We start from the raw sequence: 115,343 nt of genomic DNA on the forward strand, positions 1-115,343 counted from the left end.
CCAGAGAGACGGCCAAGGGAGGAGACGCGTTCCATTTAAGGAGACGCGTGTACCTCCTTGCGGCCATGCAAGGAGTTTTTTTGTAAGCATGGCCGGGACACGCACATTCAAGGAGGAAAACATCATGAAACAAGTACTAGGTATTCGAGACGTTCCAAAACCATCAAGTTGGCTCACATTAAGCTTACAGCATTTATTCGCCATGTTTGGCGCAACGATATTAGTTCCATTCCTCGTCGGACTTGATCCGGCCGTCGCTCTTGTTTCAAGTGGACTTGGTACACTTGCGTATCTTTTCATTACGAAAGGTCGGATTCCTGCTTATCTCGGCTCATCATTCGCCTTCATCGCGCCAATCATATCAGCAGTATCCTTACACGGCCCTGAAGGAGCGATGATCGGAAGTTTCTTTGCAGGAATTGTTTATGGATTAGTTGCAATCGGCATTCGAACACTTGGCTTAAACTGGCTCTTAAAGCTGCTGCCGCCGATCGTTGTAGGACCGGTCATTATGGTGATTGGGCTTGGACTTGCGGGAACGGCGATTGACATGGCCATGAACAACCCGGCAACGGAAGCTTATAGCGGCACACACTTTACTGTCGCGCTTGTTACGCTTGGGATCACCATTCTTGCTTCAATGTTTTTAAGAGGATTTTTCAGCCTGATCCCGATCTTAATCGGCATCGTATCAGGATATACATTTGCTTACTTTATGGGCATTGTGGACTTAACACCGATTAAAGAAGCTTCATTCTTTCAAATGCCCGACTTTATCATCCCGTTTGCAGATTACAACCCAGTAGACGTCTTCTCTTGGGAAATTCTGTTCATCATGGTTCCCATTGCGGTTGTCACAATCGCTGAACACATTGGCGATCAGATGGTCTTAAGTAAAGTAGCCGGAAAAAATTTCTTAAAAACACCAGGTCTTCATCGTTCTATTCTTGGTGATGGCGTAGCGACAATGATTGCCTCTTGCCTTGGTGGACCGCCAAACACAACTTACGGCGAAAACATCGGCGTGCTTGCGATTACACGAGTATTCAGCGTGTTTGTTATCGGAGGAGCTGCTGTGCTCGCACTCATGTTCGGCTTTGTAGGAAAAATAACAGCGCTTATTTCAACAATTCCAACGGCCGTCATGGGCGGAGTATCAATCCTTCTTTTCGGAATTATTGCTTCATCTGGATTACGCATGCTGATTGATAACAAAATTGATCTCGGTGAAAAGCGCAACTTGATTATCTCTTCCGTAATCCTAGTCATTGGTGTAGGCGGCGCCTTCATCCAGGTTAGTGATAACTTGCAAATTGCAGGAATGGCTCTTGCAACAATCATCGGTATTACGCTCAACCTGATCTTGCCTGGTGGAAGCTCACAGCAAGCAGTCGAAAAAATGTTTGAAGAAGATCTTGAAAATAACGAACCAGCTGCATAGCATCATCCTTTAAAAAGGTACAGAGAGACCTAAAAGGGTGGGAAAGAGATGCGTTTCCTTAAACGCGTCTATCCTTCTGCACCCTGACAACGCTCAGGGTGCTTTTTTTTGAGAAAAAATATGAACGAAACGGAGTGAGTGATGTGAAGCATTTACTTGATATGACCTCTCTTACATTAGATGAAATTCATGAAATTTTACTACAGGCTGAGCGTTTCAAGAATGGAAAAAGTATTCAAAGACAGGAGCCAGTGTTTATCGCGAATCTTTTCTTTGAGCCCTCAACCAGAACACGGTTTAGCTTTGAGGTAGCTGAGAAGAAACTGGGCTATGAGGTACTAAATTTTGAAACATCATCATCAAGTGTTCAAAAAGGGGAGACGCTCTACGACACTATTAAAACCCTTGAATCTATAGGGGCGGGTGCTGTTGTCGTCAGGCACAAAGATGAGAAGTATTTCGAACCGCTACTTGAGAAAACGTCCATGTCCATCATTAATGCAGGCGACGGATGCGGGCATCACCCAACCCAATCGCTTCTAGATCTCCTAACGATTCGTCAAGAGTTCAAGCGATTTGAAGGTCTAAATGTTGTGATCGCTGGTGATATAAAGCACAGCCGGGTAGCAAGGTCTAATGCTAACGTGTTACGTAGGCTAGGCGCAAAAGTGAGTTTTTCAGGACCGCCTGAATGGCAAGATGACACATTGAATGAAATCCCATACCTCACAATGGATGAAGCGGTTGAACAGGCGGATGTGCTCATGCTACTGCGCATTCAAAATGAGCGTCATGACAGGAGAAGCGAGACAAATTCTTATCTTCAAACATATGGGCTTACAGTAGAACGAGAAAAACGCATGAAAAAACATAGCATTATCATGCATCCTGCGCCAGTCAATCGAGGCGTTGAAATTGATACATCATTAGTGGAATGTGAACGCTCAAGAATTTTTAAACAAATGGAAAACGGTGTTTATGTACGAATGGCCTGCTTGAACTTGGTCCTACAACCTACTAAGAAAGGAATGGTCGTGTAATGCTAATCCAAAATGCGAAACTACTTAACGAAGCTGGAGATTTGATCGAGCGGGATGTTCTTATCAATGAGGATGGACGAATTGAAAAAATCGAAAAAAAGTTTGAAGTTGAAGCGCACCAAACATTTGATGCAAAAGGGAATCTCTTAGCTCCAGGTCTCGTTGATCTTCACGTGCATCTAAGAGAACCTGGCGGCGAGCATAAAGAAACGATTGAGACTGGAACCAAAGCAGCAGCAAAAGGTGGATTTACAACAATTGCGGCCATGCCGAATACGAGGCCCGTGCCTGACAATGAAGAAACGATGCAAGCGTTAATGAATCGAATCAAAGAAACCGCAAGCGTTCGCGTGTTGCCATATGGAGCGATTACAACCAGACAGCTAGGCGAAGAGCTGACAAATTTTGAAGGGTTAAAAACAAACGGAGCATTCGCCTTAACAGACGATGGGGTTGGGGTTCAAAACGCTGGAATGATGCTAGAAGCAATGAAGCGTGCGGCAGCTAGTAACCTAGCAATTGTTGCCCACTGTGAAGAAAACACGTTGATCAACGGAGGAAGCGTTCATGAAGGTCATTTCTCAAAAGAGAATGGACTAAATGGTATTCCATCGGTTTGTGAAGCGGTACATATTGCAAGAGACGTTCTGCTCGCTGAAGCAGCAGGCGTTCATTATCATGTTTGCCACATTAGTACGAAGGAGTCCGTTCGTACCGTACGCGATGCGAAGCGGGCTGGCATTAACGTAACAGCTGAAGTAACACCACATCATCTCCTCTTATCAGAAGATGATATACCGGGACTTGATACGCATTACAAAATGAACCCGCCTCTTCGATCAAAAGAAGATCGAGATGCCCTCCTTGAAGGACTGCTCGACGGCACAATTGACTTTATTGCAACGGATCATGCCCCTCATTCAGAGGAAGAAAAAGCACAGTCAATGGAAAAAGCGCCATTCGGCATAGTAGGACTGGAAACGGCTTTTCCGCTGTTATACACCCATTTTGTTGAGAAAGGGACCTTTACACTTAAGCAACTTGTGGATTGGTTAACGGTGAAACCTGCGCGTGCATTTGGACTTGAATACGGCACTCTAGAAATAGGCGCATTAGCAGATATGACAATCATCGATTTAACAGAGCAAAAGGACATTAATCCAGAGTCATTTGTTTCGAAAGGGAAGAATACTCCATTTAATGGATGGACTTGTAAAGGATGGCCAACGGCAACAGTTGTAAATGGCAAAATCGTGTTTGAAAAGGGGAGCGATCAATGATGAAAAGACAGCTAATTCTAGAAGATGGATCCATTTTTGTAGGAAAAGCATTTGGTAGTGACATCGAAAAAAGCGGTGAAGTAGTTTTTAACACAGGAATGACGGGCTATCAGGAAATTTTATCAGATCCTTCTTACTGTGCTCAAATCGTCACGCTAACCTATCCGTTAATCGGAAACTACGGCATAAACCGAGATGATTTCGAATCAATAAACCCATCTGTACACGGTCTAATCGTTAAAGAAGCAACGGCTGTGCCAAGCTACTGGAGAAATGAAATGACGCTTGATGAACTGCTTCGTGTGAAGGGCATTCCCGGCCTAGAAGGAATTGATACAAGAAAGCTCACAAAGCTGATTCGTTCAAATGGTACGTTAAAAGGAAAAATGTGTAGCATGGATGTCGATCCAGAGAAAATTGCGCGTGATCTAAGAGATACGCCATTGAAAAGAGATCAAGTACAGCAGGTATCCATCAAAGCGCCTTATGCAAGTCCAGGTCGGGGATTCCGCATCGTTCTTGTCGATTTTGGGATGAAGCACGGCATCTTAAGAGAACTAACAAAACGGAAATGTGATGTGGTTGTTGTCCCATACAATACGTCAGCAGAAGAAATTCTTCGTCTCAATCCTGATGGGGTGATGCTTAGTAACGGCCCTGGAGATCCGAAAGACGTACCTGAGGCTGTAGAAATGATCAACGGAATTCTTGGTAAAATTCCACTCTTTGGCATCTGCCTGGGTCATCAGCTATTTGCTCTTGCATGTGGAGCTGATTCAGAAAAAATGAAGTTCGGACATAGAGGATCCAATCACCCCGTGATGGATTTAACAACAAAACGTGTCGCCATTACTTCGCAAAATCATGGCTACACGATTGCACCTGAAACGCTAGAGAATACGGAGTTAGTGGTCACACATGTTGCAGTAAACGATGGTTCAATTGAAGGTGTGAAACATAAGGAATATGCCGCTTTCAGTGTGCAGTATCATCCAGAAGCATCACCTGGCCCTGAAGATTCCAATGAACTTTTTGACGACTTTATCGCGATGATTACAACATTCAAGGGGGAAAAAACATATGCCTAAACGTACAGATATCCAAAAAATCCTTGTGATCGGATCCGGACCGATTGTGATCGGGCAAGCAGCAGAATTTGACTACGCAGGAACGCAGGCGTGTCAGGCGTTAAAAGAAGAGGGTTATGAAGTGATTCTCGTAAACTCAAATCCTGCAACAATTATGACGGATACCACAATCGCGGATGAAGTATACATCGAGCCACTTACGCTTGATTTTGTTAGTCGCATCATTCGAAAAGAACGACCAGATGCTCTTCTTGCGACACTTGGAGGACAAACTGGACTGAATATGGCAATGGAATTATCAGAAGCTGGCGTTTTAAAAGACTATGAAGTAGAACTGTTAGGTACGAAACTTGATGCGATTCAGCAGGCAGAGGATCGTGATTTGTTTCGTACGCTCATGAATGAGCTAAACGAGCCAGTACCGGAAAGTGATATTATTCATAATCTCGAAGAAGCCTATCGATTTGTGAAACGAATAGGCTACCCGGTAATCGTTCGCCCTGCCTATACGCTCGGAGGAACAGGCGGCGGAATTGTAAACAATGATGAAGAGCTAGAAGAAATTGTATCAAGTGGACTGAAATACAGCCCTGTGACCCAATGTCTACTCGAGAAAAGCATTGCTGGATTCAAAGAAGTGGAATATGAAGTGATGCGTGACGGTCAGGATCAGGCGATCGTCGTTTGTAACATGGAAAACATCGACCCAGTTGGGATTCACACAGGTGACTCCATCGTTGTGGCACCGAGTCAAACGCTATCAGATCGCGACTATCAAATGCTACGAAACGTCGCGTTAAAAGTCATTCGCGCCTTGAAAATTGAGGGAGGCTGTAACATTCAGCTTGCGCTTGACCCATATAGCTTCCAATACTACATCATTGAAGTAAATCCAAGGGTTAGCCGTTCCTCCGCACTTGCATCGAAAGCAACGGGCTATCCCATTGCCAAGCTTGCAGCGAAAATTGCAGTAGGACTGTCTCTAGCGGAAATGAAAAACCCGGTTACAGGAAAAACGTATGCTAGCTTCGAACCGGCTTTAGACTATGTCGTATCTAAGATTCCAAGATGGCCATTTGATAAATTTGAAAGTGCCAATCGTAAACTAGGAACGCAAATGAAGGCAACGGGTGAAGTGATGGCGATCGGCCGTACGCTAGAAGAGTCACTGTTAAAAGCAGTGCGTTCACTTGAGTCAAATGTTAGTCATTTATCCATTCCAGAGTTAGTGGATCTTGATGACGAAACGCTAGAGAAACGAATTCGCTTCGCAGATGATGAGCGCATCTTCGTTGTAGCGGAAGCATTTAGAAGAGGAAAGACAATGAAACAAATTCATGACTGGAGCATGATTGATCATTATTTCCTCGTAAAGATCCAAGGAATGATTGAGCTTGAAAACAAGCTAAAAGAAAATAAAGGGAATCTTGATCTTTTACTTGAAGCAAAACAAAAAGGGTTCTCAGATGACATCATAGCAACCCTCTGGGATCAAACAGAACTTGAAATTTATAAACTCAGAACAAAAGAATCCATTCGCCCTGTCTATAAAATGGTTGATACCTGTGCAGGTGAATTTGAATCGGAGACCCCTTATTACTATTCAACGTATGAGGAAGAAAATGAGTCGCTAGAAACGCCGAAAGAGAGTGTGCTTGTACTTGGTTCAGGACCAATTCGAATCGGGCAAGGAATTGAGTTTGACTACGCAACCGTGCACAGCGTTTGGGCCATTCGTGAAGCGGGATATGAAGCCATTATTATTAATAATAATCCAGAAACGGTTTCAACGGATTTCAGTATTTCAGATAAGCTATACTTTGAACCATTAACAGTGGAAGATGTGATGCACGTTATCGATCTTGAAAAGCCTAAAGGCGTAGTCGTTCAGTTCGGAGGACAGACGGCAATTAATCTCGCAGACGAACTAGCAGCTCGTGGAGTGAAAATTCTTGGAACATCTTTAGAAGATATGGATCGCGCTGAGAACCGAGATAAATTTGAAATGGCGATGGCTGAGCTGAACATCCCGCAACCAGAAGGAAAGACAGCAACATCCGTTGATCAAGCCGTCACGATCGCTGAGCGAATTGGCTATCCAGTCCTTGTTCGCCCATCCTATGTACTCGGCGGAAGAGCGATGGAAATTGTGTATAAGGAAAGCGAACTGCTTCATTACATGGAAAATGCGGTAAAAGTGAATCCGCAGCATCCTGTCTTAATCGATCGCTATTTGATGGGGAAAGAGATCGAAGTTGATGCGATCTCTGACGGAGATACCGTGTTTATTCCAGGGATTATGGAACACATCGAACGAGCAGGAATTCACTCAGGGGATTCGATTGCGGTGTATCCTCCACAGAGCTTATCAAGTGAAGTAAAACAGACGCTTATTGACCAAACGATCACGCTTGCGAGAGGTTTGAAAATCAAAGGTCTTCTAAATATCCAATATGTTATTCAGAACGACCAGGTTTATGTGCTCGAAGTAAATCCGCGTTCAAGTCGCACCGTCCCATTCCTAAGTAAGATCACAGGGGTACCAATGGCGAATCTCGCAACGAAAGTCATTTTAGGAGCATCCCTTACTTCTCTAGGTTATGAAACGGGGTATGGAACGGAACGAGATGATGTGTATGTAAAAGTACCGGTCTTCTCTTTTGCGAAACTGCGTCGCGTGGATATTATGCTTGGGCCAGAAATGAAGTCAACCGGTGAGGTAATGGGTCGCGATTATACGCTTGAGAAAGCTCTTTATAAAGGGCTTGTTGCTTCGGGGATGAAGATTCCTACGCATGGATCAGTCTTGTTCACGATCGCTGATAAAGATAAAGAAGAAGCAATCGATCTTGTAAAACGGTTCAATGCAATCGGCTACCACATTCTTGCGACAGAAGGAACAGCTGACATTATTCGAGAACTCGGAATTCCTGTAACAGTGGTGAATAAAATTGGAGCTGAAAAACCGAATTTGTTACACGTCATTCGTGAAGGACAGGCGCAATTTGTCATCAATACGCTTACAAGAGGAAAGCAGCCAGCTCGTGACGGCTTCCGCATCCGACGCGAGTCAGTCGAAAATGGTGTCGTATGTTTCACATCACTTGATACAGCAAAAGCGTTGCTACGGGTTATTGAAACGATGACGTTTACGAGCACAAGCATGCCGAAGTTTCACGAAAAAGAAGTGGTTCGTTCATGAAGCAGTTAAAAACCGAGCTTGTTTCTCAAAAAGAAATAGCAGCTTCGATTTATGAAGCAGTCGTTTTTCATAAGGAGATCGATGAAAGCTTTCAACCTGGACAATTTGTTCATGTGAAAACGGGATTCGGATCCGATCCTTTGTTAAGACGCCCGATCAGTATTTGTCATGTCGAGCCTAGCAAGCATGAATTAACAATGATCTATCGTGCAGAAGGAAAAGGAACAAAAGTATTAGCCGAGATGGTACCAGGGGTCGAAGTTGACCTCCTTGGACCACTCGGAAATGGTTTTCCAGTTGAGAAGACAATGGAGGGCGAAACAGCTCTACTTGTGGGGGGCGGCATCGGCGTCCCCCCCCTCTATTACCTTTCACAGGAACTAACGAAGCGTGGGGTAAACGTAAAGCATGTACACGGTTTTCAAACAAGTTCAGTCGTTTTCTATGAAGAAAAATTCAAAGCATATGGCCCTGTCACGATCACAACGGCAGATGGCACATATGGGGAAGAAGGATTTGTAACAAACCAGCTTGACATGAACGCTGACTACCTTTTTGCCTGCGGACCATCGCCTATGTTAAAAGCACTCGAAAATTACCAAGCTAAAAAAGGTGTTTACCTCTCACTTGAACAGCGAATGGGATGTGGGATTGGTGCATGTCTCGCATGTGTTTGTCACGTACAGGGAGACGAAACAGGCTTTGCTTATCGTAAAGTGTGCAGTGATGGGCCAGTATTTCAAGCGGGGGAGGTTGTTCTATGAGCCGATTACGAGTAGAGCTTCCGGGCTTAGATCTAAAAAATCCGATCATGCCAGCATCAGGCTGCTTTGGATTTGGGAGAGAATATAGTCAGTTTTATAGCCTGGATCAGCTTGGAGCGATTATGGTGAAGGCGACAACGCATGAGCCGCGCTTCGGTAATCCAACCCCTCGCGTCGCAGAAACAACATCAGGGATGTTAAATGCGATTGGTCTCCAAAACCCTGGACTTGAACGTGTGATGGTAGAGGAGTTACCTTGGTTGTCAAAATTTGATGTGCCAATTATTGCAAATGTTGCTGGATCGACGATAGAAGACTACGTTACGGTGGCGGAGGAAATTTCAACGGCCGAGAACGTACATGCGCTTGAATTGAATATTTCTTGCCCAAATGTGAAAGAAGGTGGTTTAGCATTTGGAACGGTTCCCGAAACAGCCTATGAGGTCACGAAAGCAGTGAAAGAGGTTTCATCGGTTCCTGTTTACGTCAAACTCTCGCCAAACGTAACAGATATTGTGCAGATGGCAAAAGTCGTTGAGCGTGCGGGCGCTGATGGGTTAACAATGATTAATACGCTTCTTGGTATGCGAATCGACTTAAAAACAGGGAAGCCAATTCTTGCTAATGGAGCGGGAGGATTATCCGGTCCAGCAATTAAACCTGTGGCAATTCGGATGATTCATCAAGTGAGTCAGCAGGTAAACATTCCGATTATTGGAATGGGTGGGGTACAATCGGCGGAGGATGTAATTGAATATTTTCTCGCAGGAGCGAGCGCTGTTGCGGTAGGTACGGCAAACTTCGTGGATCCATTCACTTGTCCTACTATTATTGATGCGTTACCTGCTTTGCTGGATGAATTAGGTGTTCACCATATTTCTGAGCTGACAGGAAGGAGCTGGAAAACGGAATGGAATCTTCAATCATCCTCGCACTAGATTTTTCGGACAAGGAAGAGTTGAATGAATTTCTTAAGCAATTTGAAGGGGAGAAGCTTTTTGTAAAAGTGGGAATGGAAGCATTTTATCATTACGGGCCCAAGCTTGTAGATGAATTAAAACAGAGAGGTCATCATGTTTTCCTCGATTTAAAACTGCATGATATACCAAATACAGTAAATAAAGCGATGAAGGGCCTTGCTGGTCTAGGTGTTGACTTAATTAACGTACATGCGAGCGGAGGATCTCGGATGATGCAGTCGGCAGTTGAAGGGCTAGAAGCAGGTACTCGCGGTGGCCAAAAACGACCTTTGTGTATCGGTGTCACCCAATTAACGAGTACTTCAGAAGAGATGCTTCGAAGCGAATTGCAAATTGCAACAGATATGAAAAAGAGTGTGGTGTCTCTTGCAGAACTTGCAAAACGAAGTGGACTTGATGGGGTCGTTAGTTCAGCTCTTGAAGTTCCGATGATCAAAGAAGCGTGCGGAGAATCGTTCTTAACGGTAACACCAGGGATTCGATTAGAAGGCGATATGGCCGGAGATCAAAACCGCGTCTGCTCTCCTAAGAAAGCACGGTCTCTAGGAAGTGATTTTATTGTGGTCGGACGTAGCATCACAGGAGCGAAAAACCCATTAGCGGCATACGACATCTTAAAATCAGAGTGGAGGAATATAAATGAAGTCAATCGCTAAAGCACTTTTAGAAATTGAAGCCGTCAGCCTTCAACCAAATAACCCTTTTACGTGGTCATCAGGTTTATTATCACCGATTTACTGTGATAATCGTTTAACCCTCTCTTATCCAAAGGTAAGAAAGGAAATTGCGCGTGGGCTAGCCGCTATGGTGAAAGAAAAATACGCTGATGCAGAAGTGATTGCCGGAACAGCAACCGCTGGTATTCCTCACGCTGCCTGGGTAAGCGACCTTCTCGATCTTCCGATGGTATATGTTCGGGGAAGTGCAAAAGGCCATGGAAAAGGAAATGTGATTGAAGGAAAAGTAGAGGAAGGACAAAAGGTTGTTGTAATTGAAGATTTGGTTTCAACAGGAGGCAGTGCGATCGAGGCTGTGAAACAATTAGAAGCTGCTGGCGCTAACGTGCTCGGTGTTGCCGCCATCTTTACATATGGAATGAAAAAGGGAGCAGAGCAGTTCGCGAGCGCGGAAATTGCCTGGGATACGCTTACGAATTTCGATGAATTATTAACATGTGCCGTAGAAACAGGTATGATTGAAGAAAGAGAGGTTCAATCACTGCTTCACTGGCGCGACAATCCATCCTCAAAAGAATGGTTGGAGCAGTTGAAAGATCTCTCCGTTTAGGAGGGGTAAGATGAGAAAAATGCAGGGAGAAGAGTTCGATTCACTCGTATCCTTTTTTGATGATATGGCACGAACCAAATGGCTTGGGGCCGTTCATGATGAATTAAAGCAAGCTTCCGGTTCATGGGAAGAAAAATCCGTTCTCGATGTAGGGTGTGGAACAGGGAGACTTCTTCTTCGTGGTGTTGAGGAAGCGAGCATGCTGACAGGTGTGGATCTATCTTCTGAAATGGTAAAGGCAAGCAAACAGAATTTCTTCTTTTTGAATCGATCGAATAAAAGTCACTTTTCAGAAGGTGACGCATGCAACCTGGTGTTTGAGGATGACTCGTTTGATTTGTCTCTATCAACGTGCGTCATGTTTCTTTTACCTGAGCCTGAAGCAGGCATGAAAGAGATGATTCGTGTAACAAAAGAAGGCGGGAAGGTTGTGATGTTAAATCCGTCTTTACAAATGGACCAAATGGCAGCTTTCTCATATGCAAAAAAGCATAATATGAGCGGTTTTGAACAAACTTCTTTGCTAAAATGGTCGAATGTATCAACAAAAAGGCACCGCTACTCACCAGATCAGTTAAGTGAAAAGCTTAAAGGTTTAGGTGCGAAGGAAACAAAACATGTTGAAGTGCTGGATGGTTTGGCCATTATTACAGTAGCATCGCTATAAAAAAGGTTCCCGCTACATTTAGCGGGAACCTTTTCATTACTTCTTCATCCTAAAAACAAGATCCTGGTCAGGTGTTACATATAACGTATTTTGCTGATCATATGTTACAAACCCGGGTTTAGCCCCATTTGGTTTTTTAACGTGACGCACTTCCGTGTAATCAACTGGAACAGAGCCAGACTCACGAGCTTTACTGAAGTAGGCAGCGAGATTAGCTGCTTCAAGTAGCGTCTCCTCTGTATATTCCTTATTTCGAATGACAACGTGTGATCCAGGAATATCTTTCGTATGGAGCCACGTTTCGCTTCGAGCGGCCAACTTATTCGTTAAATACTCATTTTGTTTATTATTCTTCCCAACCAGAATTTCTGTACCGTCAGAAGAAAGGTAAACATCAAGCTGAGGTTTGGTTGGCTTTGATTTTTTCTTTTTGCGTCGCTTTTTAATGTACCCTTCTTCTTCAAGCTCTTCCCGAATTTCCTCGATATCTCGAGGTGAAGCGGAAGTTAATTGCTGAATGAGCTGTTCAAGGTAAGCAATTTCTTGATGAGCCATCGTAATCTGCTCTTCAAGAACGGAAATAGAATTTTTTGCTTTACTGTAGCGCTTGAAATAAGCTTGCGCATTCTCAGACGGCGTTTTTTGTGGATTCAGCTCGATCTGAACTGTTCCACCATCTTCATCATAATAGTTTTGAACTTCTACTTGCTTATCGCCTCGTTTTACTACATGCATATTTGCGGTTAACAGCTCGCCAAGCAGTTGGTATGTGTCAGCTTCCTGGGCTTGTTCAATTGTACGTGATAACTTCTTAATTTTTTTCTCGTTTTTCTTTAATTCATTCGATAGAAAACGCTCCAGATCATTTGACTGCTGTTTCACGCGATCACGATCGGCTTTTCCGTAATAGAAACGGTCGAGCAGTTCACTAGCGGAGTCAAAAGCTCTTTTCTCACCAGCTAAGTGGGTAAGCTCAACGACTGAAAAGAATTCTTTTGAACTTGTCACCATTTGCGGCGCATAGTCGTGTTGCTCTAGTTTTTGAAAAACATCGAAGAAAGCTTCAGGAAGCGTTGAGCGATTTGCAAGGCCAGCTCGATGAATCACTTCACTTGCGATGAGAGGTGAAAGTCCACCAAAAGCTTGCACGAGCTGCTGGCTCAATTTCCCTGCGTTAAAATCGATTTGTCTTAGAAAATCATCTCTTGTTAATCCAAACGGCGAAACTTTATTTTGCGCAGGGGGAGCGATATAATCCTGCCCTGGGAGTACCGTTCGATGTCTGTTTACAGACGGAGAAAGGTGCTTAATACTATCTAAAATCATGTTCGATTCATTTAATAGAATCACGTTACTATGGCGTCCCATTATTTCAGCAACTAATGTTCTTGTCGTTAAATCGCCAAGGTCATTTCGAGCTTTAAACGTAACGTGGATGATTCGCTCATTTTCAATTTGTTTAATATCTTCCACAATACTACCTTCTAAGTGCTTACGTAGCAGCATGCAGAACATTGGTGGTTCTTTTGGATTCGCATAAGATTCCTGCGTAATTTGAATTCTTGCATAAGATGGGTTAGCTGATAAAAGCAACTGATGGTTTTTTCCACCAGAACGAATCACAAGTAATAAATCAGTTGCATAGGGCTGATAGATTTTTGTTACGCGCCCACCTTTTAATTGTTCGTTCGTTTCATGTGCAACGGCTCTCATTACCATACCGTCAAAAGACATATCGTTCACCTACATTCCTATCACTAGACATTATTCTTAGTATAGCATTTTTTTGAGCTTGTCTGAATATAGTTGAATTATTAGCGACATTACGTGCAGGATCGGGGTGTAGATCATGAACTGGTATAACATGACAAAAGGAGAAGTTGTTGAGGAATTGGAGACAAGCGAGGGGGGAATTAGTTCCGATGAAGTAGAGAGAAGAAGAAAAGTTTTTGGTCTAAATCAATTAGATGAAGCAGAACGACCATCGATGATCTTAATGTTTTTAGCCCAATTCAAAGACTTTATGGTCGTCGTCCTCCTGGCGGCTACGCTTATATCCGGATTACTTGGAGAATATCTTGATGCGATCGCCATTATCCTAATCATCCTAATGAACGGGATTCTTGGCTTTGTACAAGAACGAAAAGCAGAAAAATCCCTCCAGGCATTAAAACAGTTATCATCACCAAAGATGAAGGTCCTTCGTGATGGTGATTGGACGACCATCCCTGCATTAGAAGCCGTTGTAGGGGATATTGTTCGAGTTGAAAGCGGAGACCGGATTGGGGCTGATTTACGCCTTTTAACTTGTCAGGGGTTACAAATTGAAGAATCAGCGCTTACCGGAGAATCATTACCTGTAAACAAGCACCCAGAGGCGATACGAGATGAACAACCTGGTCCTGGTGATCAGCAAAACATGGGTTTTATGGGGACACTTGTAACGAAAGGAAAAGGTGTTGGGGTTGTGACAGCAACTGGGATGAAAACAGAGATGGGAAAAATCGCTCATCTCATTCAATCCGCTGATACAATGGAAACACCTCTTCAAAATCGATTAGAACAGTTAGGTAAAGTGCTAATAGCTGCAGCTCTTCTGTTAACGGCACTAGTTGTCGTGCTTGGGATTATTCAGGGACGAGATGTTTATAGTATGTTCTTAGCTGGAGTATCCCTTGCAGTCGCGGCCATTCCTGAAGGATTGCCGGCAATCGTTACGATTGCCCTTGCGATTGGCATGCAAAAAATGAGTAAACGAAAAGCCATTGTTCGAAAGCTCCCCTCTGTCGAAACACTCGGATGTGCGACCGTTATTTGTTCAGATAAGACCGGAACACTCACGCAAAATAAAATGATGGTTACAAAGCTTTGGGCAGGCGGAGAGACGTGGGATGTTACCGGGTCTGGCTATTCTCCTTATGGCGACTTCTTTAAAGGCAATACGCGCGTTTATTCTGATGAGGAACGTTCGCTGAAGCAGCTGCTTACTTTTGGGTTGCTTTGTAGCAATGCGAGGGTGATGGAAAAAAGCGGCGAATACGTTCTTGACGGTGATCCAACGGAAGGGGCACTCGTTGCCGCAGCAATGAAGGCAGGATTAACAGTAGATGTGAGGGAAGAGGAATTTACAATCATTCAGGAATTTCCATTTGACTCCAACCGAAAAATGATGAGCATAGTAGTTGAAGATTCAGTTGGAAAACGGTACGTGATCGCAAAAGGTGCACCGGATATTGTTCTTAAGCAGTGTGAATCGGTGTTATGGAGTGAGAAAAAAGCGCCGCTTCGCAAAAGCTATGAAAGAGAAATTCAGGAGCAGTTAAATGCGTTTGGTGAATTGGCTCTAAGAACGATCGCCGTCGCTTTTAAACCGATCCAAAATGAAGACAATATGCTTCATAGCGTACAAGCCGAATCTCGCTTAACCTTTGTTGGCTTAGAGGGAATGATTGATCCGCCACGTGAAGAAGTGAAGCAGGCTGTAGCTGATTGCAAAACCGCCGGGATTAAAACGATTATGATTACTGGTGATCATGTGACAACAGCTAAAGCAATTGCCCTTAATTTAGGAATTTTACCTGAGCGTGGCAAAGTTATGGAAGGAAGTAAGCTCTCTTCTCTGAGCGTAGAGGAACTAGAAAATCAAGTAGAAGACATTTACGTGTTTGCACGTGTATCACCGGAACACAAATTAAAAATTGTGAAAGCTCTTCAAAATAAAGGTCACATCGTTGCGATGACAGGAGATGGGGTGAATGATGCCCCAGCGATTAAAGCTTCCAATATCGGTATTTCAATGGGAGTGACAGGGACAGACGTAGCAAAAGAATCATCATCGCTCATATTAAGCGACGACAATTTCACAACAATTAGAGCGGCGGTAGAGGAAGGACGAAATATCTATGAAAATATTCGAAAATTCATCCGCTATATGCTAGCCTCAAACGTTGGCGAAATTCTTGTTATGCTTTTTGCGATATTACTGATGCTGCCACTTCCGCTCGTACCGATTCAAATTCTTTGGGTCAATCTCGTGACGGATGGACTGCCAGCAATGGCGCTTGGACTTGACCCTGCAGAGGGGAATGTGATGAGGCGAGATCCCCGTAAGCCAAAAGAAGGCGTTTTTGCTAGAGGATTAGGATGGAAAATCATTTCTCGGGGTATCATGATAGGAGCCTGTACACTTGCTGCCTTTATGATTTGCTATAGTGAAAACCCGAATGATTTAGTTCAGGCACAAACTGTTGCATTCTCAACACTCGTGCTCGCTCAATTGATTCATGTGTTTGACTGTCGTAGTGAACGATCGATCTTTCATCGTAACCCTTTTGAGAATAAAGCCCTTGTCCTTGCGGTGCTCTCTTCGGTTGGATTACTGCTCGCAGTCATCTATTATGAACCTCTTCAACCGATTTTCCACACTACTTATTTATCGATGAGAGAATGGATGCTTATATTAGTCTTTTCTAGTATTCCAACGTTCCTATTAGCAGGTACAACCTTTTTTAAAAGACAACGCCGCAGAGGGTAAAGACCCTCTGTTTTTTCTATTCAAGATTCATAATAAGAAAGAGATATCCCTTTGTTTCAGTTTGATGAAGTGGTACAATTGGTTAGAATAGCTATTGGATGTGATAATATGGTTAAGAGTATGACCGGATTTGGGAGAGCATCGCATGAGGAAGAAGATGTTCAAATAACGGTAGAAATAAAATCCGTTAACCATCGTTACTTCGATGGTACATTTCGCATGCCAAAAGCGCTCCTTCATCTCGAAGGTAGAATGAAGAAGGCCATTCAGCGCACGATTGCGCGCGGGAAAGTGGAGCTTTATTTAACCATTGATGGAGCTGGGTTTCGATCATCGGACGTAAAGGTGGATTGGAATCTGCTTGACCAATACATAACGATTTTAAAACAAGCCTCCGAACGATACGATTTGCGAGAAGATTTGTCTGCCTCTAAGCTTTTAAATATGGATGTCTATCAAGTGACTGAGAAAGAACAAAATATCAATCAGCTAGAGGATGCAATTTTTGCTACGATGAATGTAGCGGTCGCTCGACTTGTTGAAATGCGAGAAATTGAAGGGGAAGCCCTTGAGCAAGATATAAGGACAAAGCTTCAAGAAGTGACAGAAGTCTTATCTTCCATCTCAATGCTATCAAGTGAAGTAACATCTTCATTTGAAGCTCGAATACGCACGAAACTTGAAGGTTTTAAAGAACTTGAAGCAATCGATGAGGCGCGTATTCTAACGGAAGTGGCCTATCTTGCAGATAAAGCGAGTATCGATGAAGAAATCACGCGGCTCCGTAGTCACCTAGCCCAATTCCATGATATTCTTAGTAATGATGGTGTCGTAGGAAGGAAACTTGATTTCTTAGTGCAGGAAATGAATAGGGAGCTGAATACGATCGGTTCCAAGTCTCAACACCATAAGATCAGCCAACATGTGATTGATCTTAAGAGCGAAGTGGAAAAGGTTCGTGAGCAGGTTCAAAATATTGAATAGCCTTAGCGCTTTGTTTAAAATCACCCTACTGGTGTAAAAATAGAATCGTGATTCCTGGGAGGAACGACCATGAGTATTAAATTAATCAATATCGGATTCGGTAACATAGTGAATGCGAATCGAATTGTTTCAATTGTTAGTCCAGAGTCGGCACCAATCAAACGAATTATCACTGTTGCAAGGGACCGCAATATGCTTGTTGACGCAACATATGGAAGAAGAACGCGTGCCGTTATTATTTCTGATAGCGACCATGTTATTCTTTCGGCAGTCCAGCCTGAAACAGTCGCGCAGCGTCTCGGGAACAAAGACGAGCTTTCAGACGAGTAGCATCTATAAAGTGGAGGTTAGTATGGAAAAAGAACGTGGGTTGTTAATTGTTCTCTCTGGCCCTTCTGGTGTTGGAAAAGGAACAGTAAGAAAAGCTTTCATGCATAATGCGGACGAGGTACAGTATTCCATTTCTGTTACAACACGCAAACCGCGTGAAGGTGAAGTAAACGGAGTGGATTATTTCTTTAAATCTCATGAAGAATTTGAAGATATGATCGAAAACAATAAGCTGCTTGAGTATGCTCATTACGTTGGGAACTACTATGGCACGCCTGTTGACTATGTAGAAGAAACCTTGCAGTCTGGGAAAGATGTGTTGCTTGAGATTGAAGTGCAAGGAGCAAAGCAAGTTCGCAAGCATTTTCCTGAAGGAGCTTTTATTTTTTTAATGCCTCCTAGCTTAACAGAACTTCGCAATCGTATCGTTAACCGTGGTACGGAATCGAATGATTTAATTGATAACCGTATGGGCGTTGCGAAAGAAGAAATCGAATTGATTGATGAATACGATTATATCGTTGAAAATGATCAAGTAGAATTAGCTTGTGAGCGAATTCGTGCTATTATTACAGCAGAGCACTTAAGACGTGATCGTCTTGCCCATAAATATAAGAATGTAACGGAGGTTAACTAATGATTTTATACCCATCGATTGACTCACTAATGGACCGCATTGATTCAAAGTACACACTTGCAACACTTTCAGCTAAGCGTGCGCGCACGATTCAACAAACTGGTAATGTTTATGTGGATCGTCCAAAGTCAGTAAAGGCTGTTGGGAAAGCACTTGAAGAAGTACTTGATGGCAAACTACTTGCAGACGGCATGATAGAAGACTGAGTGAAAAGTAACAACCTATGAGAATAGGTTGTTATTTTTTTCTTAAATTAGCTTCTCTTTACTATATTTATATTATGTTAACTATTTGGACGGAAGGTGAAACTTATGAGTCTAAAGGGAAAGAAGATATTGCTTTGTGTTAGTGGTGGGATTGCTGTATTTAAGGCAGCCGCTCTCACAAGTAAGCTGTATCAAACGGGTGCGGAAGTGAAGGTGTTAATGACAAAATCAGCTACTGAATTTGTTACACCATTAACGTTTCAAACGCTTTCCAGAAATGATGTTTATAAGGATACTTTTGAAGAAAAGGACCCAACAGCAGTGGCCCATATTGACGTAGCGGATTGGGCAGACATCGTTCTGATCGCGCCTGCTACAGCAAACATCATTGGTAAGCTTGCGAACGGAATCTCAGACGATATGATGTCAACGACGTTACTTGCTACTGAAGCTCCCGTATGGATAGCCCCAGCGATGAATGTTCACATGTACGACCATCCTGCTGTTAAGAAAAACATGGACATCCTCCGCTCGTTTGGCTGTCATTTTCTTGAACCTGGAGAAGGGTTACTTGCATGTGGCTATGTTGGTAAAGGACGCATGGCGGAGCCTGAAGATATCCTGGCAACGTTAGAAACGTATTTTAAGGAAGATACGAACGATTTAGCTGGGAAAAAAGTAGTCGTCACGGCAGGTCCTACGCGAGAACCGGTTGATCCTGTTCGCTATTTTACAAACTATTCCTCCGGAAAAATGGGATTTGCATTAGCAGAGCAGGCGGCGAAACGTGGTGCGGATGTCACATTGGTGGCAGGTCCAGTCTCTCTTCCCACTCCTCAAGGTGTTGAACGTATTGATGTGGTTACCGCAGAAGAAATGTTTGAGTCTGTTCTACAGGCAGCTGAGACGGCTGATATTGTCATAAAAGCAGCCGCCGTTGCCGACTATCGACCTGCTACAATTGCTTCAGAAAAAGTGAAGAAATCTGAGGGTGAAATGGTGATTGAGATGGAGCGGACGAAAGACATTCTTTGGACGCTTGGGCAAAAAAAGAAAAATCAAATTCTTGTTGGATTTGCAGCAGAGTCAGAGCGGTTGGATGAATTTGCACAGAAAAAGCTAGTAAAGAAAAATTTGGATTTGATTTGTGCGAACAATATTAAAGCAGAGGGTGCAGGCTTCGATAAAGATACCAATGTCATGACGCTTCTTCATCGTGATGGGGAACGCGTTGAACTTCCCTTGCAATCCAAGCATGAGGCAGCGAATCGCATTCTCGATGAAGTGAATCGATTGGACGTGACACGTTCATGATTGCAAAAGTCATAGTCGATGTACCGGCGAATCAAACTGATCGCCTGTTTGATTATGCGATTCCGGATGAATGGGAAGAAATGATAGAGCCTGGAATGAGGGTTGTGGTTCCTTTTGGACCGAGAAAAATTCAGGGGTTTGTGATCTCGGTCGCGAATGAATCAGAGCATGCTAAATTAAAAGAATTAAGTGAAGTAAAAGATGTTACTCCCATATTAACGCAGGAGTTACTTGATCTAGGGTTCTGGCTTACAGAAAAGGCACTTTGTTATGCAGTATCAGCCCTTCAGGCTATGTTACCAGCTGCGATGAAAGCAAACGTGACGAAAACAGTTGTGCTTGGAAATCGTCCCAATCAAGAAGCTCCATGGCATCGGATGGTATCCTCTAACGGAGTGAAATGGGACGATTTTCTTTCGCATATTAGTCATAAAGAATTAAACCGGGCCATCAAAAACGATGAGCTTGAGGTACGGTATGATGTAAAGGAAAAGACCGCTCCTAAAACCATTCTCTCTGTATCAGCGGCACTTCAGAAGGACGAGCTTCAACAAGAAAAGGAAAAGATGGGAAATCGCGCATTGAAGCAACAGGAAATCATCGCGCATTTCATAGAGAATGAAGGGGCTGTTTCGTACAAAGAGCTCATGGATATGCTTGATACAACGCGGTCAACGATCAAATCACTCGTCTCAAAAGAAATATTAAAAGAAGAAGAAGTTGAGCTTTACCGTGATCCTTATAAGGGGCGCGAATTTACTCCTTCGACAGCTCTTGAGCTCACAGACTTGCAACAACAAGCGATAACCCCTATTTTAACAAGTATTGAAGAACATCATCATGAGACATTTCTTATTCATGGCGTAACAGGGAGCGGGAAGACAGAAATTTATTTGCAGTCGATTCACCGCGTGCTAGAGCAGGGCAAGGAAGCCATTGTGCTTGTTCCCGAAATCTCATTAACACCACAAATGGTGACCAGGTTTAAAAGTCGATTCGGTTCCGAGGTAGCGGTCTTACATAGTGGGCTTTCCCGTGGAGAAAAGTACGATGAGTGGCGAAAAATTCATCGGAAAGAAGTTAAAGTTGTTGTTGGCGCACGTTCAGCCGTTTTTGCTCCATTTACGAATCTTGGCATTATCATCATTGATGAAGAGCATGAGAGTAGCTATAAACAAGAAGAAAATCCAAGGTATCATGCAAGGGATGTAGCAATTAAGCGTGGCGAATATTACAACTGTCCGGTTGTATTAGGGAGCGCAACGCCATCGCTTGAATCGTATGCACGCGCATCAAAAGGCGTTTATACCCTTCTTGAATTGTTGCACAGAGTAAATAAGCAGGCTATGCCGACTGTCTCAATTGTTGATATGAGAGAAGAATTACGAGCCGGTAACCGCTCGATGTTCTCAAACGATCTTTATGACAAATTAAAAGATCGATTGGAGAAGAAAGAGCAAACGGTGCTTTTTTTAAACCGCCGAGGTTATTCTACTTTCGTGATGTGTCGGGACTGCGGGTATGTAGCAGAGTGTCCTCATTGTGACATTAGCTTAACGTATCACAAGATCAACGGCACGATGCGGTGTCACTATTGTGGCCATGAAGAGCGTTTTCCAACTCAATGCCCTGAGTGTGAAAGTGAGCACATTCGCTTTTTCGGTACAGGTACACAGCGCGTTGAGGAAGAACTAACAAAAATTCTTCCAGAGGCACGGGTGGTGCGGATGGACGTTGATACAACGAGACGTAAGGGAGCACATGAGAAGCTCTTGAATCAATTCGGAGAAGGAAAAGCAGATATCCTACTCGGAACACAAATGATTGCCAAAGGTCTTGATTTTCCAAATGTTACCCTTGTTGGGGTATTAGCAGGAGATGCCATGCTCCATATTCCTGACTTCCGAGCTTCGGAGAAAACGTTCCAGTTGCTAACGCAAGTAAGTGGACGTGCAGGACGTCATTTGCTACCAGGTGAAGTAATTGTTCAATCCTATACACCTGAACATTACAGCATTGAAATGGCTGCCGAACACGACTATCAGTCCTTTTATCAGCGTGAAATGGTCACACGAAAACAATTTGGTTATCCTCCTTTTTATTTTCTTGCCATGGTGAATGTTTCGCATGAAGAGTTAACCAAAACAGTTGATGTGACAGAGAAAATTGCAGCTTATTTAAAGGAGCACTTATCAAACCAAAGTGTTGTGTTAGGTCCTGTAGCTTCACCGATCCCACGGATCAAAGATAGATATCGCTATCAATGCATGATAAAATACAAAACTGAACCGAACTTAACTCATCATTTAAAAGAAATTCAAAAGCATTTTTCAAAGGAAATAAGTCGTGGTGGTTTACAGCTATCCATCGATACACAACCTTATATGATGATGTAGAATGTGAAAGGGAGTATACGCGTGGCTATGAGAGAAATTGTGTTGCATCCAAATGAGGTGCTTGAAGTTGAATGCGATCCTGTAGAGGAATTCGATAAAGAGTTGCATCAGCTACTCGATGATATGTTTGAGACAATGTACGCAGCAGAGGGCGTTGGACTCGCTGCACCACAAATCGGTATTCGAAAACAAGTTGCCGTTGTTGATACGAGAGAAGAAGAGGCATTAGAACTAATCAATCCAACGATTATTAAATCATCCGGAAAAGAAGTCGACCTTGAAGGTTGCTTAAGTTTCCCGGGTCTATTTGGCGAAGTTGAGCGACCATATACCATCACGTTAAAAGCGTTGAACCGTTTTGGTAAACCGTTTAAATTAAAAGCGGAAGGGTTCTTTGCAAGAGCGATTCAGCATGAGATTGATCATCTTCACGGTGTATTGTTTACAGAGAAAGTCATTCGCTACATTGACCCTGAGCAGGAAGGAGACGGTGAAGAACAATGACAAAAATCGTATTTATGGGGACACCGGATTTTTCTGTTCCTGTTCTTGATATGCTTGTAGAAGAAGGGTATACGATCGTCGGTGTCGTGACGCAACCAGACCGTCCAAAAGGGAGAAAAAGAGTGTTAACGCCGCCTCCTGTTAAGGTTGCTGCTGAGAAGCATGGTCTTCCGGTGCTACAACCTGAGAAAGTGAAAGATCCGGCTCAACTTCAACCGATTCTAGATTTAAATCCAGATTTGATCGTAACGGCTGCCTTCGGCCAAATCTTACCAAATCAGCTTCTTGAAGCACCGAAGCACGGTTGTATTAATGTCCATGCGTCACTGTTACCGGAACTTCGCGGTGGTGCACCAATTCATTATTCAATCCTGCAAGGAAAAAAAGAGACGGGCATTACGATTATGTATATGGTGGAGAAACTAGATGCGGGTGATATTTTAACTCAGTCAATCGTACCAATTGAAGAACGCGACCATACTGGGAGCCTTCATGATAAATTAAGTGCTTCTGGGTCAGAGCTTTTAAAAGAAACGTTGCCAAAGCTTCTTAACGGTGAATTAACGCCTGTGAAGCAAAAGGATGATGAGGCGACGTTTGCCCCTAATATTAAACGGGAGCAAGAGCGAATCGACTGGACAAAAACGGGTGAAGAAATTTATAACCACATTCGCGGCTTACACCCATGGCCAGTGGCCTTTACACAATATGAAGGTAAAGTAATGAAAGTCTGGTGGGGAGAGAAGATCGAAAGTGCTGAGAAGGCTGAGCCAGGCTCTGTCCTGTATACAGACGCGGATGGACCTGTTGTTGCAACAGGAAACACGACCGCGATTAAGTTAACGGAAATCCAACCAGCAGGCAAGAAGCGCATGACATCTGCGCAGTATTTACAAGGTAGAACATTCGAGAAAAATGAGAGATTTGGTGAATAGTATGACAAACGTAAGAGAAGCAGCACTTGATGTAATTGAAAAAATCAATAAAAACCAGGCATATAGCAACCTCTTGTTAAATGAAACAATTAAAAAGCACCAGTTAAGTCGCAAAGATACGGGCTTGTTAACCGAAATCGTATACGGAACGATTCAGCGAAAGAGTACTCTTGACTTCTATCTCGATGATTTTCTAACAAATCGAAAAAGAATTCAGACGTGGGTCATTTCTCTTTTACAACTTTCCCTTTATCAAATGGTTTATCTTGACCGTGTACCGGATCGTGCCATTATTCATGAAGCAGTTGAAATAGCTAAAAAACGAGGACATAAAGGCATCAGTGGTATGGTGAACGGAGTGCTTCGGAATACCCAACGCAAAGGACTTAAGAACCCTGAAGCGATAGAGGATGTTGCAGAACGCATTTCGATCGCAAAAAGTCACCCACTCTGGCTCGTGCAACGTTGGATCGACCAACTTGGTGTTGAAGCAACGGAAGCAATGTGTGAAGAGAACCTACTTTCCCCATATGTAACGGCTCGTGTAAATGTGACACGAACATCTGTTAATCAAGTGATCGACGATCTTGCAAAGGTAGGCGTAGAAGCGGTTCCAGGAAGTCTATCAGAAGATGCCATTAAAGTCATTCAAGGGAAGGTCCTTGATACAGACGTTTATAAGCGCGGTGACTTAACGATTCAAGACGAAAGTTCGATGCTTGTAGCACGAGCACTTGGCGTTGAACCTGGCCATAAAGTTCTTGATGCGTGCGCAGCACCAGGTGGGAAATCAACTCACATCGCAGAGCGACTTAATGGATCTGGACACGTAAATTCTCTTGATCTTCATGCGCATAAAGTGAAATTAATCAAGAAGCAGGCCCAGCGTTTGAACTTACGTGCGATTGAAGCAGAGACGCTAGACAGCCGAAATGTAGGTGAACGCTTTAAAGCCAAATCATTTGATCGCATTCTCGTTGACGCTCCATGTACTGGTTTTGGTGTGTTACGAAGAAAGCCTGATATTAAATGGTCGAAAAAAGAGGAAGATATTGAGCGCATTACGGTTGTGCAAAAAGGAATTCTCGAAGCTCAAGCGTCTCTTTTAAAACCAGGTGGAAAATTGGTTTACAGTACGTGTACAATAGAAGGAGCGGAAAACCAGGAAGTGGTAAAACAATTCTTGGAAGAACATCCTGAATTCACCATAGACAAAACACTCGCTAACCGTTTGCCTAAGAATGTGGCGGAGTACTGTGAAGAAGGACAACTTCAGCTTCTTCCACATTATTTTGGCACGGATGGTTTTTATATCGCATGTTTAGTTAAAAAATAATGCTGGATGCTGGTGAATCGTCTGTTTACAGGCGATTCTTCCCGCATTCTTGTGATAAGAGGAGACGGGGTAATCACATGCAAGCAATCGCATTGACAGATCAAGGCCAAGTAAGGGCATACAATGAAGATAGCACCACATTTCTCCGCAATCACCTAGACGAATATTTAGTCATTGTAGCAGATGGTATGGGTGGTCATCAGGCAGGTGACGTGGCAAGTGCACTCGCAGTCGAATCATTGGAGAGAAGTTGGAAAGATGAAAAAGCAGGATTTCGCCCGGGAAGAGCGGAAGCTTGGCTTTTACATACGATTCGAAAAGCAAATGAAACGATCCTTGCCTTTTCAAAAGAAAAACCTGAATATGCCGGGATGGGCACAACGCTTGTCGCCGCAGTTTGTACTAATGAATTTATTACGATTGGCCACGTTGGAGACAGCCGGGCTTATTTATTTGGAGATCGTGTTCTTAATCAAAAAACAAGTGATCATTCTCTTGTCAATGAACTCGTGAAGAGCGGTCAGCTTTCAGCTGAAGAAGCAGAAGATCACCCACGGAAAAACGTTCTCTTGCGTGCACTTGGAACAGATGATGATGTGAAAGTAGACGTTCACACGTTCGAGTGGGATGAACATGAAGCAGCGCTTTTTTGCTCTGATGGGTTAACGAATAAAGTATCAGACAATGACTTGGAAAAAGTAATGAACTCTGAAGGTTCTCTTAAAGAGAAGGCAACAGAGCTTATACGCTTAGCGAACGAAGCAGGTGGAGAGGATAACATTACAGTTGCAATAATCGAGAACTCTTCAGCTTCTGGAAGTGAAACCTCATGCTAGGTAAGCATATTAATGGACGTTACAAACTGCTTGAAGTCATTGGAGACGGCGGGATGGCTATCGTCTATCGAGCTTTAGATTTAATCCTGGATCGGACGGTTGCTGTAAAGCTGCTTCGTCCAGAATTCTCCCAAGATGATGATTTTATCAAGCGATTTCGTCGCGAAGCTGAATCTGCGACCAGCCTGGCGCATCCGAACGTAGTGTCAATCTATGACGTTGGGGAAGAAGAAGATTTTTACTACATCGTTATGGAATACGTAGCAGGAACCACGCTCAAGCAGAAGATTCGTGATCGTGGTGCTCTGCCTATTGAAGAAGCGCTAGATATTATGAAACAAATGACGTCTGCTATTGAGCATGCCCATGAGAATCACATCATTCACCGGGACATTAAGCCCCATAATATTCTTATTGATGAGTATGGAGATGCAAAAGTAACGGATTTTGGAATCGCGATGGCGATGACTTCCGCAACGATTACGCATACCAATTCGGTACTAGGCTCTGTTCATTATTTCTCGCCTGAACAGGCCCGTGGGGCATTGGCGAATGAACGCTCAGATATTTATTCTCTTGGAGTCGTGCTATACGAAATGGTAACAGGAGTACTTCCTTTTTCAGGGGACTCTCCGGTTTCTGTCGCGTTAAAGCACCTACAAGATCGTTTTCCTAAACCTAGTTTAATCAATACCTCTCTACCAAGAAATGTCGAGCATATTATTATGAAGGCAATGGCCAAAGAACCTGTCCAACGTTATCAAAGTGCACTAGAAATGTATGAAGCGCTCGATATGGCTCTCGACCCGACAAAAGTTTATGAAAAACCACCCGAACAGGATGATGAAGAAGCGACAAAAGTCTTAACACCTGTCACACCTGATAGTCGAGGTGTAGAACAGAATACGGCGCCGCAACAACCTATTCATAATGATGAATCTAGTGAACCTCCAAAAAAGAAAAAGAAGGCAGGAAAGATCGCAATACTTGTGATGCTCCTACTCTTACTTCTTGGCGGAGCAGGTGCGCTAGCCTTCACATTTATGCCTGATCTCTTCTATGTGAGTGACGTGGAAGTTCCAGATGTAACGGGAATGGAATACGAGGAAGCAAGATCCGCATTAATTGATCAAAAACTTGATGTAAAAAAAGAAGACCAGTTTAGTGAAGAAGTAGAGGAAGATCAGGTTATCAGTCAGGATCCTACTGCTGGGACCATGGTGAAAGAAGATAGTACGGTCACACTTTATGTTAGTATAGGAGCTGAAAAAACAGAGCTTGGCGATTATATAGGGAAACAGAAAGATGAAGTGGAAGCTTTATTAAAAGAACAGGGATTTGAGAACATTAAATTCGAAGACGAATACCGTGACGATGCTCCTGAAGGTGAAATCTTTGATCAAAGTCCTGAATCTGGGAAAATGGTCCTGCCAACAGAGGATGCGATCGTGATATGGTATAGCTTAGGTTCAGAATCATTTCCTCTCGAAGATTTAAAAGATAAAACGAAAGCCGAAGTGGAAGAATATGCAGGGGATGAAGAGTTAAAGCTCGCATATAGTGAGCCAGAATTTAGCGACTCTGTCGAAGAAGGATCTGTTGTTTCTCATTCTCCAAGTACAGCTGCTCAAGTGAAAAAAGGCGATGAGATTACAATTACCTTATCCAAAGGTCCTGAGCCGGAACCAGAGCCGGAGCCCGAACCAGAACCAGAACCGGAGCCAGAACCGGAGCCCGAACCAGAACCGGAGCCCGAACTAGAACCAGAACCTTCTCCTGAAGAGGAAGCGATTGTTGTTCCTAACTCCTTTAAGATCGATGTGAAAAAGGGTGAAGAACATTTAATTGAAATCCTTTACACTGATTCGACAACAGAAGGCGAAGAAATCTCTGAAACCATTACTGAAACAAAGGAAATTAATTTTGATTTAACGATCTATCCTGGTGAGGAAGCTTCGTATAAAACCTTTGTGGATAATAAAGAGAAAAAAGAAAACTCGAAAACCATCACATATGAAGAAGCAAAACAAAAATACGGTAAAAATGAGTAAGGAGTCCTACATGGCAGATGGAAGAATAATTAAAGCATTAAGCGGCTTTTATTACGTGCAGGATGAAGTGAATAAAGAAATTTACCAATGTCGAGGAAGAGGGAACTTCAGAAAGCGGAAGATCACCCCTCTTGTTGGTGACTTTGTTGTATATGAAGCAGAAAATAAAACGGATGGTTACGTTCTTGAAATTAAAGAAAGAGAAAATGAATTGGTACGTCCTCCAATAGCCAATGTTGATCAGGCATTTCTTGTATTTTCAGCAACTCAACCGACGTTTAATACGCAGCTTCTTGACAAATTTCTTGTTCATATTGAAGCGAGTGATATTCGACCGATCATCTGCATTTCGAAGATCGATCTTGTTTCAAATGCTGAAGAAAATGAAATTATGGCTTATGCAGATGATTACCGGGAAGTAGGGTACGATGTGGTTGTTTCATCTGCCCAGAGTCTTTCAGGCGTAGCAGAAATCGAACCCTATTTTCAAGAAAAAGTGACAGTATTTGCGGGACAATCTGGAGTTGGGAAGTCCTCACTCTTAAATGCCATAAATCCTGACCTTGAGCTTGATACAAGTGATATCTCTACGCATCTTGGTCGTGGAAAGCATACGACGAGACATGTTGAACTTATCCCTTTTGGATCTGGACTTGTAGCTGACACGCCTGGTTTTAGTTCACTCGACTTTAGAGGAATTGAAGCAGACGACCTATGGCTTTATTTTCCGGAGATACAAGAAAAAAGTAGTGAATGTAAGTTTCGAGCATGTACCCATCAATCAGAACCAGGCTGCGCGGTTAAAGTAGCGGTAGAAAAAGAAGAAATTAAAGCGTATCGTTACGATCATTATTCTTCTTTTTTCCAGGAAATCAAGGATCAAAAACGGAGGTACTAACATGATAAAAATTGCCCCTTCTATTCTAGCTTCAGATTTTGCCAGATTAGGTGAGGAAGTAAAAGACGTCGAAGCAGCAGGAGCTGACTACATTCACGTTGATGTGATGGATGGACACTTTGTGCCTAATATTACAATTGGTGCCCCAATTGTACGCGCACTACGTCCGGTAACTTCACTACCGTTAGATGTTCATCTTATGATTGAAAATCCCGATCAGTACATTGAAGAATTTGCGGAGGCTGGCGCCGATATTCTTACGGTTCACGCTGAAGCTTGCCCGCATCTTCATCGGACGATTCAACTAATTAAAAGCAAAGGTGTTAAAGCTGGTGTTGTCATTAACCCAGCCACACCTGTTGATGCCATTAAACACGTTATTGAGGACGTCGACTTAGTCTTACTAATGACGGTAAATCCTGGCTTCGGAGGACAGGCGTTTATTGACCGTGTGCTTTCTAAGATTACAGAAACGAAACAGCTTGCCGATTCATTAGGCGTCTCCCCTGAAATTGAAGTGGATGGTGGAGTGAACGCGGAGACGGCTCGTGCATGTATTGAAGCAGGAGCTACTGTGCTCGTTGCGGGGTCAGCAATTTATAGTCAATCTGATCGGAAAGCGGCCATTGAACAAATACGTCAATCATAAAACAGCGGGGCTCTTCCCGCTGTTTTTTCATAAGACAAAGCTTAGGTAATGGAGGAATTAGGATTCATGAAGAAAGATAATCGGCTTCTTTTGCTTGTAGAGATCGCTTTAATGGCTGCCGTTGGCGTGATACTAGATTTATTGTCAATCAGGTTATGGCCAAATGGTGGTTCCGTGTCGCTAGCCATGGTGCCCATTTTTTTAATCGCTTACCGAAGAGGGCTAGGTGCAGGTTTAACAACTGGATTATTAGTTGGGATTTTGCAACCTCTGATCGTCCCGCCTTTTTATGTTCATCCCATTCAATTTTTACTAGATTATCCTATCGCCTTTATGATTGTTGGTATGGCTGGGATTTTCAGCGTGACAGTGGACGCACCAAAACGAAAGCGCATGATGATGATCGTTCTGGGGTGCTTAACTGGATCACTTCTTCGGTTGGTCAGTCATTTTATTTCTGGAGTGATCTGGTTCGGTGATATGGCACCAGAAGGAACACCTGTGGCATTATATTCATTCCTTTATAACGCGTCTTATTTACTGCCAACTGCTGCTGTCTCGATCATCGTTCTTGCCTTGCTCTCAAATCAAGCACCTAAGTTGGTGCATAAACAATGAGAGCAAATCACATTTATATTGTGGCAGGAGGACCGGAAGAGGACCTTCCAGCTCATCTTCTTAAAGAAAAAGACGTTAGGTGGATTGGGGTAGATCGTGGCGTCTATACACTATTAAAAAATGGTGTTATTCCTGAACATGGATTTGGGGATTTTGACTCAGTAAGCGCGGAAGAACGGAAATGGATGGAAACGCATGATTTGCCTTTTACCGTTTATCCATCAGAAAAAGATCACACAGATCTAGAAATTGCACTCGATTGGGCAATCGATGAAAAGCCTGATGCGATTACGATGTTTGGAGTAACAGGGGGAAGGCTTGATCATAGCTGGATGAACGTTCAAATGTTAATCAAGGGTGTGAAAGCAAACGTATCACTTTCCATTGAGGATAAATTAAACCGATTAGAAATGAAAGAGCCTGGTACATACTCTGCTCAAAAGGATGCTCGTTTTCCATATATGTCCTTTCTTTCTTTTACTCCTGAAGTAACTGGTTTAACGCTTGTTGGCTACCGTTATCCATTGATAGAAAGGCACATATCCTGGGGATCCAGTCTTTGCATTAGCAATGAACTGGTCGAGGAAAATGGGTCTTATTCATTTAGTAGTGGCATACTATTGGTGGTAAGAAGTTCGGACGCCGAGCAGGTTTAGGTACTATTTCAATTTCGGCGAATATAATAGTAATGCATCTTATATTCTCATATTGTTCATCCTGGGGTCCATCTTTGACTTTCTGAGGAGGGGGAAATATGAAGTTTTATACGATTAAATTACCAAAATTTCTCGGTGGTTTTGTGAGAGCTGTGCTCGGGTCTTTTAAAAAAAATGAGTAGTTGAAATGAAAAAAAGCACCCGATTGGGTGCTTTTTTTTACGTTTACTATGCGCGTTCGATTTTGCCTGATTTAAGAGCACGAGCAGATACATAAACTTTCTTAGGTTTACCATCTACCATGATGCGTACCTTTTGAAGGTTAGCACCAAATTTACGTTTTGTTGTATTCAACGCGTGAGAACGCTTGTTACCAAACGAAGTCTTGCGTCCAGTGATTGCACATTTAGCCATTGTTTCTACCTCCTTACTGTCCTACATTGCACAAAAAGTGCAGGATAAATCCTCCACTATAGTATCATGTAGGTGTAGTGAATGCAAGATGTTTAACACGTCTTATCAAGAAAAAAACTTAACAGTAAAAGCTTATCATAATAGAGGTTTTAAATGATGAACTTTTATTATATGTGATATTGTAGTAAAATAACGTTAGCTCTGCAAAGGATTTATTTTTTCTTTATAATGTTATGAATAGAATCTTATTGAGGATAAAACTGTTAAGTGGTCAGTTCTTAAATCGCTAAGGGAGGAAATATAATGGCAATTGAAATGAAAACCCAGTACGGACAAATTGATATTTCGACGGAAGTAGTCGCTGCGATTGCAGGTGGCGCAGCAATTGATTGTTATGGTATCGTTGGAATGGCTTCGCAAAAGCAATTAAAAGACGGCATCACTGAACTATTGGGGAAAGATAACTTTAGCAGAGGGATTGTCGTACGTAAAGATGAAGATGACCTTAACATTGACATGTACATTATCGTAAGCTACGGCACTAAAATTTCAGAAGTAGCTCATAACGTGCAAACAAAAGTAAAATATCAGCTTGATCAAATGCTCGGGCTATCAGTTGATTCAGTAAACATTTACGTCCAAGGGGTTAGAGTGACCAACCCATAAGTGGAGTTAGGAGGAAAAGTCTGTGACGATTCAAAAGATTGATGGGAAGCGTTTTGCGCACATGGTTCTTGAAGGAGCAAATAATCTTTCAAAGAATGCCAAAATGGTAGATGCGCTAAATGTTTTCCCTGTACCAGATGGAGATACTGGTACAAATATGAACTTAACAATTACATCTGGAGCAGCTGAAGTACGATCCAGCAGCTCTGATAAAGTAGGAGACGTAGCATCTCTTTTTGCAAGAGGCTTATTGATGGGCGCACGCGGGAACTCTGGCGTTATTTTGTCTCAGCTATTTCGAGGGTTTTCAAAGTCAATTGAAGGAAAGTCTGAGATTACAAGCGTCGAGTTAGCTGCCGCACTTGAGAATGGCGTGGATTCTGCCTATAAAGCTGTTATGAAGCCAGTAGAAGGTACTATTCTTACCGTTGCAAAGGATGCTGCTCGTAAAGCAGTGAAGTCTGCCAAGAAAATATCAGACGTTGTCGAGCTGATGCAGGTGGTTGTAAAAGAAGGAAAAGAGTCTTTAAACCGTACGCCTGATCTCCTTCCTGTACTAAAAGAAGTTGGCGTCGTTGATTCTGGCGGTCAAGGTTTATTGTTAATCTATGAAGGATTCCTTGCTGTACTTGAAGGAAAAGAAACACCTGATTCTTCCGTTGATGAAGAGAAGATGGATGAGCTTGTGCGAGCTGAGCACCACAAAAGTGCACAGGGTCATATGAAAACAGAAGACATTGAATTTGGCTACTGTACAGAGTTCATGGTTCAATTTGAAGAAGAAAAGCTTGCCAAATCACCTTATGACGAGGAAGCATTTCGAAATGAACTTGATAAGCATGGTGACTCCTTGCTAGTTGTCTCTGACGATGATCTCGTTAAAGTACATATGCATACTGAATATCCGGGAAACATTATGACGTATGCACAAAATTACGGGAGCTTAATTAAGATTAAAATTGAGAATATGCGAGAGCAGCACTCAACAATCATGAAAGAAGAGCGTCCGAAGCAGGAGAAGAAAGAGAAACCTGCTGAACGTAAAGAGTATGGGATTATTACGGTGTCAATGGGCGAAGGAATCGCAACGTTGTTTGAGAGCCTTGGCGCTCATTACGTCATCCCAGGTGGACAGACGATGAATCCGAGCACAGAAGATATTATCAAGGCAATTGAAGAAGTGTACGCTAATAATATCATTATTTTGCCAAACAATAGCAATATTGTGATGACTGCACAGCAGGCTGCTTCTGTTGTTGATGAGAACGTCATTGTTATTCCATCTAAGACGGTGCCACAGGGTATTTCGAGTCTCCTTGGCTTTAACCCTTCTGCTAGTGCTCAAGCAAATGAAGAAGCGATGAAAGATAGTCTTTCAGCTGTAAAATCAGGTCAAGTAACGTTTGCTGTACGCGATACGAAGATTGACGGGATTGATATCGCAAAAGACGACTTTATGGGAATCGCGGACGGTAAAATTGTGGTTTCTGAACAAGAACGTCTTGAAGTAGCTAAGGCGCTTTTAGCATCTATGATTACTGAAGACGATGAAATTGTTACGATTATTTACGGGGAAGACGCTGAGCAGGAAGAAGCAGAAACCCTTGCAGCATATATCGAAGAGCAGTTTGAAGAAGTTGAAGTTGAGCTTCATGAAGGTAAACAACCGATCTATGCCTATATTATGGCCGTGGAGTAGATTGACTAAATAGTTGCGGAAAAAGAAACGTGGCATGAGCCAGGTTTTCTTTTTCTGTATAGAACTCCTTTTATTAAATAAAGCAAGTTGAGAGGTGGCGTCAACGTGAAGTTTCGCAGTGTATTCGATATTATTGGGCCTGTAATGATTGGTCCATCAAGCTCTCATACAGCTGGAGCAGCTAGAATAGGTCGTGTGGCAAGACATTTGTTTGGTCGTGAGCCAAAGTCGATCACCGTTTCACTATATGGGTCGTTTGCAAGAACCTACAAAGGACATGGTACTGACGTGGCGCTAATCGGTGGCGTTCTCGATTTTGATACATATGACGAGAGAATCGTGAATGCGCTTACAATAGCGAAGGAAAAGAAAATCAAAGTTCGCTTTACGGAAGAAGATGCGATCACAGATCATCCAAATACTGCGCGCATTCACCTATCAGACGAAAAGGGAGAACTGGAGCTTGTTGGAATCTCCATCGGCGGTGGTAAAATCGAGGTTATTGAACTTAATGGATTTGCGCTAGGACTTTCAGGGAATAGTCCAGCGATTCTCGTTGTTCACAATGATCGATTCGGCGCGATTGCAGGTGTATCAAACACGTTAGCCAAACATGAGATTAACATTGGGCACATGAATGTATCGCGAAAAGAGAAGGGTAAAGAAGCGCTAATGACGATTGAAGTGGACCAAAACATTCCACAAATTGTATTAGATGAAGTGGAATCGTTGCCGAACATTATACAAGTTGCAAAAATTAGCGATTAAGCCATAGAGGAGGAAAAGGTATGTTTCGTAACGTAGCAGAATTAGTAGAATTGGCGCAATCGAAAAATAAGCCAATTTCAGAAATAATGATTGAACAAGAAATGGATTTCAGAGGCAGTACACGTGAAGATGTTTACAATCAAATGAAAAATAATCTTGTTGTCATGGAGCAGGCGGTTGAAAGAGGAATTAATGAAGATGTTAAATCACATTCCGGCTTAACAGGTGGAGACGCTGTTCTTCTTCAAAACTATATGAAGTCTGGAAACTCGTTGTCAGGTCATACGATGCTTGATGCTGTTAGTAAAGCGATCGCCACAAATGAAGTAAACGCAGCAATGGGCACAATCTGTGCAACGCCGACAGCGGGCTCGGCTGGAGTTGTACCAGGTACTTTATTTGCGATTCGTGAAAAAGTAAATCCGACAGAAGAGCAGATGGTAAGGTATCTCTTCACTTCTGGGGCATTTGGATTTGTTGTAGCGAATAATGCTTCTATTTCAGGTGCAGCGGGTGGCTGTCAGGCTGAAGTAGGTTCTGCAACAGGGATGGCTGCAGCAGCGATTGTGGAACTAATGGGGGGAACGCCAGAACAATCGTCTCACGCGTTTGCTATTGCACTTAAAAACATGCTTGGTCTTGTATGTGACCCTGTTGCAGGCCTTGTTGAAGTACCGTGTGTAAAACGTAATGCAATGGGTGCATCTAATGCGCTCGTAGCAGCAGATATGTCTCTTGCTGGTATTACAAGTCGCATTCCATGTGATGAAGTAATTGATGCGATGTATAAAATTGGACAAACCATGCCATCTGCCCTTCGTGAAACAGCACAAGGGGGACTTGCAGCAACACCAACGGGACGTGAGCTTGAAGCGAAAATCTTTGGAGTATCCCTTGATAGGAAATGAGTGAGAAAGAATGGACGATCGGATTACGCAAATAAAAGGGATTGGTGATGAGAAAGCGGCTTCTCTTTCATCGATCGGAATTCATAACATACAAGATTTAATTGAATATTTTCCATTTCGGTATGAAGATTATGAGCTAAAAGATCTAGCTGAAGTGAAGCATGAAGAACGAGCAACGCTTGAAGGGAAAGTTCATAGTGAACCGGTAGTCCGCTTTTATGGAAAGAAGAAATCACGATTGTCCGTAAGGCTGTTAGTAGGGAAATTCCTCATAACAGCCGTTTTTTTTAATCGTGCCTTCTTAAAAAAGCAGTTTACGCTAGGTCAGATTGTTACGGTGACTGGGAAATGGGATCAACATAAAATGACCCTCTCAGCAAATGAAATTACGTTTTCTAGTCATAATCCAGACGGCACGATAGAACCGATCTACCCTGTCGGTGGGGACGTAACGGTGAAAGCGATGAAACGTTATATTCAGCTTGCGTTGAATCAGTTTGGGGAACAAATAGAAGAAAATCTTCCTCCTCAAATGCTTGAGCGGTATAAATTGATGCCGCGAAAAGATGCTGTCTTTATGATGCACGCTCCACCTTCACATGACGGGCTTAAGCAAGCAAGACGTCGCTTCGTCTATGAAGAATTACTTCAATTTCAGCTGAAGATGCAGGTGTTTCGAAAACGTGAACGTGAAAGTACAAAAGGAGCTTCGCAAGTGTTTGAAAAGGAGAAGCTGGATGCGTTTATAGAAAGCCTTCCTTTCCCATTAACCGGTGCTCAAAATCGCGTAGTTGGCGAAATATTGAAGGATATGCAGAGTGACTATCGGATGAATCGACTGCTACAGGGAGATGTTGGTTCTGGTAAAACGGTTGTGGCTGCGATTGGCTTATACGCTTCATACCTTGCTGGTCATCAGGGGGCATTAATGGTGCCAACCGAAATACTTGCTGAGCAGCATTATGAATCCTTTCAAGAACTTCTTGGCGAGAAACTGAATGTGGAGTTGTTAACGGGATCAGTGAAGGGAAAGAAACGACGTGAAATTCTAGAACGTCTGGCTCTCGGAGAAGTCGATCTTCTTATTGGCACACATGCGCTGATACAGGATGAAGTTGTGTTCGAAAACCTCGGGCTCGTCATTACAGATGAGCAGCATCGTTTTGGGGTAAATCAGCGTCGTGTTTTACGAGAAAAGGGACTGAGTCCTGACGTTCTCTATATGACTGCGACGCCGATTCCTAGAACGCTCGCTATCTCTGTTTTTGGTGACATGGATGTATCTACGATCGATGAAATGCCTGCAGGTCGCAAACCAATTGAAACGTATTGGGCGAAACCAGATATGCTTCCGCGAGTGATTGATTTTGTGAAAAAAGAACTGGATCAAGGGAGACAGGGCTATGTCATTTGTCCTCTGATCGAAGAGTCTGAAAAGCTTGATGTTCAAAATGCGATTGACGTTCATTTTCAAATGCAAACAGCTCTTCCCGGTTATCAGGTGGGCTTAATGCATGGACGACTTAGCTCAGATGAGAAAGAAGAAGTGATGGAAGAGTTTAGTACAAATAACGTCCAGCTTCTCGTTTCAACTACAGTCGTAGAAGTAGGGGTAAATGTACCAAATGCGACGATTATGGTCATCTATGATGCTGAACGTTTTGGACTGGCACAGCTTCATCAATTGCGAGGTCGCGTTGGTCGAGGCAGTGAGCAATCTTATTGTGTACTACTTGCAGACCCAAAATCAGAAGTCGGTAAAGAACGGATGCAAATCATGACGGAATCGAACGATGGTTTTGTTCTTTCTCAACGTGACTTAGAGCTTCGTGGCCCCGGGGACTTTTTTGGACGAAAGCAAAGCGGCCTACCAGAATTTAAAGTAGCCGATTTAGTGCACGATTATCGCGTACTTGAAGTGGCTCGAAATGATGCTTCTGCACTTGTTGAATCGACCGCATTCTGGAAAGATGAGACGTATCGTAGTTTACGAGACTACCTTACTGAACAAGGTGTTTTAAGCGGAGAAAAGCTGGATTAGCTTGCATAATACTACCGCAAAGTATATACTACCTTTTAGGACCTAGTCATAAGACTGAGATAAAGAGGATCATGTGATCCTCTTTATCCGTTTATTAATGCTAGATAGGCGGCGGTAGAAGATGAAAAGGAGTAAGAAAGACCGGCAAAGTCAGCTTAAGGAAACAATCGAGAGCACACCCTTTATTACGGATGAAGAGCTTGCTGAAAAGTTTAACGTTAGTATTCAAACGATAAGACTCGATCGAATGGAGCTTTCTATTCCAGAGCTTCGAGAGAGAATAAAATACGTGGCTCAGCAGCAGCTTGATGAAGTAAAAGCTCTTCCGATCGATGAAGTGATCGGACAAGTGATTGATCTCCAGCTTGATGAAAGTGCCATTTCAATCCTTGATATTCGTCCTGAACACGTTTTTTCTAGAAACAAAATTGCAAGAGGTCATCATCTTTTCGCTCAAGCCAATTCACTTGCTGTAGCGATTATTGATGATGAACTTGCACTGACGGCCAAAGCGAATATTCGCTTTTCTAGTCAAGTGAAAGAAGGAGAACGAGTGGTAGCAAAAGCACTTGTCACAGACCAGAGAAAAGACAGAACGACGGTTGAAGTAAATAGCTTTGTCCAGAATGAGAATGTCTTTTCTGGTGAATTTGTTATGTATCGCTCGACTAAACCCTGAAGGGAAGTTGTTTGAAAATGAGACTTGCAATTGACGCAATGGGTGGAGACAATGCACCTGATGCCATAATAGATGGTGTATATGAAGCGATTGAAGCGTTCAATGATTTGTCTGTTACGATTGTGGGAGACGAAACGAAGATCAATCCGCTGTTAAAAGGAAAAAAAGATCGAATCACAGTTTTACATACAGAAGAATACATCTCGTCAGACGATCAGCCAGTAAAAGCTGTTCGAAGAAAGAAAAACGCTTCGATGGTTTTAGCTGTAAATGAAGTAAAGGAAGGGCGCGCAGATGCTGCTATATCAGCTGGTAATACGGGTGCGTTAATGGCAGCAGGCTTGCTTTATGTCGGCCGTATTAAGGGAATTGATCGTCCGGGATTAGCGCCAACGCTCCCAACAATTGATGAAGCTGGTTTTGTGCTGCTCGATGTTGGAGCGAATATGGATGCGAAACCAGAGCACCTTCTTCAATACGCTCATATGGGTTCGGTTTATGCTGAGAAAGTGCGTGGTGTTAATAACCCGCGCGTTGGTTTATTGAACATCGGTACAGAAGAAGGAAAAGGAAATGAGCTAAGCAAGCAGGCATATGCACTCCTACAGAATAGTGGCCTGAACTTTGTAGGTAACGTGGAGTCAAGAGACATTCTTGGTAACGAAGCAGATGTTGTTGTGTGTGATGGCTTTTCCGGAAATTTGGTTTTAAAAACAATTGAAGGTACAGCCTTAACGATGTTCAAAATGTTGAAGGAAGAACTTACAAGTTCGTTTACAAGTAAAGTAGCAGCGGGTGTACTAAAACCGAAGCTTAAGAATTTATCTACAAAGCTTGATTATTCTGAGTATGGTGGTGCAGGATTATTTGGTCTAAATGCTCCTGTTATTAAAGCACACGGATCGTCAAACGGAAGAGCTGTATTCAGCGCGATTAAGCAAGCTAGAATGATGGTGACAGGAAATGTAGTATCTGCAATTCAATCATCTCTTGTTAAAGAGGAAGGAGAATAATCATGGGTAAAACCGCTTTTCTATTTCCAGGTCAAGGTTCACAGGCTGTTGGAATGGGACAAGAATTTATGGAAGCTTATTCAGTAGCGAAAGATGTATTTACAGAGGCTGATCATCGTCTCAACTTCGAGCTAACGAAATTAATTATGAACGGACCTATTGAGACGTTAACAAGAACTGAAAACGCTCAGCCTGCGCTTGTAACGACGAGCGTAGCAGTTCTTGAAGTACTTCGAGAAAAAGGGATTACAGCGGACTATACGGCCGGTCATAGTCTGGGCGAATATTCAGCTCTAGTTGCTTCAGGAGCACTTTCGTTTTCAGATGCTGTTTTCGCTGTAAGAAATCGCGGTCTTTATATGGAAGAAGCCGTTCCTTCAGGTGAAGGAGCAATGGCAGCGATTATGGGTATGGAACGTGAAGACTTGCAAAAAGTGGTGGATGAAGTTACGGCTTCGACCGCAACAGTTCAGCTTGCAAACTTGAACAGTCCTGGGCAAATTGTCATTTCTGGTGCAAAAGCAGGCGTTGAAAAAGCCTCTGAAGTTGCAAAAGAAAATGGCGCAAGACGAGTTATTCCGCTTCAAGTCAGTGGACCGTTTCATTCAAGCCTTATGAAGCCTGCTGCAGATCAACTATCAGCGATTCTAGAAGCGATTGAGATTAAAGATGCTTCGATTCCTGTTGTTGCAAATGTTACAGCTGAACCATCCACTTCAGGAGAAGAAATTCAAAAACACTTATTGGAACAAATCTATTCCCCTGTACTTTGGGAAGATACAGTGAGAAAGCTAATGGATCTTGGTGTTGATACCTTTATCGAGATTGGTCCTGGTAATGTTCTTTCTGGTCTTGTGAAAAAAGTTAACCGTCGTGCATCGGTTCATGCCGTTGGGACGCCAGAACAGCTCGATCAACTTATTGAAAAGTTAGGGGAGGAATAAAGTATGGCTGAAAATAAAACGGCTCTAGTAACAGGTGCTTCTCGTGGAATTGGACGTGCAATTGCTTTAGAACTTGCGAAGGAAGGCATGAATGTTGCAGTCAACTACGCAGGAAGTGAAGCGAAAGCAAATAGCGTAGTAGATGAGATTAAGGCAGCTGGCGGCAATGCGATTGCCATTAAAGCGAATGTTGCAAGTATGGACGAAGTTCAGAGCATGATTAAGGAAGTTGTCTCAACATTCGGTAGCCTTGAAGTGCTTGTAAATAATGCTGGCATTACACGTGATAATCTGATTATGCGAATGAAAGAAGAAGAATGGGATGATGTTATCGACACGAACTTAAAAGGTGTCTTTAACTGTACGAAATCCGTTACTCGTCAAATGATGAAACAGCGCTATGGCCGTATTGTAAACGTAGCGTCTGTTGTTGGTGTAGCTGGGAATGCTGGACAAGCGAACTATGTAGCGGCGAAAGCAGGCGTGATCGGTTTAACGAAAACAACTGCTAAAGAACTTGCAAGCCGTAACATTACAGTAAATGCACTTGCGCCTGGTTTCATTGAAACAGATATGACAGACGACCTTTCTGATGATGTGAAAAGTGGAATGAAAGGACAAATCCCACTTGGTCGACTTGGTGCAGCTCTTGACATTGCTAAAGCAACGAAGTTTCTCGTTTCAGATGATGCCAATTACATCACTGGACAAACGCTTCATATTGATGGCGGCATGATCATGTAACTTTTTTATCAACATCTAGTTTTTTTGTTTTATATATCCTATAATAGCTTGAGGGGAGGTGAGTCTAATGGCAGATACACTAGAGCGTGTAACAAAGATTATTGTTGATCGTCTTGGAGTTGAAGAATCTGAGATTAAACCAGAAGCTTCTTTCAAAGACGACCTTGGTGCCGATTCCCTTGATGTAGTGGAATTAGTCATGGAACTTGAAGATGAGTTTGATCTTGAAATTTCTGATGAAGATGCTGAGAAAATTGTAACAGTTGGCGATGTAATTGATTACATAAACAGCCATCAATAATCTTCAGGTTAACCTGAAGTGATGGAATAAGCCCCGCTTGACGGGGTTTTATTCCTGTTAATAAAGCTCCAGAGTAAAAAGATGATAGTGATCAGTCGTGGAGGTATCTATGTCCAAATCAAAACATTCACCAAAAACGAGAGCCAGACGTTTCAAACCTAAGCATTCACGACAACTCGTGGTTGGAGAGGCAATCAAATCGCAATTCACTGCTTTTCAAAAGGAAATTGGTGTATCGTTCGAAAATGAACAACTTCTTTTTCAAGCTTTTACCCATTCATCCTATGTGAATGAGCATCGACTGCATCCGCAGATGGACAATGAACGTCTTGAATTTCTAGGAGATGCCGTACTTGAGCTTACGATATCAAGATACTTATATGAAAAGTACCCAAATATGAGTGAAGGTCAGCTAACAAAGCTAAGAGCAGCAATTGTTTGTGAGCCATCACTTGTTCAATTCGCAAATGACATGGATTTTGGACATCTCGTCCTTCTTGGTAAGGGAGAAGAGATGACGGGTGGAAGAATGCGCCCGGCACTTCTTGCGGATGTATTTGAGTCGTTCGTTTGTGCTTTGTATCTTGATCAAGGTCTTGAAGTCGTCTTTGGATTTCTTGAAAAGTTTGTTTATCCGAAAATTAACGCCGGTGCTTTTTCTCATGTGATGGATTATAAAAGTCAGCTTCAGGAAGTCATTCAGCGTGAAAGCCTTGGAGTTATTGATTACGTCATTACCGATGAAAAAGGACCCGCACATAACCGAGAGTTCTCATCGAAAGTTATGTTGAATGGAAATGACCTTGGCGTTGGAGTAGGACGTTCGAAGAAAGAAGCCGAACAAATGGCTGCACAAAAAGCACTTATAAATTTAAAAGAACGTAATGAAAAAGAATCCTGAGATCAGGATTCTTTTTCATTAGGACCTTATTCGACTGGTTAAGAAGCACGCAATTTTCCTAGTTCAGCTAAAATCGCTTGCATTTCTGCAACGCTGAGCGATTGCTTCTTATTCAGCATGACATAAATTTCATAAATGTCATCATAAGAAGATAAATCGAATGATTCTGGTTTAATCATGCCTGAATTGATCACTTGCATTTTTTCTTTAATGCTCTCGACCATATACGTCAGGTTTTCTTCTGATTTAATCGTAAGATCCATTAGTTCCACCTGCCTTATTTAATAGTCAATGACGACAGATCGCCATGTTATGTACCAATTCCTCATAAGTCCAACTCATGTTGTTTGACTGATGAGGTTTTCCTTATTGTAACATGTCTTAGCTCAGTATCGTAGAGGTCATTGTTTTATGATAAAATAAGACAGTTAGTGAATTGAAACGTACTTAATTTGCATACATAGATGAAACAGATGAGGGGGAAAGATGATGTTCCTCAAACGATTAGATGTAGTCGGCTTTAAATCATTTGCCGATCGTATTTCAGTTGAGTTTGTCCCAGGAGTAACATCAGTTGTCGGCCCGAACGGCAGCGGTAAAAGTAATATTAATGACGCCATCAGATGGGTGCTTGGTGAGCAATCCGCCAGGTCACTGAGAGGCGCTAAAATGGAAGATATCATTTTCGCTGGAAGTGATACAAGAAAAGCAGTGAATTTAGCGGAGGTTACGTTAACGCTTGATAATACGAATCAATATCTTCCAATCGACTATAACGAAGTCAGCGTAACGAGACGCGTTTATCGCTCAGGAGATAGTGAATATCTTTTAAATAACCAGACGTGTCGACTTAAAGATATTATAGAATTGTTTATGGACTCAGGTCTTGGAAAAGAATCCTTTTCTATTATTGGGCAAGGTAGGATTGAAGAGATACTAAGTAGTAAATCCGAAGAACGCCGTAAAATTTTTGAAGAGGCAGCGGGCGTTTTGAAATACAAGACGCGAAAGACGAAAGCAGAAACACGATTAAAGGAAACGGAAGATAACCTTCACCGTGTTGAAGATATTTTATATGAACTAGAAGATCAAGTAGAACCACTTCGGATGCAGGCATCGATTGCTAAGGATTATTTGCAGAAACGTGAAGATCTTGAAAAGATCGAAGCAGCGCTTACCGTTCATGAAATTGAAGAATATCACCATGCTTGGAAGCTAAAGAAAGAAGAGCTTGATTCTTTAAAAGCGAAGGAACTTACGTTAAATGACTCGATCACTGTAAAAAAAGAGGCGTTGGCAAGTGCAAGAGAGAAGCTAGACAAATGTGAGCATCATCTTGAATCTTATCAACAACAGCTTCTCGATACGAGTGAAGAGCTAGAGAAACTTGAAGGAAAGAAAGAAGTTCTAAAAGAACGGAAGAAAAATGCGCATCAAAACCGGTCGAACCTAGAAGAGCGGATGACGTTTTTACAAGAGAAAAAGCGTTACTATGAAAAGGAAATTGAGCATCACCGCAGCCGATTTAATCAGCAGAAAAAGGAATTAGGTCAATTAAAGTCTAGTTTGAAGAAAGAAACGGAACTTCTATCTGATATCGAACAAGACATTGAGCAAGAGCTTGATCGTATGAAGTCAGATTACTTTGAACTGCTTAATGAGCAGGCGTCCATACGGAACGAAAATCGTTACCTTCAAGACCAGCTTTCGATCCTTAGTCAGCGTAAAGATCGGCTTGATGGAGATAATCATAAATATATAGAAGAGCGAAGCGCTGTTGACGAAAAGAAAGCAGAACGCTCAGCCAAGTTAGCTCAGTCAAAACAAGAACTCGAAGCGCACGTCTCGCGCTTCTACAAAAGCAAACATGATGTAGAAGAGAAAAAGAAAGCACTTGGTGAGAAGGAATCAAAGCTCTATCAAGCGTATCAGTATATTCAACAATACAAATCTAAGAAAGAAATGTTAGAAGAAATGCAGGACGATTATGCCGGTTTCTTTCAGGGCGTAAAAGAAGTGCTTAAAGCGCGTGAAGACCTTTCAGGTATTGAAGGAGCGGTAGCTGAACTCATTACCGTACCTAAAGAAGTGGAAACAGCCCTTGAAACAGCTCTTGGAGGAGCTATGCAAAACGTTGTTGTCCAAGATGAGGCTTCGGGAAGACAGGCAATCACTTATTTGAAAAAGAATCGCTTCGGACGAGCCACTTTTCTTCCGTTGTCAGTCGTGAAGTCACGAAAGATATCGAGCTATGATTTAGAACGCGTAAAGCAAAACGAGGCATTCGTTGGCGTTGCTTCTGACCTCATCACGTTTGATTCAAAGTATCAGACGATAATGGAGAATTTATTAGGCTCTGTTCTTGTTGCAAAAGAACTAAAAGGTGCGAATGAACTTGCGAAAATCATGCAGTACCGAACACGGATCGTTACGCTAGAGGGAGACGTTGTGAATCCTGGCGGCTCCATGAGTGGAGGAAGTGTGAAGCAAAAATCCTCATCACTATTAAGCCGTCAACGTGATCTTGAAGTACTAATCAAAAAACTTGAGGACATGCAGGAAAAGACAGCAGGTGTCGAGCAAGAGATCAAGAAGGATAAAGTTGCTTTAGCTGATCTAGAAGAAAAGCTAGATGAGATGCGTGAACGTGGCGAAAACCTAAGACTTGAAGAACAGTCTCTCTTAGGAGACTTACGAGCGATTGAGGGAGATGAACGTAATTCAAATGAACGTCTTCAGCTATATGATCGTGAGAAAAAAGCGATTGAAGAAGAGATTGAAACGCATCATAAGCGCCATATCTATCTTACAGAAAGACTCGAAACGATTACAAAACAAGCAGCAACACTTGAAAGTAAAATCGATAACTTAACTGCGAAGAAACAAACTCAGCAAACGTCTCGTGAATCCATTCAAACCGAAATTACTGAGTTGAAAGTAAAAGTGGCTGAGCACCAGCAATCATTCCAAAATCAAAAAGAAACGCTTGATCGTTTAACAACAGAACAGAATGAGACGAATACACAGTTGGCTGAAACGACAGAAGAATTCACCCTATTATCTGAAGCGATGTCTTCAAATTCTAACGGAGAAGAGAAACTGGACCAAAACATTGTCTCATTCCGCTCTGAGAAAGAAAAATTGCTTGAGACGCTTCAAAATGAGAGAGAAGCAAAGCTTTCACTGCAACAAGAGATTGAAACAATTAGTACAAAGCTGGATTCTCTTGTTGCAGAGGACAAGCAGCTCTCAGGATTAATGCAGGCTGTTGAAGTTAGCATTAATCGTTTGGACGTTGAACTCGAGAACAGATTGGCGATCTTAAGTGAAGAATACGAGTTAACCTATGAGGCAGCGAAGGAAAAGCATGTTCTTTCTCTTGAACCTGAAGATGCAAGGCGAAAGCTAAAGCTCATTAAATTAGAAATTGATGAGCTAGGAACCGTGAACCTTGGCGCAATTGATGAATACGATCGCGTCAATGAGCGCTATACATTCCTTAGTGAACAGCAAGCGGATCTTCTTCAAGCTAAAGAAACGCTATATGCGGTCATTGAAGAAATGGATCAGGAAATGAAGAAACGGTTTGAAGAGACGTTTACGAAAATACGTGCGCAGTTCCAAATCGTTTTTAAAGAATTATTTGGTGGAGGAAAGGCAGACCTTGTTCTCACCGATCCAGATAATCTTCTTTCTACAGGTGTGGACATTCTGGCCCAGCCACCGGGGAAAAAGCTGCAGCATCTTGCTCTTCTTTCCGGAGGGGAGAGGGCTTTTACTGCCATTGCGCTCCTGTTTTCAATTTTAAAAGTTCGTCCAGTCCCATTCTGTGTACTTGATGAGGTGGAAGCCGCTCTAGATGATGCGAATGTGGGGCGTTTCGCTAAGTACCTGAAGCAATTTAGTGAAAAAACCCAGTTTATTGTTATTACCCATAGAAAGGGTACAATGGAAGAGTCGGACGTGCTTTATGGGGTAACGATGCAGGAGTCAGGTGTTTCTCGACTCGTTTCCGTAAGACTTGAAGAATCGAAGCAATTAATATCGCAATAACAAGTAGGGGGATGTAAAGTGAGTTTTTTTAAAAAGTTAAAAGATAAGTTCACAACACAAACAGATGATGTAACAGGGAAATTTAAAGACGGACTCGAGAAAACAAGAACCTCTTTCTCAACAAAAATGAATAACCTCGTTAAAAATTATCGCAAAGTAGATGAAGAGTTCTTCGAAGAGCTTGAGGAGCTTCTCATTAGTGCTGACGTTGGTGTTGCGACTGTAATGGATCTCATTGACGTTTTAAAAGATGAGGCGAGAACGCGTAACATTAAAGATACGAAAGAACTGCAAAGCGTCATTTCAGAAAAGTTAGCAGAACTTCTTCATAAGTCCGATGAAGATGGCTCTCTTAATGTACAAGAAGAAGGTTTAACGGTTTTCTTGTTCGTTGGAGTTAATGGGGTAGGAAAGACAACTACTATTGGAAAGCTCGCACATAAGTTTAAACAAGAAGGAAAGAAAGTGGTTCTTGCAGCGGGGGATACGTTCCGAGCAGGTGCCATTGAACAGCTAGATGTATGGGGAGAAAGAGCTGGCGTAGATGTCATCAAGCATCAAGCCGGCTCAGATCCAGCGGCAGTTGTTTTTGATGCAGTACAATCTGCTAAATCACGTAACGCAGATATATTGCTTTGTGATACAGCTGGGCGTCTTCAAAACAAAGTAAACCTTATGAACGAGCTAGAAAAAGTAAAGCGCGTTATTCAACGTGAAGTACCATCTGGTCCTCATGAGGTGATTCTCGTTCTTGATGCAACAACAGGACAAAATGCGATGAGTCAGGCAAAGCAATTTGGACAATCAACGGACGTGTCAGGCATTGCGTTAACTAAACTCGATGGAACAGCTAAAGGTGGTATTGTGCTGGCCATTCGACATGAACTTGATATCCCTGTTAAACTCGTAGGGCTTGGTGAAAAGATGGATGATTTACAGGAATTTGATCCGGACACATTTGTGTATGGATTATTCTCTTCGATCATTGAAGAAGAGGAAGAAAACGAAGAATAAAATCTCCGTAAATTGTGTTAAGAAAAAATCTTGACAAATAAAATGACGCATAGTAATATAATTAACGTAAAGGTGATTACCTTAACAAGGGGCTGTTAACAATGCTAGAGAAAACGATGAGAATCAACTCGTTATTCGACTTTTATCAGTCGCTTTTAACACCGAAACAGCGTAATTATATGGCATTGTATTACCTTGATGATTATTCATTAGGTGAAATCGCAGAAGAATTTCAAGTTAGCCGTCAGGCTGTCTATGATAACATTAAGCGAACAGAACAAATGATAGAAGAATATGAAGCAAAACTGTTGCTATTCGAGCGATACATCAAAAGACAGGAGCTGTTAGAAAAGCTCAAGGAAGCGATCATGAGTGAAAATGAAAACTCGAAGGCGCTGTCGTTGATAACATCTCTTGAAAAACTGGATTAGGAGGCGGCGAACATGGCATTTGAAGGGTTAGCCGACCGACTGCAAGACACCCTGCAGAAGATACGCGGTAAAGGGAAAGTAACGGAAGCTGACGTAAAAGAAATGATGCGTGAAGTAAGGTTAGCCTTGCTTGAAGCGGACGTTAACTTTAAAGTCGTAAAACAGTTTATCAACAAGGTCAAAGAGCGCGCCGTTGGACAGGAAGTTATGAAAAGCCTGACCCCAGGGCAGCAGGTCATTAAAGTCGTTAATGAAGAGCTGACAGCGCTTATGGGTGGAGAACAGAGTAAGATTGCTGTTTCAAACCGCCCACCGACTGTGATTATGATGGCCGGTCTACAGGGTGCGGGTAAAACGACAACTGTCGGTAAGCTTGCAAACCATTTACGTAAAAATCATAACCGTAAACCACTTTTAGTAGCGGCGGATATTTACCGCCCTGCAGCGATTAACCAGCTTGAAACACTCGGTAAGCAGCTTAGTATGCCGGTCTTCTCGATGGGTGATCAAGTGAGTCCGGTAGAAATTGCTACCAAAGCAATTGAAAAAGCAAAAGAAGAACATCTCGACTATGTCATTATTGACACGGCCGGCCGCTTGCATATTGATGAAAATCTAATGCAGGAGCTAAAAGATGTGAAAGAAGCTGTTACGCCTGATGAAATCTTCCTTGTGGTTGATTCCATGACAGGGCAAGACGCTGTGAATGTAGCTGAAAGCTTTAATGATGCCCTTGATATTACAGGTGTCGTTCTAACAAAGCTTGATGGTGACACGCGCGGTGGTGCTGCACTGTCGATCAAGTCTGTGACAGATAAACCGATCAAGTTCGCAGGTATGGGTGAAAAACTTGATGCACTAGAACCGTTTCATCCCGAGAGAATGGCTTCTCGAATTCTCGGCATGGGTGACGTGCTGACGCTCATTGAAAAAGCCCAGACTTCTGTTGATGAAGACAAAGCGAAAGAGCTTGAGAAAAAGATGCGAACGATGAGTTTTACGTTTGATGATTTCCTTGATCAACTTGGTCAGGTTCGAAGCATGGGACCGCTTGATGAATTGATGGACATGATTCCTGGTATGAATAAAAAAGCCATGAAAAATGTTAGTGTTGATGAAAAACAGATTGGCCGGGTTGAAGCCATTATTCAGTCAATGACAACACGTGAAAAAGAAGAGCCAGATATTATCAATGCGAGTCGCAAAAAGCGAATTGCCGTCGGAAGTGGTACGTCTGTTCAAGATGTCAATCGTCTCTTGAAGCAATTTGATGAGATGAAGAAGATGATGAAGCAGATGACTAATATGTCTAAAGGCGGTAAGAAAAAAGGCAAGGGCATGAATTTCCCATTCATGCAATAAAGATGAAGTAAATTTTCTCTTTACAAGAGTATAAATTTATGATATTATATTGACTTATGTGAACATTTTTTGGAGGTGAAAGACATGGCAGTTAAAATTCGTTTAAAGCGTATGGGTGCTAAAAGAGCTCCTTACTATCGCGTAGTTGTTGCTGATTCACGTGCACCACGTGACGGACGCTTCATCGAGGAAATCGGAACTTACAATCCGGTTGCTAATCCAGTTGAAGTGAAAATCAACGAAGAGAAAGCTCTTGATTGGATGCTTAAAGGCGCTAAGCCTTCTGATACAGTACGTAACCTATTCTCCACTGCAGGACTTATGGAGAAGCTTCACAACGCAAAAAACACAAAGTAATTTAACACCTTAGAGGAGGCTTTCTAGAAAGCCTCCTTTGGTGTATCCTGGTCCATCATTTCGAAAAAGGTGGGAGACAATCATGGAAGCCCTGGTTGAAACAATTGTAAAAGCTCTTGTCGATCATCCTGATGATGTTCGAGTTGAAAAAGAAGCAACAAACAGCCTGGACATCTACAAGCTTTACGTTCATGCCGATGATACAGGTAAAGTGATCGGAAAGCAGGGGAAGGTTGCTCGATCAATTCGAACAGTAATGAATGCAGCGGCTGTTCAGTCAAGTAAACGCGTACAGTTGGAGATACTTTAGGGGGAGTTGACACTCCTCTTTTTTATTTGTAACTTTAAAGACCATTAAAATGACATTACATACGGAGGGCAGTGCGATGAAAATCATTGTAACGTATGACGTGAAACAAGTTTTAACAGAGCAAAGCCGGGCTTCTTATTTACAACAATGGCAAAAAGAACGCTCAGCCCTTCAACAGGAAAAGGAACATCTCCAATTTGAAATGAAACGATTGCAAAAAAAGCGTCCGTCTGACCATAAGTGGATTGCCGATCAGTTTGAAAAAGAAATCCGGTCGAGAACGGAACGGATGTCTTATTTGGATTTTAAAATCGATCAGCTTGATCAGTTATCGCCAGGATCTGAAATCCACGATGGAGAGATTGAATCGATTCAAGAGGTTCAAGTTGGTGAAAAGTGGCATGCACGAGAGCAAAAAGGTAAAATAGTCATTAAAGACGGGATCGTGCAAAGCATTGTCCCTGATTCCACAGGAAAGGATATCACGATATGACAGAATGGCTTAATGTAGGCAAAATCGTTAATACTCACGGCGTGCGAGGAGAAGTGCGCGTGATTTCAAGAACGGACTTCCCGGAGGAACGTTATGCGGTTGGCAGCACGCTTTATTTATTTAAGGATGAAGAACCAGTGTCTTTAACCGTTGCATCTCACCGTAAACATAAGCAGTTTGATTTGCTGACATTTGATGGCTTTCATAATATTAACGAAGTGGTTCATATGAAAGAAGGCATTTTAAAAGTTAAGGAAGATCAAGGTGGTCGGCTTGCTGAAGAAGAGTTCTATTACCGAGATATCATTGGACTTGAAGTTCATACAGAAGAAGGCGAATATTTAGGGAAAATCAAAGAAATCTTATCGCCTGGAGCGAACGACGTTTGGGTCGTTCAAAGCATAAGCGGTGGTAAAGACCTTTTATTACCTTACATCGAGCAAGTTGTAAAGCAAGTGGATTTAGCGGAAGGGAAAGTTACCGTTCATTTGATGGAAGGACTTCGTGATTAGCATGAAAATTGATGTGCTTTCTCTGTTTCCAGAAATGTTTACAGGTGTGTTTAATCATTCGATCTTAAAACGCGCTCAGGATAATGGAGCCGTCTCTTACAATGTAACCAATTTCAGAGATTACAGTCTGAACAAACACAAAAGCGTGGATGATTACCCATATGGTGGTGGCGCTGGAATGGTATTAACCCCTCAGCCGGTTTTTGATGCGGTCAATGATCTTTCTGAGGGGAAGCGCCCGCGCGTCATCCTTATGTGTCCTCAAGGAGAGAGGTTTACGCAGAAGAAGGCTGAAGAATTAGCGAAAGAAGAGCATCTCGTTTTTATATGCGGTCATTATGAAGGATACGATGAGCGAATTCGAGAAAATCTTGTCACGGATGAGATCTCGATTGGAGATTTTGTATTAACTGGTGGCGAACTCGGTAGCATGGTTGTGATTGATAGTGTAACGAGACTTCTCCCTGGTGTTTTAGGGAATGATACGTCAGCTCCAATGGATTCCTTTAGCAGTGGGTTACTTGAACATCCTCATTATACACGTCCTGCCGAATACAAAGGGATGAGTGTGCCTGATGTGCTTATGTCTGGAAATCATGAGGCGATACGAAAATGGCGTCTCAAAGAGTCGTTACGACGCACGCTAAATAGAAGGTCAGATCTATTAAACGAGAAAGACTTAACTAAAGAAGAGCAGAAGTTATTAAGTGAAATAAAGAGAGAAAAAGAATGAAATCATTCTTGTAATCTAAAAAGTGCTATGCTATGATAACAGTTGTGGCATTAGTCACGTATTACGATGTTCCGCTGTAATGCAAGATGATTTATATGAGCATCTGTGTGGAAGGAGGGTTACTTGATGCACAAGTTAATCCAGGATATCACAAAAGACCAACTTAAGTCGGATCTTCCTAATTTCCGACCAGGAGATACTGTAAAAGTTCACGTTAAAGTTGTCGAAGGCACTCGTGAGCGTATTCAGTTATTCGAAGGTGTTGTGATTAAACGACGTGGTGGCGGAATCAGCGAAACATTTACAGTTCGTAAGATTTCTTACGGAGTAGGTGTTGAGCGTACATTCCCAGTACATTCACCGAAAGTTGCTAAGCTTGAAGTTGCTCGTCGCGGTAAAGTTCGCCGTGCTAAGCTATACTACTTGCGTGCACTTCGTGGTAAAGCCGCTCGTATTAAAGAAATTCGATAAAGTAAGACACGGAGAAGGAGCTTGCATTGCCAGGCTCCTTTTTTCTATTGAAAAAAATCGTCATATGAAAAAAACGTCACTCTGTGATAAAATAAAGCGAATTACGAAGGTTTGTAGGAAAGGCATAAGGGGAAAGAAATAGGTAAAAAAAGAGCCTTTCATTAGGAGGAACAAGCATGAATAGCACCAGATCAGCAGAGAAAAAAGATTCCTGGGAGTGGATACGTGCGCTCATTATTGCTTTTATTCTAGCAGGAGCGGTTCGCTATTTTATTTTTGCTCCTATTGTAGTTGATGGAGAAAGCATGATGCCAACGCTTCAAGACCGTGATCGGATGATCGTGAATAAAATCAGTTATAATATTGGTGATGCTGAACGTTTCGATATTATTGTATTTGAGGCCCCTGAAGGCAAAGATTATATTAAGCGAGTGATTGGTCTTCCTGGAGATAAGGTGGAGTACAAAGGTGATATGCTATACGTAAATGGTAAAGCAATGAACGAACCTTATCTAGAATCATATAAGGAAGATTTATTAGAAGGTAACCTTACCTATGATTTTGATCTAACCGGAGTAACAGGTGAAGCAACCGTTCCAGAAGGGCATTTGTTTGTCATGGGTGACAATCGGCAGCATAGTAAAGATAGTCGATCCATTGGCTTCGTTCCTGTTGAGAAAGTAATAGGAGAAGCAAACGTTATTTTTTGGCCTTTAAATGATATACAAGTAATGGAATAGTGTGGGGATATTCCCGCATGATTTGAGAATAGGTGGAGATTGCATGACGATTCAATGGTTTCCCGGACATATGGCAAAAGCACGACGGGAGATTACCGAAAAGCTAAAAATGATTGATGTTGTAATTGAACTAGTGGATGCACGAATCCCACTTGCTTCAAGAAATCCGATGATTGATGAAATTGTATCTTCAAAACCAAGGCTTATTTTGCTCAATAAAGCAGATATGGCGGATAATCAGAAAACAGCCGAGTGGAAGAATTATTTTCAGTCACAGGGTCATAAAGCATTAGCGATTGATTCACAAACAGGTAAAGGTGTGAAAAGCATTCCTGCTACTGCAAGAGAGCTGAATAGTGATAAAATTGATCGCATGATTGAAAAAGGCATGAAGCCCCGCGCTGTGCGTGCATTAATTTTAGGAATTCCAAACGTCGGGAAATCGACGTTAATTAACCGTTTGGCAGGAAAGAAGATTGCTAAAACGGGTGATCGTCCTGGTATTACCAAGAAGCAACAGTGGATCAAAGTTGGAGATGAGATGGACCTTCTCGATACGCCGGGAATTCTCTGGCCTAAATTTGAAGATCAAATTACCGGATATAAGCTTGCTGCGACGGGAGCAATTAAAGATGAAATTCTTGATTTTCAAGATATTTCGGTATTTGTGCTGAAGTTTATGAGCGAGCATTATCCCGATCGATTAATGGACCGGTATCATCTTGATCACATCCCGGAGGATGTTGTGGAGTTGTTTGATGAAATCGGAAAAAAACGCGGATTTTTAATGAGTGGTGGCTGGATTGATTATGATAAAACAGCTGAAACCGTTCTTCGAGAGCTACGAAGTGGTAAATTGGGTGACGTATCGTTAGAAACGCCAGAAAGGTAAGGCCGTGAGCCTTACCTTTTTTAAGTGAACATTAAGAAAGTGGGGATCATATGAGCGATCAAGTAAAGTCGATTAAAGAAATTGATCAAATGTTGAAGAAAGGACAATATACGAACGAAGATTGGGACCAATGGAAGCAGGATGAACGAAAAGGGGTTGTACGCTTACTTGCTAGGGAAGGAAAGAAAGAACAAGAAAAAATGAAGATCCGTAAGATGCATGAAGAAATGAGCGTCCTAGAAGCTCACTACAGAGGAAATGGGCGTCTCGCGATAGCGGGTGTCGATGAAGTAGGAAGAGGCCCTCTAGCAGGCCCTGTCGTTGCTTCAGCAGTCATATTAGATCCTGAAGTGCCGATTCTTGGCCTTCAAGATTCAAAGAAACTGTCGCATGCGAAATTAAATGATCTTTTTGATCAAATACATATGGATGCCGTTGCGATCGGGGTTGGCGTCGTTAGTGCAGCTGAAATTGATGAATTAAATATTTATCAAGCGACAAAAAAAGCGATGCAACAAGCTGTTGAGGGGTTACGTGTACAAGCTGATTTCTTACTTGTAGATGCCATGCACATTCCGGTTCAGATTGATCAAGAGTCTCTAATCAAAGGGGACGCCAGAAGTGTTAGTATTGCAGCCGCATCCATCGTTGCCAAAGTAACCCGTGATCGCATGATGGTGAAATTAGCAGAAACCTATCCAGAGTATGGATTTGAACGACATGTAGGTTATGGTACAAAGGAGCATCTTTCTGCCCTTGATGAATTTGGTATTACAGAAGTGCACCGAAAATCATTTGCGCCTGTAAGAGATCGTTTAAGCGTATGAATAGGTAGATAAGGTTGATACTATACCTATTCTAATGTGAAGGAGCCATTATTTGTGAAAGATCCAGGACCTCAAGAAAAGAATGAATCTTTTTATGAAGAAGCAGGAGAAGAGTTTGGAGTCTATACCCCAGCAGCAGCAAGAGAATTAACGATTACGGACCATAAGAAGAGGGAGCAAGAAAGCTCGCCTAAGAAAGCGGGAAGAAATGAGCAAGAAGAGGGGAGGTGACACCTCTTCTTTTTTTTGATTTTATTTAGTTTATTTTAAATTTACCACGTGGCACTCATTATCCCAGAATAAGCGTGAAATAAGCGGAATGATTCGTTTTCAGACGATGAATTGGAACAATTTTTGCAAGAAAGAAAAGAGACTTTATGCAAAAGGGTAGACAATCGGTGTGAATTTTCTATACAATGAAAACGTCGTCAAAGATTTGATTGACTAGGATAGGAGGATGAGAGAATGAATATCCATGAATATCAAGGAAAAGAAGTCCTAAGAAGCTACGGGGTATCCGTCCCTAATGGACAAGTCGCATACTCCGCAAAAGAAGCTGTGGACGTTGCAAAACAATTAGACAGTAGTGTTTATGTTGTAAAAGCACAAATCCATGCAGGTGGTCGAGGGAAAGCTGGCGGAGTTAAAATCGCTAAGAACCTTGAGGAAGTTCGTACATATGCTGAGGAGATCCTCGGAAAAACACTTGTTACTCATCAAACAGGACCAGAAGGCAAAGAAGTAAAGCGCTTACTTATCGAAGAAGGTTGCGATATTAAACAAGAATACTACGTTGGCCTTGTGCTTGATCGTGTGACATCACGCGTTGTTATGATGGCATCCGAAGAAGGTGGAACTGAAATTGAAGAAGTGGCTGAACATAGCCCCGAGAAGATCTTCAAAGAAGTGATTGATCCTGCCGTTGGTCTTCAAGGTTATCAGGCTAGAAGACTAGCATTTAATATTAATATTCCAAAAGAACAAATTAACAAAGCTGTAAAGTTCATGCTTGGATTGTATAAAGTTTTTGTTGAAAAAGATGCTTCTATTGCTGAAATCAACCCACTTGTGACAACGGGTGATGGTAATGTAATGGCGCTTGATGCAAAACTAAACTTTGATCCAAACGCACTTTATCGCCATAAAGATATTCTTGAACTTCGTGATCTTGACGAAGAAGATACAAAAGAAATCGAAGCTTCAAAATATGAGTTAAGCTACATCGCTCTTGATGGCAATATCGGCTGTATGGTTAACGGTGCAGGTCTTGCGATGGCAACGATGGATATTATCAAGCATTACGGCGGCGACCCCGCTAACTTCCTTGACGTTGGGGGCGGCGCAACCGCTGAGAAGGTAACGGAAGCTTTCAAAATTATCCTTTCTGACAAAAACGTAAAAGGCATCTACGTTAACATTTTCGGCGGGATCATGAAGTGTGACGTTATCGCTGAAGGTGTTGTGGAAGCTACGAAACAAGTAGGTCTTGAAATTCCGCTTGTTGTACGTCTTGAAGGAACAAATGTTGATCTTGGAAAGCAAATTCTGAAAGATTCAGGATTAAATATTACCGCTGCTGAGTCTATGGCTGACGGCGCGGAAAAAATCGTTTCATTAGTGAAGTAGAAAGGCGGGACTAGGAATGAGCGTATACATTAATCAAGATACAAAAGTCATCGTTCAAGGAATTACGGGATCTGTTGGTTTATTTCATACACAGCAAATGCTTGAGTATGGTACGAAAATTGTAGGTGGCGTAACGCCTGGTAAAGGCGGTACTGAAGTAGAAGGCGTTCCTGTATTTGATACAGTGGAACAAGCCGTTCAAAAAACAGGCGCTAATGCTTCTGTCATTTATGTTCCGCCTGCTTTTGCAGCCGATGCCATTATGGAAGCTGTAGACGCTGAAATGGACCTTGCGATCTGTATTACGGAAGGTATTCCAGTTATCGATATGGTGAAAGTAAAGCGTTATATGGAAGGAAAGAAAACGCGCCTTGTTGGACCGAACTGTCCAGGTGTGATCACTCCTGAAGAATGTAAGATCGGAATTATGCCTGGGTATATTCACAAAAAAGGTCACGTAGGCGTTGTTTCTCGTTCTGGTACGTTAACGTATGAAGCGGTTCATCAACTTTCAGAATCAGGTATTGGTCAATCAACAGCCGTTGGTATTGGTGGTGACCCGGTGAATGGCACGAACTTTATCGATGTCTTAAAAGCTTTTAACGAAGATGACGATACGTATGCAGTGATCATGATCGGTGAAATCGGCGGTACAGCTGAAGAAGAAGCGGCTGAATGGGTAAAAGCGAACATGACAAAACCTGTAGTTGGCTTTATCGGAGGTCAAACAGCACCTCCAGGAAAACGTATGGGCCATGCTGGTGCGATTATTTCTGGTGGTAAAGGTACGGCTGATGAAAAGATCAAGACAATGGAGTCTTGTGGAATTAAAGTCGCTCCAACGCCTGCAGTAATGGGTGAAACACTGATTTCTGTTTTAGAAGATAAGGGCTTACTAGAGAAGTGCACAACACATAAGGCTTAATCAAAATAGCTCCCGTTTTGGGAGCTATTTCTCTTATACATACGGGCATGCGATAAACTTTATTCTTGATAGGAGAGAACCGTGATTGAGAACATTTAGAAGCCGGTTAATTCAGTTGCATCAGTGCCGGGGATGTACCTGGAAACTGATGCAATCCTTTCTCATATTTGACCCAACGCTTCAAAGCATATATGATATGTCTGCTACTCAGTTAAGGCAATTTGGTTTATCAAACGAACAAGCCGGATATTTATATGAAGATCTTCATTTTACGAAACCATGGAGATTGGCTCATTTTAAAGCGGGCGAAATTCGCGTCATAACAAGATTTGATAAGGCATACCCTGAACAACTTACGCATATTTATGATGCACCGTGGGTGATTTATTGCATTGGGAATACCACGCTTCTAAATGAACGTCGCTTGTTGAGCGTGGTTGGCTCACGAAAGCATTCACCAGATGCACGTGAAATGATGAACCTTATCTTAACACCGATCGTATCGAGTGGATGGACGATTGTTAGTGGGCTAGCCCTCGGTATTGATACACTTGCTCATCAGCTTGCTCTCGATCATGGTGCAGGGACGATTGCTGTACTCGGTGGTGGATTTAAATGGATTTATCCGAAAGAAAATCAGCTGCTAGCTTCTTCTGTTGCGAGGGAAGGTCTCCTTATATCGGAATATCCACCCAATTGTCGACCTGAAAAACATCACTTTCCGGAAAGAAATCGCATTATTAGTGGATTATCCGCTGGAACCTTTATCGTTGAAGCGCAAAAACGCAGTGGTTCGCTCATTACAGCTGACCAGGCAATGGAACAGGGACGCGAAGTATTTTGCTTACCTGGAAAAATAACAGATCCTTCTGCTGAAGGGACAAATCGCCTCATTCAGCAGGGTGCTAAACTTGTTTTAGAAGCGAATGATATCCTCAATGAACTACCTAATTTTCATGAAAAGGATACTAGCACTATTTGACAAACAAGTTTTGACTATTGAATAATAAGGAAGATTTTAAAATTTACCTCAATGGGGGGAGGAAACGTATTGTGGCAGATTATCTAGTAATTGTTGAATCTCCCGCTAAAGCAAAAACAATTGAAAAATATTTAGGAAAGAAATATCAGGTGAAAGCCTCATTAGGTCACGTCATTGACCTTCCTAGAAGTCAGATGGGCGTTGATGTGGAAAACAACTATGCTCCTAAATATATAACAATACGCGGGAAAGGCCCTGTCTTAAAAGAAATCAAAGATGCAGCAAAAAAAGCGAAGAAAGTCTATCTCGCAGCTGACCCCGATCGCGAAGGGGAAGCGATTGCATGGCATCTTGCTCACAGTTTAAAAATTGATGAGCAAACAGAGTGCAGGGTTGTCTTTAATGAAATTACAAAAGATGCGGTTAAGGATGCGTTCAAGCAACCGAGACCGATTAACATGGATCTTGTTGATGCTCAACAAGCAAGACGTGTCTTAGACCGTTTAGTTGGGTATAACATTAGTCCATTATTATGGAAAAAAGTAAAAAAAGGTTTAAGTGCTGGACGAGTTCAATCCGTTGCAGTTCGCCTTATTATTGAAAGAGAAAAAGAAATTCAAAATTTTGAAGCAGAAGAATATTGGAAAATCAAAGCGTCGTTTGAAAAAGATGGAGAACAATTTGAGGCTGGTTTCTACGGAGTAGATGGAAAGAAAACGGATCTGCAATCACGTGAAGATGTCGACAATGTTCTAAAACGTATTGAAGGCGATCAGTTTAATATCCAGTCTGTTCAAAAGAAGGAACGTAAACGAAACCCGGCCCTCCCGTTTACGACATCTTCTCTTCAGCAGGAAGCGGCGAGAAAACTTAATTTCCGCGCGAAGAAAACGATGATGCTCGCTCAGCAACTTTATGAGGGGATCGCAATCGGAAAGCAGGGAACGGTTGGTTTAATTACGTACATGCGAACTGACTCAACACGTATTTCTGAAACAGCGAAGGATGAAGCGAAGGAATACATTGAAGGAAAATATGGTGACACATACTTATCAGCTAAAAAGCCTGCTAAGAAACAGTCAGGGAAATCACAAGATGCTCACGAAGCCGTTCGACCAACATCGGTTATGCGTGATCCATCTGAAATGAAGGCTTACTTAAAGCGTGATCAGCTTCGTTTATACAAGTTGATTTGGGAGCGTTTTGTAGCGAGCCAGATGGCACCGGCTATCATGGATACAATGAGCGTTGACTTAGAAAACAATGGAACGACTTTCCGTGCAACTGGTTCTAAAGTGAAATTTAAAGGGTTTATGAAGGTGTATGTTGAAGGAAACGACGACAATAAAAAGGAAGAAGATAAAATGCTTCCTGACCTTGAAGAAGGAATGAACGTATCCACTTCAGACATTGATCCGACACAGCACTTCACACAGCCACCGCCGAGGTATTCAGAAGCGCGCCTTGTTAAAACAATGGAGGAACTCGGTATAGGAAGACCATCTACTTATGCACCAACGCTTGATACGATTCAGCGTAGAGGATACGTGGCGTTAGAAGATAAGAAATTTGTTCCAACTGAACTTGGTGAAATCGTGTTAGAGCTGATTTTGGAGTTCTTCCAGGATATTATCAACATTGAATTTACAGCTGGGTTAGAAAATGATCTTGACAAAATCGAGGATGGCGAGGCAGAATGGATTTCTGTCATCAACGAATTTTATCAAAACTTCGAACAGCGCCTGAAGGTAGCTGAGGAAGAAATGAAGGAAGTCGAAATTAAAGACGAACCTGCTGGAGAAGATTGTGAGAAGTGTGGTTCTCCAATGGTAATTAAAATGGGGCGTTATGGAAAGTTCATGGCTTGCTCAAACTTCCCTGATTGTCGCAATACAAAACCAATTCTAAAAGAAGTTGGCGTTACTTGTCCGAAGTGTAAAGAAGGTAATGTCGTTGAACGTAAAAGTAAGAAAAATCGCCTTTTCTATGGATGTGATCGTTTCCCTGAATGTGATTTTCTATCGTGGGATAAACCGATCAAACGTCCATGTCCTAAATGCGGTGACTTACTTGTTGAGAAGAAAACGAAGAAAAAGAAAGAAATCAAGTGTGTGAACTGTGATTTCGTTGAAGAAGAAAATTAGTAAGGGGTTTTAGCAATGAGTAAACACGTGACGGTGATTGGCGCCGGTCTTGCTGGCAGTGAAGCCGCGTGGCAGCTTGCAAAGCGAGGAGTGGATGTCCATCTTTATGAGATGCGTCCAAAGAAGCAAACGCCTGCTCACCATACTGATAAATTTGCGGAGCTTGTGTGCAGTAATTCGTTAAGAGCGAATACGTTAACAAACGCAGTTGGAGTTTTAAAAGAAGAAATGCGAAAGATGGACTCTGTTATTATTAACTCGGCTGATGAATGTGCGGTCCCTGCGGGTGGTGCCCTTGCAGTCGATCGCCATGAATTCGCCGCTAAAGTAACGGAGAATGTTAAAAACCATCCTAACGTAACAGTTTTTTCAGAAGAGTGTACAAAAATTCCTGATGGACCAACTATTATTGCGACAGGTCCTCTTACATCGAAAGATTTATCTGATCAATTGAAGGAGCTGAGTGGTGAAGAGTATTTATACTTCTATGATGCTGCTGCTCCTATCATTGAAACAGAAAGCATCGATATGGATAAAGTGTACAAGAAGTCCCGTTATGATAAGGGAGAAGCTGCGTATTTAAACTGTCCAATGACGGAGGAAGAGTTTAACACGTTCTACGAAGCACTTATATCCGCTGAAACGGTCCCGCTAAAAGAATTTGAGAAGGAAATTTTCTTTGAGGGCTGTATGCCGATTGAAGTCATGGCCCAACGCGGGCAGAAAACGATGACGTTTGGTCCCCTTAAGCCTGTTGGATTAGAAGATCCTCGCACTGGAAAGCGCCCTTATGCTGTCGTGCAGCTGAGACAGGATAATGCGTCGGGTACGCTTTACAACATCGTAGGATTCCAAACGCACCTTAAATGGGGACCGCAAAAAGAAGTGATTCGCTTAATTCCGGGTCTTGAAAATGCTGATATTGTTCGTTATGGCGTGATGCACCGAAATACGTTCATTAACTCGCCTAATCTATTAAAACCAACCTATCAGTATAAAGAACGTGAGAATCTCTTTTTCGCAGGTCAAATGACGGGTGTTGAAGGCTATGTTGAATCGGCGGCATCAGGCTTAATTGCTGGGTTTAATGCTGCTCGACTCATGAATGATGAAGAGCCAGTAGTATTCCCAGAAGAAACAGCACTTGGTAGTTTAGCGAATTATATTACGACAGCGAATCCAGATAATTTCCAACCGATGAACGCTAACTTTGGTTTGTTTCCACCACTTGAAACGCGGATCAAAAGCAAAAAAGAACGCAACGAAACGATCGCGAATCGAGCCTTAGAAACAATTCAGAATTTTGTAAAAAGATTGTAAATTTCTGTTGCTAAGGCTTCTAAATTGTGTTACGATTTAGAAGCCTTTTGAGGTGATGACGATGAATAACAATCAACAAGCTCATATTCAATCATTTTCTGAGTATCTCCAGATTGAAAAGAATTGTTCACCACATACGATCTCAGGTTACTTACAGGATATTGAACATTTCCGGTCTTTTATGAAGCAGCAGACTATCGATGTCTTTGCTGCTGTTTCTTATGCAGATGTCAGAATTTATTTAACTGAGCTTCATGAGCGAGGTTACGCAAGAAAAACAGCAGCAAGAAAAATTTCAACGTTACGAAGCTTATATCGATTCCTTTTACGTGAGAACATTGTAGAGATTAACCCCTTTACAATGAGTTCCCTGCCAAAACAAGAAAAACGTCTGCCGCAATTTTTGTACGAAAAAGAACTTAACATGCTGTTTGACACGCCAGATGTTACGAAGCCGCTTGGTCAACGCGATAGAGCGCTGCTCGAAGTACTATACGGGTGTGGCATACGAGTGAGTGAGTGTGTTGGGCTTAATTTAGAAGATATTGATTTTGCGATTGGGACGATTTTTGTACTTGGTAAAGGACGTAAGGAAAGGTATGTACCAATAGGGAGTTTCGCTATAGATGCAATAAAAGAGTATATTCACGATGGACGAGAACAGTTGCTATCGTCAGGGAAAGAGCCGACAAAAGCCCTGTTCCTAAATTTTAGAGGTAGTCGTGTGACGGCAAGAGGTGTTCGGACAATTTTAGATAAGATTGTAAAAGATGCTTCTTTGCATGTACATATAAGCCCGCATGTGATGAGACACACATTCGCAACCCATTTGCTGAATGAAGGGGCAGACTTACGTTCTGTGCAGGAGCTATTAGGGCATTCTGATTTATCATCTACTCAGATCTATACCCACGTGACGGGAGATCGATTGCGAAATATATACATGAACCATCACCCAAGAGCCTAAGTGCTCGGGAGGAGGAACTTATGGGAGACTTTCATTCTACAACGATATTTGCCGTTCAGCATAATGGTGAGTGTGCAATGGCTGGTGACGGTCAGGTTACATTCGGAAATGCTGTGGTCATGAAGCATACAGCTAAGAAAGTAAGAAGGCTTTTTCATGGAAAAGTGGTTGCGGGATTTGCAGGATCCGTTGCTGATGCGTTTACTCTTTTTGAGAAATTTGAGAGCAAGCTTGAGGAATTTGGTGGCAACCTTCAGCGTGCCGCTGTGGAACTTGCGAAAGAGTGGCGTAGCGATCGCGTGTTAAGGAAGCTTGAAGCGATGCTAATTGTAATGAACAAAGATGAACTATTGCTAATCTCAGGTACTGGTGAAGTGATTGAACCTGATGATGGCATTCTTTCAATTGGTTCAGGTTCAAACTACGCTCTTTCAGCAGGCAGAGCACTTAAGCGTTATAGTGATAACAAAACCGCTGAAGAAATTGCGCGAGCATCGATGGAAATTGCATCTGAAATATGCGTGTACACGAATGATCAAATTATCGTAGAAACCATTTAGTATATAAAATGTATCTTTGGAGGAGATCGTATGTCTAATCCATTAACACCGAGACAAATTGTTGAAAAGCTTGATCAGTATATTGTTGGTCAGAATGACGCGAAGAAGGCTGTCGCAGTGGCATTAAGAAATCGATACCGCCGTAGCCAGTTGAGCGACAAACTGAAGGATGAAGTGAATCCAAAAAACATCTTAATGATTGGACCTACAGGCGTAGGTAAGACTGAGATAGCACGTCGACTTGCTCGCCTTGTCAATGCGCCATTCATTAAAGTTGAAGCAACGAAATTTACTGAAGTAGGTTATGTTGGTCGAGATGTGGAATCAATGGTTCGTGATCTCGTGGAAACATCAATCAGGCTTGTCAAAGAAGATCGCATGGAACAGGTGAAGGGCAAGGCGGAAGAAAATGCAAACAAACGAATTGTGGAATTGCTTGTACCTTCTAGTAAAAAGCAAACCCAATACAAAAATCCGCTTGAAATGTTATTTGGCAATCAAGGACAAGAGGAAACAGGGAACCAGTCCGCTAGTGAAGATCAGTCTATTGCATCAAGACGAAAGCAAATCGCTCAGCAGCTCGCGCTTGGTGAACTAGAAGACCGCATGATTACTGTGGAAGTGGAAGAGCAAAACAACTCCATGATGGATATGTTCCAGGGCGCTGGTATGGAACAAATGGGTATGAACATGCAGGATATGCTCGGCAACATTATGCCCAAAAAGAAGAAAAAACGTAAGCTGCCTGTGTCAGAAGCGAGAAAAGTTTTAACACAGGATGAAGCAGCAAAACTCGTAGATATGGACGAAGTTGCGCAAGATGCTGTTTCAAAGACAGAACAATCGGGTATCATCTTCATTGATGAAATTGATAAGGTAGCTGGGAAAAGCCAGCAATCAGCTGATGTTTCAAGAGAAGGTGTTCAAAGAGACATCTTACCGATTGTAGAAGGCTCAACAGTAACAACAAAATATGGACCTGTTAAAACAGATCACATTTTATTTATGGCTGCAGGAGCTTTCCATATGTCAAAACCATCTGATCTAATCCCTGAGCTGCAGGGCCGTTTCCCAATTCGCGTAGAGCTATCTAGTTTAACGGTAGACGACTTTAAGCGAATTTTGACGGAGCCTGATAATGCGCTTGTGAAGCAATATACAGCTTTATTAGAAACTGAAGGTATTAAAGTTGAATTTTCTGACGATGCTATTCTTAAAATTGCTACAATTGCTACAGAAGTGAATCAGGACACGGATAATATTGGTGCGCGAAGACTTCATACAATTTTAGAAAAGCTTCTTGAAGATCTTTCATTTGAAGCGCCAGACATTAATCTAGACAGCATTACAATCACACCAGAGTATGTTGAGGAAAAGTTAGCTTCTATTGCGAAGAACCGTGACCTCAGCCAATACATCCTATAATACATACAGGAGGACAAAACAATGAATTTACTTGAAAAAACAAGAAAAATTAATGGTATGCTACAAAAGTCAGAGGGGCCAGTTAACTTTACCGACATGGCAGAAACTTTGCGAGACGCTATTAAAGCAAACGTATATGTTGTAAGTCGCAGAGGTAAACTTCTTGGGATTGCGATTAATCAAGAAATTGAGAACGAACGTATGAAGAATATGTTTTCAGAGCGTCAATTTCCTGAAGAATATACGCAGAATCTCTTTAATATCGGTGAAACGTCGTCAAATCTTGACATTACAAGCGAATACACAGCTTTCCCTGTAGAGAATCGTGATCTTTTCGAAAAAGGTCTAACAACGATTGTACCAATCGTTGGTGGTGGAAGCCGTCTAGGTACGCTTATTCTTTCTCGTCTAAGCGATTCATTCTCAGATGATGATCTTTTGTTAGCTGAGTACGGTGCAACCGTAGTAGGAATGGAGATCCTTCATGAGAAAGCAGAAGAAATTGAAGAAGAAGCAAGAAACAAAGCAGTCGTTCAAATGGCGATTTCTTCACTTTCCTATAGTGAACTTGAAGCAATTGAGCATATTTTCGAAGAACTTGAAGGAAATGAAGGACTTCTTGTTGCAAGTAAAATTGCTGACCGCGTAGGGATTACACGTTCTGTCATCGTAAACGCTCTTCGTAAACTTGAGAGTGCTGGTGTTATTGAGTCTCGTTCTCTAGGAATGAAAGGAACTTATATTAAAGTTCTTAACGATAAGTTTCTTGTAGAACTATCAAAACTGAAGACGCAATAATTGATCAAACGCTCCGGGACTCTCGGAGCGTTTTTATTAATATTTTCGGTATTTTTTATGCGTGATACATTGGAATGCTAAGCTTTTATATGGATTATGAGAGTAAGGTAGTATAGGTATTCATGGAATTTAAGATTTAAACTTGCGACTTGTCACATGATATGATATATTAATCAACGGTGTTAATCACACACGCTTGTTGATTTGGAAAGTGGTGCTGCAGACGCAGTTTTTTCCGAAATAGATGCAAGCGGAGGATAAAAAAACCATTAGGAGGAACACAATCATGGCAGTAATCTCTATGAAACAGCTTCTTGAAGCTGGGGTACACTTCGGTCATCAGACTCGTCGTTGGAACCCGAAAATGAAACCTTATATCTTCACTGAAAGAAACGGTATCTACATTATCGACCTTCAAAAAACAGTGAAGAAAGTCGAAGAAGCTTATAACTTCGTTCGTGACATTGCTCAGGACGGTGGTAAAGTTCTTTTCGTAGGTACAAAAAAGCAAGCGCAAGATTCCGTTAAGGATGAAGCGATCCGTGCTGGTCAATACTACATCAACCAACGCTGGTTGGGTGGAACGCTTACGAACTTTGAAACTATTCAAAAGCGTATCAACCGCCTGAAGAGCCTTGAAAAGATGCAAGAAGACGGTACATTCGAAGTACTACCTAAGAAAGAAGTTATGCTTCTTAAAAAAGAAATGGATCGCCTTGAAAGATTCCTTGGTGGTATTAAAGATATGAACGGCGTTCCAGACGCAATGTTCGTAATCGACCCTCGTAAAGAGCGTATCGCTATTGCTGAGGCTCGTAAGCTTAATATCCCTATCGTTGCGATCGTGGATACAAACTGTGATCCAGATGAGATCGACTATATTATCCCTGGTAACGACGATGCAATCCGCGCTGTGAAACTTCTTACTGCTAAAATGGCTGATGCTATTATCGAAGTTAGTAAAGTTGAAGAAGAAGCAGAAGTTGAAGCGGTAGAAACTGAAGAAACATCTGTATAAGAACACAAAGGGGTGATAAAGGGGAACTCTAACCCCTTTATCACCTTTTTTTAACCCAAAAGGGTATGATTACATATCATAATTCAAGGAGGAATTACTAATGGCAGTAACAGCTCAAATGGTAAAAGAATTGCGTGCACAAACAGGTGCAGGAATGATGGATTGCAAAAAAGCACTAACTGAAAACGATGGTGACATGGACAAGGCAATTGACTGGCTTCGTGAGAAAGGTATCTCGAAAGCAGCGAAAAAAGCTGACCGCGTAGCAGCAGAAGGTCTTGCAACGATCGCTGTTGAAGGAAACAAAGCAGTAATCGCTGAAATTAACTCTGAAACAGACTTCGTTGCTAAGAACGAGAGCTTTACTTCTTTAATCAACGAAATCTCTCAACACCTACTTAAAACAAACCCTGAGTCTGTAGATGCAGCTCTTGAAAGCAAAATGGAAAACGGACAAACAGTAACTGAATATTTGAATGATAAAATCGCTAAAATTGGAGAGAAAATTTCTCTTCGTCGCTTCCAAATCGTTGAAAAAACTGATGCAGATGCATTTGGCGCTTATCTTCACATGGGTGGACGCATCGGTGTTCTAACACTTCTTGAAGGTACAACTGATGAAGAAGTAGCGAAAGATGTAGCGATGCATACAGCGGCAGTTAACCCTCGCTTCGTATCGCGCGATGCTGTACCAACTGAAGAAGTTGAGCGTGAGCGTGAAGTTCTTAAACAACAGGCTCTTAACGAAGGTAAGCCTGAGAAAATTGTTGAGAAAATGGTAGAAGGCCGAATCAACAAATTCTTCGAAGAAATTTCTCTAGTAGATCAGCCGTTTGTTAAAGACACTGATCAAAAAGTAGGAAAGTACGTAGAGTCTAAGGGCGCTACTGTAAAAGGCTTTATCCGCTACGAAGTTGGCGAAGGCATGGAGAAACGTGAAGATAACTTCGCTGAAGAAGTTATGTCTCAAGTGAAGAAGTAAAACAATGATAGGGAACACGCTGTGTTCCCTATTTTTCAAGAACAAATACTGATAAACATGCTGGAGGGTTAAAATGAGCGGAGCCAAGTATGAACGCGTTGTGTTAAAATTAAGCGGAGAAGCATTGTCCGGTGGAGAAGGTCAGGGAATATCACCTTCAATCGTTCAGTCTATCGCATCACAGGTGAAGGAAATTCATGAAATGGGTGTAGAAGTTGCTGTTGTTGTCGGCGGTGGAAACATCTGGCGTGGAAAAGTAGGCAGTGAAATGGGAATGGATCGTACGACTGCTGATTATATGGGGATGCTTGCTACTGTAATGAATTCACTTGCAATGCAGGATAGCCTAGAGAGCATTGGAGTTGAAACGCGTGTTCAAACTTCAATCGAAATGAGACAGGTAGCTGAACCGTACATCCGTCGTAAAGCCATTCGTCACCTTGAAAAAAAACGCGTTGTCATTTTTGCAGCAGGTACTGGTAACCCATACTTCTCGACAGATACAACGGCAGCATTGCGTGCGGCCGAAATTGAAGCAGATGTTATTTTGATGGCGAAAAACAATGTAGACGGCGTTTATACAGCCGATCCGACAGTTGACGCAACTGCGAAGAAGTATGACACTCTTTCTTACCTTGATGTACTCAAGGAAGGTTTAGCTGTAATGGACTCCACAGCTTCTTCACTTTGTATGGACAACGATATTCCACTTGTTGTCTTCTCGATCATGGAAGAAGGCAATATTAAGCGCGCCATTTGTGGCGAAGAAATTGGAACAGTAGTAAAGGGGAGAAATTAAGATGACGAAAGAAATCTTGAAAAACGCTGAAGAACGTATGCAAAATGGAATTTCAAGCTTAAAGCGTGAGCTAGCGACACTGCGAGCAGGAAGAGCAAATGCTTCTCTACTTGATAAAGTTCAAGTAGATTACTATGGCGCTCCAACACCTGTTAACCAACTTGCTGGTGTTTCAGTTCCAGAAGCGCGTATGCTATTGATTCAGCCTTACGATAAAACTGCGATTGGCGATATCGAAAAAGCCATTCTTAAATCTGACCTTGGCCTAACACCTTCTAATGATGGAAATGTCATTCGTCTTACAATCCCAGCTCTTACCGAAGAGCGTCGTAAAGATCTTGTGAAACTCGTTAAGAAATATGCTGAAGAAGGCAAAGTTGTAATCCGTAACATTCGCCGCGATGCAAATGATGAGTTAAAGAAACAAGAAAAAGATGGCGACATTACAGAAGATGAACTTCGCCGCGGAAACGATGATGTGCAGAAGCTTACTGACAAGTATGTAGCTGAAGCTGACAGCATTGCTGCTGATAAAGAAAAAGAAATCATGGAAGTCTAAATCAATAACATGTAAAATAAGATAATAAAAGGACCCTCTTTTCCCACAGGGGGTTTTTTTGTTAAGTAAGTGACACAATGGAGGATTTGCAATGCTTGGGAAGTTCTCGAACTGGATGAGAAAGAATGAAGATGAGGAACAATTAGAAATTAACACATCTGCTAATATCCCAGGACATATTGCGATCATTATGGATGGCAATGGACGCTGGGCCAAGAAGCGAGGTCTCCCACGTGTGGCTGGCCACCGTGAAGGTGTGAAGGTAGTGAAGAAGATCGTTCGGAAGGCAAATGATCTAGGCGTTCATTATTTAACGCTCTATGCCTTTTCAACTGAAAATTGGAAACGACCAAAAGAGGAAGTAGACTTTTTGATGAAGCTCCCAGAACAATTTCTACTTAGCCACCTGCCAGAGTTGATTGAGCAGAATGTTCAAGTACGAATAATGGGAGAACGAGAGCAGCTGCCCCCCCATACGTTCAAAGCCATTAGCAAGGCAGTAGAAGAAACGAAAGAAAACACCGGACTGATTCTTAATTTCGCACTAAACTATGGCAGCCGTCATGAAATGAAGATGGCCATGCAGCGGTTATTAAGTGATGTGAAAAAGGGGATACTGACTGAAGAAGAGATTACGGAAGAGAGAATTTCTTCCTATTTACTCAGTAGTCAATATCCGGATCCGGATTTACTTATACGGACAAGCGGAGAAATACGCTTAAGTAACTTTATGCTCTGGCAGCTGGCTTACACAGAACTATGGTTTACAGAAGTTCTATGGCCTGATTTCACAGAGCACCATTTTGTTGAAGCCGTACAGGAATATCAGCGAAGAGGAAGACGTTACGGCGGGGTGTAAGTGTAGGAGGACATTAATGTAATGAAACAACGAGTTATAACGGGTGTGATTTTTGGCGCCCTCTTGTTAGGAATGATTGTAATTGGAGATTGGCCGTTCATTCTTTTGATGGCGCTAGTTGCCACAATTGGAATGGTTGAATTGTTACTGATGAAGAAAATCACATTGGTTTCACTTCCTGGCTTACTTGCTATCGTCGGAACGTGGATTCTTGTCATGCCTGATGACTGGATTGCTTCACTAACATCATCTGTTTTTACCAAAATTGATCTCTTATTTTTCGGGCTCCTCATTTTACTTGCAATGACGGTTCTGACGAAAAATAAGTATAGTTTTGATGAAAGCTCTTTTATTATGATGGCATCGCTTTATGTTGGGTTAGGTTTTTATTACTTCACAGCAACTCGTTATCTTGGTGAAAGTAATTTAGATGGCATGATTCATTTGTTCTTTATTATCTTTCTCATATGGGCCTCTGATTCTGGAGCCTATTTTGTGGGACGATCACTCGGTAAGAAAAAACTTTGGCCACATATATCTCCCAACAAAACCGTTGAAGGTGCAGTTGGAGGCGTTTTAATGGCCTTAATCGTAGGAATTGTTTTTCAACTGATTTATCCGGTATATGATTCCATGGTTGTAGTTCTAATCGTATCGGTGTTAACGTCTGTTTTTGGACAGATTGGTGATCTTGTTGAATCTGCGTTTAAGCGTCATTATGGAGTGAAAGATTCCGGCAGTATCTTACCAGGGCACGGAGGGATACTTGATCGATTTGATAGTCTTATATTCGTTCTCCCCCTTCTGCATTTACTTAACCTGGTATAGTCGAAACAGAGTGGATTGGAGGAACGAATTTTTTGAAGAAAATTAGTTTGCTTGGAGCATCTGGCTCAATCGGTGTTCAGACTCTTGATATCATTAGAATGCATCCTGATATGTTTTCCCTTGTCGCATTTTCCGTTGGGAAAAATGTTGAAAAAGCGGTCGAAATAGCGGAAGAGTTTAAGCCAAAGTTATTGTCTGTCCAAAAGAAAGAAGATGCTGATTCACTCAGAAGAATGATTTCAAGGAAAACGAAAATTGTTTATGGAGATGAAGGGCTTTTAGAAGTTGCTTGTCATCATGAATCAACCGTTCTCGTTAACGCAATTCTTGGAAGTATCGGTCTTTCACCAACCTTATCAGCGATTGAACAGGGAAAGACAATTGCAATTGCGAATAAAGAAACGCTTGTTACCGCAGGCCATCTAGTAACAGAAGCTGCAAAAAAACATGGGTCTGCTCTTTTACCAGTAGACAGTGAACATTCAGCACTGTTTCAGTGTTTGAATGGTGAAAAGCAGGAGCAAATGGAACGGCTTATTTTAACGGCTTCAGGAGGTAGTTTCCGCGATAAGAAACGAGAAGAGCTTACTGGAGTTAGCGTTCACGATGCCCTAAATCACCCAAATTGGTCGATGGGAGCTAAAATTACGATCGATTCAGCAACGATGATGAACAAAGGACTAGAAGTGATTGAAGCCCATTGGTTATTTGGAACGCCCTATGATCAAATTGATGTCGTGCTTCATAAAGAAAGTATTATTCACTCAATGGTAGAGTACATAGACGGAAGCGTCATGGCGCATCTAGGTACTCCGGATATGCGAATTCCAATTCAATATGCACTTAGCTATCCTGATCGACTTGAAATCAGAAATGCAAAACGGTTAAACTTATGGGAAGTTGGTCAACTACATTTTGAGCAAGTGGATTACAACCGCTTCCGTGCATTAAAGCTAGCCTATGAGGCTGGCCGTGCTGGTGGTTCACTGCCAGCCGTATTAAATGCAGCAAATGAAACGGCCGTTGCCGCATTTCTTGAGGGTAAAATCGATTTCTTAACGATCGAAGAGCTCGTAGAAAGAGCGATGGAGAAGCATGAAATTATTCAAAATGCGTCGCTTGAAGAAATCCTTGCAGTTGATTCTGAAACAAGATTACGAGTTCAGTCATTAATTAAATAAAGGTGGTAAGTGAATATGAACACTGTGATTTCGATCATTATCATATTCGGAGCACTCGTTTTTATCCATGAATTGGGTCACTTGCTTCTCGCAAAGCGTGCGGGAATCTTGTGTCGAGAATTCGCAATAGGCTTCGGACCAAAAATTTTCACATTTAAAAAAGGGGAGACGGTTTACACAATCAGACTCTTACCTCTGGGTGGATTTGTCCGAATGGCCGGAGAAGATCCTGAAATGATTGAGTTAAAACCAGGTCAGCGTGTTGGTCTTCTTTTCAATGATCAAAACAAAGTGTCAAAGATTGTGATAAACCAAAAGTCAGCTTATCCTAATTTAAAAGAAGTAACGGTGGAAGAAGCTGATCTTGAGCGTGGCCTTTATATTAAAGGCTACGAAGGTGAAGATGAACCCGCCGTTGTCTATCCGATTGATGAGACGTCCCATTATGTGATGGACGGTTCAGAATTTCAAATTGCACCATACGATCGTCAATTCGGATCAAAATCGCTTTGGGATCGTTTCTTGGCTATTTTTGCTGGACCGGTAATGAATTTCTTGTTAGCAATCGTGATTTTTATTGCACTCGGTTTATTACAGGGGACGCCGACAAACCAAGTGAAAGAAGTTGTCGATGGAAGCCCTGCTGAACAAGCAGGTATGATGAACGGTGACGTGATTACTGAAATCAATGGAACAGAAATAACGGGATGGAATCAAATGACCTCGATTATTCAGGAAAATGCCAATAACCAACTTGGCTTTAATGTGGACCGTCAAGGAGAGAATGTTTCCCTATCCATTACACCTGAAAAACAGGAGCTTTCAGAAAACCAATCGGTTGGTCGAATTGGTGTTGCACCTGAATATCAGGTGAATTTCTTGGATTCCATTGTGTTTGGCTTTACTTCAACCTATGAATTTGGAAAAGCGATCTTTGTAGGGCTTGGACAACTTGTTACGGGCCAACTCTCGATCGATGCTTTCTCTGGACCAGTAGGTATTTATAGTTATACAGAAGAAGCAGCTTCAGGCGGCCTTTATGTCTTGATGAGATGGGCTGGTTTCTTAAGCATTAATCTAGGGATCTTTAATTTATTGCCGCTTCCGGCACTTGATGGAGGAAGACTTCTCTTCATTGGTGTTGAAGCATTGCGTGGAAAACCAATCGATCCCCAAAAGGAAAGCCTTGTTCACTTTATTGGCTTTTCGTTCCTCATGTTGCTGATGTTAGTTGTAACATGGAATGATATCCAGCGCTTCTTCTTATAAGAGCGACAGGACCCGTTTTAAGAATGAAATGAGGTGCAGGAGATGAAACAATCAAAATACTTTAATCCAACTCTTCGTGACAATCCAGCTGATGCAGAAATTAAAAGTCATCAGCTCCTTGTCCGAGCGGGTTTTATGCGTCAAAATGCGTCAGGTATTTATTCATACCTTCCATTAGGTAAAAAAGTATTAATGAAAATCGAAGAAGTTATTCGGAAAGAACTCGATGGAGTTGGAGCACAGGAGCTCTTAATGCCAGCGATTCAGCCAGCCGAATTATGGCAGGAAACAGGTCGTTGGGATGTTTATGGACCTGAGTTAATGCGATTAAAAGATCGTCACGGACGACCTTTCGCACTTGGGGCAACGCATGAAGAATTAATTACGAGTCTTGTTCGAGATGAGCTAAAATCGTACAAGCAGTTGCCTGTTACGTTATATCAAATCCAAACAAAGTATCGCGATGAGCGTCGTCCTCGCTTTGGCTTGCTGCGTGGCAGAGAATTTATTATGAAAGATGCTTACTCTTTCCATTCTTCTGATGAGCAGCTTGATGACGCCTATCGCATGATGCATAGCGCTTATAGCCGTATCTTCACAACACTTGGTTTAAACTTCCGTCCAGTTGTGGCTGATTCTGGAGCCATGGGCGGAAAAGATACAGAAGAATTTATGGCCCTTTCTAGCGTTGGAGAAGATACGATTGCATACAGCGACTCTTCTGACTATGCAGCCAATATTGAAATGGCAGAGGTTCACGTTACTTATCAGAAACCAGATGAGGCAGAAGCTCCTTTAACTGAAGGAAAAGGTGAGGCTTCAGCAGATCGCCAAATTCATGCAACTCTACTTAAAGTAGAAGAGGAAACCGTTCTTGTCTTAGTAAGAGGCGATCATGAATTAAATGACATCAAGGTGAAAAACCTTTATGGCACTGATTTGGTGGAAGTTATAAACGAAGAAGTAGATGTGAAAACATTTGATGGAAAGATTATGGCCGATCATGCTGTTCGTTCGATTGTAAATGGTTCTTTAACAGGTAAGCATGCTTATCAAAATGTGAATCCGGATCGTGATCTTAACATCAAACGTTATGAAGACCTTCGCTTTATTCAAGAAGGAGATCCATCTCCAGATGGGAACGGCAAGATTGTATTTGCAGAAGGCATTGAAATAGGTCAGGTATTTAAACTTGGTACAAAATATAGTGAAACAATGGGCGCGTCTTACCTTGATGAAGGTGGAAAAGCGAAACCGATGATCATGGGCTGTTATGGCATCGGGGTCTCAAGAACGCTCGCAGCTATAGCTGAACAAAATGCTGATGATAATGGACTTAGATGGCCACTAGCTGTGACTCCGTTCGATGTTCATTTGATTACGATTAACGTGAAAGATGATGAGCAAACAGCTTTATCTGATCGTCTTTATGATACGTTGCGCGACCAGAGCTACGATGTTCTTTACGACGATCGCAAAGAGCGCGCAGGCGTTAAGTTTAAAGATGCCGATCTCATCGGACTTCCGATAAGAGTGATTGTAGGTAAGAAGGCTAATGAAGAGATAGTCGAAGTAAAGCGAAGAGATACAGGTGAGTCTATGGAAGTTCCAGTTAATGACTTGAACAAGACAATCCAGCAGCTTTTAACACAAATGAACTAAACTGTGGATAGGTGCCATTGGTACCTTCCACCTTTTTTTTCGCTATCTCTTCGCATTTTAAGAAGGAGGAAGAATTGAATGGACCAGGATTTAAACATACGGAAAGAACGTCTCCAGCTGCTCCTTCAACAAATATCGGTTCCAGAAAAATTCGTTGACTATTTCAAGGATGGGTACATTTCAAAGTTAACGGTCTATAAAGAAACGAGGAAGTGGCATTTTGACTTTCACTTTCCAGACGTTCTTCCTTTTCATGTATACGAGCTATTTCGCAGTCGTTTGCAAGATGGATTAAAACACATTGCCGAGGTGACCTATAGCATTGCTACGGACTCAGGAGGAAATGAAGAACTTGCCATGGCTTATTGGGAAAATGTTGCGGAATTAATGCAAGATCATTCCGCGTCTTTAACCAACGTTTTAAAAAAGCAAACTCCGAAAATTAGTGGCAATAAGCTTATCGTTACGGTACGTAATGAAACAGAAGCAGCGATTGCGAGAAGAAAATTAGCAGCACCGCTAGCTGACTGTTACACAAATGCCGGCTTTCCGAAATACATGCTTGAAGTAGAAGTGAAAGCTTCTGAACAGGACTATCAGAAGTTTGTTGAACAAAAGCAACAAGAAGATCAATCTAAAATGATGGAAGCTTTGATTGAAAAAGAAAAAGCAGATAAATCTTCAAGCAAGAACGTGCCGGATTCGCTTGTCATTGGATACAAAATTAAAGAAGATCCCGTTCCGATTGAAACGATTCAGGATGAAGAACGTCGAATCGCTGTTCAAGGTTATGTTTTCCATGCCGAAACGAAGGAACTTAGAAGTGGTCGAACATTATTAACCTTTAAAATAACGGATTATACGGATTCAATTCTAGTTAAAATGTTCTCTCGTGATAAAGAAGATGTGCCGATTTTAGAAGCTGTTCGAAAAGGCATCTGGGTGAAAGTTCGCGGTGGCATTCAAAATGATACGTTCGTTCGTGACCTAGTCATGATTGGGAATGATTTAACGGAAATCAAACCTGACTTGCGACAGGACGAGGCGCCTGAAGATGAGAAACGAATTGAACTGCATGCGCATACGCAAATGAGTCAAATGGATGCAGTTAGTACAGCGGGAGGATTGATCTCTCAGGCGGCTAAGTGGGGACATCCAGCGATTGCCATTACGGATCATAATGTTGTTCAATCATTTCCTGATGCTTACGCTGCTGGTCAAAAGCATGGCGTTAAAGTGATTTATGGTCTTGAAGCTGATCTTGTCGATGATGGTGTACCGATGGCGTACAATGAAGCAGATCGAGATCTTGAAACAGGTACTTACATCGTTTTTGACGTTGAAACGACCGGACTGTCCGCTGTTTACAACAAAATCATCGAACTCGCAGCTGTAAAACTAAAAGATGGTGAAATTGTTGACAAGTTTGAGCGTTTTGCGAATCCGCATCATCCGCTTTCTTCAACAACAATTGAACTAACGGGTATTACCGATGATATGGTGACGAATGCACCTGAGATTGAAGATGTCATTAAAGATTTTCATGAGTTTATGGGAGATGACATTCTCGTTGCCCATAATGCTAGCTTTGATATGGGGTTCTTAAATGTTGGATTACGTAATGCCGGTTTAGGTGAAGCAACGAACCCGGTTATTGATACGCTCGAATTGGCTCGTTTTCTTTATCCTGAAATGCGAAATCACCGATTAAATACGCTTTGTAAAAAGTTTGATATTGATCTTACACAGCATCACCGAGCGATTTATGATGCGGAAGCTACAGGGTATTTATTATGGAAGCTAGTGAAGGATGCTCTTGAGCGAGAGATAACGAATCACAATATGCTAAATGACAATATGGGCCAAACGGGTTTTCAGCGTACTCGTCCGTCTCATACCATTATTTTGGCGAAAAATGATGTAGGGTTAAAGAATTTATTTAAACTTGTTTCACTATCGCATATCGATTACTTTTATCGAACCGCTCGGATCCCGCGTTCTAAGCTTGAGAAGTACCGAGAAGGACTGCTTATTGGTTCTGGATGTGATAAAGGGGAAGTATTCGAAGGGATGATGCAAAAATCTCCTGAAGAAGTTGAGGACATAGCGAAGTTCTATGATTACCTCGAGGTTCAGCCTCCTCAAAATTACATGCATTTAATTGAGAAAGAACTTGTTCAAGATGAAATGGCTTTAAGAGAGATTATTGGTAAGATTGTGATGCTTGGTGAGAAATTGAATAAACCCGTCGTAGCGACAGGAAATGTCCACTATCTCGAGCCAGAAGATCATATTTACCGTAAAATTTTAATTAAAGCGCAAGCGGGAAATCCGTTGAATCGCCAAACGCTACCGCAGGTTCATTTTAGAACAACAAATGAAATGCTCGACTGCTTCCATTTTCTTGGGGCAGAAAAAGCGAAGGAGATTGTGGTACAAAAACCACAGGTAGTGGCTGATTTAATTGACGATATTAAACCGATTAAAGACGACCTTTTCACACCTCGAATTGAAGGTGCTGATGAAGAAATGCGTCAAATGAGCTATGGTATGGCTAGAAGTATTTATGGCGAAGAGCTTCCTACGATTGTTGAAGAAAGACTTGAAAAAGAGCTAAAGAGTATTATCGGTCACGGTTTCGCTGTTATCTACCTTATCTCTCATAAGCTTGTAAAAAAGTCGCTAAACGACGGCTATCTAGTAGGATCTCGTGGTTCAGTAGGATCTTCTTTTGTGGCGACCATGACAGAAATTACGGAAGTTAACCCATTACCGCCGCATTATGTCTGTCCTTCTTGTAAGAAATCGCAGTTCTTTGATGATGGGTCAGTAGGATCAGGGTTCGATCTTCCTGATAAAAACTGTGAAGATTGTAATATTCCTCTTACAAAAGATGGACATGACATTCCTTTTGAAACGTTTCTAGGGTTTAAAGGAGATAAGGTACCCGATATTGATTTGAACTTCTCGGGTGAATATCAGCCTCGTGCTCACAACTATACGAAGGAACTGTTTGGGGAAGACAATGTGTTTCGTGCAGGAACAATTGGTACGGTTGCTGAGAAAACGGCGTATGGTTATGTAAAGGGATATATGGGGGATCATGATCTTCACTATCGAGGAGCTGAGATTGATCGTCTTGTATCAGGGTGTACAGGCGTGAAACGAACTTCTGGCCAGCACCCGGGTGGAATTATCGTTGTCCCGGACTATATGGATATTTATGATTTTTCACCAATCCAATTTCCGGCAGATGATAAGACATCCGCATGGAAAACAACGCATTTTGATTTCCATTCCATTCATGATAATCTTCTGAAGCTTGATATCCTTGGACACGATGATCCAACGGTTATTCGTATGCTTCAAGATTTAAGTGGCATTGATCCGAAAACAATACCAACGGATGATGCAGAAGTTATGAAGCTCTTCAGTGGAACCGAGTCTCTTGGCGTTACACAAGATCAGATTATGTGTAAAACAGGAACTTACGGTATTCCGGAATTCGGAACACGTTTTGTTCGTCAAATGCTTGAGGATACGAAACCAAGCACTTTCTCTGAACTTGTACAAATCTCAGGTTTATCACATGGTACTGATGTATGGTTAGGTAATGCCCAAGAGCTCATCCAGGCCGGGACATGTAACTTAAGTGAAGTAATTGGTTGTCGGGATGACATTATGGTTTACTTAATTTATAAAGGTCTTGATCCGTCTCTTGCATTTAAAATCATGGAGTTCGTCCGAAAAGGGAAAGGACTTCAGGAAGAATGGGTAGCGGAAATGAAGAAGCATGATGTTCCTGACTGGTACATTGATTCTTGTTTGAAAATCAAGTACATGTTCCCGAAAGCTCACGCAGCTGCGTATGTATTAATGGCTGTTCGGATTGCTTATTTCAAAGTGCATCATCCGATCCTTTTTTATGCTGCTTATCTAACAGTAAGGGCAGATGATTTTGATATCGATACTATGGCAAAAGGATCCAATGCGATTCGAGCGAAGATCGAAGAGATTAATGAAAAGGGACTTGATGCATCACCAAAGGAAAAAAACCTCTTAACAGTGATGGAGATTGCGCTCGAAATGTCAGAACGCGGTCTTCGTATGCAGAAGGTTGACCTTTACCGATCAAAAGCTGCTGAATTCGTCGTCGACGGGGATTCGCTCATCCCTCCGTTCAATTCTCTACCTGGAGTTGGAACGAATGCTGCCATCAACATTGAAAACGCCAAAGAAGCCGGTGAGTTTCTTTCAAAAGAAGATTTGCAGCAGCGAAGCAAGATTTCAAAGACAGTACTAGAATACTTGGATGACCATGGATGTCTTGAAGGACTTCCAGATGCTAACCAGCTTAGCTTGTTCTAAAGAGGTGCCTTCGCTTCTCTGTTGAATTGGTTATATGAGTATGGTATAGTAATTGTGGAAATACTAGTGAATACACACGCGACGGAAGAGTGGGGCTATCCCACTCTTTCGTTTTCGATTGGGACCCTGCTGTACAGGATCAGAAAGGAGGACAACCAATGAATGAAAATGTGATTACGGTTACTGAAGAACTAGTAAAACCAATAGTAGATGAAATGAACCTGGAACTTGTAGACATAGAATTCACGCAGGAAGGCAAGAATTGGTTTCTCCGTGTCTATGTCGATTCTCCTCGAGGTGTTGATATTGAGGAGTGCGGGACAATTAGCGAAAAGCTAAGTGAACAGCTAGATAAACATGATCCAATTACACAACCTTATTTCCTCGAAGTTTCTTCCCCAGGTGCAGAGCGCCCGCTGAAGAAAAAGACTGATTTCGAGAAAGCGGTTGGAAAACAAGTCTATATGACAACTTATGAACCAATAGATGGAGAGAAAAGCTTTGAAGGTAAGCTTTCTGATTTTGATGGTGAAACGGTTGTGATTGAACAGCGAGTGAAAACGAGAATTAAAAAGGTAGAATTACCTTATGAAAAAGTAGCAAGCGCAAGGCTTGCGGTTGTTTTTTAATTAAAGGGGAGAATGAAAATGAAGAGTAGTGAGTTATTAGATGCGCTAACCATTCTTGAAAAAGAAAAAGGCATCAGCAAGGATATTATCGTTGAGGCGATTGAAGCAGCGCTTATTTCGGCGTACAAGCGAAACTTCCATCAGGCTCAAAATGTAAGAGTCGATTTTAATCAGGACACTGGTTCGATCCGCGTATTCGCTCGAAAAGATGTCGTAGAAGAAGTGGAAGATGCTCGTCTTGAGATTTCACTCGAAGATGCGAAAGACATTGATCGTCAATATGAATTAGAAGATATCGTGGAAATCGAAGTAACGCCTCGTAATTTCGGTCGTATCGCAGCTCAAACAGCGAAACAAGTTGTTACTCAACGTGTCCGTGAAGCAGAACGTGGGATCATATTTAGCGAATTTATTGAACGCGAAGACGATATCATGACCGGAATTGTTCAGCGTCAAGATCATCGTTTTATTTATGTTGACCTCGGTCGAATCGAAGCACTTCTCCCTGCAGGTGAACAAATGCCGAATGAAACGTATCATTCTCATGATCGTATTAAGGTATATGTGACGAAAGTTGAAAAAACAACCAAAGGGCCACAGGTGATGGTTTCAAGAACTCATCCTGGCCTTCTTAAGCGTTTATTTGAACTTGAAGTGCCAGAAATTTTTGACGGCACTGTAGAAGTGAAGTCAATTTCACGTGAAGCCGGCGATCGATCAAAAATTGCCGTTCATGCCGAAGATCCTGAAGTGGATCCGGTTGGCTCTTGTGTAGGACAACGCGGTCAACGTGTTCAGGCGATCGTAAATGAACTTAAAGGCGAGAAAATCGATATTGTCAGCTGGTCTGAGGATATTGTGGAATATGTAGCAAACGCTCTTAGTCCTTCAAAAGTCCTTAAAGTAAATGTAGATGAAGAAAACAAAATGACTCAGGTTATCGTACCAGACTATCAGCTCTCGCTTGCGATCGGGAAGCGCGGTCAAAACGCCCGTCTCGCAGCAAAGCTTACAGGATGGAAAATTGATATTAAGAGTCAATCTGAAGCGGAAGAACTCGGCATCTATAGTGCTGACGAAGCTCCTCTTTTCGAGGAAAATGACGCTGAAGATTCAGAGCTAGATTAAGCAAGATCGGGAGAGGTGTCCATCGTGCAAAAACGTAAAATTCCGATGAGAAAATGTGTCGCCTGTCAAGAAATGAAGCCAAAAAAAGAGCTCGTTCGAATTGTTCGTTCGCCTGAAGGGGTTATATCGATCGACCAAACGGGTAAAAAGAATGGACGAGGCGCATACCTTTGCAACAAAGAAGAGTGCTTTACTCTTGCTAAAAAGCGAAATTCTTTAGCGGCTCATCTAAAAGCAGAAGTGACGGAAGATATTTATGCTGACCTCGCAGAATCGCGGTCAAACTAAATGAACAACAAGAATTGGGAGTCACTTCTAGGACTTGCTCAGCGTGCTGGCAAAGTTGTGTCTGGAGAAGAACTTGTGGTGAAGGAAATTCAGCGCAAGAGCGCCAAACTCGTACTAATAGCGAATGACGCATCAGACAACACGAGAAAGAAAATTACGGATAAAGCAACTACTTATAAAGTCCCAGTATGTTTTGTTACAGGGCGCTATGAACTTGGTCATGCAATTGGCAAAGTTCAACGAGTCACGATAGCCGTTACTGATGCAGGGTTTGCGAAGAAACTTCACGCAATGCTCGATCAATAACTCGGGGGTGATCGTATGAGTAAGATGCGAATTCATGAGTATGCAAAAGAACATAATACTACTAGTAAGGATGTTATCGAAAAGTTAACAAGCATGAATATTACGGTAAAAAATCATATGTCTGTGATTGATGACCAGGCGATGGCTAAGCTTAATAACGATTCGAAACAATCCAAAAAGGGAAGCGACAAAAACAGTATGGAAAATAAAAACAATCGAAACAACCCAAAAGCAAATGCAAATCAAAAGAACAGCAAAAGCGCGCCAAATAACCGCCGAGGTGGACGTCGTCCTAACCGTCGTGGGAAAGGACAACCTCCTAAAAACACGGCTGCTCCAAGAAGACTGCCTTCTAAGGTAACGTTTATTGGTTCACTTACAGTAGGCCAACTTGCTGAAAAACTAGGTAAAGATGCTTCTGAACTGATTAAAAAGCTAATGGGTCTTGGTGTAATGGCTACAATTAACCAGGAACTAGATAAAGATACGATGGAGCTCATTTGTGATGATTACGGCGTAAAAGTTGAAGAAGAAGAGCTGTTCGAAGTAACAGATCTTGATAATTACACAAGTGAAGACGAAGAAGGTAAGCTTGTTGAGCGTCCTGCTGTTGTGACGATCATGGGTCACGTTGACCACGGTAAAACAACGCTACTTGACGGAATTCGCGATACAAAAGTAACGCAGGGTGAAGCAGGCGGTATTACGCAGCACATTGGTGCTTACCAGATTGAAGAGAACAATAAAAAAATCACGTTCCTTGATACTCCTGGACACGCAGCATTTACAACAATGCGTGCACGTGGAGCAAAAGTAACGGATATTACGGTTCTTGTTGTTGCAGCGGATGACGGTGTTATGCCACAAACGGTTGAAGCCATTAACCACGCAAAAGCAGCAGAAGTTCCAATTATCGTTGCAGTTAATAAGATGGATAAAGAAGGAGCAAATCCTGATCGCGTCATGCAGGAACTAACTGAGTATGAACTCGTATCTGAAGAATGGGGCGGGGACACGATTTTCGTTAATCTTTCTGCTATTAAGCGTGAAGGAATTGACAATCTTCTTGAGACGATCCTTTTGATTTCAGAAGTAGAAGAGTTTAAAGCAAACCCTAATAAGCTTGCTACAGGTACAGTGATTGAAGCACAGCTTGATAAAGGGCGCGGGCCAGTGGCTACACTACTTGTACAAGAAGGTACGCTAAAAGTTGGTGATCCTGTTGTAGTTGGTAACACATTTGGTCGTGTTCGTGCGATGGTGAACGATCTTGGTAAGCGTGTTGAAACCGCTGCACCTTCTACGCCTGTCGAAGTGACTGGTTTGAGTGACGTTCCAAATGCTGGTGATCGCTTTGTGGCATTTGAAGATGAGAAAACAGCACGTCAAGTTGGGGAAGCGCGTAATCAGCAGCAAATTGAAGCTCAGCGTAAAGAATCTTCAAAAATGAATTTGGATGATTTATTTGAAAAGATTCAGCAAGGCGATGTGAAAGATATCAATGTTATCGTGAAAGCTGATGTACAGGGTTCAGTTGAAGCACTTGCTGGCTCACTTCAGAAGATTGAAGTAGAAGGTGTGAAGATCAACATTATTCATACAGCTGTTGGTGCTATTACAGAATCAGATATTATTCTTGCTTCTGCTTCTAATGCGATTATTATTGGATTTAACGTACGCCCTGATTCAAATGCGAAGAAAGTGGCTGATTCTGAGCAAGTAGAAATTCGCTTGCATCGTGTAATTTATACAGCGATTGAAGAAATCGAATCGGCAATGAAAGGAATGCTCGATCCAGTTTATGAGGAAAAAGTAATTGGTCAAGCTGAAGTACGTGAAACGTTTAAAGTTTCTAAAGTAGGTACAATTGCAGGATCTTACGTAACAGAAGGTAAAATCACACGTAATTCTGGCGTTCGTGTTATCCGTGACGGTATTGTCGTATTCGAAGGTGAAGTCGATACATTGAAACGCTTCAAAGACGATGCGAAAGAAGTGGCAAAAGGCTACGAATGTGGTATTACACTTGCAAAGTTCAATGATGTTAAAGAAGGCGACATTATTGAAGCCTTTATCATGGAGGAAGTAAAGCCTAAGTGATTGGATACGTCGAATGTGAATGCATCATTTACGATGCGCAATCTTTGAAGGAAAAAAGAGCTGTGCTTCAGTCGGTAATCAGCCGACTGAAGCACAATAATCTTGCAATTTCTGAGCTTGATAGCCAGGATCTCTGGCAACATACTGTGCTCGGTATTGTCACGACGGCTTCAAGCAAAACGGCGTGTGAGCGTGAGCTGCAGCGTGCTATTTCATTGATTGACTCACGTCCGGATATCGAACTCACTCGAGCAACTTATGAGTGGCTTTAGGAAAGAAACGAGGTGTAACGATGAGTAATGTTCGCGCAAATCGTGTTGGTGAACAGATGAAGAAAGAGCTTGGTGATATAATCAGCAGGAAGATTAAAGACCCGCGCGTAGGTTTCGTTACAGTAACAGCAGTCGAAGTTACGAATGATCTACAGCAAGCAACGGTATTTATTACAGTCCTTGGTGACGAAGAGAAGAAAGAAGCAACCCTGAACGGCCTCGCGAAAGCAACTGGTTTTATCCGTTCTGAAATCGGGAAACGCATCCGTCTTCGTAAAACACCGGAGATTTACTTTGAATTTGATGAATCAATCGATTATGGTAACAAAATCGAACGACTTCTTGCAGATTTAAATCAAGCGGATGAGTAATGATGAAGGGATAGGCAGGAATGTCTATCCTTTCTCTATGTCATCAGATTGAAAGGAGGAAGAGCATGAACGGCGTATTACCTTTAAAAAAACCGGCTGGTATGACCTCTCATGACTGTGTTGCCATAACTAGAAAGTTATTACACACAAAAAAAGTGGGGCATACGGGAACGTTAGATCCTGATGTGACGGGCGTATTGCCTTTATGCATTGGAAGAGCAACAAAAGTTGCCCAATATATGACGGATTTTTCGAAAACGTATGAAGCGGTTATTACACTTGGATTTTCAACGACGACGGAAGATGCGTCTGGAGAGAAAGTGGAAGAAAAGAAAGTGGACAAACTGCCTTCAACTAACGATATAGAAGAAGCACTTGCTGCGTTTCGAGGTGAGATAGAGCAAGTTCCTCCGATGTATTCAGCTGTTAAAATAAACGGAAAAAAATTATATGAGTATGCATTTAAGGGAGAGGTCGTTGAGCGTCCGTCTCGAAAAGTCACGATTCATGAGCTTGAACAAATTGGTGAGGTAACAAAAGGCGATGGAACTATTTCAATCCCTGTTCGTGTCACATGTAGTAAGGGGACTTACATTCGAACACTTGCGGTCGATATAGGAGAGCATCTTGGATATCCAGCTCATATGTCATTTTTAATTCGCACCGCTTCTGGACCATTTAAACTAGAAGAATGTTTGACATTTGATGAGATTAAACAGATGATAGAAGATGAAACGCTCTCTCTTTTCCCGATGGAATATGCTCTTTCTGCCATGCCATCTTTAACAGTCGAACCTGAGCTTGAAGCTAAACTTCAAAATGGAGCTGTACTTCCTCAGGTGGATGAGATGACAGAAGATCGACTCGTTATGTACAATAAGGACGGAGAAGCAATTGCAATCTATCAAAAACATCCTGAGAAACCTGGCTTAATGAAGCCTGAGAAAGTGTTTTCGAGATGAAGTTAGAAGGTGAAACCGTTGAAGACAATTTATTTATCGCATCCACATCAATTGAAGGCGGAACATCCTGCGGTCATGGCGCTTGGATATTTTGATGGCATTCACCGTGGTCATCAGAAAGTGATTTCGACGGCAAAAAAGATCGCTGATGAGAAAGGTGTCGAGTCAGCAGTTATGACTTTCTATCCTCATCCATCAGTCGTTTTAGGGAAATCCACCCCGCAAACGAAAGCCATTACCCCCCTTGATGATAAAATTGATTTAATTGATGGAATGGGGATTGATGTTCTTTATATCGTGAAGTTCGATCAAACGATTGCAGGCATAACCCCACAACAATTTGTAGACGACTATATTATTGCTTTATCTGTTGTACACGTTGTCGCAGGGTTTGATTATACATATGGAAGCAAAGGGAGAGGCACGATGGACTCGCTTCCTTTCCATGCGCGAAATCAGTTTGATCAAACCGTTATTGATAAAGTTTCACAGCAAGATGAAAAAGTTAGCTCAACCCTCATTCGTTCATATATACGTGATGGAGCGGTGGAGAACGTTGAAGCGGTTCTTGGTCGCCGTTATGTAGTTAAAGGAACGGTTGTAAAGGGAGACCAGCGTGGTCGTACGATAGGTTTTCCAACAGCAAATGTTGACCTCAAGGATGATTATCTTGTTCCTGATACAGGCGTTTACGCTGTTCGGATGCGGGCGAAAGAAGAGTGGATGAACGGTGTATGCAACGTTGGGTATAAACCAACGTTTTATGAAGAAAAGCCAGATCAGCCGTCTTTAGAAGTGCATGTATTTGATTTTAGCGGTGACTTATATGGTCAGCAGGTAGAAGTGGAGTTTTACGAGAAGATTCGCGGAGAAGTGAAATTCTCGTCTGTAGATGACTTGATTGCTCAAATTGGTCAGGATGCGAAAGACGCAAAGAAAATCTTGAAATAGATTTCCCTTGCATTTTAGGAAGAAAACCTGTAATCTATTATCTGTACGACAAGTACACAACCTATACTGGGCAATCGAGTCACCGACGTTTGCGCGGTATCAGGGGATTAGAAATTAAGGAGGTGAAACGGATGGCAATCACACAAGAGCGTAAGCAAGAGCTTATCACTAAGTTCAAAACTCACGAGAATGATACTGGTTCTCCAGAGGTTCAAATCGCTGTCCTTACTGAGGAAATCAACAATTTGAACGATCATCTACGTTTCCACAAGAAAGACCACCACTCTCGTCGCGGTCTTCTTAAGATGGTTGGTAAACGCCGTAATCTTTTAACGTATCTTCGTAACAAAGACGTTACTCGTTACCGCGAACTTATCAAAGAACTTGGTCTACGTCGATAATGATTCAGAAAAGCGGGATATTTCCCGCTTTTTTATTAGGTTAAAAATACATAGATTTCTTCCTTTCTTTTTAGAAGTAAAAAGGTTAGGGTATAATAAAAGAAATGATTTTATTGGATGAGAGGAGTTCTCACATTAATGGCACAAGAGAAGCAAGTGTTTTCAATTGATTGGGCTGGTCGCGAATTGTCAGTTGAGATTGGTCAGCTGGCGAAGCAGGCGAGCGGTGCAGCATTGATTCGCTACGGCGATACAGCTGTACTAGCAACGGTTACAGGTTCTAAGGAGCCGAAAGACCTTCCGTTTTTCCCACTAACGGTTAATTATGAAGAACGATTATATGCAGTAGGTAAAATTCCTGGAGGCTTCATCAAGCGTGAAGGCCGTCCAAGTGAAAAGGCAATTCTTGCGAGTCGTTTAATTGACCGCCCGATTCGTCCTTTATTCCCAGATGGTTTCCGTAATGAAGTTCAAGTAGTGAGCACAGTGATGAGCGTGGATCAAAACTGTTCTTCCGAGATGGCAGCAATGTTCGGTTCATCTCTAGCACTTGGAATTAGTGATCTTCCATTTGATGGTCCGATTGCGGGTGTGCTCGTTGGACGCATCGACGGTAAGTTCGTCGTAAATCCTAATGTTGATCAGCTTGAACAAAGTGACATTCATTTAACAGTTGCAGGTACGAAAGATGCAATCAATATGGTTGAAGCTGGCGCTGAAGAAGTACCAGAAGAAACGATGCTGGAAGGAATTCTATTCGGACATCAGGAAATTAAGCGTCTGATTTCTTTCCAAGAACAAATCATCGAAGCGGTAGGAAAAGAAAAACGTGAAGTCGTTCTGAAAAAAGCAGACGAAACGCTTGAAGCTAAGCTTAGTGAGGAATACCTTACTGATATTCAAGAAGCTGTAAAAGTGATTGAAAAGCATGCAAGACAAGAAGCGATCGATGCTGTCATGATGAATGCAACGGAAGCCTATGAAGAAAGTGAAGAATATAGCGCTGAAGAAGTGAAGTCTATTTTGAATAGCTTCGTAAAGCAAGAAGTTCGTCGCTTAATTTTGAAGGATAAAGTAAGACCAGACGGACGTGGCGTTGATGAAATTCGCCCGCTTGATTCCGAAGTCGGTATCCTTTCAAGAACACACGGCTCAGGCTTGTTCACTCGTGGACAAACCCAAGCGCTTAGCATTTGTACACTCGGCGCACTCGGAGACGTTCAAATTCTTGACGGTCTTGGTACAGAAGAATCGAAGCGATTCATGCACCACTATAACTTCCCTAAATTCAGCGTTGGTGAAACAGGCCCAATGCGTGGACCAGGCCGCCGTGAGATTGGTCACGGTGCACTCGGTGAGCGTGCTCTTGAGCAAGTTATCCCAACAGAAAAAGATTTCCCTTACACCATTCGTCTTGTATCTGAAGTACTTGAATCAAACGGTTCAACTTCACAGGCAAGCATCTGTGCAAGTACGCTTGCGATGATGGATGCTGGTGTCCCAATTAAAGCACCAGTTGCTGGTATTGCAATGGGACTTGTTAGTGATGGAGAAGATGTAACAGTACTTACAGACATCCAAGGCATGGAAGATGCACTTGGTGATATGGACTTTAAAGTTGCTGGTACAGAGCAAGGTGTAACGGCGCTTCAAATGGATATTAAAATTTCAGGAATCAATGAAGACATCCTTCGTCAAGCGCTTGAACAGGCTAAAAAAGGTCGTCTTGCAATTCTTGAAAACATGATGAGTGCAATCAACGAACCTCGTACAGAGCTTTCTGCGTATGCACCGAAGATTTTGACAATGTCAATTAAACCAGATAAGATTCGCGACGTCATTGGACCAAGCGGTAAAATCATCAATAAAATCATTGAAGAAACTGGCGTAAAAATTGATATTGAGCAGGACGGTTCAATCTTCATTTCTTCAACTGAGCAAGAGATGAACGCAAAAGCGAAGAAGATCATCGAAGATCTTGTGAGAGAAGTTGAGGTTGGCACTACTTACCTTGGTAAAGTGAAACGAGTAGAGAAATTTGGCGCATTCGTTGAGCTATTTGCTGGGAAAGAAGGCCTTGTTCATATTTCTGAACTGGCTGAAGAACGTACAAACAAAGTAGAAGATGTTGTCTCGATCGGTGATGAAATTATGGTTAAAGTAAAAGAAATCGATAAGCAGGGACGCGTCAACTTATCACGCAAAGAGATCTTAAAAGAACAGCGTGAACGTGAAGAACAAAGTCAAAAGAGTTAAGGAATTCGGCTGAGGCCGGATTCTTTTTTTATTTTCAGTGATTGATGATGTATCGATGACGAATTGCCTCCTTATATAAACCCTAGTTCTAGAGCTTGCCCCATCAACATACTTTTTTACAAAAGGGGGCAGATGAATGAAGAAATCCTGGGTTCAATTCATTGTGTTTATTATGATCTTAGGCGTAGCAGCAGGTTCACTTCAGAACCCCTACACTTCCATGTATTTAACTGATTTAAAAGAGCAAGCAACAATCAGCGTCAACGGAAGTTCGTTATATAATGAAATTTTACAAGCGAAGGAACGAATGGATATTCCACCTGCAAATGCGGTAGTTGATCGTGTATGGAAAGGCATTCCTGGATATAATGGAATCATGGTTGATGCAGAACAGTCTTACGCGAAAATGAAAGGTAAGGGCTTTGATGAAGAGATGCTTGTAAGAAAAGAAGTCGAGCCTGATATTCAGTTAGATGATCTAGAACCTACTGCCGTTTACAAAGGAAATCCAAATAAGCCAATGGTCGCCTTTATGATTAATGTGGCATGGGGGGAAGAATATTTACCTGACATGCTCCAACAATTTAAAAAATATAACGCGCACGCAACTTTTTTTCTCGATGGCTCCTGGGCAAAGAAAAACCCTGATATGGTTCGGATGATTGATGAAGAAGGTCATGAAATTGGGAACCATGCTTATTCTCATCCTGACTTAAAACAGTTAAGCGATGCGGCGATTCGAAAAGAGCTTGAAGATACAAATCAAGTGATTGAAGCAACTCTTGATAAAAAGCCTGTTGTTTTTGCCCCTCCAAGTGGAAGTTATGCAAATAATGCTGTGAAAATTGCCGATGAACTTGGGATGCAAACGGTTCTATGGTCAGTTGATACAGTCGATTGGAAAAAACCTGCCCCACAAGCCTTAACAGCAAAGGTGTTACAAAATGTACACGCAGGAGCGCTTATTTTGATGCATCCAACTGAACCAACAGAGAAAAGTTTAGAAGCACTCATTCGGGGAGTTGAAAAAAGAGGCTATCAGTTAGGAACAGTCTCACAAGTGTTAGATTCGAAACGGGTGGAGAGAAGGTGATAGAATTGTGTCAATTCTACATTAATGATATAGTGATTTTGGAATGTTACGAAACATAATGGTTCGATACAGGAGGAACAAGCTTGATAAATAAAGTAACGTGCAAAAACGGTGTAAGAGTAGTGTTAGAAAATATTCCAACAGTTCGATCGGTTGCGATCGGGATATGGATTGGAACTGGATCTCGTTTTGAACCTAAAGAGTTAAACGGGGTCTCGCATTTTCTTGAACATATGTTTTTTAAGGGGACAGAGAAGCGTAGCGCAAAAGAAATCGCTGAATCCTTTGATAGTATCGGTGGTCAAGTTAATGCGTTTACATCCAAAGAGTATACGTGTTACTACGCAAAAGTTCTTGATGAGCATGCAGATTATGCACTTGACGTGTTAACGGATATGTTTTTCCAGTCAACGTTTGAAGCAGGTGAGCTTGCGAAAGAGAAGAACGTTGTGCATGAAGAAATCAAAATGTACGAAGACACGCCAGATGATATTGTTCATGATATGCTTAGTCAAGCAAGCTATGGTGATCATGAGCTTGCGATGCCAATTCTAGGCACAGAAGAAACGTTAAAAGATTTTTCTGGAGATACGCTTCGTGAGTACATGCAAACGCACTATACCCCTGACAACATCGTCGTATCCATTGCTGGGAATATAGACGAATCCTTTATGCAAAAAGTTGAAGCGGCTTTTGAGCACTGGGAAACACCTGCAGGAAAACCTGAAGTACAGGCACCAATCTTTCAATCTGGTCAAATCGCTCGCAAAAAAGAAACAGAGCAAGCTCACTTATGCTTGGGATATGCTGGGTTGCCGTTTGGCACAGATGATATTTATAGTTTAATTGTCATGAACAATGTACTTGGTGGGAGCATGAGTAGTCGTCTCTTCCAGGATGTTCGGGAAGATCAAGGTCTTGCTTACTCGGTATTCTCGTACCATTCTGCTTATCAAGATAGCGGCTTGTTAACGATTTATGCTGGAACGGCTCAAAACCAGCTTGATCGTCTATATGAAACAATTCAGAAAACACTTCAGGACTTTAAACGTGATGGAATCACTTCAAAAGAGTTAAAGAACTGTAAAGAGCAGTTAAAAGGAAACTTAATGCTTAGTCTTGAAAGCACAAATAGTCGAATGAGTCGGAACGGTAAAAATGAATTGTTGTTAAACCAACATCGCTCTCTGGATGATATTATTACAAATATCGAAAGCGTTAATCATGAAAAAGTAAACAATATGATTCAGTCCATGTTTACAGATGAATTTTCAAGTTCCCTCATTAGCCCTAATGGCAAATTGCCAAGCAGCATGAAATCATAAGAGAGATCCCGCCTAAATAAGGCGGGTTTTTTTCATGTCTTCCAAGAAAGACTCTTTCATAGACTAAGATTATCAACCAGTGTAGAAGGGGGACGGTATTATGAGATTAAGTCAACTTAGTGGGAAAGAGCTTATTGATATTGAAAAAGGACGTAAGCTTGGGGTGTTGGGACAGACGGATCTCCTATTTGATGAAAAAACAGGATTATTGAAAGAATTAATCATTCCAAAATCGTCATGGATGGGACTCAAACGAAAGGACCAGGAGATCTCGATACCGTGGGAACATATTGAAACAATTGGGAGAGATATGATTATTTTGCAAAACAATCAGAAGGAATAAAACTGGTACTCTTATCGATTCACCAAGCGGGCATACCCCACATAGAATGTTGAGAAATTACAATAATCCCCGTAGTAAGACGTGGAAAAGGAAAGGGGAGGAACGATGCTAACGAATCAACATATCGCTGTCATTGGCGGTGATGCCCGCCAGCTTGAAATTATTCGGAAGCTGACTGAATTAAATGCGGATTTGTATTTAATCGGCTTCGACCAGCTTGATCACGGATTTACCGGTGCAACCAAATGTACGTTAGATGATGTAAAGCTAAATACCCTTGATGCAATTGTCCTTCCGGTGAGTGGAACTACGATCGAAGGAGAAGTCGATACGATTTTCTCTAATGAAAAAGTCGTATTAACAGCTGATCAGTTAAAACAAACGCCTGAACACTGTACGATTTATAGTGGAATTAGCAACAGTTGTTTAGATAAAATGGTCACTGAAGCATCGCGAACGTTAATTCGCTTATTTGAACGAGACGATGTTGCCATTTATAATTCCATTCCAACAGTTGAAGGAACGGTCATGATGGTAATTCAACATACAGATATTACAATTCATCAATCCAACATCGCTGTACTTGGTCTTGGACGTGTAGGAATGTCTGTTGCGAGAACTTTCGATGCACTTGGAGCAAATGTTAGCGTAGGGGCAAGAAAGCCGGAGCATATTGCACGCATTACAGAGATGGGGTTAAAGCCGTTTCATTTATCTGATCTAGCGAACCAAGTATCAAATCTAGATGTGTGCATCAACACCATTCCGGTTCAAATCGTCACGTCACAAGTAATCGCCAAAATGCCAGGTCATACGCTCGTCATCGATCTTGCTTCAAAACCAGGTGGTACAGATTTTCGCTATGCTGAAAAGCGAGGAATTAAAGCACTACTTGCGCCAGGACTTCCTGGTATCGTGGCCCCAAAAACCGCAGGGAAAATTATCGCAAATGTTCTGACACAGTTATTAATTGAGCGGTCTCACAATGGAAAGGAGAACACGCCATGAGTTTGAAAGGAAAACACATTGGATTTGGTTTAACAGGTTCACATTGTACGTACGATGCGGTTGTTCCTCAAATCGAAGAACTTGTTCAATTAGGTGCGAAGGTCACTCCGTTTGTCTCCCATACGGTTATGAATACAAACACACGCTTTGGAGAAGGGGAAAACTGGATCGCTCGTATCGAAGAAATAACAGGTAATGAAGCAGTTAATTCAATCGTAAAGGCCGAGCCGTTTGGTCCCAAAACACCTCTAGACTGCATGGTGATTGCTCCAATAACAGGAAACTCCATTAGTAAATTTGCAAATGCGATGACTGAATCTCCAGTATTAATGGGGGCAAAAGCAACTTTACGTAATGAAAAACCAGTTGTGTTAGGTATTTCTACCAACGACGGACTTGGACTAAACGGTACGAATATTTTAAGGTTGATGTCCACAAAGAACATTTATTTTATCCCATTTGGTCAGGACGATCCAGTGAAAAAACCAAACTCGTTGGTCGCTCGTATGCCTTCGTTAAGAGAAACGGTGGAAAAAGCCCTTCTCGGCAGACAGCTTCAGCCAGTTCTAATCGAAAGGTATTTGGATTAACCAATTGATTTATCTTTCTTTAGAATAGGTTTATGATAGAATAGAGAATAAAATCACTAAGAATGGGGAGAAACCTCGGTTTCTCCTTCTGTTGTGATGGATTTTGAATGGAATATGGGAGGAGAATAAGTCATGAGCGGGAAAAAATATCATGTAGCAGTAGTTGGAGCAACAGGGGCAGTCGGACAACAAATGATCAAAACACTAGAGGAACGAGACTTTCCGATATCGACCTTAACGCTCCTTTCATCATCGCGTTCAGCTGGTAAGAAAGTTACCTTCAAAGGGGAGGAGCTAACTGTAAAGGAAGCGACACCTGAAGCATTTGAAGGGGTTCAGCTCGCCTTATTTAGTGCTGGTGGTGGTGTTTCAAAAGCACTTGCGCCAGAAGCTGTTAAACACGGAGCAATCGTTGTAGATAATACCAGCGCATTCCGCATGGACCCGGAAGTGCCTCTTGTTGTACCTGAGGTAAACGAAGGGGACTTAAATGATCATAAGGGAATTATCGCAAATCCAAACTGCTCTACTATTCAGATGGTTGCAGCACTTGAACCACTGAAACAAGCATATGGCCTTACTAAAATTATTGTTTCTACTTATCAAGCCGTTTCAGGTGCAGGTGCAAATGCCGTAACTGAAATGAAAGAGCAGTCTCAAGCGGTGCTAAATGGTGAAAACTACCAACCACAAATATTGCCAGTTAAAGGCGACAAGAAGCACTATCCGATCGCTTTCAATGCCATCCCACAAATCGATGTATTTGAAGAAAACGGATTTACTTATGAAGAAATGAAAATGATAAATGAAACAAAGAAAATCATGCATGATGCTGAGCTTCATGTTGCAGCGACTTGCGTTCGTCTTCCAATTGAAACGGGCCATGCTGAATCGGTTTATGTTGAAATTGGAAAGGAAGATGTGAGCGTAGAAGATGTAAAAGAGCTCATGAAAAATGCGCCTGGTGTTACGCTGAAAGATGATCCTGCAAATCAGGTTTACCCAATGCCAGTTGATGCGGTAGGCAAATCAGACGTTTTTGTCGGTCGCATTCGAAAAGATTTAAATCAAAAAAATGGCTTCCATATGTGGATTGTCTCTGATAATCTACTGAAGGGGGCGGCATGGAATTCCGTGCAAATTGCTGAAAGCCTATCCGACCTAAATATTTTGAAATAGACATAAGAAGGTGTTCTGAATGAAAGTCATCGTGCAGAAGTTTGGCGGCACTTCATTAAAAAGTGAAGACGGCAGACTGAGAGCTGTTAACCATATTAAAGACGCAGTGAACGATGGATATAAAGTGGTTGTCGTTGTTTCCGCAATGGGACGTAAGGGCGATCCCTATGCAACCGACACGCTTCTAAGCCTCATTGGCGACCGAGATCGAAAAGTAACTTCTAGAGAGTATGATTTGCTTGTATCATGTGGCGAAAGCATCTCCTCTGTTGTTTTTTCCAATCTCCTTTTAAATGAAGGTTTGAAAGCAACAGCCTATACTGGTGGCCAGGCTGGATTCATGACAACAGCTGAGCATAGCAAAGCTAGAATTTTGGAAATGAAGTCTGACCGTTTGATGGAAGAGTTAAAGCTCATGGATGTGGTCGTCGTAACAGGCTTTCAGGGTGTTACAAAAGATGGTGATGTAACGACGCTTGGCCGTGGCGGTAGTGACACGTCAGCAGCCGCACTTGGTGCTGCTCTTACGGCTGAATGGGTTGATATCTTTACCGATGTGGAAGGCATTATGACGGCTGATCCAAGAATTGTGGAAAAAGCCCGACCGCTTTCGATCGTAACTTATAATGAAGTATGTAACATGGCGTATCAAGGAGCGAAGGTTATTCATCCGCGCGCCGTTGAAATTGCGATGCAGGCAAAAATCCCGCTAAGAATTCGATCAACGTATTCCTCGTCGACTGGAACCCTGGTCACATCTGCGACTGGAAAACCGACGGGGGAACAAGTTATAGACCGGCTCATTACGGGTATTGCTCATGTAAGTGGCGTTACTCAAATTAAAGTGTATGCGAAAGAAGGACAATACGACTTACAATCGCGCGTATTTAAAGCAATGGCCCTTGAAGGGATTAGCGTGGACTTTATTAATATTAGCTTAACGGGTGTGGTGTACACCGTCATGGAAGAAATGACGGAGCGCGCCGTGGTCACGCTAAATAACATGGGTTATGAGCCAGAAGTTATCGAAAATTGTGCAAAGGTTTCAGCAGTTGGTGCTGGTATGAGCGGTGTGCCGGGCGTAACGGCAAAAATTGTCGAGTCATTAGCGGTGGAAAACATTGATATTTTGCAATCAGCTGATTCTCATACCACAATCTGGGTGCTCGTGAGACAGCGTGATCTTTCAGCAGCTGTGAACGCCCTCCATGAAACGTTTAACCTCCATCTGGATCCAGCGCAAGAAGTGGAACAGATGATGGATCAGCTTTAAGTGAAAGGCAAGGAGTGAACGAGATGAATTTTGGAAAAGTACTTACGGCAATGGTAACCCCATTTGATCGTAAAGGATACGTTGATTTTGCTAAAACAGAGCAACTGATCAACTATTTAATCAATAATGGAACAGATGGACTTGTTGTAGCAGGTACTACTGGTGAATCACCAACGCTTTCTTCCGAAGAGAAAGTAGCTCTTTTTAAGCATTCGGTGAAAGCGGCAGACGGCAGAGTACCAATTATTGCAGGAACTGGAAGTAACAATACACATGCGTCGATCGAATTGACGAAAAAAGCAGAAGCTGTAGGTGTCGATGCGATTATGATCGTAGCACCTTACTACAGCAAACCTGGCCAAAAAGGTCTTTATGAGCATTTTAAAGCGATTGCTGAGTCAACGAAGCTTCCCGTTATGATCTATAACATTCCAGGTCGCTCTGTTGTGAACATGACGGCCGACACGATTGTTGAGCTTTCAAAAATCAGCAACATTGTCTCAGTAAAAGAATCGAGCGGTGATCTTGATCAAATTACTGACATCATTACCCGTACAGAAGCGTCTTTCTCTGTTTATAGCGGAGACGATGGCTTAACGTTACCGATCTTATCAGTAGGTGGAGATGGCGTCATTTCAGTCGCTTCACACGTTCTTGGCAATGAAATGCAACAAATGGTTTCAGCTTATGAATCTGGTGAGGTGAAAGAAGCAGCATCAATCCATCAACGAATTTTACCAATTATGAATGAACTCTTTAAGGCACCAAGCCCTTCTCCTGTAAAAACAGCCCTTCAATTAAAAGGAATGGATGTTGGGAGTGTTCGTTTGCCGATGGTTCCTCTAACAGCAGAAGAACGCTCATCGCTCGCGGCAGCGCTAAATAAGTAAGGAAATGAAACGGACGCAGCTGCGTCCGTTTTTTTTATAAAACAGTAAATCGAATTACTCATTGTTTCGCTTTTTCGGATGAATGGTAAAATCACCTATCGTTCATACTACTAGTACCAGAGTAAGGAAGGGGTACCAGTATGAACAGTGACTATCGTAATGAAAACCCGGGTCAGGAGCCTGATCCGAAAAAAGATGATCAATCAAAATCAACGTTAGTGGATAAAATCCAGCAGCTAGGACAAACGAACGTCCCTAGTATGGATCAGTCAAATATTCATTGTTTAACGATCATTGGTCAAATAGAAGGACACGTACAGTTACCGCCTCAAAATAAAACAACGAAATATGAGCATCTCATCCCGCAAATTGTTGCCATCGAGCAAAATCCGAAAATTGAAGGCGTGTTAATTCTTCTAAATACAGTAGGGGGCGACGTGGAAGCAGGACTCGCCATATCTGAGATGATCGCCTCTCTCTCAAAACCGTCTGTATCCATTGTTCTCGGCGGTGGACATTCGATAGGCGTTCCAATCGCTGTTGCGGCGAACCATTCTTTTGTTGCTGAAACGGCAACGATGACGATTCATCCTGTGCGTTTGACCGGCTTAGTGATCGGTGTCCCCCAAACATTTGAGTATTTAGATAAGATGCAAGAGCGTGTGGTAAGTTTTGTTACGAGGCATTCGAATATTACTGAAGAGAAGTTTAAAGAACTCATGTTTTCAAGAGGGAATTTGACGAGAGATATTGGAACAAACGTCGTCGGAGATGATGCGGTAAGCTACGGTTTAATTGATGAGGTTGGTGCCGTAGGACCAGCGATGAAAAAGCTAAATGAATTAATTGAAGAATACAAAGGCAAACAAGAGGGTGACATTGTCCAATGATTCTTTACACCATTCTTCCGAACGAAGCGGTTTTCCCACCGGACCAGAGCGTGTATGAGCAACAAAAGATCATCGAATGGAATGGCGTACAGTTACTCGTTGAGAGAACGTCGCTTACCGAGTGTCGCGTCGTTCAGGTGCTGAGCACAGATCCACAAGACTATTTAAATGACGCGACACAGCCAGGGCAAATGTTAACGTTATCGACCTCTCCCCTGAAATAGAGCCTATAGGACCACGGGAAGATGTGGTATACTAGGAATAGATTGGTGAACAAAAAGCAGCCGGAAATGGCTGCTTTTTTCTCCAGCTATGGCTTGTATAGAGGTGAGAAAATGGCAAAACGTAAAAGAAAAAAAGCAACGAAGAAACAGGCCGCCTGGCAGTCGCAGGTCAAAATTGAATTTATCGGTTTAACCGTTCTGGCGTTTACCGTTTTAGGTGTTTTGAAAATGGGAGTAGTTGGACGAGCCATTTACCATATGTTTCGTTTTTTTGCAGGAGAATGGTATGGCCTTATTATTGCAGGTCTCGTTCTGTTCGCAGGTTATTTAATTGTGAAGAGGAAGATCCCGTCGTTCTGGTCAAGGAGATTGGCTGGATTTTATTTGCTTGGAACGTCCTTTTTATTGTTAAGTCACGTGGGTTTATTTGAAACGCTGTCTCGTGAAGGGCAGTGGGATAGTCCATCGGTTATCGCCAATACATATGAACTCTTCCGAATGGATGTTAGCGATCCCTCAGTATCTAGCCCGCTCGGCGGTGGCATGATCGGTGCGCTTCTCTTTGCTTTTTGCTACAGACTATTTGACGCAACAGGAACGCAGCTGATGGCATTTCTAATGATTTTACTTTCCTTCGTTCTCATTACAGGAAAGTCTTTCAGCGATGTGTTAGGAAAAGCGCTCGACTGGGTAAAGAATTTTGTCCTGAACACATATGATGAAACGAAATCTCTTCTATCTGAAAGCAAGAATGCTAGAAGAGAAAAGAAAGAACAGCGTGCTGCTTTAAGAGAGCAAGAATCCTCGATTGAGCCAGAAGAAACGTATGATGTTTCTGAAGCGCCAAAGAATAGTCAAGAAGAAGAAGCCCCATTTGAACCTGAAATACGAACTTTTACAGAAAGTGCTTATCCAACGCAGACCGAACCACCTGTTGAGAAAGAAGCGACAGAAAGAAGCGAGTCGAATAAGGAAACAGAAGATGGTACGCCAATTCAATCGTTAACGGTAGGAGAATTGGAAAACAAGGATTATCTTCTTCCATCCCTTTCATTACTTCAGCCGCCAAAGAAAGTATCACAGGACAATGAACGTCAGCAAATTTCTGCAAACGCACGTAAATTAGAAAAGACGTTTGAGAGTTTTGGTGTAAAAGCGAAAGTGATGAAAGTTCATTTAGGACCAGCCGTTACTAAATATGAAGTTTACCCTGATACGGGTGTGAAGGTAAGTAAAATTGTGAATTTAACGGATGATCTTGCCCTTGCTCTTGCAGCAAGAGACCTTCGAATTGAAGCGCCGATCCCAGGTAAATCGGCCATCGGAATTGAAGTGCCGAATTCCGAAGTGGCGATGGTGACCTTAAGGGAAGTGCTTGAATCAAAGGAATACCAGTCTCATGCTTCAAAAGTGGCGATTGGATTTGGTCGCGATATTTCTGGAGAAGCCGTCGTTTCCGATTTATCAAAAATGCCTCACTTACTTGTAGCGGGCGCAACTGGTAGTGGTAAAAGTGTTTGTATTAATGGCATTATCGCAAGCATAATGATGAAAGCGAAACCGCATGAAGTGAAGATGATGATGATTGATCCTAAGATGGTAGAGCTAAATGTCTATAATGGCATCCCCCATCTTTTAGCGCCGGTTGTAACAGATCCGAAAAAAGCTTCACAGGCGTTGAAGAAAGTTGTAAGTGAAATGGAGCGCCGTTATGAGCTGTTTTCCCATACCGGTACTAGGAATATTGAAGGCTATAACAATCATATTAAGCGCCATAATGAAACGTCAGAAGCGAAGCAACCTTCTTTACCTTATATCGTTGTGATCGTCGATGAGCTAGCAGATTTAATGATGGTAGCTTCTAGTGACGTAGAGGATGCTATTACAAGACTCGCTCAAATGGCGCGTGCAGCGGGTATCCATTTAATTATTGCAACACAGCGACCGTCTGTAGACGTCATCACCGGAGTCATTAAAGCAAATATCCCGTCACGTATTGCGTTTAGCGTTTCTTCAATGACGGATTCTCGAACTATTCTCGATATGGGTGGTGCTGAGAAGCTGCTAGGAAAAGGAGATATGCTCTTTCTTCCTGTTGGAGCCAATAAACCGAAGCGTGTGCAGGGTGCCTTTTTATCAGATGAAGAAGTAGAAGAGCTTGTTGACTTTGTCATCGCCCAGCAAAAAGCGCAGTATCAGGAAGAAATGATTCCGACGGATAAACCTGAAGAAGCACAGCCTGAAGTGCACGATGATTTATATGATGATGCGGTTCAGCTCATTACAGAAATGCAAACGGCATCGGTTTCAATGCTACAAAGAAGATTTCGAATCGGCTATACCCGAGCAGCTAGACTAATTGATGCGATGGAAGCTCGTGGAATCGTTGGACCATATGAAGGCAGTAAGCCTCGTGAAGTACTCGTAAGTAAGGAAGAAGAAGCGCAATCTAGCTGATTGCGCTTCTTTTTTACGTTAAGACAAATAGCTGTTCTAATGTAAAGCAAAAAGCCTTACAATGTTAGAAATTCTATCATTTAAAATATTGGTAATCGAGCTTTTTTTCAAAAAACTATTTCCTTATCTCCTTGAAAATGGTATAGTTATTGTCGAAATATGACTATTTTTTCAAAAATATTTCAAGCGTGTTTCAAGCCCGATTTTCATTTATATTATTTTTTTGGTGCCTTGAAAACGCAACCAAACAAAGCATAGCTCAATAGAGAGAAGAGAGAGCGGGCGGCGTTTAAAAAACATGAGGGGGATTAAGATGAAGAAGAAGTACGGTTTTATGTTGTCAGCTGTTTTAGCTGCTGGAACGCTTTTATCTGCTTGTGGGACAAACGATGCGAACAATGAAAGTTCAGGCGGCGGGAGCAGTGAAGGTGAAAGCAACAATTTTAAAGTAGCTATGGTAACAGATACTGGCGGTGTAGATGATAAATCATTTAACCAATCTGCTTGGGAAGGTCTTCAGCAGTTTGGTAAAGATAACGGCCTTGAGGAAGATAAAGGCTACAAATATGTGCAATCCACTGCAGCAAGTGATTACCAACCAAACCTATCAGGTTTAATTCGTGAAGACTATAACTTGATCTTTGGTATTGGCTTCCTTATGCAGCAAGATATTCAAACGATTGCGACGCAAAAGCCTGAAGCGCAGCTAGCACTTGTGGATAGTGTTGCGGTTAATGAGAATGATGAGCCGATGGAAAACGTTGCGAGCATTACATTTAAGGAACATCAAGGGTCTTTCCTAGTAGGTGTTATTGCAGGGATGCAGTCTGAATCAAATAAAGTTGGCTTCGTTGGCGGAGTTGACTCTGAATTAATTAAAAAGTTTGAAAGTGGATTTAAAGCAGGAGTGAAATCGGTTAATCCGGATGCAGAGATATTCACACAGTATGCAGATGATTTCAACGCAGCTGAAAAAGGTCAGCAAATTGCGGCAACGCTTTATGACAAAGGCGCAGATATCATCTATCACGCAGCTGGCGGAACAGGAAACGGCGTGTTCACAGAAGCGAAGAACCGTGCGAAAAATGGTGAGAAAGTTTGGGTAATTGGTGTAGACCGTGATCAGCACGAAGAAGGTATGCCTGAGAACGTAACGCTTACTTCTATGGTAAAGCGCGTTGATACAGCGGTTATGGAAGTTTCCAAGCAGACAATGGATGGTAATTTCCCAGGCGGACAAGTAACGGAGTTCGGTCTTGAAGAAGACGGTGTAGGTATTGCTGAAACACAGGAGAACGTTTCTGAAGAAGCACTACAAAAAGTAGAAGAGTATAAAGAGCAAATCCAGAGCGGCGAATTGGAAGTGCCGAGCACTGACGAAGAGTACAAAGAATTCGAGAGCTCTCTATAAGGGATCGTCGAACACATTTCCTCTAGCAGGAAAGACGAACTACTGGAATTCTCACCTACATTATAGCCAAATATGGGACGAAGGCTAGTATTTTCATAGACTAGCCTTTGTTTCATGTTTTGGATAAGGGAGTGGCATCTACATGGAATACGTCATTGAAATGAGGAATATCCGTAAAGAATTTCCTGGTATTGTTGCAAACGACAATATTACGCTTCAGCTAAGAAAAGGAGAAATCCATGCCCTTCTTGGAGAAAACGGCGCTGGGAAATCTACTTTAATGAACGTGCTATTCGGTCTCTATCAACCTGAAAAAGGTGAAATCCACGTTCGAGGTAAAAAAGTAAATATCACAGATCCCAATGTGGCAAATGAGCTTGGGATTGGGATGGTTCACCAGCACTTTATGCTTGTTGAAAAATTCACAGTTACTGAGAACATTATCTTAGGGAATGAACCGACTGCTAAAGGTCAGGTTGACGTTAAGAAAGCTGCAAAAGATGTTGAGGCAATATCGAAGCAATATGGCTTGTCGGTAGATCCGAATGCAAAGATTGAAGATATCTCCGTAGGGATGCAGCAGCGTGTGGAAATTTTAAAAACGCTATATCGCGGTGCAGATATTTTGATTTTTGATGAACCAACTGCTGTACTAACTCCGCAGGAAATCAAAGAGCTTATTGCGATCATGAAAAAGCTGATTTCAGAAGGGAAATCAATTATTCTGATCACTCATAAATTAAAAGAAATTATGGAAGTAAGCGATCGATGTACCGTTATTCGTCGAGGTGTAGGTATCGGAACAGTAGATGTTGCGGACACGAACCAGGATGAACTAGCATCCATGATGGTCGGTCGTGAAGTGAACTTTTCAATTCAGAAAAAACCTTCAGAGCCTTCTAATGAAACGCTTGAAATTAGTAGTCTAGTTGTAGAAGATGCGCGAAAAGTTTCTGCTGTGAACGGTATGAACTTATCGGTGCGTGCAGGTGAGATTGTTGGTATAGCAGGTGTTGATGGAAACGGACAATCTGAGTTAATTGAGGCTATTACAGGGTTGCGAAAAGCGAAGTCAGGGAGCATTAAACTGAATGGAAAAGACGTAACAAATTGGAAACCGCGACGTGTCACTGAAAGCGGTATAGGACATATTCCTCAGGACAGGCATAAACACGGGCTTGTTTTAGATTTTTCGATTGGCGAAAACATGGTCCTTCAGACCTATTATAAAAGACCTTTCTCAAGGAACGGCATTTTAAACTTTTCTACGATTATGGATAAAGCAAAATCGTTAATTAAAGAGTATGATGTGCGTACCCCAAGTGAGATGACACCTGCACGGGCCCTTTCTGGTGGTAATCAGCAGAAGGCGATTATTGCGCGTGAAATCGATCGGAGTCCGAATCTATTGATTGCAGCTCAACCAACACGGGGGCTTGATGTTGGGGCGATTGAATTTATTCACTCAAAACTCGTTGAAGAACGTGACAAAGGAAAAGCGGTTCTTTTAATTTCATTTGAACTTGAAGAGATCATGAATGTAAGTGATCGCATTGCGGTGATCTATGAAGGGAAAATTGTTGCTATTGTGAGGCCGGAAGAAACGACAGAGCAAGAGCTTGGTCTCTTAATGGCTGGCGCAAACCGCAAAAAGGCAGGTGAGACAACATGAAGTTATTAAAAGGGAAATGGGCGAGCATTACTGTACCGTTGCTTTCGGTAGCTCTTGGATTACTCGTCGGTGGGATCATCATGCTTGTGAGTGGCTACAATCCCATTGTAGCGTATGCAGCACTGTTTAACGGGATATTCTCAAACACGTATGTGTTAGGTGAAACTGTTCGGCAGATGACTCCACTCATTTTGTCTGGGTTAGCCGTGGCTTTTGCTTTCCGGACAGGGCTTTTTAATATTGGAGTAGAAGGGCAGCTGCTTGTCGGCTGGCTAGCATCTGTCTATATCGGGCTTCAATTTGAAGGGTTAAGTCCAGTCGTTCATATACCTCTTGCGATTCTTGCAGCAGCATTGGCTGGAGCGATTTGGGCCTTTGTACCTGGATTCTTGAAAGCAAAGTATCAAGTTCATGAGGTAATTACAACGATTATGATGAACTACGTTGCTCTTCATGTCGTTAACGCGATTATTCGGACGTATTTACTCGCTCCTGGTGAGCGTACGGATCAAATTAATGCTTCAGCATCTCTTCAATCGCCGTTCTTAGAAACCATTACTGATTTCTCACGTCTTCACTACGGTTTTGTTGTGGCGATTATTGGAGCGATTATTATGTGGTTCCTTTTATGGAAAACGACGACAGGGTATGAACTTCGCTCTGTTGGATTTAACAAATATGCGTCAGAATATGCTGGAATTAATGTGCAACGAAATATCGTTCTTTCCATGGTCATTTCGGGTGCATTTGCTGGAGCAGCAGGAGCGATGGAAGGGCTTGGAACATACGGTTATATGACCGTTATGGCTGACTTTACTGGCGTTGGATTTGATGGAATCGCAGTTGCGCTTTTAGGTGCAAATGGAGCGCTTGGTGTTGTCCTTGCTTCTGCACTGTTTGGTGGGCTTAAAATTGGTGCGCTTAATATGCAGTCAGTTGCACAGGTGCCAACACAGCTTGTTGAAATCGTCATTGCGATGATTATTTTCTTTGTCGCATCCAGTTACTTGATTCACTGGATCAGCAACAGGGTGAGCAAAAGGGGGAAAATTTAATGGATTTCATGCAGATTCTTCAGCTCATTATTCCTGCCGCTATCTTTTCAGCAGCTCCCCTGATTTTCACGGCTCTTGGAGGGGTATTCAGTGAAAGGTCAGGCGTTGTAAACATTGGACTTGAAGGGTTAATGTTAATGGGTGCTTTCACAGGCGCGCTGTTTACAATCCTTGGCGAACAGTGGGGAATGGGGGCTGCTTCTCCCTGGTTTTCACTAGTCGTTGCGATCATTATCGGTATGCTGTTCTCTTTGCTTCATGCAGTGGCAAGTATTTCGTTTCGAGCCGATCAGGTTGTTAGTGGTGTGGCCCTTAACTTTCTTGCGGCTGGACTTGCCATCTTTCTTGTGAAGAAAATCTTTGATGCAGGGCAAACGCCGATTATTCAAGAACGTATTTATAAAACGGATGTTCCATTTTTAAGCGATATCCCGTTTATTGGACCTTTGTTTTTTTCAAGCGCGTATTATACATCCTACATTGCGGTTGCGCTCGCCTTCCTCGTATGGTGGGTTCTCTATAAAACACCATTCGGATTACGACTCCGTTCGGTAGGAGAGCATCCTATGGCGGCAGATACGATGGGGATTAATGTGACGAAAATGCGCTATGTAGCGGTTATGCTAAGTGGTGGATTTGCCGGTCTCGGAGGTGCGGTTTACGCGACGTCGATCGCAGGGAACTTCAGCCATGCAACGATTTCTGGACAGGGCTTTATGGCACTGGCTGCGATGATATTTGGTAAATGGCATCCTCTTGGTGCGATGGGAGCAGCGTTATTCTTTGGTCTTGCTCAATCGCTAAGTATAACTGGCCAACAAATTCCGGGATTAAAAGAAATCCCAGAAGTTTATCTTCTTATTTCCCCTTACGTGTTAACGATTCTTGCTCTTGCAGGACTTGTTGGACGAGCGGATGCGCCAAAAGCCATTGGTCAGCCGTATGAAAAAGGGAAGCGATAACGTTTAGAGAAAAGCTCTTCGTGCAAACGGAGGGCTTTTTGTTTTTGGGTAGTGTTTTGTGGTGAAAGAAGGAGGGGAATCAAGAGTATAAAGACCGTGTTCAATTTATAGGGCTCCAGCGCTTGTCGAGGCTAAACGGGCGCTTCCGCTTTTCATGATCCAGCTGCGTGGGCCAAATCCTCCGGCTGTTTCACCCAATCGAATGAGACAAAAAGCGTCTCACTCTCATGGGTTCCAACATCCTACGGATTTAAACAGGCCCGCTCCGCTTTTCATGAGATCCAGCTGCAGTGGGCAGACACTCGGTCACTTCACCCTATAACTCGAACACAAAGACCGTGTTCAATTTATAGGGCTCCAGTGCCTACCGTGTCTAACCGCCCACTTCCGCTTTTCATGATCCAGCTGCGACTCGCAGAAACTACGATATTTCGCTCTTTCACCAGAACACAAAAAGCGTGTTCTAGTTCAAGCGCTCCAATATCTCCGTTTCTAAACGCTCGTCTCCGCTTTTCTTTAGATCCAGCTGCAGTGGGCAGGGTCTCGATCGCTTCAGCATTTTAAATGAACACAAAGACCGTGTTCTTTTGAAATGCCTCCAGCGCTTGTCGAGGCTAACCGCCCACTTCCGCTTTTCGTGATCCAGCTGCAGCGCCCAGCCTCTCGATCGCTTCAGCATTTCATCCGAACACAAAGAACGTGTTCAAATGAAATGCCTCCAGCGCTTGTCGAGGCTAATCGGGCGCTTCCGCTTTTCTTTTAAAAAGTACTAATTGCTTACACTATGACACATACTATGGTATAAAGGGGGTAAGTTTTACTTTCCTCTAATGGTAGGTAATGGATTTAAAAAAGGAGTGAGGTCAATGGCGATTATCCCTCATGAGAAAACCTCGTGCGGCGGTTTGACGCTACATAGGATCCAGACGGATAAATATAAAACAACGACGGTTGTGGTTCAATTTAAAGCGCGTTTGACGAAGGAGACCGTGACGAAAAGGGCTCTTTTGCCTTATGTGTTGCAAAGCGGTACGAAAAACTATTCTTCTTCGAAAGCGGTTCGTACAGAGCTTGAGAAGCTCTATGGGGCGACGCTTGGTGTGGATCTTGCCAAGAAGGGTGATTTTCATGTGATGACGTTCCGGATGGACTTCGCGAATGAAAAGTTCCTTTCTGAAGATGAGCCTTTGTTTAAGAAAGCCCTTTCTTTACTTTCAGAGGTGATCATGAATCCAAAGACGGATGGATCTGGCTTCGATTCTTCCATCGTTGATAAAGAAAAGCGGACGATGAAACAGCGTATTCAATCGATATATGATGATAAAATGCGCTATTCAAACATGAGACTAACGCAAGAAATGTTCCCTAATGAGGCTTTTGGATTGCATATTTACGGAGAAAAAGAAGAAGTGGATGGCGTGACAGCGCAGTCTCTTTATGATTACTATAAAAAAGTTTGTGCAGAAGATGAAATTGACCTTTATTTAGTTGGTGACTTAGAAGGCGTTCATGCTGAAGAAGTTGTGAAGGAGCTTTTCCCGTTTCAAGAACGTAGCGATCGAAAGTCCGAAACAACTGAAAAAGCATCTCTTGATGTAGAAGAAAAAGAGATCCTTGAAACACAGGAAATCAAGCAAGGAAAGCTTCATATGGGCTTTCGCTCTGGCGTTGGGTATGCGGATGATGAATACTTCGCCCTTCAAGTATTTAATGGCATGTTTGGAGGCTTCTCACACTCCAAGCTTTTTCGGAACGTACGGGAAAAAGAGAGCCTTGCTTATTACGCCGCGTCCCGCTATGAAAGTCATAAAGGCTTAATCATTGTGATGTCTGGCATTGAGTTTAAAAACTTTAAAAAGACTGTGGATATTATTAAAGAGCAGCTTACGGCTATGAGAGAAGGCGACTTCAACGAGGAAGAAATGAAGCAAACAAAAACCATGATTCGCAATCAGCTCCTTGAGACGGTCGATGACGCAAAAGGAATGGTCGAGCTGCTCTATCACGGTGTTGTCTCTCAAAAGCTACGTACAATTGAAGAGTGGCTTGATGGTGTGGAAGCTGTGACTAAAGAAGATATTTTAGCGGTTGCGGATAAGGTTAAGCTTGATACCGTTTATTTCTTAAAAGGCGAGGAGGCTTAATCATGAAAACTATTCCATTTAATCAGTTGCAAGAAACGCTATATCACCAAACGATGGATAACGGACTTGACGTGTATGTTCTCCCGAAGAAGGGTTTTAATAAAACGTACGCAACGTTTACAACCAAATACGGTTCAGTAGACAATCACTTTGTTCCTTTAAACGGTTCAGAGAATGTGCAAGTGCCAGATGGCATTGCTCACTTTCTTGAGCATAAAATGTTTGAAAAAGAAGACCGTGATGTCTTTCAAGATTTTAGTAAGCAGGGTGCGTCTTCGAATGCATTTACATCGTTTACAAGAACCGCTTACTTGTTTTCAACAACTCAGAACGTGATGCAGAACCTTGAAACGCTTGTGAACTTTGTTCAAGATCCGTACTTTAGCGACCAAAGTGTTGAAAAGGAAAAGGGTATTATCGGTCAAGAAATTGAAATGTATAATGATAATTCTGATTGGCGTGCGTATTTTGGTGTCATTGAAAATATGTTTCACCACCATCCGGTTAAAATAGATATTGCTGGAACAATTGAATCGATCGCAAAAATCACGAAAGAATCACTCTATACGTGTTATGAAACGTTCTACCATCCTTCGAACATGGTGTTATTTGTAGTAGGTGCTGTGGAGCCGAATGAAATTATGTCATTTGTAGAGGAAAACCAGGCAGCAAAATCGTATAAAGACCAGCCACCAATTGAACGTTTCTTTGATTCAGAACCAAAGACAGTAGCAGAGAAGAAGAAAGTGTTGCCGATGTCGGTTCAAGTGGCAAAATGCCTTGTTGGATTTAAAGAACCAAATCCAGGACGCCAGGGCAAGGATCTTCTTAAACATGAGCTATCCATTAATCTCGCACTCGATTTAATGTTTGGCCAGAGTTCAGAGAACTATGAGAAGCTTTATAATGAAGGGCTCATCGATCAAAGTTTTTCATATGATTTTACTGAAGAAGAGAATTTTGGTTTTTCGATTGTCGGAAGTAACACAAGCTCACCTGATGAGCTTGCGAACCGATTATATGAGATGATTCAATCATTTAGAAATGAATCAGTGGATACCGATCAGCTTGAGCGCATCCGTAAGAAAAAAATCGGTAGTTTCTTAAGAGCGTTAAATTCACCAGAGTTTATTGCAAACCAATTTACTCGCTATCGTTTTAACGACATGGATTTATTTGAAGTTGTCCCAATGCTTGAATCCATAACGGCAAAAGACATTGAAGAGGCAATGAAAGGGCACTTTGCAGAAGATTCATTTACTGTCTGTCAAGTCGTTCCAAAAGGTTAAAAAGCACCCAATCGGGTGCTTTTTCATTGAAAGATTTAACGGGAGAGGAAGAATAGGAATGAAAGAAATATTAATCACTGGAGCGAGTGGGGGTATAGGAAGAGCGGTAGCAAAGAACTATGTCAAAAACGGTAACCGTGTTTACGCTCATTACAATACAAATGCTGCCTCTATACAGGAGCTACAAAAGAATCATCCAGAAGCAGATATTTTCCCGGTTCAAGCAAACTTATCGGAAAAAGATGGCGTAGAAGTTTTAACCGAGAAAGTTGTGGATGTTGATACGCTTATTCTTAATGCTGGAAATAGTTACTTTGGTTTATTAACCGATATGGCAGGAGATGAAATTGATGCAATGGTTCAACTCCACCTCACATCGCCCATTAAACTTGCGAAGCACTACATTTCCTCGATGGTGCAAAGAAAACAAGGGTCCATAATCGTTGTTTCATCTGTCTTCGGGTTAACAGGAGCTTCTTGTGAAGTGGTTTATTCTTCTGTAAAAGGTGGTTTAAATGCTTTTGTGAAGGGGTTAGCGAAAGAGCTCGGACCGAGTGGTATCCGAGTCAATGCGGTGGCGCCAGGGTATATATCCACTGAAATGAACGCACGGCTGACAGCGGACGATGAACACGATTTGATGAACGAAATTCCGATGGGACGATCTGGAACGCCTGAAGAGGTAGCTTCTTTGATTTCATTTTTAGATTCCAATCAAGCTTCTTACATAAGCGGTCAAATTATTTCCATTGATGGGGCCTGGCAATAAAAAACGATGCATAATGTCCACTCCTTCGAGACAACATATAGGTGATGACTTGATAAAGGAGGGACATAGATGTCTGTACTAGATAATTTTGAATCATGGAAAGGGTTCTTGCATGACCGCTTAACTCAGGGCGAGCAGCAAGGGCTTTCTCAAGAAGTTGTCTCAGATGTTGCTTATCAGATCGGCGGATACCTTGCTGATGGCGTGAAAGCGAAGAATGAGCAAGAACAGCTTCTTGCCGACCTATGGCATGTAGCAAGTCAAGAAGAACAGCACGCGATCGCAAATATGATGGTTAAGCTTGTTCAAAACGAAAGATAAATGTCGCTTCTAAAGAAGAAGGGTGGACCAACACCCTTCTTTTTCTATGAAAATGTTCAAAAGTTGTAAGAAAAGTAAACAAAATCCCTATTCATCTCTTTTAACCTTTATGAAAATCATTTATGATTAAAGGAACATAGGAAATTTGTGGCTAAAGGAGTTGGCGTATGGAGAAGAAGGAATGGTATTTGGAGTATGAAATACATAAAAATAGGCCTGGTCTTTTAGGCGACGTCGCTTCCCTACTAGGGATGCTCGGTATTAATATCATTACGATCAATGGTGTTGACGATATGCGAAGAGGCCTGCTTCTCCTCGTTGATGAAGTTGAGCAAATCGAGCGACTTGAGTCCATTTTAAATACAATGGATAACATTACAGTAACAAAAATGAGAGAACCAAAGTTACGCGATCGCCTAGCAGTACGACACGGAAGATATATTCAGCGTGATGCCGACGATAAAAAAACGTTTCGATTTATTCGAGATGAGCTTGGTTTGCTTGTTGATTTTCTAGCTGAAATTTTTAAACAGGATGGCCACAAACTCGTTGGAATCCGTGGTATGCCACGAGTTGGAAAAACAGAATCAATCGTTGCTTCAAGCGTTTGTGCGAACAAACGATGGGTCTTTTTATCCTCTACTATGCTAAAACAAACGGTTCGTACTCAAATTGCTGACGATGAATTTAATAGCGATCATATTTTTTTAATTGATGGAATTGTATCTGCAAGAAGAGCTTCAGAGCGGCACTGGCAGGTACTTCGTGATATCATGAGACTACCGGCAACGAAGGTTGTTGAGCATCCTGATATATTTGTTCAAGAAACAGAGTATACGATGAACGATTTTGATTATATAATTGAATTGCGAGACGATCCGGAACAAGAAATTACATATCAGGTAATTGAGAATCGATCTTCTGGATTTTCAAACTTAGACTTTAACTAATTGGTAGGTGTTTTTCATTGACAGAGCTAGGTCAACGTCTGAAGGATGCTCGAAATGATAAGGGATTATCGCTCGAGGAAATTCAGTCCATCACTAAGATTCAAAAACGCTATCTTCATGCCATTGAAGAAGGAAATTACGAACTGCTTCCAGGTAATTTTTATACGCGTGCATTCATTAAAAACTATGCGGAAGCAGTTGGCCTTCACGGAGATGAATTGCTTGAGGAGTACGCTTCTGAAATTCCAAAAGCAAACGCAGATGTGCCTGAAAGTTTACCACCAAGGAAAATGAGAAGGCCTCAAGCACCGAGTAAGTCATCTTCTGTGTCATCAAAATGGTCTTCCGTGTTTCCATCTGTTCTTGTCGTGTTACTCATTGTAGGCGTCGCAGCGTTAATCTGGTATGTTGTTCAGAGTGGTGACCAGAAGACGAATCAGAACGCAACGACGAATCAGGCGGAGGAGCAAGTGACAAGCGATGAAAACAGCGGCAGTGCTCCAGACTCAGATGAAGTAAGTAACGAAGGTGATTCTTCAAGCGAAGCAACAGCTTCGGAAGAAGAGACAAAATCAAAGGAAGATGAAAAAGCAGAGGAAGAAAAAGCTGCTGAAGAAGAAGAGCCAGAAGAAGAAGCTCCTAAGATGGAAATTAAGAAAGTAAAGAGTGATACCGACAACTCTACGTTTGAAATCAAAAACGCAGATAAATTCGAAGTAAAGCTAGAAGCATCTGGATCTAGCTGGGTAGCTTTAACAGGGGCGAGTGACAAGAAGTATGTATACGAAAGTCTTGCTAAAGGCAAAAGCGTGACGCAAGATTTATCAAAAGAGTCTTCTGCGACGCTTCGACTCGGAAGTTCTCCTAGCATTGAAGTGTTTGTGAATGGCGAAAAAATTGACATCCCAAAAGAACCAGTTGTTCAAAATGTAACCTTTACTTTTGAAAAAGCAGAATAAATCCACAAAGAGTCATCTTTTCAGATGGCTCTTTTCTTTCAATTTTCGTTGGTGAAGTTTTCCTTTCTGCATGAAGGAAACAGTGATAGAATAGAATACGATTTAGTGGAGGTGTGACGATCAGCGCACGATCAATAGGTTACATAACATTTAGGAGGAAGACACGTGAATTTGCCTAATAAAATTACCGTTTCACGCATTTTTTTAATTCCTGTTTTTCTAATTTTTCTCCTCGCGCCGCTGCCGCTTGGTGAAACTGAAATTGCAGGCACCGTCTTATTGAATTCCCAATTAATTGCAACAGCGATTTTTATTTTCGCATCGGTAACCGATTGGATTGATGGTTACATAGCTAGAAAACATAACCTGGTTACGAACCTTGGGAAATTCCTCGATCCGCTTGCCGATAAACTACTTGTTACTTCAGCGTTTGTTTCACTCGTTGAGCTCGGGGCCGCGCCTGCTTGGATTGTTGTGGTTATTCTTAGCCGTGAATTTGCAGTTACAGGGCTAAGATTAGTTGCTTCTTCTGAAGGAGAAGTACTTGCAGCAAGCAACCTTGGGAAATTGAAAACTTGGATTCAAATCATCGCGATCATTATGCTATTGATTGAGAATGTTCCATTTGAATCCATTGGCTTTCCTTTTGCAACGATTTCCCTATGGGCAGCGCTCATTATCACCGTCTATTCGGGATGGGATTACTTCTCTAAGAATAAAGAGGTCCTACTTAAATCACGTTAACACCTTTAGGGAACAGATTATTCTGTTCCCTTTTGAGCCCTCATTAGGCAATTAAATTTAAGCGTATCTTTGTTTCTTCAGTGCGCATTCTTATACGTAAAGGCAAAACCATTGTATAATGAAAGTGGAAGAATTATGAGCTATTGAATCAGAATCTTGATTCAAATAGAGGGGATGGTTACAAATGAATGCTGAAATCATTGGAATCGGTTCAGAGTTATTACTCGGACAAATCGCAAACACGAATGCACAGTTCATCTCACAACGCCTAGCTGATCTTGGAATTAATGTTTTCTATCACACAGTTGTTGGCGATAATCATGAGCGTTTAAAACAAGCAATTGAAGTCGCTCAGACGCGCTCAGACCTACTCGTTTTCACAGGTGGACTTGGTCCGACGAAAGATGATCTTACGAAAGAAACGATCGCAGAAACGCTTAACAAACAGCTTGTTTATAACGAAGAGGCGATGAAAACGATTCAAGCTTATTATGACAAAACAGGTGCTCCTATGTCGGAAAATAACCGTAAACAGGCACTAGTCCTTGAAGGTGCTGCCGTTCTTCGAAATGATAATGGCATGGCTCCCGGTATGGCGCTTACGGAGAACAACCACACGTACATGCTTTTCCCAGGTCCTCCGAAAGAACTTTACCCGATGTTTACAAACTATGCAGAGCCCTATTTACTTGGCCAGCTGAAGCAGGGAGATACGATTGTCTCACGTGTTCTTCGGTTTTTTGGTATTGGAGAATCGAGGCTTGAAACAGAACTTGAAGATTTAATTGATCAGCAAACGAACCCTACAATTGCGCCGCTTGCAGGAGAGTGGGAAGTGACGCTTCGTTTAACCGCAAAAGCTGACTCAAAAGAAGAAGCAAACAAGTTGATTGATGAAACAGAAAAGAAAATTCATGCACGCGTTGGAACATTTTTGTATGGGTATGGAGAGACATCACTTCCAAAAGAAGTTTTTTCAATGCTAAAGGATCGGAACTGGTCGATCTCAACAGCAGAGAGTTTAACAGGCGGGATGTTTAGTCAGGAGTTAACAGATCTCCCTGGAGTATCATCACTTTTCTACGGTGGGGTTGTGTGTTACTCTAACGAAGTAAAGCGAGAGATCGGCGTATCAAAAGAGACACTGGAAGCATACGGTGCCGTAAGTGAAGAATGTGCGATTGAACTCGCTAGAAGCGTAAAAGCGAAATATAAAACAGACGTCGGCATCAGTTTTACAGGGGTTGCAGGCCCTGATCCTAGTGAAGGGAAAGACGCTGGGACCGTTTATATCGGCGTGGCCGCACCATCTGGTGAAAATGTGGTTGCCCTGAATCTTGCTGGGAACCGCAATGCGATTCGCAAACGTACTGTGAAACATGGATTTAATACATTATTGAAGTTAGAAAGGTGAATGTCCTAAGTTATGAAGAATTTTGAAGACTTTGCACTATCAAACGAAGTGAAAAAAGCTGTGCTCGAGCTTGGCTTTAAAGAAGCCACTCCCATCCAGGAAAAAGCTCTTGAACCAATTTTAGAAGGAAGAGATATGATTGGTCAGGCTCAGACGGGTACAGGGAAAACAGCCGCTTTTGGTATACCTGTGATTGAGAAAGTAAAGAAAATTGGTGGTCCTGAAGCGATCATCTTAACGCCAACACGTGAGCTTGCGATGCAAGTAGCAATTGAACTGCAGAAGCTTTCAAAATACAAAGGCTTAAATGTTCTCGCAGTATATGGTGGAGAACCAATCTATCATCAAATTCGCGCTTTAAAAAGAGGCGTTAACATTGTGGTTGGAACACCGGGCCGCATGCTTGACCATCTGAAGCGTAAGACGCTTCGCACGGATAATATTCATACAGCGATTCTTGATGAAGCAGATGAAATGCTTGATATGGGCTTTATTGACGATATTGAATTGATTTTTAAGCAGCTTCCTGTTAAGCGTCAGTCGCTTCTATTTTCCGCTACTATTCCTGCACCAATCCGTAAGCTTTCTAGTAAGTATTTGAAAGATCCGATTACCATTTCCGTTTCTAAAGGGGATGTCACCGCTGATACAGTGGAGCAAGTGTATTACCGCACGTTCGAAAGTGACAAATTTGATACGCTCTGTCGCGTGATTGAAAGCGAAAATATTCGACTTGGTATTATTTTCACTAAGACGAAAAAAGGAGCTGCGCAAGTTACAGAATCATTGAAAAAGCGTGGGTACCGAGCAGAAGAGCTTCATGGTGATCTGACACAGCAACAGCGATCTAAAGTCATGAATCTCTTTAGACGATCACAAGTGAACTTCCTTGTCGCGACAGATATCGCTGCAAGGGGCATTGATGTGGCACACGTAAGCCACGTTATTAACTATGATATCCCTGAGGATCCGGAACGCTATGTCCATCGTATTGGACGCACGGGTCGCGCTGGAAACAAAGGGGTTGCGCTAACGCTTGTAACGCCAAAGGATATGCGCTTCCTTCAGTCAATTGAATCAAAGATCAAGTTAAACCTTTCAGCTGAGCCTCTCCAAGATGAGACGGTAGATCTTGATAACATCGTTAAATCTGTTGAAAAGCAGCTGAAGAAACAGAAAACTGATTCAACGGCTCGAGAAACGGCTGATCTTCTACTTGCAAAATACAACGCTGAAGATCTTGTTCAAGCTTTCCTTGAAAATGCCATACAAGAGAAGCAAAACACCACGCCTTCTGAATATAACTTCGGTGAAACGGGAGGACAGAACGGAATGGTTCGTTTCTTCTTGAATGTGGGTCGTAACATTGATCTTCATCCTAAAAAACTGTTAAGTGAGCTTTCAGCTATGGCGGGTGTTGAGACAGAGTCAGTAGGTCGTATTGACATCTTTGAGAAATTCTCATTCTTTGAAGTGCATGAAGACGTGGCACCGTTCGTCTATGAAGCGCTTCGAGCTGGTGGTGTTGATGGTAAATCAATCCACTTAGAACCTGCAAAACCACAAAAAAGCAGAGTGTAAAAAATGTGACGATCAGCTCCAATAGGGGGCTGGTCGTTCTTCTTTCATCTTTCATTCATAGAGCGAAAGAAAAAGTCAATAGACTCTTGAAATAAAAAAAGACGAATAAATGTTCGGTTTTCTATTGGCAAATGACCTAAAAAGAGATATGATAGTGATAGCTTAATAACGAGGAGGAATTCATTCGTGAGTGATCGTAAAGCTGCCTTAGATATGGCACTTAGACAAATAGAAAAACAATTCGGTAAAGGTTCAATCATGAAACTCGGCGAACAAGCTGAGCAAAGAGTCTCTACGGTATCCACTGGTTCACTGGCTCTTGATATTGCTCTTGGTGTAGGAGGGTATCCTAGAGGCCGTGTCATCGAAGTTTACGGCCCGGAATCTTCTGGTAAAACAACCGTTGCTCTTCATGCCATTGCAGAAGTTCAGCGTAATGGTGGTCAGGCCGCATTTATCGATGCTGAGCACGCACTTGATCCGGTTTATGCAGAAAAGCTTGGTGTTAACATCGATGAGCTATTGCTTTCTCAACCTGACACAGGAGAACAAGCCCTAGAAATTGCTGAAGCGCTCGTACGAAGTGGAGCAGTTGATATGGTCGTTGTTGACTCCGTTGCTGCCCTTGTACCAAAGGCTGAAATCGAAGGTGAAATGGGAGATGCACACGTTGGTTTGCAGGCGCGTTTAATGTCTCAAGCGCTTCGTAAGCTTTCTGGTGCGATTAATAAATCCAAAACAACCGCGGTCTTTATTAACCAGATCCGTGAAAAAGTTGGGGTTATGTTCGGAAATCAACGATTAGTTGCTTAATCTTTTTCTATAATCAATTTAAAAAGAAAAGATTAAGGAGTTTACTATGGGTTTCCCTTGCTAGCGATAGCATGTTAAAAAACCTTGTGAACCTTATTGCCTGAGGGTGTGGCATTAATTATGCTGCTAACGGTGAAGCCCCCCA

Annotated in this window: 109 protein-coding genes and 1 pseudogene; 107 read left to right on the forward strand and 3 right to left on the reverse strand. The window is 42.2% G+C overall.

Translation table 11 applies throughout. From position 1 onward, the window contains the following. Positions 1-88: 88 nt before the first annotated feature. The 10 genes from LCL91_RS02555 (at position 89) to LCL91_RS02600 (ending at position 11,749) form a co-directional block, all read left to right on the forward strand. Positions 89-1,441 (forward strand): solute carrier family 23 protein, encoded by a 1,353-nt coding sequence (locus LCL91_RS02555; protein ID WP_425589649.1) that lies wholly within the window; start codon positions 89-91, stop codon positions 1,439-1,441. A 143-nt stretch (positions 1,442-1,584) separates the two neighbouring features. Then, positions 1,585-2,481, forward strand: a complete 897-nt coding sequence (locus LCL91_RS02560; protein WP_224879686.1) for an aspartate carbamoyltransferase catalytic subunit — start codon at positions 1,585-1,587, stop codon at positions 2,479-2,481. Then, on the forward strand, positions 2,481-3,761 hold the full coding sequence (locus LCL91_RS02565; RefSeq protein WP_224879688.1) for a dihydroorotase: 1,281 nt from the start codon (positions 2,481-2,483) through the stop codon (positions 3,759-3,761). Before LCL91_RS02560 ends, LCL91_RS02565 begins: the two co-directional genes overlap by 1 nt. Beyond that, positions 3,761-4,849: a carbamoyl phosphate synthase small subunit gene (locus LCL91_RS02570; protein ID WP_224879690.1), complete on the forward strand. Its 1,089-nt coding sequence runs from the start codon at positions 3,761-3,763 to the stop codon at positions 4,847-4,849. Before LCL91_RS02565 ends, LCL91_RS02570 begins: the two co-directional genes overlap by 1 nt. Next, complete coding sequence (gene carB, locus LCL91_RS02575; RefSeq protein WP_224879692.1) at positions 4,842-8,051, forward strand: carbamoyl-phosphate synthase large subunit; 3,210 nt, start codon at positions 4,842-4,844, stop codon at positions 8,049-8,051. The genes LCL91_RS02570 and carB overlap by 8 nt, the downstream gene beginning before the upstream one ends. Next, positions 8,048-8,815, forward strand: a complete 768-nt coding sequence (locus LCL91_RS02580; protein WP_224879694.1) for a dihydroorotate dehydrogenase electron transfer subunit — start codon at positions 8,048-8,050, stop codon at positions 8,813-8,815. The genes carB and LCL91_RS02580 overlap by 4 nt, the downstream gene beginning before the upstream one ends. Then, on the forward strand, positions 8,812-9,753 hold the full coding sequence (locus tag LCL91_RS02585; protein ID WP_224879696.1) for a dihydroorotate dehydrogenase: 942 nt from the start codon (positions 8,812-8,814) through the stop codon (positions 9,751-9,753). Before LCL91_RS02580 ends, LCL91_RS02585 begins: the two co-directional genes overlap by 4 nt. Continuing rightward, a complete protein-coding gene (pyrF, locus tag LCL91_RS02590) occupies positions 9,726-10,451 on the forward strand; it encodes an orotidine-5'-phosphate decarboxylase (RefSeq protein ID WP_224879698.1) in 726 nt (241 codons plus the stop codon). Before LCL91_RS02585 ends, pyrF begins: the two co-directional genes overlap by 28 nt. Next, complete coding sequence (gene pyrE, locus LCL91_RS02595) at positions 10,435-11,082, forward strand: orotate phosphoribosyltransferase (RefSeq protein ID WP_224879700.1); 648 nt, start codon at positions 10,435-10,437, stop codon at positions 11,080-11,082. The genes pyrF and pyrE overlap by 17 nt, the downstream gene beginning before the upstream one ends. 10 nt (positions 11,083-11,092) lie before the next feature. Beyond that, a complete protein-coding gene (locus tag LCL91_RS02600; protein ID WP_224879702.1) occupies positions 11,093-11,749 on the forward strand; it encodes a class I SAM-dependent methyltransferase in 657 nt (218 codons plus the stop codon). 36 nt (positions 11,750-11,785) lie between these two features. On the opposite strand, the gene LCL91_RS02605 is transcribed toward LCL91_RS02600, so the two are convergent. Beyond that, positions 11,786-13,483, reverse strand: coding sequence for an Rqc2 family fibronectin-binding protein (locus tag LCL91_RS02605; RefSeq protein WP_224879704.1), 1,698 nt, complete (start codon positions 13,481-13,483; stop codon positions 11,786-11,788). Between the two features lie 115 nt (positions 13,484-13,598). Between LCL91_RS02605 and LCL91_RS02610 the strand changes: the two genes are divergently transcribed. The 17 genes from LCL91_RS02610 (at position 13,599) to spoVM (ending at position 30,815) form a co-directional block, all read left to right on the forward strand. After that, complete coding sequence (locus LCL91_RS02610) at positions 13,599-16,283, forward strand: calcium-translocating P-type ATPase, SERCA-type (protein ID WP_224879706.1); 2,685 nt, start codon at positions 13,599-13,601, stop codon at positions 16,281-16,283. A gap of 108 nt (positions 16,284-16,391) precedes the next feature. Further along, positions 16,392-17,267: a YicC/YloC family endoribonuclease gene (locus LCL91_RS02615; protein WP_224879708.1), complete on the forward strand. Its 876-nt coding sequence runs from the start codon at positions 16,392-16,394 to the stop codon at positions 17,265-17,267. A 69-nt stretch (positions 17,268-17,336) separates the two neighbouring features. Further along, on the forward strand, positions 17,337-17,597 hold the full coding sequence (gene remA, locus LCL91_RS02620) for an extracellular matrix/biofilm regulator RemA (RefSeq protein WP_098443331.1): 261 nt from the start codon (positions 17,337-17,339) through the stop codon (positions 17,595-17,597). A 22-nt stretch (positions 17,598-17,619) separates the two neighbouring features. Further along, positions 17,620-18,234: a guanylate kinase gene (gmk, locus tag LCL91_RS02625; protein ID WP_224879710.1), complete on the forward strand. Its 615-nt coding sequence runs from the start codon at positions 17,620-17,622 to the stop codon at positions 18,232-18,234. Continuing rightward, positions 18,234-18,440 carry a DNA-directed RNA polymerase subunit omega gene (gene rpoZ, locus LCL91_RS02630; protein ID WP_202407214.1) on the forward strand — a complete coding sequence of 69 codons (207 nt, stop codon included), beginning with the start codon at positions 18,234-18,236 and terminating at the stop codon, positions 18,438-18,440. Before gmk ends, rpoZ begins: the two co-directional genes overlap by 1 nt. 105 nt (positions 18,441-18,545) lie before the next feature. Beyond that, positions 18,546-19,754 carry a bifunctional phosphopantothenoylcysteine decarboxylase/phosphopantothenate--cysteine ligase CoaBC gene (coaBC, locus tag LCL91_RS02635; protein ID WP_224879712.1) on the forward strand — a complete coding sequence of 403 codons (1,209 nt, stop codon included), beginning with the start codon at positions 18,546-18,548 and terminating at the stop codon, positions 19,752-19,754. Beyond that, a complete protein-coding gene (gene priA, locus LCL91_RS02640; protein WP_224879714.1) occupies positions 19,751-22,150 on the forward strand; it encodes a primosomal protein N' in 2,400 nt (799 codons plus the stop codon). The genes coaBC and priA overlap by 4 nt, the downstream gene beginning before the upstream one ends. Positions 22,151-22,171: 21 nt before the next feature. Continuing rightward, on the forward strand, positions 22,172-22,654 hold the full coding sequence (gene def / locus LCL91_RS02645) for a peptide deformylase (RefSeq protein WP_224879716.1): 483 nt from the start codon (positions 22,172-22,174) through the stop codon (positions 22,652-22,654). Beyond that, positions 22,651-23,589 carry a methionyl-tRNA formyltransferase gene (gene fmt, locus LCL91_RS02650; protein ID WP_224879718.1) on the forward strand — a complete coding sequence of 313 codons (939 nt, stop codon included), beginning with the start codon at positions 22,651-22,653 and terminating at the stop codon, positions 23,587-23,589. Before def ends, fmt begins: the two co-directional genes overlap by 4 nt. Before the next feature lies 1 nt (position 23,590). Then, the gene (gene rsmB, locus LCL91_RS02655; protein ID WP_224879720.1) at positions 23,591-24,925 is read left to right on the forward strand and encodes a 16S rRNA (cytosine(967)-C(5))-methyltransferase RsmB; all 1,335 of its coding nucleotides are present in this window, start codon (positions 23,591-23,593) and stop codon (positions 24,923-24,925) included. 77 nt (positions 24,926-25,002) lie between these two features. Continuing rightward, positions 25,003-25,761 carry a Stp1/IreP family PP2C-type Ser/Thr phosphatase gene (locus LCL91_RS02660; RefSeq protein WP_224879722.1) on the forward strand — a complete coding sequence of 253 codons (759 nt, stop codon included), beginning with the start codon at positions 25,003-25,005 and terminating at the stop codon, positions 25,759-25,761. Further along, positions 25,755-27,812 carry a Stk1 family PASTA domain-containing Ser/Thr kinase gene (gene pknB / locus LCL91_RS02665; protein WP_224879724.1) on the forward strand — a complete coding sequence of 686 codons (2,058 nt, stop codon included), beginning with the start codon at positions 25,755-25,757 and terminating at the stop codon, positions 27,810-27,812. Before LCL91_RS02660 ends, pknB begins: the two co-directional genes overlap by 7 nt. Positions 27,813-27,822: 10 nt before the next feature. Beyond that, on the forward strand, positions 27,823-28,710 hold the full coding sequence (gene rsgA / locus LCL91_RS02670) for a ribosome small subunit-dependent GTPase A (RefSeq protein ID WP_098443339.1): 888 nt from the start codon (positions 27,823-27,825) through the stop codon (positions 28,708-28,710). Position 28,711: 1 nt separating this feature from the next. Beyond that, the gene (gene rpe / locus LCL91_RS02675) at positions 28,712-29,359 is read left to right on the forward strand and encodes a ribulose-phosphate 3-epimerase (protein WP_224879726.1); all 648 of its coding nucleotides are present in this window, start codon (positions 28,712-28,714) and stop codon (positions 29,357-29,359) included. Positions 29,360-29,425: 66 nt separating this feature from the next. After that, complete coding sequence (thiT, locus tag LCL91_RS02680) at positions 29,426-29,977, forward strand: energy-coupled thiamine transporter ThiT (protein ID WP_224879728.1); 552 nt, start codon at positions 29,426-29,428, stop codon at positions 29,975-29,977. After that, complete coding sequence (locus LCL91_RS02685; RefSeq protein ID WP_224879730.1) at positions 29,974-30,633, forward strand: thiamine diphosphokinase; 660 nt, start codon at positions 29,974-29,976, stop codon at positions 30,631-30,633. Before thiT ends, LCL91_RS02685 begins: the two co-directional genes overlap by 4 nt. A gap of 98 nt (positions 30,634-30,731) precedes the next feature. After that, positions 30,732-30,815: a stage V sporulation protein SpoVM gene (gene spoVM, locus LCL91_RS02690; protein ID WP_048309835.1), complete on the forward strand. Its 84-nt coding sequence runs from the start codon at positions 30,732-30,734 to the stop codon at positions 30,813-30,815. Between the two features lie 46 nt (positions 30,816-30,861). On the opposite strand, the gene rpmB is transcribed toward spoVM, so the two are convergent. Then, entirely contained in the window at positions 30,862-31,047 is a 186-nt protein-coding gene (rpmB, locus tag LCL91_RS02695) for a 50S ribosomal protein L28 (protein WP_098443343.1), read from the reverse strand. A 303-nt stretch (positions 31,048-31,350) separates the two neighbouring features. On the opposite strand from rpmB, the gene LCL91_RS02700 reads away from it, so the two are divergent. From LCL91_RS02700 to rnc, 11 genes are all read left to right on the forward strand, one after another. Then, positions 31,351-31,713: an Asp23/Gls24 family envelope stress response protein gene (locus LCL91_RS02700; RefSeq protein WP_048309833.1), complete on the forward strand. Its 363-nt coding sequence runs from the start codon at positions 31,351-31,353 to the stop codon at positions 31,711-31,713. Positions 31,714-31,735: 22 nt separating this feature from the next. After that, positions 31,736-33,412 carry a DAK2 domain-containing protein gene (locus LCL91_RS02705; RefSeq protein ID WP_224879732.1) on the forward strand — a complete coding sequence of 559 codons (1,677 nt, stop codon included), beginning with the start codon at positions 31,736-31,738 and terminating at the stop codon, positions 33,410-33,412. 105 nt (positions 33,413-33,517) lie between these two features. Continuing rightward, positions 33,518-34,180 (forward strand): L-serine ammonia-lyase, iron-sulfur-dependent subunit beta, encoded by a 663-nt coding sequence (gene sdaAB, locus LCL91_RS02710; RefSeq protein WP_098443345.1) that lies wholly within the window; start codon positions 33,518-33,520, stop codon positions 34,178-34,180. A 20-nt stretch (positions 34,181-34,200) separates the two neighbouring features. Continuing rightward, on the forward strand, positions 34,201-35,088 hold the full coding sequence (sdaAA, locus tag LCL91_RS02715) for an L-serine ammonia-lyase, iron-sulfur-dependent, subunit alpha (RefSeq protein ID WP_224879734.1): 888 nt from the start codon (positions 34,201-34,203) through the stop codon (positions 35,086-35,088). 10 nt (positions 35,089-35,098) lie between these two features. Next, positions 35,099-37,129 (forward strand): ATP-dependent DNA helicase RecG, encoded by a 2,031-nt coding sequence (recG, locus tag LCL91_RS02720; protein ID WP_224879736.1) that lies wholly within the window; start codon positions 35,099-35,101, stop codon positions 37,127-37,129. 121 nt (positions 37,130-37,250) lie between these two features. Then, positions 37,251-37,808 (forward strand): transcription factor FapR, encoded by a 558-nt coding sequence (gene fapR / locus LCL91_RS02725; RefSeq protein ID WP_165995360.1) that lies wholly within the window; start codon positions 37,251-37,253, stop codon positions 37,806-37,808. Between the two features lie 17 nt (positions 37,809-37,825). Further along, on the forward strand, positions 37,826-38,821 hold the full coding sequence (gene plsX, locus LCL91_RS02730) for a phosphate acyltransferase PlsX (protein ID WP_224879738.1): 996 nt from the start codon (positions 37,826-37,828) through the stop codon (positions 38,819-38,821). Between the two features lie 2 nt (positions 38,822-38,823). Continuing rightward, the gene (gene fabD / locus LCL91_RS02735) at positions 38,824-39,765 is read left to right on the forward strand and encodes an ACP S-malonyltransferase (protein ID WP_224879741.1); all 942 of its coding nucleotides are present in this window, start codon (positions 38,824-38,826) and stop codon (positions 39,763-39,765) included. 3 nt (positions 39,766-39,768) lie between these two features. After that, positions 39,769-40,509, forward strand: a complete 741-nt coding sequence (gene fabG, locus LCL91_RS02740; RefSeq protein WP_224879744.1) for a 3-oxoacyl-[acyl-carrier-protein] reductase — start codon at positions 39,769-39,771, stop codon at positions 40,507-40,509. Positions 40,510-40,576: 67 nt separating this feature from the next. Then, positions 40,577-40,810 carry an acyl carrier protein gene (acpP, locus tag LCL91_RS02745; protein WP_048309824.1) on the forward strand — a complete coding sequence of 78 codons (234 nt, stop codon included), beginning with the start codon at positions 40,577-40,579 and terminating at the stop codon, positions 40,808-40,810. A 109-nt stretch (positions 40,811-40,919) separates the two neighbouring features. After that, positions 40,920-41,711, forward strand: coding sequence for a ribonuclease III (gene rnc, locus LCL91_RS02750; protein WP_224879746.1), 792 nt, complete (start codon positions 40,920-40,922; stop codon positions 41,709-41,711). A 38-nt stretch (positions 41,712-41,749) separates the two neighbouring features. Here rnc and LCL91_RS02755 read toward each other — a convergent pair whose 3' ends face one another. Beyond that, a complete protein-coding gene (locus LCL91_RS02755) occupies positions 41,750-41,974 on the reverse strand; it encodes a DUF1128 domain-containing protein (RefSeq protein WP_224879748.1) in 225 nt (74 codons plus the stop codon). A 226-nt stretch (positions 41,975-42,200) separates the two neighbouring features. Between LCL91_RS02755 and smc the strand changes: the two genes are divergently transcribed. The 69 genes and pseudogenes from smc to recA all read left to right on the forward strand — a co-directional run. Further along, entirely contained in the window at positions 42,201-45,764 is a 3,564-nt protein-coding gene (gene smc, locus LCL91_RS02760; RefSeq protein WP_224879750.1) for a chromosome segregation protein SMC, read from the forward strand. 18 nt (positions 45,765-45,782) lie between these two features. After that, a complete protein-coding gene (gene ftsY / locus LCL91_RS02765) occupies positions 45,783-46,778 on the forward strand; it encodes a signal recognition particle-docking protein FtsY (protein WP_224879752.1) in 996 nt (331 codons plus the stop codon). Positions 46,779-46,879: 101 nt separating this feature from the next. Next, positions 46,880-47,209, forward strand: coding sequence for a putative DNA-binding protein (locus LCL91_RS02770; RefSeq protein ID WP_098443356.1), 330 nt, complete (start codon positions 46,880-46,882; stop codon positions 47,207-47,209). A 12-nt stretch (positions 47,210-47,221) separates the two neighbouring features. Then, positions 47,222-48,571 (forward strand): signal recognition particle protein, encoded by a 1,350-nt coding sequence (gene ffh / locus LCL91_RS02775; RefSeq protein WP_098443357.1) that lies wholly within the window; start codon positions 47,222-47,224, stop codon positions 48,569-48,571. 84 nt (positions 48,572-48,655) lie between these two features. Further along, positions 48,656-48,928 carry a 30S ribosomal protein S16 gene (rpsP, locus tag LCL91_RS02780; RefSeq protein ID WP_098443358.1) on the forward strand — a complete coding sequence of 91 codons (273 nt, stop codon included), beginning with the start codon at positions 48,656-48,658 and terminating at the stop codon, positions 48,926-48,928. An 82-nt stretch (positions 48,929-49,010) separates the two neighbouring features. After that, positions 49,011-49,238 (forward strand): KH domain-containing protein, encoded by a 228-nt coding sequence (locus tag LCL91_RS02785; RefSeq protein WP_098443359.1) that lies wholly within the window; start codon positions 49,011-49,013, stop codon positions 49,236-49,238. Positions 49,239-49,314: 76 nt separating this feature from the next. Continuing rightward, the gene (locus tag LCL91_RS02790; protein ID WP_224879754.1) at positions 49,315-49,731 is read left to right on the forward strand and encodes a YlqD family protein; all 417 of its coding nucleotides are present in this window, start codon (positions 49,315-49,317) and stop codon (positions 49,729-49,731) included. Beyond that, positions 49,728-50,243: a ribosome maturation factor RimM gene (gene rimM / locus LCL91_RS02795; RefSeq protein WP_224879757.1), complete on the forward strand. Its 516-nt coding sequence runs from the start codon at positions 49,728-49,730 to the stop codon at positions 50,241-50,243. The genes LCL91_RS02790 and rimM overlap by 4 nt, the downstream gene beginning before the upstream one ends. A gap of 1 nt (position 50,244) precedes the next feature. After that, on the forward strand, positions 50,245-50,976 hold the full coding sequence (trmD, locus tag LCL91_RS02800) for a tRNA (guanosine(37)-N1)-methyltransferase TrmD (RefSeq protein WP_224880159.1): 732 nt from the start codon (positions 50,245-50,247) through the stop codon (positions 50,974-50,976). Positions 50,977-51,102: 126 nt separating this feature from the next. Beyond that, entirely contained in the window at positions 51,103-51,447 is a 345-nt protein-coding gene (gene rplS, locus LCL91_RS02805) for a 50S ribosomal protein L19 (protein WP_098443362.1), read from the forward strand. A gap of 176 nt (positions 51,448-51,623) precedes the next feature. After that, on the forward strand, positions 51,624-52,187 hold the full coding sequence (lepB, locus tag LCL91_RS02810) for a signal peptidase I (protein ID WP_224879760.1): 564 nt from the start codon (positions 51,624-51,626) through the stop codon (positions 52,185-52,187). Between the two features lie 43 nt (positions 52,188-52,230). Then, the gene (ylqF, locus tag LCL91_RS02815) at positions 52,231-53,079 is read left to right on the forward strand and encodes a ribosome biogenesis GTPase YlqF (protein WP_224879762.1); all 849 of its coding nucleotides are present in this window, start codon (positions 52,231-52,233) and stop codon (positions 53,077-53,079) included. A gap of 50 nt (positions 53,080-53,129) precedes the next feature. Further along, positions 53,130-53,906: a ribonuclease HII gene (locus LCL91_RS02820; RefSeq protein ID WP_224879764.1), complete on the forward strand. Its 777-nt coding sequence runs from the start codon at positions 53,130-53,132 to the stop codon at positions 53,904-53,906. Positions 53,907-53,960: 54 nt separating this feature from the next. Next, positions 53,961-54,137: a hypothetical protein gene (locus LCL91_RS02825; RefSeq protein ID WP_159782356.1), complete on the forward strand. Its 177-nt coding sequence runs from the start codon at positions 53,961-53,963 to the stop codon at positions 54,135-54,137. A gap of 234 nt (positions 54,138-54,371) precedes the next feature. After that, complete coding sequence (gene sucC, locus LCL91_RS02830; RefSeq protein ID WP_098443366.1) at positions 54,372-55,532, forward strand: ADP-forming succinate--CoA ligase subunit beta; 1,161 nt, start codon at positions 54,372-54,374, stop codon at positions 55,530-55,532. Between the two features lie 16 nt (positions 55,533-55,548). Next, entirely contained in the window at positions 55,549-56,457 is a 909-nt protein-coding gene (sucD, locus tag LCL91_RS02835) for a succinate--CoA ligase subunit alpha (RefSeq protein WP_098443367.1), read from the forward strand. A gap of 85 nt (positions 56,458-56,542) precedes the next feature. Then, positions 56,543-57,439 carry a DNA-processing protein DprA gene (gene dprA / locus LCL91_RS02840; protein ID WP_224879766.1) on the forward strand — a complete coding sequence of 299 codons (897 nt, stop codon included), beginning with the start codon at positions 56,543-56,545 and terminating at the stop codon, positions 57,437-57,439. A gap of 71 nt (positions 57,440-57,510) precedes the next feature. Next, positions 57,511-59,583, forward strand: a complete 2,073-nt coding sequence (topA, locus tag LCL91_RS02845; RefSeq protein ID WP_224879768.1) for a type I DNA topoisomerase — start codon at positions 57,511-57,513, stop codon at positions 59,581-59,583. 15 nt (positions 59,584-59,598) lie between these two features. Continuing rightward, a complete protein-coding gene (gene trmFO, locus LCL91_RS02850; protein WP_224879770.1) occupies positions 59,599-60,903 on the forward strand; it encodes an FADH(2)-oxidizing methylenetetrahydrofolate--tRNA-(uracil(54)-C(5))-methyltransferase TrmFO in 1,305 nt (434 codons plus the stop codon). Positions 60,904-60,964: 61 nt separating this feature from the next. Beyond that, on the forward strand, positions 60,965-61,870 hold the full coding sequence (gene xerC, locus LCL91_RS02855; protein ID WP_224879772.1) for a tyrosine recombinase XerC: 906 nt from the start codon (positions 60,965-60,967) through the stop codon (positions 61,868-61,870). A gap of 20 nt (positions 61,871-61,890) precedes the next feature. Beyond that, positions 61,891-62,430 (forward strand): ATP-dependent protease subunit HslV, encoded by a 540-nt coding sequence (gene hslV, locus LCL91_RS02860; RefSeq protein ID WP_098443372.1) that lies wholly within the window; start codon positions 61,891-61,893, stop codon positions 62,428-62,430. Between the two features lie 30 nt (positions 62,431-62,460). Continuing rightward, positions 62,461-63,855 carry an ATP-dependent protease ATPase subunit HslU gene (gene hslU / locus LCL91_RS02865; RefSeq protein WP_224879774.1) on the forward strand — a complete coding sequence of 465 codons (1,395 nt, stop codon included), beginning with the start codon at positions 62,461-62,463 and terminating at the stop codon, positions 63,853-63,855. Between the two features lie 21 nt (positions 63,856-63,876). After that, positions 63,877-64,653 carry a GTP-sensing pleiotropic transcriptional regulator CodY gene (gene codY / locus LCL91_RS02870; protein WP_224879776.1) on the forward strand — a complete coding sequence of 259 codons (777 nt, stop codon included), beginning with the start codon at positions 63,877-63,879 and terminating at the stop codon, positions 64,651-64,653. 286 nt (positions 64,654-64,939) lie between these two features. Further along, a complete protein-coding gene (gene rpsB, locus LCL91_RS02875) occupies positions 64,940-65,671 on the forward strand; it encodes a 30S ribosomal protein S2 (protein WP_224879778.1) in 732 nt (243 codons plus the stop codon). A gap of 100 nt (positions 65,672-65,771) precedes the next feature. Beyond that, positions 65,772-66,653 (forward strand): translation elongation factor Ts, encoded by an 882-nt coding sequence (tsf, locus tag LCL91_RS02880; protein WP_098443376.1) that lies wholly within the window; start codon positions 65,772-65,774, stop codon positions 66,651-66,653. A 73-nt stretch (positions 66,654-66,726) separates the two neighbouring features. Continuing rightward, complete coding sequence (pyrH, locus tag LCL91_RS02885; protein WP_098443377.1) at positions 66,727-67,452, forward strand: UMP kinase; 726 nt, start codon at positions 66,727-66,729, stop codon at positions 67,450-67,452. Between the two features lies 1 nt (position 67,453). After that, positions 67,454-68,011 carry a ribosome recycling factor gene (gene frr / locus LCL91_RS02890; protein WP_098443378.1) on the forward strand — a complete coding sequence of 186 codons (558 nt, stop codon included), beginning with the start codon at positions 67,454-67,456 and terminating at the stop codon, positions 68,009-68,011. Positions 68,012-68,102: 91 nt separating this feature from the next. After that, positions 68,103-68,870 carry an isoprenyl transferase gene (locus LCL91_RS02895; RefSeq protein WP_425589650.1) on the forward strand — a complete coding sequence of 256 codons (768 nt, stop codon included), beginning with the start codon at positions 68,103-68,105 and terminating at the stop codon, positions 68,868-68,870. 21 nt (positions 68,871-68,891) lie between these two features. Further along, the gene (locus LCL91_RS02900) at positions 68,892-69,698 is read left to right on the forward strand and encodes a phosphatidate cytidylyltransferase (protein ID WP_224879780.1); all 807 of its coding nucleotides are present in this window, start codon (positions 68,892-68,894) and stop codon (positions 69,696-69,698) included. 32 nt (positions 69,699-69,730) lie between these two features. Further along, positions 69,731-70,879: a 1-deoxy-D-xylulose-5-phosphate reductoisomerase gene (gene dxr, locus LCL91_RS02905; protein ID WP_224879781.1), complete on the forward strand. Its 1,149-nt coding sequence runs from the start codon at positions 69,731-69,733 to the stop codon at positions 70,877-70,879. Positions 70,880-70,894: 15 nt separating this feature from the next. Continuing rightward, entirely contained in the window at positions 70,895-72,148 is a 1,254-nt protein-coding gene (rseP, locus tag LCL91_RS02910) for an RIP metalloprotease RseP (protein WP_224879783.1), read from the forward strand. A 42-nt stretch (positions 72,149-72,190) separates the two neighbouring features. Further along, positions 72,191-73,810 carry a proline--tRNA ligase gene (locus LCL91_RS02915; protein ID WP_224879785.1) on the forward strand — a complete coding sequence of 540 codons (1,620 nt, stop codon included), beginning with the start codon at positions 72,191-72,193 and terminating at the stop codon, positions 73,808-73,810. A 78-nt stretch (positions 73,811-73,888) separates the two neighbouring features. After that, positions 73,889-78,178 (forward strand): PolC-type DNA polymerase III, encoded by a 4,290-nt coding sequence (locus LCL91_RS02920; RefSeq protein ID WP_224879787.1) that lies wholly within the window; start codon positions 73,889-73,891, stop codon positions 78,176-78,178. 158 nt (positions 78,179-78,336) lie between these two features. Then, entirely contained in the window at positions 78,337-78,807 is a 471-nt protein-coding gene (gene rimP / locus LCL91_RS02925) for a ribosome maturation factor RimP (RefSeq protein WP_159782371.1), read from the forward strand. 18 nt (positions 78,808-78,825) lie between these two features. Beyond that, positions 78,826-79,935, forward strand: coding sequence for a transcription termination factor NusA (gene nusA / locus LCL91_RS02930; protein ID WP_224879789.1), 1,110 nt, complete (start codon positions 78,826-78,828; stop codon positions 79,933-79,935). Between the two features lie 24 nt (positions 79,936-79,959). Beyond that, positions 79,960-80,223 carry an RNase P modulator RnpM gene (gene rnpM / locus LCL91_RS02935; RefSeq protein ID WP_273834848.1) on the forward strand — a complete coding sequence of 88 codons (264 nt, stop codon included), beginning with the start codon at positions 79,960-79,962 and terminating at the stop codon, positions 80,221-80,223. Beyond that, a complete protein-coding gene (locus LCL91_RS02940; protein WP_098443388.1) occupies positions 80,224-80,529 on the forward strand; it encodes a YlxQ family RNA-binding protein in 306 nt (101 codons plus the stop codon). 15 nt (positions 80,530-80,544) lie between these two features. Further along, on the forward strand, positions 80,545-82,629 hold the full coding sequence (gene infB, locus LCL91_RS02945) for a translation initiation factor IF-2 (protein ID WP_224879791.1): 2,085 nt from the start codon (positions 80,545-80,547) through the stop codon (positions 82,627-82,629). Next, entirely contained in the window at positions 82,626-82,901 is a 276-nt protein-coding gene (locus LCL91_RS02950) for a DUF503 domain-containing protein (protein WP_224879792.1), read from the forward strand. The genes infB and LCL91_RS02950 overlap by 4 nt, the downstream gene beginning before the upstream one ends. Positions 82,902-82,921: 20 nt before the next feature. After that, positions 82,922-83,272: a 30S ribosome-binding factor RbfA gene (gene rbfA / locus LCL91_RS02955; RefSeq protein WP_098443391.1), complete on the forward strand. Its 351-nt coding sequence runs from the start codon at positions 82,922-82,924 to the stop codon at positions 83,270-83,272. Positions 83,273-83,337: 65 nt separating this feature from the next. Then, positions 83,338-84,234, forward strand: coding sequence for a tRNA pseudouridine(55) synthase TruB (gene truB / locus LCL91_RS02960; protein WP_224879794.1), 897 nt, complete (start codon positions 83,338-83,340; stop codon positions 84,232-84,234). An 18-nt stretch (positions 84,235-84,252) separates the two neighbouring features. Further along, the gene (gene ribF, locus LCL91_RS02965; RefSeq protein WP_224879796.1) at positions 84,253-85,185 is read left to right on the forward strand and encodes a bifunctional riboflavin kinase/FAD synthetase; all 933 of its coding nucleotides are present in this window, start codon (positions 84,253-84,255) and stop codon (positions 85,183-85,185) included. 131 nt (positions 85,186-85,316) lie between these two features. Beyond that, positions 85,317-85,586 (forward strand): 30S ribosomal protein S15, encoded by a 270-nt coding sequence (gene rpsO / locus LCL91_RS02970; protein ID WP_048309782.1) that lies wholly within the window; start codon positions 85,317-85,319, stop codon positions 85,584-85,586. Positions 85,587-85,724: 138 nt separating this feature from the next. Continuing rightward, positions 85,725-87,842 carry a polyribonucleotide nucleotidyltransferase gene (gene pnp / locus LCL91_RS02975; RefSeq protein ID WP_224879798.1) on the forward strand — a complete coding sequence of 706 codons (2,118 nt, stop codon included), beginning with the start codon at positions 85,725-85,727 and terminating at the stop codon, positions 87,840-87,842. Between the two features lie 136 nt (positions 87,843-87,978). Further along, positions 87,979-88,935, forward strand: coding sequence for a polysaccharide deacetylase family protein (locus LCL91_RS02980; RefSeq protein WP_224879800.1), 957 nt, complete (start codon positions 87,979-87,981; stop codon positions 88,933-88,935). Positions 88,936-89,018: 83 nt separating this feature from the next. Beyond that, positions 89,019-90,260: a M16 family metallopeptidase gene (locus LCL91_RS02985; protein WP_224879802.1), complete on the forward strand. Its 1,242-nt coding sequence runs from the start codon at positions 89,019-89,021 to the stop codon at positions 90,258-90,260. 100 nt (positions 90,261-90,360) lie between these two features. Beyond that, positions 90,361-90,603 carry a YlmC/YmxH family sporulation protein gene (locus LCL91_RS02990; protein ID WP_098443397.1) on the forward strand — a complete coding sequence of 81 codons (243 nt, stop codon included), beginning with the start codon at positions 90,361-90,363 and terminating at the stop codon, positions 90,601-90,603. Between the two features lie 105 nt (positions 90,604-90,708). Continuing rightward, on the forward strand, positions 90,709-91,611 hold the full coding sequence (gene dpaA, locus LCL91_RS02995) for a dipicolinic acid synthetase subunit A (RefSeq protein ID WP_224879805.1): 903 nt from the start codon (positions 90,709-90,711) through the stop codon (positions 91,609-91,611). After that, entirely contained in the window at positions 91,608-92,201 is a 594-nt protein-coding gene (locus LCL91_RS03000; RefSeq protein ID WP_159782382.1) for a dipicolinate synthase subunit B, read from the forward strand. Before dpaA ends, LCL91_RS03000 begins: the two co-directional genes overlap by 4 nt. A gap of 132 nt (positions 92,202-92,333) precedes the next feature. After that, complete coding sequence (gene asd / locus LCL91_RS03005; RefSeq protein ID WP_224879808.1) at positions 92,334-93,380, forward strand: aspartate-semialdehyde dehydrogenase; 1,047 nt, start codon at positions 92,334-92,336, stop codon at positions 93,378-93,380. A 19-nt stretch (positions 93,381-93,399) separates the two neighbouring features. After that, positions 93,400-94,653 (forward strand): aspartate kinase, encoded by a 1,254-nt coding sequence (gene dapG, locus LCL91_RS03010; RefSeq protein WP_224879810.1) that lies wholly within the window; start codon positions 93,400-93,402, stop codon positions 94,651-94,653. Between the two features lie 23 nt (positions 94,654-94,676). After that, the gene (dapA, locus tag LCL91_RS03015; protein WP_224879812.1) at positions 94,677-95,543 is read left to right on the forward strand and encodes a 4-hydroxy-tetrahydrodipicolinate synthase; all 867 of its coding nucleotides are present in this window, start codon (positions 94,677-94,679) and stop codon (positions 95,541-95,543) included. Positions 95,544-95,683: 140 nt separating this feature from the next. Continuing rightward, positions 95,684-96,433, forward strand: a complete 750-nt coding sequence (locus LCL91_RS03020; RefSeq protein ID WP_224879814.1) for a ClpP family protease — start codon at positions 95,684-95,686, stop codon at positions 96,431-96,433. Continuing rightward, complete coding sequence (locus LCL91_RS03025) at positions 96,430-96,657, forward strand: YlzJ-like family protein (RefSeq protein ID WP_098443404.1); 228 nt, start codon at positions 96,430-96,432, stop codon at positions 96,655-96,657. Before LCL91_RS03020 ends, LCL91_RS03025 begins: the two co-directional genes overlap by 4 nt. A gap of 111 nt (positions 96,658-96,768) precedes the next feature. Continuing rightward, on the forward strand, positions 96,769-99,114 hold the full coding sequence (locus LCL91_RS03030; protein WP_224879815.1) for an FtsK/SpoIIIE family DNA translocase: 2,346 nt from the start codon (positions 96,769-96,771) through the stop codon (positions 99,112-99,114). 313 nt (positions 99,115-99,427) lie between these two features. Further along, complete coding sequence (locus LCL91_RS03035) at positions 99,428-100,525, forward strand: BMP family lipoprotein (RefSeq protein WP_224879817.1); 1,098 nt, start codon at positions 99,428-99,430, stop codon at positions 100,523-100,525. Positions 100,526-100,667: 142 nt separating this feature from the next. Further along, the gene (locus tag LCL91_RS03040; protein ID WP_224879819.1) at positions 100,668-102,197 is read left to right on the forward strand and encodes an ABC transporter ATP-binding protein; all 1,530 of its coding nucleotides are present in this window, start codon (positions 100,668-100,670) and stop codon (positions 102,195-102,197) included. Further along, positions 102,194-103,252: an ABC transporter permease gene (locus LCL91_RS03045; RefSeq protein WP_224879821.1), complete on the forward strand. Its 1,059-nt coding sequence runs from the start codon at positions 102,194-102,196 to the stop codon at positions 103,250-103,252. The genes LCL91_RS03040 and LCL91_RS03045 overlap by 4 nt, the downstream gene beginning before the upstream one ends. Beyond that, entirely contained in the window at positions 103,252-104,214 is a 963-nt protein-coding gene (locus tag LCL91_RS03050; RefSeq protein ID WP_098443408.1) for an ABC transporter permease, read from the forward strand. The genes LCL91_RS03045 and LCL91_RS03050 overlap by 1 nt, the downstream gene beginning before the upstream one ends. A gap of 872 nt (positions 104,215-105,086) precedes the next feature. Continuing rightward, positions 105,087-106,358, forward strand: coding sequence for an EF-P 5-aminopentanol modification-associated protein YfmF (gene yfmF / locus LCL91_RS03055; RefSeq protein ID WP_425589653.1), 1,272 nt, complete (start codon positions 105,087-105,089; stop codon positions 106,356-106,358). A gap of 2 nt (positions 106,359-106,360) precedes the next feature. After that, the gene (yfmH, locus tag LCL91_RS03060) at positions 106,361-107,647 is read left to right on the forward strand and encodes an EF-P 5-aminopentanol modification-associated protein YfmH (protein ID WP_224879826.1); all 1,287 of its coding nucleotides are present in this window, start codon (positions 106,361-106,363) and stop codon (positions 107,645-107,647) included. A gap of 58 nt (positions 107,648-107,705) precedes the next feature. After that, on the forward strand, positions 107,706-108,416 hold the full coding sequence (gene ymfI / locus LCL91_RS03065; protein WP_224879827.1) for an elongation factor P 5-aminopentanone reductase: 711 nt from the start codon (positions 107,706-107,708) through the stop codon (positions 108,414-108,416). A gap of 69 nt (positions 108,417-108,485) precedes the next feature. Further along, complete coding sequence (locus tag LCL91_RS03070) at positions 108,486-108,737, forward strand: DUF3243 domain-containing protein (protein ID WP_224879829.1); 252 nt, start codon at positions 108,486-108,488, stop codon at positions 108,735-108,737. A gap of 167 nt (positions 108,738-108,904) precedes the next feature. Continuing rightward, positions 108,905-109,687 carry a YmfK family protein gene (locus LCL91_RS03075; RefSeq protein ID WP_224879831.1) on the forward strand — a complete coding sequence of 261 codons (783 nt, stop codon included), beginning with the start codon at positions 108,905-108,907 and terminating at the stop codon, positions 109,685-109,687. Positions 109,688-109,704: 17 nt separating this feature from the next. Further along, the gene (locus LCL91_RS03080) at positions 109,705-110,646 is read left to right on the forward strand and encodes a helix-turn-helix domain-containing protein (protein ID WP_224879834.1); all 942 of its coding nucleotides are present in this window, start codon (positions 109,705-109,707) and stop codon (positions 110,644-110,646) included. A 165-nt stretch (positions 110,647-110,811) separates the two neighbouring features. Beyond that, a complete protein-coding gene (gene pgsA, locus LCL91_RS03085) occupies positions 110,812-111,390 on the forward strand; it encodes a CDP-diacylglycerol--glycerol-3-phosphate 3-phosphatidyltransferase (protein WP_224879836.1) in 579 nt (192 codons plus the stop codon). A 184-nt stretch (positions 111,391-111,574) separates the two neighbouring features. Further along, positions 111,575-112,804 (forward strand): competence/damage-inducible protein A, encoded by a 1,230-nt coding sequence (locus LCL91_RS03090; protein ID WP_224879838.1) that lies wholly within the window; start codon positions 111,575-111,577, stop codon positions 112,802-112,804. A 12-nt stretch (positions 112,805-112,816) separates the two neighbouring features. Next, entirely contained in the window at positions 112,817-114,385 is a 1,569-nt protein-coding gene (locus LCL91_RS03095; RefSeq protein WP_224879840.1) for a DEAD/DEAH box helicase, read from the forward strand. Between the two features lie 186 nt (positions 114,386-114,571). Further along, positions 114,572-115,180: pseudogene (gene recA / locus LCL91_RS03100) on the forward strand (recombinase RecA); the annotation flags it as partial. Positions 115,181-115,343 lie beyond the last annotated feature (163 nt).

Source organism: Guptibacillus hwajinpoensis, from assembly GCF_020171785.1.
In the GTDB taxonomy this organism is placed as follows: Bacteria; Bacillota; Bacilli; order Bacillales; family Guptibacillaceae; genus Guptibacillus; species Guptibacillus sedimenti.

Coding starts and splice junctions, on each gene's coding strand:
- LCL91_RS02555 (WP_425589649.1), top strand. CDS start 89: ATGGCCGGGACACGCACATTCAAGGAGGAAAACATCATGAAACAAGTA.
- LCL91_RS02565 (WP_224879688.1), top strand. CDS start 2,481: ATGCTAATCCAAAATGCGAAACTACTTAACGAAGCTGGAGATTTGATC.
- LCL91_RS02570 (WP_224879690.1), top strand. CDS start 3,761: ATGAAAAGACAGCTAATTCTAGAAGATGGATCCATTTTTGTAGGAAAA.
- carB (WP_224879692.1), top strand. CDS start 4,842: ATGCCTAAACGTACAGATATCCAAAAAATCCTTGTGATCGGATCCGGA.
- LCL91_RS02580 (WP_224879694.1), top strand. CDS start 8,048: ATGAAGCAGTTAAAAACCGAGCTTGTTTCTCAAAAAGAAATAGCAGCT.
- LCL91_RS02585 (WP_224879696.1), top strand. CDS start 8,812: ATGAGCCGATTACGAGTAGAGCTTCCGGGCTTAGATCTAAAAAATCCG.
- pyrF (WP_224879698.1), top strand. CDS start 9,726: ATGGAATCTTCAATCATCCTCGCACTAGATTTTTCGGACAAGGAAGAG.
- pyrE (WP_224879700.1), top strand. CDS start 10,435: ATGAAGTCAATCGCTAAAGCACTTTTAGAAATTGAAGCCGTCAGCCTT.
- LCL91_RS02600 (WP_224879702.1), top strand. CDS start 11,093: ATGAGAAAAATGCAGGGAGAAGAGTTCGATTCACTCGTATCCTTTTTT.
- LCL91_RS02605 (WP_224879704.1), bottom strand. CDS start 13,483: ATGTCTTTTGACGGTATGGTAATGAGAGCCGTTGCACATGAAACGAAC.
- LCL91_RS02610 (WP_224879706.1), top strand. CDS start 13,599: ATGAACTGGTATAACATGACAAAAGGAGAAGTTGTTGAGGAATTGGAG.
- LCL91_RS02615 (WP_224879708.1), top strand. CDS start 16,392: ATGGTTAAGAGTATGACCGGATTTGGGAGAGCATCGCATGAGGAAGAA.
- remA (WP_098443331.1), top strand. CDS start 17,337: ATGAGTATTAAATTAATCAATATCGGATTCGGTAACATAGTGAATGCG.
- gmk (WP_224879710.1), top strand. CDS start 17,620: ATGGAAAAAGAACGTGGGTTGTTAATTGTTCTCTCTGGCCCTTCTGGT.
- rpoZ (WP_202407214.1), top strand. CDS start 18,234: ATGATTTTATACCCATCGATTGACTCACTAATGGACCGCATTGATTCA.
- coaBC (WP_224879712.1), top strand. CDS start 18,546: ATGAGTCTAAAGGGAAAGAAGATATTGCTTTGTGTTAGTGGTGGGATT.
- priA (WP_224879714.1), top strand. CDS start 19,751: ATGATTGCAAAAGTCATAGTCGATGTACCGGCGAATCAAACTGATCGC.
- fmt (WP_224879718.1), top strand. CDS start 22,651: ATGACAAAAATCGTATTTATGGGGACACCGGATTTTTCTGTTCCTGTT.
- rsmB (WP_224879720.1), top strand. CDS start 23,591: ATGACAAACGTAAGAGAAGCAGCACTTGATGTAATTGAAAAAATCAAT.
- LCL91_RS02660 (WP_224879722.1), top strand. CDS start 25,003: ATGCAAGCAATCGCATTGACAGATCAAGGCCAAGTAAGGGCATACAAT.
- pknB (WP_224879724.1), top strand. CDS start 25,755: ATGCTAGGTAAGCATATTAATGGACGTTACAAACTGCTTGAAGTCATT.
- rsgA (WP_098443339.1), top strand. CDS start 27,823: ATGGCAGATGGAAGAATAATTAAAGCATTAAGCGGCTTTTATTACGTG.
- rpe (WP_224879726.1), top strand. CDS start 28,712: ATGATAAAAATTGCCCCTTCTATTCTAGCTTCAGATTTTGCCAGATTA.
- thiT (WP_224879728.1), top strand. CDS start 29,426: ATGAAGAAAGATAATCGGCTTCTTTTGCTTGTAGAGATCGCTTTAATG.
- LCL91_RS02685 (WP_224879730.1), top strand. CDS start 29,974: ATGAGAGCAAATCACATTTATATTGTGGCAGGAGGACCGGAAGAGGAC.
- spoVM (WP_048309835.1), top strand. CDS start 30,732: ATGAAGTTTTATACGATTAAATTACCAAAATTTCTCGGTGGTTTTGTG.
- rpmB (WP_098443343.1), bottom strand. CDS start 31,047: ATGGCTAAATGTGCAATCACTGGACGCAAGACTTCGTTTGGTAACAAG.
- LCL91_RS02700 (WP_048309833.1), top strand. CDS start 31,351: ATGGCAATTGAAATGAAAACCCAGTACGGACAAATTGATATTTCGACG.
- sdaAA (WP_224879734.1), top strand. CDS start 34,201: ATGTTTCGTAACGTAGCAGAATTAGTAGAATTGGCGCAATCGAAAAAT.
- recG (WP_224879736.1), top strand. CDS start 35,099: ATGGACGATCGGATTACGCAAATAAAAGGGATTGGTGATGAGAAAGCG.
- fapR (WP_165995360.1), top strand. CDS start 37,251: ATGAAAAGGAGTAAGAAAGACCGGCAAAGTCAGCTTAAGGAAACAATC.
- plsX (WP_224879738.1), top strand. CDS start 37,826: ATGAGACTTGCAATTGACGCAATGGGTGGAGACAATGCACCTGATGCC.
- fabD (WP_224879741.1), top strand. CDS start 38,824: ATGGGTAAAACCGCTTTTCTATTTCCAGGTCAAGGTTCACAGGCTGTT.
- fabG (WP_224879744.1), top strand. CDS start 39,769: ATGGCTGAAAATAAAACGGCTCTAGTAACAGGTGCTTCTCGTGGAATT.
- acpP (WP_048309824.1), top strand. CDS start 40,577: ATGGCAGATACACTAGAGCGTGTAACAAAGATTATTGTTGATCGTCTT.
- rnc (WP_224879746.1), top strand. CDS start 40,920: ATGTCCAAATCAAAACATTCACCAAAAACGAGAGCCAGACGTTTCAAA.
- LCL91_RS02755 (WP_224879748.1), bottom strand. CDS start 41,974: ATGGATCTTACGATTAAATCAGAAGAAAACCTGACGTATATGGTCGAG.
- smc (WP_224879750.1), top strand. CDS start 42,201: ATGTTCCTCAAACGATTAGATGTAGTCGGCTTTAAATCATTTGCCGAT.
- LCL91_RS02770 (WP_098443356.1), top strand. CDS start 46,880: ATGCTAGAGAAAACGATGAGAATCAACTCGTTATTCGACTTTTATCAG.
- ffh (WP_098443357.1), top strand. CDS start 47,222: ATGGCATTTGAAGGGTTAGCCGACCGACTGCAAGACACCCTGCAGAAG.
- rpsP (WP_098443358.1), top strand. CDS start 48,656: ATGGCAGTTAAAATTCGTTTAAAGCGTATGGGTGCTAAAAGAGCTCCT.
- LCL91_RS02785 (WP_098443359.1), top strand. CDS start 49,011: ATGGAAGCCCTGGTTGAAACAATTGTAAAAGCTCTTGTCGATCATCCT.
- LCL91_RS02790 (WP_224879754.1), top strand. CDS start 49,315: ATGAAAATCATTGTAACGTATGACGTGAAACAAGTTTTAACAGAGCAA.
- rimM (WP_224879757.1), top strand. CDS start 49,728: ATGACAGAATGGCTTAATGTAGGCAAAATCGTTAATACTCACGGCGTG.
- trmD (WP_224880159.1), top strand. CDS start 50,245: ATGAAAATTGATGTGCTTTCTCTGTTTCCAGAAATGTTTACAGGTGTG.
- rplS (WP_098443362.1), top strand. CDS start 51,103: ATGCACAAGTTAATCCAGGATATCACAAAAGACCAACTTAAGTCGGAT.
- lepB (WP_224879760.1), top strand. CDS start 51,624: ATGAATAGCACCAGATCAGCAGAGAAAAAAGATTCCTGGGAGTGGATA.
- ylqF (WP_224879762.1), top strand. CDS start 52,231: ATGACGATTCAATGGTTTCCCGGACATATGGCAAAAGCACGACGGGAG.
- LCL91_RS02820 (WP_224879764.1), top strand. CDS start 53,130: ATGAGCGATCAAGTAAAGTCGATTAAAGAAATTGATCAAATGTTGAAG.
- sucC (WP_098443366.1), top strand. CDS start 54,372: ATGAATATCCATGAATATCAAGGAAAAGAAGTCCTAAGAAGCTACGGG.
- sucD (WP_098443367.1), top strand. CDS start 55,549: ATGAGCGTATACATTAATCAAGATACAAAAGTCATCGTTCAAGGAATT.
- trmFO (WP_224879770.1), top strand. CDS start 59,599: ATGAGTAAACACGTGACGGTGATTGGCGCCGGTCTTGCTGGCAGTGAA.
- xerC (WP_224879772.1), top strand. CDS start 60,965: ATGAATAACAATCAACAAGCTCATATTCAATCATTTTCTGAGTATCTC.
- hslV (WP_098443372.1), top strand. CDS start 61,891: ATGGGAGACTTTCATTCTACAACGATATTTGCCGTTCAGCATAATGGT.
- hslU (WP_224879774.1), top strand. CDS start 62,461: ATGTCTAATCCATTAACACCGAGACAAATTGTTGAAAAGCTTGATCAG.
- codY (WP_224879776.1), top strand. CDS start 63,877: ATGAATTTACTTGAAAAAACAAGAAAAATTAATGGTATGCTACAAAAG.
- rpsB (WP_224879778.1), top strand. CDS start 64,940: ATGGCAGTAATCTCTATGAAACAGCTTCTTGAAGCTGGGGTACACTTC.
- tsf (WP_098443376.1), top strand. CDS start 65,772: ATGGCAGTAACAGCTCAAATGGTAAAAGAATTGCGTGCACAAACAGGT.
- pyrH (WP_098443377.1), top strand. CDS start 66,727: ATGAGCGGAGCCAAGTATGAACGCGTTGTGTTAAAATTAAGCGGAGAA.
- frr (WP_098443378.1), top strand. CDS start 67,454: ATGACGAAAGAAATCTTGAAAAACGCTGAAGAACGTATGCAAAATGGA.
- LCL91_RS02895 (WP_425589650.1), top strand. CDS start 68,103: ATGCTTGGGAAGTTCTCGAACTGGATGAGAAAGAATGAAGATGAGGAA.
- LCL91_RS02900 (WP_224879780.1), top strand. CDS start 68,892: ATGAAACAACGAGTTATAACGGGTGTGATTTTTGGCGCCCTCTTGTTA.
- rseP (WP_224879783.1), top strand. CDS start 70,895: ATGAACACTGTGATTTCGATCATTATCATATTCGGAGCACTCGTTTTT.
- LCL91_RS02915 (WP_224879785.1), top strand. CDS start 72,191: ATGAAACAATCAAAATACTTTAATCCAACTCTTCGTGACAATCCAGCT.
- LCL91_RS02920 (WP_224879787.1), top strand. CDS start 73,889: ATGGACCAGGATTTAAACATACGGAAAGAACGTCTCCAGCTGCTCCTT.
- rimP (WP_159782371.1), top strand. CDS start 78,337: ATGAATGAAAATGTGATTACGGTTACTGAAGAACTAGTAAAACCAATA.
- nusA (WP_224879789.1), top strand. CDS start 78,826: ATGAAGAGTAGTGAGTTATTAGATGCGCTAACCATTCTTGAAAAAGAA.
- LCL91_RS02940 (WP_098443388.1), top strand. CDS start 80,224: ATGAACAACAAGAATTGGGAGTCACTTCTAGGACTTGCTCAGCGTGCT.
- infB (WP_224879791.1), top strand. CDS start 80,545: ATGAGTAAGATGCGAATTCATGAGTATGCAAAAGAACATAATACTACT.
- rbfA (WP_098443391.1), top strand. CDS start 82,922: ATGAGTAATGTTCGCGCAAATCGTGTTGGTGAACAGATGAAGAAAGAG.
- truB (WP_224879794.1), top strand. CDS start 83,338: ATGAACGGCGTATTACCTTTAAAAAAACCGGCTGGTATGACCTCTCAT.
- rpsO (WP_048309782.1), top strand. CDS start 85,317: ATGGCAATCACACAAGAGCGTAAGCAAGAGCTTATCACTAAGTTCAAA.
- pnp (WP_224879798.1), top strand. CDS start 85,725: ATGGCACAAGAGAAGCAAGTGTTTTCAATTGATTGGGCTGGTCGCGAA.
- LCL91_RS02980 (WP_224879800.1), top strand. CDS start 87,979: ATGAAGAAATCCTGGGTTCAATTCATTGTGTTTATTATGATCTTAGGC.
- LCL91_RS02990 (WP_098443397.1), top strand. CDS start 90,361: ATGAGATTAAGTCAACTTAGTGGGAAAGAGCTTATTGATATTGAAAAA.
- dpaA (WP_224879805.1), top strand. CDS start 90,709: ATGCTAACGAATCAACATATCGCTGTCATTGGCGGTGATGCCCGCCAG.
- LCL91_RS03000 (WP_159782382.1), top strand. CDS start 91,608: ATGAGTTTGAAAGGAAAACACATTGGATTTGGTTTAACAGGTTCACAT.
- asd (WP_224879808.1), top strand. CDS start 92,334: ATGAGCGGGAAAAAATATCATGTAGCAGTAGTTGGAGCAACAGGGGCA.
- dapG (WP_224879810.1), top strand. CDS start 93,400: ATGAAAGTCATCGTGCAGAAGTTTGGCGGCACTTCATTAAAAAGTGAA.
- dapA (WP_224879812.1), top strand. CDS start 94,677: ATGAATTTTGGAAAAGTACTTACGGCAATGGTAACCCCATTTGATCGT.
- LCL91_RS03020 (WP_224879814.1), top strand. CDS start 95,684: ATGAACAGTGACTATCGTAATGAAAACCCGGGTCAGGAGCCTGATCCG.
- LCL91_RS03025 (WP_098443404.1), top strand. CDS start 96,430: ATGATTCTTTACACCATTCTTCCGAACGAAGCGGTTTTCCCACCGGAC.
- LCL91_RS03030 (WP_224879815.1), top strand. CDS start 96,769: ATGGCAAAACGTAAAAGAAAAAAAGCAACGAAGAAACAGGCCGCCTGG.
- LCL91_RS03035 (WP_224879817.1), top strand. CDS start 99,428: ATGAAGAAGAAGTACGGTTTTATGTTGTCAGCTGTTTTAGCTGCTGGA.
- LCL91_RS03040 (WP_224879819.1), top strand. CDS start 100,668: ATGGAATACGTCATTGAAATGAGGAATATCCGTAAAGAATTTCCTGGT.
- LCL91_RS03045 (WP_224879821.1), top strand. CDS start 102,194: ATGAAGTTATTAAAAGGGAAATGGGCGAGCATTACTGTACCGTTGCTT.
- LCL91_RS03050 (WP_098443408.1), top strand. CDS start 103,252: ATGGATTTCATGCAGATTCTTCAGCTCATTATTCCTGCCGCTATCTTT.
- yfmH (WP_224879826.1), top strand. CDS start 106,361: ATGAAAACTATTCCATTTAATCAGTTGCAAGAAACGCTATATCACCAA.
- ymfI (WP_224879827.1), top strand. CDS start 107,706: ATGAAAGAAATATTAATCACTGGAGCGAGTGGGGGTATAGGAAGAGCG.
- LCL91_RS03070 (WP_224879829.1), top strand. CDS start 108,486: ATGTCTGTACTAGATAATTTTGAATCATGGAAAGGGTTCTTGCATGAC.
- LCL91_RS03075 (WP_224879831.1), top strand. CDS start 108,905: ATGGAGAAGAAGGAATGGTATTTGGAGTATGAAATACATAAAAATAGG.
- LCL91_RS03090 (WP_224879838.1), top strand. CDS start 111,575: ATGAATGCTGAAATCATTGGAATCGGTTCAGAGTTATTACTCGGACAA.
- LCL91_RS03095 (WP_224879840.1), top strand. CDS start 112,817: ATGAAGAATTTTGAAGACTTTGCACTATCAAACGAAGTGAAAAAAGCT.